The following is a 115,343-nucleotide window of genomic DNA, read 5'->3' as shown; positions in this document are numbered from 1 at the left end:
TTGGCCTGGAAGCCCCCGCTCGCCGCCACGAGCGTGCGGGTCGGGATGCGCTCGGTGCGGCCGTCGTGGAGCACGTCGACCGACCGCAGCGCGCCGCGCTCGATGTCCAGATCCACGACCTCCGCGTCATAGCGGATCTGCACACCCATGCGCTCGGCGGTGTGGTAGTAGGCGTTCAGCAGCGCCTTGCCGCCTCCCAGGAAGAATGCGTTGGTGCGCGAGAGCTGGAGCGACCCCTTGAGCGGGGCCTGGAAGCGTGCGCCGTGCGCCTCCATCCAGCGGCCGAGGTCGCGGGAGCGGGCCAGGGTGAGCCGTGCGAGCGCCTCATCCGTCTCCCCTCCCGTCACCCGCAGCAGGTCCTCCCAGAACTCGTCCTCCGGGTAGGGTCCGGTGAGGACGTCCGTGGGACCGTCGTGCACGTAGCGCAGGTTCCGCGTGTGGCGGCTGTTGCCGCCGCGGAAGTGTCGGGGGGCGGCCTCGAGCAGGAGCACGCGCGCGCCGGCCGCGCGCGCCGTCATGGCTGCGCACAGCGCCGCGTTGCCCCCGCCCACGACCAGCACGTCCCAGGGGGTCGGGTGGGATGCCGCGGGCATGGCCGGCAGAATAGGGACCGTCGCATCCGGCGCCAAGACGACGGGCTTGCCGGGCACTCCCCTCGAGCGGTATCACGGGGGTACGCGGTACCACTCCGCACCGTTGGACTCCCTCGGGAGCTGCCCATGCGCCGGTCGCTCGCCCGCTGTGTCCCACTCGGTTTCCTCACCGCGCTCGCCTGCGGCCCCGCGAGCGACGATGCCACCCTGACCGGGGGTGCCGTCCGACCCGACGGTGTGGCGTTCGCGATCGGCGATCCTCCGCACGAGCAGATCGTCCGCTCCACCCACGGCGTGGTCGTCAGCCAGGCGCCGTTCGCCAGCGCAGCCGGCGCGCACATCCTCTCCATCGGCGGGAACGCGGTGGACGCCGCGGTGGCCACGGCCTTCGCGCTCACGGTCGTCGAGCCGGGCAACTCCGGCCTGGGAGGGCGCACCCAGGTGCTGGTCCGCCAGCCGGACGGCACCCTCGACGCGGTCGACGGCACCAATCAGGTGCCGGCCTCCTATCCGGCCGATACGGTGGTCGGCGCCGATCTGACGTCCGGCTACGGCATGATCGGCATTCCCGGCACCGTCGCCGCGCTGGCGACCGTGCTGGACCGACACGGCTCGCTGCCCTTGGCCACCGTGATCGCGCCGGCCGTGGCGCTGGCCGAGCAGGGCTTCCCGCTGGGGGAGGACCAGGCCGCCGCGCTGGCGCGGGTCGCGGACGACCTGCGCCTGTACGACGGGTCGCGCACGTATTTCCTCAAGCCCGACGGGACGCCGTACGCGGCGGGCGAGCGGTGGGTGCAGACGGATCTGGCGGCTACGCTGCGCGCCATCGGCGAGGAGGGCGCCGACGTCTTCTACCACGGCTGGATCGCCGACCGGATCGCCGAGGACATGGCCGCCCACGGAGGCTACGTCACCAAGGCGGACCTGGAGGCGTACCGCACGCAGGACGCGCTCATCGCGCAGACGGACTACCGGGGCTACCGGATCGTCGGCACCTACCTGCCGGCCGGCGGCGCCAACGTGCAGGCCCAGCTGACGATGATGGAGATCGCCGCGCCCGAACCGCTGGCCTTCGGCTTCCCGTGGGCGGCCACGCTCACGCAAGCGCTCCTGTTCGGGTTCGAGGACCGTCTCGTGGACCTGGCCGACATGGGACCGGCCGAGACCTTCCCGCGCCCCGAGCGGATGGCGTGGCTGCTCGACCCGGCGCGCCTGCGGCAGCGGGCCGCCGGCATCCGCGTCCCCACCGCCGTGGCCGACGCGCCCGCGGCTCCGGCGCGGGAGGGCGTCTTCCCCGATGGACACACGACCCATCTGTCCGTCGTCGACGCCGAGGGTCGAGCGGTGTCGCTCACGCAGTCGCTCGGACCTACGATGGGCTCCCGCGTCGCCGCGCCCGGGCTGGGGTTCGCCTATTCGGCCACCATGGGCTACCTGACCGGCACGGCGGCCTCCTCCGGCATCCGCGCGCTGGGCCCGGGCGACCGGGCGTCCTCGCGGCAGTCGCCGTCCCTGGTGGTGGGGCCGGACGGCGAGCTGGCGATGGTGATCGGCGCGTCGGGTTCGCGGCGCATCCTGTCCGCCATCGTGCAGGTGCTGTCGCGCACCATCGACCACGGCCTGGACTTCGAGGCCGCGATGGCCGCACCGCGCCTGCACATCGAGCCGGGTGAGCCCGGCGTGGTGTTCCTGGAGGCGGAGTGGCCGGCGGAGATCCAGGCCCAGCTCCAGGCCTTCGGATACGAGGTGCGGAACCGGCTCGGCGAGAGCGTCGCCAACGTGTCCGCCATCCGGTGGGACCCGGCGAGCCGGGAGGCCATCGGTGTGGCCGATCCGCGCGGGAGCGGGGCGGCGGTGGCCGCCGCGCCGCGCTAGCCGGCGCGACACCCCGCGCGGACGGGGCGCGGGATCCGCGTCAGGGTGCTTCGAACCCGAGCGCGCGCGCCACGGCCGAGTCGCCGCGCGGCACCAGCCCGTAGCGTGGGTTGATCCAGCGCACGCGCTGGGCGAGCCCATGGGCTTCGAGCCGGGAGAAATCCCCGGGGGTGCCCAGGATCGCGGGAACGCCGTTCGCGGCCCACGCCGCGTTGACGTCCTGCGCGTACGGCGGGTAGCGGTCCTGACGGAAGCGGAAGCGGGCCCGCACCGCTTCCGCGCTGTAGAACATCACCTGCCACTGCAGCAGCGGGCCCGCGCTCAACACCTCCGTGGCCCCCCGCGCGCGCAGGGTGTCCACCGCCTCCAGCAGCAGGGTGCGCTCGGCCGGGAGGTCGGCAGACCGCGGGGGCAGCCAGCCCGTTCGCGCCGACACGGCGAGCGCGCCCGTGAGGCCCAGCAGGACGGTCAGGGCACGCGCGGCGCGGCGCGCGTCCAGGTCGAGCGTGGCCAGGAACACCAGACCGTAGCCGAAGAACGGCAACAGGTAGCGCGCGCCCGGCCGCTCCAGGAGCAGCACGGGAAGCAGGCTCAGCGCCGACGCGAGGAGCGCCGCGGAGGCGACCCGGTGGCGCGCGGAGGGCGGGACGCCCGCGGGATGATGGGTCACCGCGCGGAGGTGGTGTACCGCCCCCCAGGCGAGCGCCCCCAGGAACAGCAGGGCCCACCCCAGCGCCGGCCAGGCCGCCGGCCACGTGAGCTCCAGATAGAACGTGTTGGTGAGCGCGCCGAGCAGGAGGGCGGGGAGGCGGCCGAGGGCGTGCGCCACGCCGCCCAACCCCGCGCCGACCGCGTGGGCCGGGGCGCCGGCGGGCGTGCCCCACACCACGAGCGCGGCCACGGCGAGCACGCCGAGCCCGGCCGCGCCCAGGGAACGCGGCGCGGACCGTCCGCCCAGCGCCGCCGCCGTGAGGAGCGCGGCGCCCGGCAGCCAGAGCGGTTGGGCGGCGCCGGCCAGCCCCACGGCCGCGCCGGCCAGGAAGGGCCAGAGGGCGCGACGACGCTCGGCGGCCACGAGCCCGAGGTACAGGGCCAGGAAGGTGGCGGCCAGCGCGGTGCCGTAGCCCCCGCGCGCCTTCAGCGCCCACACCCCCCAGGCCGGGGCGGTGACGAGGAGGAGCGCGAGGACGCGGGCGCGTCCCGGCCGGGGCGGGTCCAGGCGGAGCAGGGCGCGCAGGAAGCAGAACGCGCCGAGCGCGAAGACGACGAGACTGCCTACGCGCACGGCCAGGTCGCCGTACCCCAGGACCCCGTAGCTCCCGGACACCGCTCCGGCCTCCACGACCGACAGCCCGTAGCGCTGGCCCCAGAAGACCAGCGGCGCCTCGCCGGCCACCAACAGCCGCCGGGCCATGAGGCCGACGATGGCCTCGTCGCCGTCGAGGAGACGACCGTCGCCGAGGAGCTGGGGGATGCGCACGAGCAGCGCGGCCCCGAAGAGCAGCACGAGGTCCGTCGCGGTGCGGAGGGCGGCACGCATGCGCCGTCCGCGTGCAGGTCACGTGCCGGCGCCGGAGGAGGGGGCCCCGGCGCCGGTTGCCCACGCGTCGGGCGGCGCCTACCGTCGGGCGCCCGGCCCCCGCGAGGCCCGCCGATCCATTGCCCTGCCCGAGGTGTCGTCCATGACCGGAAGGACCGTCCGTGCCTGTCTCCTGTTGGGTCCCCTCCTCGCGGGCCCGGCCTCGGCCCAGCAGACCCTGGAGGTGCCCGTCCCCGTGGGATTCTCCGCCACGAGCGCGGCCCGTCAGGCCTGGTGCGAGGCCCGCTTCCTGGAGCTGCCGTCCCCGGCGTCGTTCCGCGAGCACCTGCGGCTGATCACGTCCACGCCGCACCCGACCGGGTCGGCCGCGCAGGTGGAGGTGGCCCACTACCTGGGACGGGTCATGAAAGCCGCGGGCTTCACGGTGCGCGAGCATCCCTACGACGTCTACCTGCCGCAGCTCACCGACGACGTGGAGGTCCACATCGTCACCCCGGTGGCCCTGCGGCTCTCCAATCGGGAGCCCGCGCTGACGGAGGATCGCTTCTCCGGGCATCCCGACCTGCTGAACGGCTGGAACGCCTTCTCGGGCAGCGGCGACGTGACGGGCGAGGTGGTCTATGCCAACTACGGTCGGCGTGAGGACTACGAAGCGCTCGACTCGATGGGGATCTCGTTGGAGGGGAAGGTGGTCGTCGCGCGCTACGGCGGGAATTTCCGCGGCTACAAGGTGCTGTTCGCGGAGGACCGCGGAGCGGCCGGCGTGATCATGTTCAACGACGCGCCGGACGAGGAGGTCGATCCCTATCCGGAAGGCCCGATGCTCAACGGCGACATCATCCAGCGTGGCTCGGTGCTGACGTTGCCCTGGACCGGAGACCCGCTGACGCCCTTCGAGCCGGCGCTGCCGCTCGACGGCGAGCGGCAGGTGGAGCGCCTCGATCCGTCGGAGGTGGATCTGCACACGATCCCGGTGCTGCCCATCGGCTACACCGCGGCGGCCGAGATCCTCTCGCGCATGGCTGGACCGGAGGCGCCGGCCGAATGGCAGGGCGGGTTGGACCTGCCGTACCGCGTGACGGGCGGCGCGGCGCTCACGGTGCGTGTGCGGGTGAACCAGCCCAAAGCGCTCACGCGCGCGATCAACGTGGTGGGCACGCTCGAGGGGGCGGAGTTCCCGGACGAATGGTTCGTGCTGGGATCCCACTACGATCCCTGGGGATTCGGCGCCACCGATCCGAACGGCGGTACCGCCATGCTGCTCACGTTGGCCGAGGCGTTGGGCCAGCTCGCGGACGAGGGATGCCGGCCGCGGCGCTCGATCCTGATCGCGCACTGGGACGCGGAGGAGTACGGCATCATCGGCTCGACCGAATGGGTGGAGGAGTTCCTGCCGGAGCTGACGCGGGGTGCCGTGGCGTACATCAACGCGGACGGGGCGGTGTCCGGTCCGTTCTTCGGCGGGGCCTCCTCGCCCTCGCTCAAGCAGCCCATCCTGGACGCGATCCGCTCGGTGGAGTATCCGGGCACCGAAGGCAGCATCTGGGACTGGTGGGCCGCGCAGACCGAAGGCGGTAGCCCCGAGCTGGGCAACCTCGGGGGAGGATCCGACCACGTGGCCTTCTACACGCACGCGGGGATCCCCTCTGCCGGGCTCAGCACGGGCGGGCGCAGCGGGATCTACCACTCCAACTACGACAGCTTCGCCTGGTTCGAGCGCTTCGGGGACACCGAGTTCGTGTTCGGTCCCATGCTGGCCCGGGCGGACGGGCTCGTGGCTCTACGCTTCGCCAACGCGGACCTGCTGCCCTACGACGTCGTGCGCTACGCGACCGACACGCGCACGCACGTGGACACCCTGCTCAGCGCCGCCGAGCGCAGGCGTGTGCGGGTGGATCTGGATGGGCTGGTGGCGGCCACGCGCGGGTTGGAGGACGCGGCGCGCGCGCTGGATCGGGCGCGCGCGGAGCGCACCGCGCGTGGACCGGTGTCGCCGGAGGAGGCGGCGCGCATCAATCAGGCCTTCATCGGCCTGGAGAAGGCATGGCTGGACGAGCGCGGGCTGCAGGATCGGCCCTGGAGCCGTTCCCTGTACGTCTCGCCGGACCCGTTCAGCGGGTATGCTTCGTGGATGCTGCCGGGTCTGCGCTACGAGATCGAGACCGACGATCCGGGCGACGTGCCGGAGTGGGAGGCGCGCTATCTCGGCGCCGTGGAGCGCCTGACCGCGCGCATGCGCGCGACCACCGCGCTCATCGAAGCGAGCTGACGACGGCGCGTGGGGGCCCCGGCGCGGGGCCCCGCACGCAGCCGGGCCCGACCTACTGCGCCGCGGCGCCCTTCAGGCGTGTGGCCAGCGCCTCGCGATCGACCGCCGTCCCCCGCAGGTAGACGGAGTCGATCCGGCGCGTGACCGTGATGTCGGCGGTCGGATCGCCGTCCAGCACCAGGAAGTCGGCGCTGCGGCCGGACTCGATCACCCCGATGTCCGTGCGCTGCAGCAGCGCGGCGGCCCCGCCGGTCGCCGCGGCCAACACGTCGGCCGCGGGCATGCCGGCCCGCACCATGTCCTCGAGCTCCTGGTGGACGGCCCACGGCGAGCTGCCGTCCGTGCCGAACGCGATGGGGATGCCGGCCTGATGCAGCCGCACCAGGTTTCGCGCCTGGATGCCGAACGACGCCTGCGCCTGGGGTCGGTCGGTGGCGTTCGCCTGCATCCGCTCCAGCTCGGCCGCGGGCACCGTCCCCGAGAGCCACGAGAGGTCCTGGGCCACGCCCGGGTCGGGAAGGTTGGGCACCAGCACCACGTTCGGACGCTCCTGCCACAACGCGACCAGCTCGTCGTCCACGTCCTGGTCGCGGATGCCGTGTGCGAAGGCGTCGATGCCGGCGCGCAGCAGACCCTTGCCGTCCTCCAGTGAGAAGACGTGCGCGATCACGCGGAGCCCCTGCGCGTGGGCCTCGTCGATCACCGCCGTGTACAGCGTCTCGGACAGTCGCTCGTACTGCCCGCCGCGATCGTCCACCCAGATCTTGACGAAGTCGGGACGCTGCGTCGCCAGCTCGCGCACGGCGGCCCGCGCCTCCTCCTCCGACGTGACCCAGTACGGCACCTCGGTGCGACCCGGTTCGGGGGAGGTGATGCCGCGCCCGGCGGTCAGGGAGCGGGCGCCGTCGGGCACGACCTCGTCGCGCATCACGTAGCCGAGGTCGCCGTCGTCCAGGCCCAGGCTGACGGCCATCCCGGCGCCGTAGTACGCCATGTGCTGCAGCAGCGTGGCGCGCTCGGCGCGGTCCGTGGGCAGATGCACGTGCGCGTTGACGAGCGCGGGCATCACGGTCTTGCCCGCCAGGTCGATCCGGGGGGTGCCGGCGGGCACGTCCACCGCGCCGGCCTGGCCCACCAGCGTGAAGCGACCGTCCTCGACCACGAAGGCGGCGTTGTCGAGCACGGTGCCGTCTCCCACGATCAGGCGTGCCCCCTCGTACAGGGTGGCGTCGGTCGCGGGGGCGGGCTCCCCGCCGCAGGCGGCCAGCACCAGCAGGAGCACCAGGCTGCCGGACGGCGCACGAGCGGGTGCGGGACGGGAGCGGAACCGGGACATGGAGACCTCTCTGCACGGGGATCGGGAGGCCGATACGCCTATCACGGACCCGGGCCGGGGGCAAGGTCGGAGGGGGAGGACCCGGGCGCAGCGCCGGCCCGCCCTGGTCGGGGGCCCGACCCGGGTCCATCGTACGGATCCTCCCTCCCACCCCGGCCAGGACCGCCCCATGGAGATCGGCATCTACACCTTCGGCGAGGTCCGTCTGGACCCGGATACGGGTCAGCCGGTCGACCCCGGCCGTCGGCTGCGCGAGCTGGTCGAGGAGATCGAGCTCGCCGACCGGGTGGGGCTCGACGTCTACGGCGTCGGCGAGCACCACCGGCCGGACTACGCCGTCTCGGCTCCGGCGGTGGTCCTGGCGGCGGGCGCGGCGCGCACGCGTCGCATCCGGTTGACGCCGGCCGTCACCGTGTTGAGCTCCGACGATCCGGTCCGGGTCTTCCAGCAGTACGCGACGCTGGACCTGCTGTCGGGTGGCCGCGCGGAGATCATGGTGGGACGGGGCTCCTTCACGGAGTCGTTCCCGCTCTTCGGCTACGATCTGGGCGACTACGATGCGCTCTTCAGCGAGAAGCTGGACCTGCTCCTGCGTCTGCGGCAGGAAGGGCCCGTGCGCTGGCAGGGTCGGCACCGGGCCCCGCTCGCCGGGCAGGCCGTGTACCCGCGTCCGGAGCAGGACCCGCTGCCGATCTGGATCGCCGTGGGGGGCACCCCCGCCTCGGTGGCGCGCGCCGGGACGCTGGGTCTCCCGCTGGCGTTGGCCATCATCGGTGGCGCGGCCGAGCGCTTCCGGCCGGTGGTGGAACTCTACCGTCAGGCGGGTGCGCGGGCCGGACATCCCCCCGCCTCCCTGAAGGTCGGCATCAACGCCCACGGCTTCCTGGCCGACTCCGCGGACGAGGCCCGGACCACCGCGTATCCGCCCTTCGCCGAGACCATGAACCGGATCGGGCGGGAGCGGGGCTGGCCGCCCATCACCCGCGCCCACTTCGAATCGGAGTGCACCCTGGGGGGCGCGCTCTTCGTAGGGGATCCGGACGCCGTGGTGGAGAAGATCCTCCATCAGCACGCGCTCTTCCGCCACGACCGCTTCCTCCTGCAGCTCACGGTGGGCCCGATGGCCCATGCCCAGGTCCTCCACGCGATCGAGCTGCTGGGCACGCAGGTGGCGCCGCGCGTGCGGACGGAGCTGGGCGCGGGGCGCTGAGCCGCCCGTTCCGTCCCGCTCTCCGCTCATCCCCGCGGCGGTGCGCGCGTCCGCCGTGGACTCCATTGCGCTCGGGCCTGGACCGCCCTAGACTCCCCGCCGTCGTTGAGAACAGTTCTCAATCTCGTATTCGAACGGGGCGGTGGGCGTGCGCAGGATCCTCTTCTGGTTGCACCTGGCGGCGGGCGTGGTGGCGGGGTCGGTGGTGCTGGTCATGTCCGTCACGGGCGTCGCCCTGACCTACGAAGCCCAGTGGGTGGAGTGGGCGGAGCGCCGCGCCTTTCCGGTATCCACGCCCGCCCAACCCCTGAGTCCGGCCGCGCTGCTCGAGCGGGCGCGCCTCGGCGGAGCCTCCGCGTTCGGAGCCTTCGAGCCCACGACCCTGGCGTTCCAGCGGCGGGAGGACGCGCCGGTGGTCGCGCGTGCCGGGGCGGACCGCCTCTATCTGGACCCCTACACGGGCGCGGTGCTCGGGACCGCGGCGCCTGCGACCGCGGAGTGGGTGGGGCGCTTGCGCGCGTGGCATCGCTGGCTGGGGCAGGAGGGGGACGGCCGCGCGCTGGGGCGGGCGCTGACGGGCGCCTGCAACCTGGCCTTCCTGTTCCTGGTCCTGAGCGGGATGGTGCTGTGGCTCCCGCGGCGCTGGAGCTGGCAGCACGTCCGAGCGGTCCTCTGGTTCCGTCGTGGGCTGCGCGGCAAGGCCCGCGACTTCAACTGGCATCACGTCCTGGGCATCTGGTCGGCCGTGCCCCTGGTCCTGATCGTGGCGTCGGGGGCGGTCATCTCCTATCGCTGGGCGGGCGACCTGGTGTACCGGGCGCTCGGGGAGGAGCCCCCCGGCCGTTCGGCTCCCGCCCCGGCCCGCGCGCCGGGCTCCGCGCGCGCAGTCGACCCGCAGCTCCACCGGGACGGCGAGGCGCCGGCCGCCGGGGCGGAGGCGGAAGGCGAGGCGCTGGATCGCGCCTTCCAGGCCGCCATCGCCCATGAGCCGACCTGGCGGACCCTCACGCTCCCGGTGCCCGCGGGGCCCGCCCGGGAGTCCATCGACGTCCGGTTGTCCACCGGGGCCCGAGGTCAGCCGTCGCTGGCGCGCACGGTCCACGTGCAGGCCAGCACCGGGCGGATCCTCTCCGAGACCGGGTTCGCGGACGGAAGCCCGGGCCGGCGGGCGCGCTCCTTCCTGCGCTTCGCGCATACCGGCGAGTACTGGGGGGTGGTGGGTCAGACGGTGGCGGGCCTGGTGAGCCTGGCCAGCGTCGTCCTGGTGTGGACGGGGCTGGCCCTGGCGCTGCGGCGTCTGGCACGAGCGCTGCAACGCCGGCGCGGGTCCGCCCACCCGGCAGTGGCGGAGCCGTCCCCGGTCGCAGGCGCGTCCGCGCCCGCGAACCCCCCACGCCGCCGGAGCCGGGAGCGCGCCCTGCGGTGACGGGATCCGAAGAGCCCATGGCGGGGAACGAGCGCCCGCGACTGCGCCCCCCCGCCGGGATCGACCCTCTCCGGCTCGCGACGCTCCTCACGCTGGCCCTCGGGATCGGCTTCCGTCTGGCCGATGCGCTGGAGCGGCGCTCGTTCTGGGTGGACGAGGCATCGCTCGCACTCAACGTGATGTCGCGCGGCTTCACGGATCTGTTCCGCGACCTGGACCTGGCCCAGGTGGCGCCGCCGCTCTACCTGGCGCTGGTGCGGGGGAGCTTCCTGCTCACCGGTCCCTCGGAGACCAGCCTGCGTACCGTGTCGTTGGTCACCGGCATCCTGCTGCTGTTCATCATGGTGTCGTTGGCGCGTATGCTGGTGGGGAGGGGTGCGCCGCTTCTCGTGCTGGCGGTGCTGGCCCCGATGCCCTGGTTGATCCGGTACAGCAATGAAGTGAAGCCGTACATCGTCGACATCTTCGCAGCCGCCCTGCTGCTGTGGTTGACGGCCCGCGTGCTGTCCGGGCACCGGGAGCGGTGGTCCCTTCCGCTGGCGCTGTTCCTCCTGCCCCTGGTCTCCCTTCCGGCGATCTTCTGCGGCGCGGGCGTTCTCTGCGCCCTGGTCGTCCACCACGGGCGCGGCGCCCTGCGGGAGCGGACCGTCTGGACGGCCGCGGCGGCTTGGCTGCTGGGCAGCGGCCTCACCTTCCTGTTCACGAAGAACCCGAGCCAGACCGCATGGTCCCTGCACTACTGGGAGGGCTCCTTCGCCTTTCGCGGCCTCGCGGACGGGTACGTCCAGCGCTTCCTGGCCTTCTATGCCGAGCTCGCGTTCGTGCCTCCGCCCGGGCTACGCGATGTCCGGGCCCCCTGGCTGATTCCCGGCGCCGTCGTCCTCGTCGGTGCCGGTGTGGTGCACCTGTGGCGCCGCGGACAGCGCGCCCTGCTCCTCGCGATGCTGGTGCCCGTGCTGGCCGGCCTCGCGGCCTCGGCGGCCCATCGGTTCCCGATGGCGCCTCGGCTGTGGATGTGGATCCTGCCGTCGTACACGGTGCTGTTGGCCGCCGGGGTCTTCCTGCTGCTCCCGCGCCGCACGGGGTGGGTGACCCCCGCGGTCGTGCTGCTCCTGTGGGCGGTGGCGTTCGGGCCCCGGGCCCGCTGGGCGTACTACCAGTCGCATTCGCCGGCCCACGATCGGATCGCCGATCGCGTGCTGGCCGAGCTCGACCATCAGCGGAAGCCGGACGAGCCCGTCTGGGTGCACGTCCGCGGTTCGGCGGAGTACCTCGCGGAGCGCGTGCGCACACCCGAGGACGGAGCCGCGCTACGGGCGCTGCTGCTCGCGTCCTCGCCCGGCGGGCCGCTCTATCGCAACGACTCGGTGATGCGACCCGTGGACGCGCAGACCGAGCCCCTGCTCACGTGGCGGGACGGAGGTGGGCCCGTGTTGCTGGCGCGCTCGAGCGCCATGCGCGAGCGGGACCAGCACCCGGTGACGTCGCTCGATCCCGACTGGGCGCGCACCGAGGCGGCGCGCATCCGCACCGCGGCCGACCCCTGCGCGTGGACCTTCATGATCGACGCCCTGCCCCCGGAGCGTGAGGGGCTGCTCGCGGCCCTGGCGGCGTCGGGCGGTCGGGCGACCTGGCGCCTGGACGACCGGGGCACCCTGGCTGCGCGCTGGTGCTTCGCGCGCGAGCGGACGAGGGGAACCGAACCGGCCTCCTGAGGCGCCGCGACCCGCCGCGATCCTCGTCCCGCTCAGCGCGCCACCCAGGTGTTGTTGGCGCGATTGACGTCCGCCAGCCACTGCTCGGGATCGAGCACGGCGCGGGTCACGGGAGCCGGGACCGCCACGTCCAGGGTGAGCCGCCCCGCCTCCCACCGTCCCACCGGTGCGTCGACCACCACCGGTGCCCGTCCCTCCCCCGTCTCCAGCACCAGGTGGACGGGCATCGGGATCTCGCCGCGGTCCTCCAGCACCACGCGCGCGCGGCCGTCACGGGTCTCGACGGACGCGACGGCCTGGTCGATCACGCGCGTCGTGTACATCCACGGCTGGAAGAACCAGTCGAGGTCCTGCCCGCTCACGTCCTCGAAGGTCCAGAACAGGTCGAGCGGGTGCGGGTGCTTGAACGCCCATCGCCGCGTGTACTCGCGCAACGCGCGATCGAACGTCTCCGGGCCCAGGATGAACCGCAGCATCCGGAACCCCGTGGCCGGCTTGCCGTAGCTGGCCAGCCCCCGGTTGCCGAACGGGCCGTAGAGGTCGGCGGGGCGCATGGACTCGGTCTCGACGTCCTGCCCGGCGACGCGCAGGTAGCCGTTCATCGTGTTGAGGCCGGCGTCCAGCTCGGGGAAGAGCATGGGCGCGGTGCGGTCCTCCGCGAACGAAGCCAGCCCCTCGTCCATCCAGGCGTGGGCCTTCTCGTTGGTGCCCACGACCATCGGCCACCACATGTGGCCGAGCTCGTGCGCGATCACGCCGTAGAGCGACTCGGGCGTGCGCCCCCCGCCGATGATCGTGATCATCGGATACTCCATCCCGCCCCCGATCACGCCCTCGTTCACGGTCATCTGGGGCCAGGGATAGGAATACCAGTAGGAGTGGTTCTCGATGGCGTGGCGGGCATACTCGGCGGAGTGGTCCCACTGCGGCTGCTCGGGCCGGTAGAACGTGTGGATCCGCGACGAACCGGGTTGTCCGTCCGGACCGGTCCACGACGCCAGCGTCGCATCCCAGACGTAGCGGTCCGACGTGCCCCAGGCGAAGTCGCGCACGTCCTCGGCGCGGTAGTGCCAGGTCAGGGTGCCCGTGGGGGACGAAGCCGTCATGCGGCCCTGGTCGCGATCGTCGCGCGTGACCACCTGTGTGATCGCGTCCGGTGCGAGATCCGCCAGCCGCGCCCGCGCCGAGGCCGTCAGCACCTCGTCGGGGTTCTGCAGCTCGCCGCTGGCGCTCACCAACCAGCCCACCGGAGCGGAGATGCGCACGTCGAAGGTGCCGTAGTCCAGGTAGAACTCGCCGTCGCCCAGGTAGGGAGCCCGAGCCCACCCGTGCAGATCGTCGTACACGGCGATCTGCGGATACCACTGCGCCAGGTAGTAGACCTCGCGTCCCTCGCGCCCCATCCGGAACGTGCCTTCCGGCACCTCGAAGCTCCAGTCGATCTCGACCTGGACGCTGCCGCCGGGCGGCACGGCCTCCCGCAGGGGCAGCAGCAGGTGGGTGGTGCCGACGCTGGGATTGAACGGGAGGTGGGTCACCGGCGTGCCCTGCAGCACGATGCGCCCGAGCGCGAAGCCGCCCGTCACCGGGACGCTGCGGTTCCGCGGGTTGCCGGGCGCGAAGACGTTCTGGCCCAGGTTGAGCGCGACCTGGCGCAGCTCCTGGGGCGAGCGGTTGTGGTACGTGATCACCTCGCTGCCGCTCACGCGCGCGGATGCCGGGTCGATGGCAGTCTCGATCGCGTACTCCACCGTGTTGGTCCAGTAGGCCGGACCGGGCGCGCCCGTGCGGGTCCGGGTCCCGGCCTCCAACGCGGCGCGGTAGGCGTCCGGGACGGGGAGCGTGTCGACCTGGGGAAGCAGCAGGAGCGCGGTCAGGAGCAGCGGGTTCATGGCGCGTCGGTCGGAAGGACGGAGGAGGTGGTGGACGGGTGCCCAACATGAACGGGCGTGCCGGGAGCGGCAATCGCACGGGCCTCGCGGCGGGACGCCGGACGCGCGCGCGGCACCGGCCGGTGGCCGCGAGCACGACCGAGCGGCGCGTTGACAGTCGGCCGCGCCGCCGACGAGCTTGGGCCGCGCTGGCGCGTCGCCCGCGCCGCGCCTCTTCCGCAGATCGAGCAAGACGAGCATGCACAGTGTGGCCCAGGGGGCCGAGCCCGGGTGCGGGGCGCGAGCCGCGAGGGACGGATGGGCGCACCCGCCCGGGGCACGAGCACCGGAGGGGGGACGCTGACCGCGGACGCGAATCCCGCCTGCGCGATCACCGTGCGTGTGCGCGAGCTGTTTGCGCGGACCGGCCGGTGGACCGGCAGCCGGCTGCGTCGTCATCGCGGCTGGGCGCACCTGGGGGAGCGGCGCGTGCCCCTCGAGACCGCGCTCGTGCTCGATGGGCGGTGGCAGCGCCTCGAGTTCGAGGGCGTCGTGATCGAGGCTCGCGCGGCGCTCCCTCCGCTGGTTCTCCTGGACAAGCCGGTCGGGGCCGTGACCTCACGCCGGAACGAGCACGGCGCTCCCACGGTGTTCGATGGGCTCCCGCACGCGCTGCGCTCCCGGGTCCACCCGGTGGGCCGGTTGGACCGCGCCACGAGCGGGCTGCTGCTCCTGACTGCGGACGGGGGCGTCGTGCAGCGCCTGACCCACCCCAAGCGTGCCGTGCCCCGCGTGTACCGGGCCGTCCTGCAGGGCCAGCCGGACGAAGCGGCGCTCGCTGCGCTGCGGGAAGGCGAGCTCGCGCTTGCGGACGGACACCGCCCGCGGCCCACGGGGATCGAGCCGGTGGAGGAAGGCGTCTGGGACGTCGTCTTGACGGAGGGCAAGTACCACGAGGTGCGACGGCTCTTCGCGGCTGCCGGCGCGCACGTCACGGAGCTGCGCCGCATCGCATACGGGGACTTCCGCCTGGAGGACCTGCGCGGAGCGCATCTGCGGCGTCTGGACGACGCGGAGGTGGCGGCCGCCTACGCGCGGATGGGGCTGCCGTCTCCGCCGGCCGAGCCCGACGTGCGGGAGGTGGATCCTGGCGCGGGTTGAGGCGGACCCGGTCGCGCTGGCTGCGCGTTGGCTGCCCGAGCTGGCGGGGCGCCGGCTCCTGGTCGTGGATGTGCCCTCCGGCGCCGCGGCCGGTCGCCTCGGCGTGGACGAGGCGCTGTGGCACTCGACGCACTGGCCCACGCACGCCGCCCTGGTTGCGGAGCGCCGCGCGGCCCACTTCGGCGTGGCCCCGGCTCCGGACCTGGATGCGGAGGCCGCGCTCGTCTTCCTGCCCAAGGGCCGCGAGCGGATCCGCATGATGCTCGCACTCGTGGCCGGCGCGCTCCCGCCGGGGGCGCCGCTGTGGGTGGTGGGCGCGCGCCGGACCGGCATCGAGTCGGCGGCGGACGATCTGCGGGCGGTGGCCGAGCCCGACCGCACCGAAGTGGGCAGGCACGCGCGGCTGCTCATGGCCCGGGCACGGGGAGGATCCGCTCCCGACGTCGACGCCTGGATCACCTCGTGGACGCTCACGCCCGGGGAAGTGTCCCTGACCGTGGCGTCCCTGCCGGGCGTCTTCAGCCACGGGCGCCTGGACGACGGCACCCGCCTGCTGCTGCAGGCCTGCCCCCGGCTGACCGGCCCCCTGCTGGACGTGGGGTGTGGCGCGGGCGTGCTCGGGGTCTGGTACGCACTCCAGGGCACCTCCGCGGCCACACTGGTGGATGCCGATGCGTTCGCCGTGGTGGCGGCCCGCCGCACGGCGGCCCTGAACGGCGTCGATGTGCGGGTCGAACCCGCAGACGTGTTCCCGTCCGACGGCGTCTTCACCAGCATCGTGTCCAATCCGCCGTTCCACCGCGGCGTGGACACCGACCACACCATCACCGAGCGCCTCGTCCGGGACGCCCCTGCCCGCCTGACGGCGGGCGGGACGCTCACCCTGGTGTGCAACCGCTTCCTGCCCGTCCAGGACGCGCTCGATCGCGCCTTCGGAGCGCATCAGGTGCTGGCGGACGACGGCCGCTACCGGGTGTACCGGGCGGAGAGAGCGTAGCCCGGGCCGTCGCCCATGACGGATTCCCCCCCGCGTTTGCGTACAGCGCGGTGGCGGGTCCGGCGTCACGTCGGCCCCACGTCTCGAGCGGGAGCGGACGGATGGCAGGCAGGGGAGCGGTGGAACGCAGCACCTGGGGGCGGTGGCGGTGGGTGGCCTGTGCGGGTGTGGTCGCGGTGCTGGCCGCTTGTGGAGGCGACTCCGGTGGGACCGACCCCGAGGCCAACGACCTCAGCCAGGCGGAGGCCGCGGTGGTCATGAGCATGCTGCTGTCCATCTACACGCCGTCCCCATCGGCTCCGAGCCCCACCGCCGGGGCCCGGGGCGGACCGGCCGCCGTGCCGCAGGTCACCATCCTTGCGGACACCTCGCAGGCGTCCGCGGCCTGTCCCGCGGGCGGGAGCGTGGAGGTGGCCAATGCGGACTCGATGCGCATCGTCACCGACACCCGGGTCAACCACCACCCCGACACGCTGTACAGCGCCCAGTCCACGTGGGGTGGCCACCTGGAGGTGGAGACGCGCTACCAGTCCTGCGCCACCCGCGACTCGCAGGGCCGGGTGTGGACGTTCGACGCGTCGCCCGGCCTGTCCTTCGACATCGACCTGGGCGGCGACATCGATCTGCGGGCGCTGACGGGGGGGACCACCCTCAGCAGCTCCCACACCACCTGGGACGGCGACTGGTCCGGCAGCTTCTCCTGGAGCTCGGGAAGCCGCTCCGGCCAGTGCTCGGTCTCCATCCAGATGCAGTCGGCCACCACGGTGCAGGGGAGCCAGAGCAGCTCGTCCTTCAGCTACGTGGGTCAGATGTGCGGGCTGGCGGTGTCCGTGACGTCGTAGGCGAACGGGAGTCGGGGGGGATGCAGGTCCGGTCCGGAGCCCTCACTCCGCCGGCGCGCTACCCCCCACTCCCGTTCGCAGCGTTCGCGGCGGCGGCGTCCAGCTGCGCCTGCTCCGCGCGGAAGCGCTCCGCCTCGTCGGGGCGTCCCAGGGCGGTATACACGTCCACCAGATCGCGCCGGGCCGCGCGGAGCCAGGAGACGGTCGGCGCCGACGCGGCGGACACCAGGTCGTATCCGGCCCGGAGCTCGACCTCCGCGCTGTCCACGCGCGCCAGCCCCAGGAGGGCGTGCCCGAGCTTGATGCGGGCGATGCCGGTGTCGAGGTGGTCGGCGCCGCGTGTCTCCGTCATGCGCTGCACCACGTCGCTGAACATCTCCGCCGCTTCCGCATGGCGACCGCCTTCCATGAGGGCGTTCGCCAGGTTGGACAGCCCGATCGCCACGAAGTAGTGCCGCTCTCCGTTCGTGGCCCGGTAGATGTCGACGATGCGGCGGTAGGAGGCCACGGCCTCGTCGTAGCGGCCGTTCTGCAGATCGATGTAGGCCAGGTCTCCGAGGGTGTTGGCCAGGCGGGGGTGATTCGCGGGCAGCGCGCGCTCGCCCACCGCGAGCGCACGCCGTAGCAGGGGCTCGGCTTCGCCCAGGCGCCCCTGGTAGATGAGGTTCTGGCCGAGCATGCGCAGCGCCGATGCGGTCTGCGGGTGCTCGGGTCCGTGATAGCTCTCGAAGATGCCGACGGCATCGCGCAGCAGGGGCTCCCCCTCCGCGTAGCGTCCGCGCTGGAACTCCGCCACGGCCAGGTTGATCAGCCCATCCGCCACGGTGGGATGTCGCTCCCCGTGCAGGCGCCGATCGAGGGCCAGCGCGCGCAGGTTGACCGAATCCGACGCATCGAGGTCGCCCGCATAGAAGTGGGTGTTGGCGAGCGCGCCCAGCGCGTCCGAGAGGTCCGGGCTGGACGGCGCCAGGCGCTCCAAAGTTGCCACCGCATCGTCCAGGTGGGCGATCGCTGCGTCGTATTCGCCCCGCCCCTCCAGCGCTCGACCCAGGGCTGCCCGGGTGAGCGCGACGCGCACGGGATCCGGCACGCCCTGCGCCTGCCGCAGCCGCAGCGCCTCGGCCAACAACGTGTCGGCCTCGTCGTACGCGCCTTCGAGGGTGCGCAGGTCCCCGAGCACGGTCAGCGCCTCGGCAGTGCTCTCCGCGTCCGCGCGTTCCCTCCACCACGACAGCGCGGCCTGCAGCAGCGTGTCGGCCTCGGCATAGCGGCCCAGCTGCGCGTGGATGGTTCCGAGCGTCAGATACATCTCTGCCTGCTGGGCCGGGTCGTCTGCCAGCAGTCGCGCTTCCTGGACCCCGCGCGCCAACAAGGTGAGCACGCGCAGGGTATCGGAGGGACCCACCGCGTCGTCGCCGCCCGCGAACAGGTTCTGGGTGAACGTCTGGATCCTGCGCGTGCGCTCCGCCTCCGCCACCGCGCGGTCACGGGCCTGGGCCAGCCGCAGCGTGTAGTAGCTCACCGTCCCCGCCAGCCCCAGGACCACGGCGCCGGCCACCGCCAGCTCCCGGGCCCGCCGGCGCGCGAACTTGCGCAGCCGGTAGCCCACGGTATCCGGACGGGCCTCCAGCGCTTCGCCCGCGCGGAAGTGGTCCACGTCGCGGATGAGCGCCTCCACGGAGGAGTAGCGTCGCTCCGGATCGTGGTGCATGGCCGTGGCGCAGAGCACGTCCAGGTCCGCCGCGCTGGTGCGATCCAGCGTCGAAAGAGCCGCGTCCCCGGACGGTGGCGAGGGCGTCGTCTCCACGATCCGCCGCTCCGCCTGCGCCGGCGTCAGGCGATCCAGGTCGAAGGGCGCCCGTCCCGTGAGCATCTGGTACAGCAGCGCGCCCAGCGCGTACACGTCGGTGAAGACGCCGACCGCGTCTCCCTGGAGCTGTTCGGGTGCTGCATAGGCGGGGGTCATGAGCTGCAGACCCGTGCGCGTCACGGCTTCGGCGCCCTGCAGCGAATCCAGGTGCTTCGCGATCCCGAAGTCGAGGAGCATCGGAGCCCCGGACGCGTCGACGAGCACATTCGACGGCTTCAGGTCGCGGTGGATGACGGCGCGGCCGTGCGCGAAGCGCACCGCGTCACAGATCTCGCGGAACAAGCGGAGGCGCTCTGCGAGCGAAGGCGCTTCCTCACGGCAGTAGACGTCCAGCGCTCGCCCTTCGACGTACTCCATCACGAAATAGGGCGTGCCGTCGGGCAGGACGCTGGCGTCGTAGAGCCGGCCGATGCGGGGATGGACGAGCTGGGCCAGCAGCCGTTGCTCGGCCCGGAAACGCTCGCGGCGCGCCGGCGAGAGCGCGGCGTCGCGCAGGACCTTGATGGCCGCGCGCACGCCGAGGTCTTCGCGCTCGCCCAGGTAGACGACCCCCATCCCCCCCTGGCCCAGCACGCGGAGGACGCGGTAGGGCCCCACGTGGGTCAGGAGCGGGACGGATCCATCGAGCACCGCCCCCGCCACCTGGGCGAGCTCACGGTCGATGAGGAGATCCTGCTTTGCGTCCTCGGCGAGCAGCGCGAAGACGCGTGCGGCCTCGTCGGGGTGCGCTGCGCACTCGGCCTCGACGAAGGCCGCGCGCGCCTCGGCCGGCCGCTCGAGCGCCAGGTGGAAGATGCGCTGGATCCGTGCCCAGCTCTCACGATCCATGGGGGCTCCGGGAGCGCACGTCGCGCTCGCGGCCGGGGGGACGGGACGGGGCGAGCCTGCACACTACTTGTCCCTCCGCGGCCCGACCATAGCTTGCACGGAGCCCCTCCCGCAGCGCGAGCCATGATCGAGCACGTCCACGACCTGTACGCCTACAATGCCTGGGCCAACGAGCGCATCCTGGACGCCGTGGAGGCCCTGGACGTCGAGGCCTTCACCCGCGACCTGGGCGGCAGCTTCGGCTCGATCCGGGGGACCCTCGTCCACCTGATCTCGGCCGAATGGGTGTGGCTGGAGCGCTGGAAGGGCCGCTCGCCGTCCGGCCTGGACACCGGGTGGACCCTGGAGACCGTGGCGGACCTGCGCGGGCGGCTGGGGGACGTGGAGCGCGAGCGCAGCGTCTTCCTGGCGCGCCTGGACGACGGCGCCCTCGAGGCCCCTCTGGAGTATCAGAACACCCGGGGCGAGCCGTTCCGCTCGCCGCTCTGGCGGCTGCTGCGTCACGTGGTCAACCACGGGACCTGGCACCGGGGGCAGATCTCCCTGCAGCTGCGTCTGCTGGGTCGGCCCGGCGTCTCCACGGACATGGTGCTGTTCGACCGGGAGCGCGGAGAGGGGTAGGCCCTGCGCCCGCCCCCCTGCCTGACATGGGCGGGCGGTCGCGCCGTACTGCTCAAGCGAGCCGACCCCGGGGCCCCGGGGTGCGGCCGGAGAACCCCTGCGGACGCCGGACAGGTCCGGTAGGAAGCTTCAGATGACTGCGTCTCCCATCCGGACGCTCGCCCTGCTCACCGTGCTCGTCCTCGGCGGCGCCTGCAACCGCTCCACGCGCGACAATCCGTTCAGCGGCTCCGCGCGGCCCGACGGCACCTTCGCCGTGGTGGTGGCCAACCAGAACTGGGCCGACATGACCATCTACGTGAGCACCGCCTCGGCGCGGATGCGCCTCGGGATGGTGGGGACCCTGCAGCAGCGCTCGTTCGAGGTGGCGTGGGGGAGTGTGGGCCAGGGGGCGATCGTGCTCATCGCGCAGCCGCTGGGCGGGACCCGCGACTACCGGAGCCCCGGCGTCCCGGTGGAGCCGGGAGCGACGCTACGTTGGACGCTCGAGAACGAGCTGTCCATGTCCCATCTCGAGGTGCGCTAGGCGCACGAACGATCGGAGCCGGCCGCCGCGCCCATCGGCACCCCCGCCCGGCGGGCCCCCGTGCTCCGGGCGCTCCGCGGTCCCGCACCCCGGCCGCAGCTCAGCCGCCGCGCCGCCGCCGCTCCTCCTCCCGCCGACGCTCCTCCTCCGGATCGTACTCCTCCTCCGGGTACTTGAACGCCTCGATGAGCTCGGGGTCCGTCTCGGTGCCCATGATCCGGCCCGCGATGTACTCCCCCAGGACGGGCCCCTGCTTGAAGGCCTCGGCGTTGCCACCGCCCGCCATCCACACGTTGTCCCAGTCCGGGTGCGGGGCGACGATGAAGTTGCGGCTGATGCTGCCCTCGTAGTGGCACGCCCGTGTCTCGTTCAACGGCAGGTCGGCGAGACCCGGGAAGTAGGTGCGCAGGATCTCGCGTGGCCGCTCCTGCGCCTCCTCCGGCACCCAGCGGCTGCTCGTGTCCGGATCCTCGTGCGAGTGGCCGCCGGCGCGGATGCGGAACCCGCGGAAGTCGGGTGGCAGCGCCGGCCAGCCGGTGCAGCCCGGCACGTTGTAGCTGGGAAGGTGCGGCCATTCGTAGCGATGGTCGCCCGGGGGCGTCGCCACGTACAGCACATGCCCCAGGGTGGTGGCGCGGATGCGCCGGCCCATCGTGTCCGGGAACATCTTCGGGAACCACGGGCCCAACGCGAACACGAACGTGTCCCCCGTGATGCGGTCCCCGTTGTCCAGCACGACCTCCGAGAGCGTCCGCCCGTTCGTCTGGCCCAGGGACGCCTTGCCGATGGTGAGGGTCCCGCCCTCGCGCGTGAACACCTGCGCCACCGACTCGATGGCGCGCCGCGCGCGCACGACGCCCGCGTCGGGCTCGTAGAGCGCCACCTGCATCTCGTCGGTGGCGATCACGGGCCAACGCCGCCGGACCTCGTCGGCGTCGATGATCTCGTGGGGATGCCCCATCGCCTTCCAGTTGGCGACCGTCTGCTCCAGGAACGGCTCCATCTCCTTGCGCAGGATCACGTCGCCGGTCGTGAAGAAGAGCGGCGGGAGCAGGTCCTTGCGGTGCTCCTCGTCCCAGGCCTTCCAGCGGCGGATGGCCTCGGCCGCCCATGTCCCCCACTGGAGCCCCTGGGGCCGGTCGCCGTAGCTGGTGCGCACGCCTCGCGTCTCGCCGCCGGACGTGGACCGCGAGTTGGCCGGTCCGTACTGGTCGATCAGGTTGACGGTCGCACCCATCCGCTGGAGATGGAGCGCCGTCCACGCGCCGAACGAGCCGGCGCCGATGATCGCGACGTCCGACGCCGCTCCCGCGCGCACGAGCGGTGCGCGCGCCGCCTCCGCCGTCCGCGGACGGGCGCCGGCCAGGGTGAGGCCGGCACCGGCGGTGGCGGTCTTGAGGAAGTCGCGGCGATCGAGGGGCACGGGCGTCTCTCCCGGTGGATGGCTCAGGAACCCGAGGGGTTCGCGAGCGGGTGCATCTTCAAGGTCTCCTCGTCGGCCGGCAACTCGCGGTCCCCGCGCGGGAAGCCGTTCAGCTCCAGGATGTAGGCCACGACGTCCACGTACTGTTGCGGGGTCAGGCTTCCCGGATTGTCCTCCGGCATGTTGTCGGAGATGTGGCGATAGAGATCCCCCACCGTGCGGCGGCCCCAGGCGAACTCGAACTGGCGGCCCTGGAACTCCGAGGAGGCGTGGCAGGCCGCACAGGATTCGTCGTACGTGCTCTCGCCGCGGTCGGCCTGGTCGGGGGTGAAGAGGCCCGCGGAGGCCGCGGGGGCCGGCGCGGCCGCCGCGGGCTCTGCCCGCGGCGCGGAAGACGGTGCGGGCGCGGCCGCGGGGGTGTCGGCGGAAGAGGACGCGCAGGCCAGCGCGCCGAGCGAGAGGCCGGCGGCCAGGACCCGGGCGAGGGTCGGCGTGGAGCGTACGAGCGTCATGGCATCCTGCGGTTCAGGTGGCGGGGGACGACGAACGCTAGGAAGGGGCGTAGACCGGGGCAAGCACGTCCACGCGCCGACGCTAGGACCGGTGGAGCCCCACCGGGGTTCCCCGCGCGGTGCGGGGATCACCGCCGACGCCGCGGATTCCGGAGCGCAGGATCGTGGGGAGCCCCGGCGCGCGCCTGCCCGATGCGCTCTTGCACGCGCGCGGGAAACGGCCCTCTGTTCCGTGGAACGGACGCATCGCACGGGTCGCCCCGGAACGGCGCCGTTCCGCGCCTGGACGGAACCTTGCACGGCGGTGGCGCGTTCAACCGATCGAATCCGTTGCCCGCCCGAACCCAGGACGAGAGCCGCATGCTGATCCGGACCCGGAAGGAGATCCCTTCGTCGGAGATCACCCCGGCGCGCCTGTACTTCGACCGCCGCCGCTTCCTGGCGCTGGGGGCCGGAGCGCTGGTGGGTGCCCCGGCCCTGGACCGGCTCCTGCCCGGCGCGCTCGCGGCGCAGCAGGTGCCCGCCGGCATCGGCGTGCCGTTGCTGCGGGAGGGACAGGAGCCGGTGTTGCGGAGCGGCCGGGCCGCCTTCGCGGGGTTCGAGGACGAGCTGGGCGACGAGCTGACGCCGTACGACGACGTCACCTCATACAACAACTTCTACGAGTTCGGCACCGGCAAGGACGATCCCGCCAAGAACTCCGGACCGTTCAATCCGCGCCCGTGGACGCTCGAGGTGGGGGGATTGGTGGAGAAGCCGGGTGCCTACGGCCTCGAGGACTTCCTGAAGCCCCAGCGCCTGGAGGACCGCATCTATCGTCACCGCTGCGTCGAGGCGTGGTCGATGGTGGTGCCGTGGCGGGGCGTGCCGCTGAAGGACCTCCTCGCGGCGGTGCAGCCGTCGCCGTCCGCGCGCTTCGTCCGCTTCGAGACCGTGGTGCGTCCGTCGGAGATGGTGGGCCAGCGCCGTCCCATCCTGGATTGGCCCTATGTGGAGGGTCTGCGTCTGGACGAGGCCCTGCACCCGCTCACGCTGATGGTGACCGGTGTGTACGGGGAGGATCTGCCGAACCAGAACGGCGCGCCGCTCCGGCTGGTCGTGCCGTGGAAGTACGGCTTCAAGGGCGTCAAGTCCATCGTGAAGATGGAGCTCACCGCCGAGCAGCCGGTCAACACCTGGCAGGTGCAGAACTCGCGTGAATATGGCTTCTACGCCAACGTGAACCCCGAGGTGGACCACCCGCGCTGGAGCCAGGCCCGGGAGCGTCGCATCGGGGAGCTGCGCCGGCGACCCACGCTCATGCTGAACGGCTACGCGGACCAGGTCGGACAGCTGTACGCGGGCATGGATCCGCGCCGGCTGTACTGATCCGCCCGGTCCGGAACACCATGGCGACGTCGGAGCGGCGCGAGGCCTGGGGCGTCCGCGCGGTCGTGTGGGGCGTGGGCCTGCTGCCGGCGGCGCTGATCGGGCTGCGCGTACGGCGCGACGGCCTGGGCGCCAACCCCATCGAGGCCCTGATCGAGACGACGGGACACTGGGCGTTGATCCTGCTGTTGATCACGCTGCTGGTCACCCCGTTGCGCCGGCTCACCGGGCGCAATGCCTGGATCAAGGCGCGCCGCCCGCTCGGGCTCTTCGCGTTCTTCTGGGCGACGCTGCACTGGCTCACCTACCTGGGACTGGACCAGACCTTCGACTGGGGCTTCATCCTGGAGGACGTGGCCAAGCGCCCCTACATCACGGTGGGGACCGCCGCGTTCCTGCTGTTGCTGCCCCTGGCCGTGACCTCCACCAAAGGATGGATCCGCCGCCTGGGCCGCCGCTGGAGCGCGCTGCACCGGCTGATCTACCTGGCCGTCCCGCTGGTCATCGTGCACTACTGGTGGCAGGTGAAGGCCGACACCCGCTGGCCGCTGGTCGCGGCGGTGGTCTACCTGGCGCTGATGGGCGCCCGCCTCTGGCTCCGGCGCCGCTCCGCGGCACGAAGCCCCGCCCCGCGTGCGCGGGACGGGGCCTCGCTGGCCGCCAGCTCCTGACCCGGGCGGGTCAGACCGGCCCGGTCGTGCTGTCGGGGCCGGTGCCCTCCGGCCCCGCATCGGCCGGACCCGCACCGGCCGGACCCGTCGTTCCCGCGGCCTCGCCGGACCGGTCTTCCGCGGTCGCCTGCGCGGCCTCCGTTCCACCCGTGCGCGCCCGGGCGGCCTCCCGCGCGGCCTCGCGGGCCCGATCCGCGGCGCTCCGCGCCTCGCGCGCGGCTTCCCAGGCGGCGTCGCGCGCCCCGCGCGCGGCCTCCCGGGCGGCGTCGCGCGCGGCCCGACTGGCGTCGCGGGCGGCCTTCCTCGCCTCGCGGGCCGCCTGGCGGGCCTCCTCCATCCGTGTGGACGCCGAGTCCAGGATGTCCTTCATGTGCCCCATGAAGTCCGCGTCCTCGGTCCACTTGAAGGCGCCCTCGAAGGTCTCCTCGGCGAGCTTGGAGAACGAATCCACCAGGTCCTTCATGTCGTCGCCGAAGAAGCGCTCCGATGCAGCCCGGATCCGCTCCTCGATGCGGCGCACCGTCTCGTCGTGCTCCGCCAGCCAGGCCTCGCCCGCGGGCGTGACGGAGTAGACGCGCTTGCCCTCGACGCGGTCGGACGCCAGGTAGCCCTCGTCCTCGAGCATCTGGAGCGTGGGGTAGACCGAGCCCGGGCTGGCGCGGTAGCAGCCGCGCGACTCCTCCTCCAGGGCCCGCATCACCTCGTAGCCGTGCATGGGTCGGCGCGCGATCACGCGGACGATCATGAACTTGAGATCGCCCCGGTCGAAGACCGTCCCCCGGAAGCGTCCACCGCCGAGGTCCGTCCACTCACAGCCGAAGAACTCCGAGAACCGCATCGTCGTCTCCTCCGCGTGGGCAGGCTCCGGGCCCGCCCTGTCGTGTGCCGATCGATCGGCTCGCGGGATCGAAGCCGATATATCGGGTTCCGGGAGGGACTACGAAGGCGGCCGGGCCCGGGTTTCGCGGGTCGCCACTGGCGGGGGCAGAGGGGGCTCGCGGTGCCCTGCCCGGGTCGGGGGACGGTCCGGGAAGGACCCGCCCTCAGGTGCCCGGCGCCAGCCGGTAGACGATCCCGCTCAGGCTCAGGACGTACAGCTCACCCGCGCCGTCCACGCCGAACGAGGACAGGTTGGCCACGTCCGGCAGGTCGAGCTGGCTCTCCTCCGTCGCGGCGCCGCCCACCAGCAGGAACGAGCGGATCCATCCCCCGCAGAAATCGCCGTACACGTAGCGGCCCCGGAGCGCGGGCAGCGCGGACCCGCGGTACACGGCGCCCCCGGTCACCGAGCAGCCGTCGGAGTGACCGTACCAGGCCACCGGCGCGGTGAGGCCCTGCTCCGGGCACCCGCTCCCCCCGAAGCAGTCGGGTCCTTCGCGGATCGCCCACCCGTAGTTGACCCCGGCCTGGGCGATGGGAACGGCGTTGATCTCCTCCCAGCGGTTCTGGCCCACGTCCGCCACGTAGAGCGTGCCGCCCTCCACATCGAAGGAGAAGCGCCACGGGTTGCGCAGCCCGAACGCCCAGATCTCGGGGCGGGTGCCGGCCACGCCCACGAAGGGGTTGCCGGGCGGGACGGTGTAGGGGGCCGCGCCCGAGACGTCCAGGCGCAGCAGGCTGCCCAGCAGCGTGCTGCGATCCTGTCCCGACCCGAGCGGGTCCCCGCCGCTGCCCCCGTCCCCCAGCCCCACGTACAGGTAGCCGTCCGGACCGAAGGCGATCTGCCCACCATTGTGGTTGCTGAAGGGCTGCTCGACCGTGAGGACGGTGACCTCCGTGCCGGGATCGATGCGGTCCGGGTCGCTCCCGCGCGTGAAGCGCGCCACCCGGGTGTCCCCCGACCGGTCCGTGTAGTCGACGAAGACGTGCCCGCTGGCCGGATAGTCCGGTGCGAACGCCAGCCCGAGCAGGCCCCGCTCCCCGCCCGCCCCCACCCGGTCCGTGAGGTCCAGGAAGGGCGTGGGCGCCAGCACCCCGTTCCGGACGATGCGGACCCGTCCCGGCTGCTCCACCACGAAGAGCCGCTCGTCGCCCGGGAGGCCGGTCAGGAAGACCGGGGCGTCCAGGCCGCGGACCACCTCGACCAGGGCGAGTCCCCCGGACAGCGGCGGCGGCTCGGCCGGCTCGCCGCAGGCACCCAGGCCGGCCAGCACGGGAAGGGCCGCCCACAGGGGGGCGTACGCCGTCGGGACCGGTCGGTGTCCCGGACGCCCGCTCGCGGTCGGGCCGGGTGCCGCAGCCGTGCTCATCGCCGATCCTCCCCGGAGTCCAGGCGCTCCACGAGCGCCCCCAGCTGCCGTTCGACGTACCCCGCGACCTGCGCCTCGATCAGCCGGCGTTCGACGAGTCCCACCACGTCGTCCAGGCGGTGGCGGCGCACCAGCACGATCCAGGTGCCCGCGTCGGTGGCTTCCAGCGCCACCACCTGGGCGCTGGCCTCGAAATAGTGGTTGGCGTAGACCTGGCGCTGGAGGACGATCAGCGGACGCTCCGCCCCCGGGCGCAGCTCGCTCACGTGGTCGAGGGTCACCAGGGGCCGGAGGCCGAAGCGCTCGCGGCGGAGCACCAGCGTCTCCGCCACCGAGCCCGCGGGCGCGGGCGCGTACGCCAGCTCCGTCCGGGCCGCCCCATAGCGCGCCAGCTCGGGCGCCTGCGCCCGCAGCGCGCTCCAGGCGCGCCCGGGCGCGACCGGCTCCGGCTTGTCGGCGAAGGCGGGCAGCGCCTCACCGCTGCGGTAGCGCCGGGCCAGATCCTGCACCAGGGCGCGGAAGGCGCGCCGGGCGTCCCCACCTCCTCTCGCGAGGGCCGGGAGCGCGTCCCGGGGTGCCTTGAGCCGGCAGTCCGTGGGCCGGCACCCCTCCAGGTCGGCCACGTCCGAGGCCGGCAGATCCAGCAGGGCCGCGGCATCGGGGGAGGGCGGGTCGTCCAGGAGGACGGGCCCGTCCATGGTGGGACCGCCCAGGAGCGTCCAGCCCCGGCCGGGGACCGGCAGGCGGGGTGGGCGGTCCATCCGCAGGACCCCGGCCACGGCCAGGGTGCGCGGGTCGGCCTCCAGGATCTCCGTGGCCGGGCGTCCGGTGCGGGCCCGCTCGAGCGTCGCGGCGTCGAGGCCCAGCGTCGAGCCGAGCCAGGCCTCGGGTGAGGGATCCTGGGCGGCGAGCCGGCCGGTGCCCGCCGTGGCCGACAGGACCGCGGTGGTCACGAACGCGCGGGCGCGGCGTCGCGAGGCCAGCCTCCGCGCTGGATGGGAGCGAGTCCACCGGGGTCGGGGCGGGCGGGCAGCAGTGCGCATGCCCTGCCTACCCGGTGGCGCCGTTGACCGGTCCCGGCCGCAGCGTTTCTCTTGGGACCTCCGGCAACCCGGGACCCTCGCGGCGGTCCCTTCCCCAGACGTGTGCGGACCGATGGCTTCCACCCAATCCTTCGACGTGAGCACCGGCGTCGACCTCCAGGAGGTCGACAACGCGGTGAACCAGGCGCTCAAGGAGATCCAGCAGCGCTTCGACTTCAAGGGCACCCACTGCACCATCGAGCTCGACCGGAAGGAAGGCCTCCTCAAGCTGGAGGCGGACGACGAGTACCGCCTCGAGGCGCTGCTCGGCGTGCTGAAGGAGCGGATGGTCCGGCGCGGCGTGCCGGTCAAGAACCTCGACCCCGAGACGGTGGACACCGGCTCGTTGGGCCGGGCCCGCCAGGTGATCCGGCTGAAGCAGGGGATCCCCCAGGACACGGCGAAGGAGATCGCCAAGGACATCCGGGACCTCAAGCTCAAGAAGGTCCAGGCCCAGATCCAGGGCGACCAGCTGCGCGTGCAGGGCCCGTCGCGCGACGACCTGCAGGAGGTCATCGCCTTCCTCAAGGGCAAGGACTACGGGGTCGAGCTGACGTTCGGGAACTACCGCTGAGGGGCGCCGCGTCGCTCTGCGGCGCGGCCGGCGGCGACGCACGGAAGCCGGTTCGGCCGGAGGCGGGCACCTCCGGCCGGCGTCCGCGCCTCAGTCCTCCGGCGTCTCGATGGCGACCTTCTCCATGACCACGTCGGTCTTGGGCCGGTCCCCGGCCGCGGTCGGCGTGGAGCCGATCTTCCGCACGACGTCCATCCCTTCGACCACGCGTCCGAAGATCGCGTGCTTCCCGTCCAGCCAGGGCGTGGCGGCCAGCGTCACGAAGAACTGCGAGCCTCCGGTGTTCGGACCCGCGTTGGCCATCGACAGGATGCCCGGGCCCTCGTGGGTGAGCTCCGGGTGGAATTCGTCCTTGATGTGATGGCCGGGTCCACCCCGGCCGGTCCCGGTCGGGTCGCCGCCCTGGATCATGAAGCCGTCGATGACGCGATGGAAGATCACGCCGTCGTAGAAGTCCTTCTCGGCCAGGGTGATGAAGTTGGCGGTGGTCCGGGGCGCCCGGTCCTCGAACAGCTCGATCTTGAAGGTGCCGAGGGTGGTCTCGAAGCGGGCGATGCGGTTGGCCACGTGTCCGGTCTCCGGTGGGGTATGCGCGAGGTGGAGGACGGAAGCTGACCCATCCGCTCGCCGGAGGCCAGGGTCGCGTCGCCCCGCGGGGGTGCGCCGGTGGCCGGTGCCGCCCGAGGATCTACCTGTCCCCTGCCGGTTATTGTAACTAGCTTGATCCCCCTTGACGTTGCCGCGTCAGGCCCCGGGAGACCGCCGGAACGCCCTGTCGTCGCGGGCATCCCAGGCCTCCTCCGGGGCATGTGCGCAGTGTGGGCCCTGGAGGTGAATTGAGATCGGCTGGACGGTGTCTTCTGGGCGCCTGCCTCGCGCTGCTGCTCCTCGCGGGCACGGCAGCGGCGCAGCAGCTCCCCCTCAAGACCGAAGTGCCCGAGCGGCGGATCGGCATCTGTCCGGCGCTGGACGCGCCCGATCCCGGCCTCGTCACCGAAGCCGATCGCCAGGAAGCCGCGCGGCTGACCACGTCGGCCACGCAGGCGGCCATCATCGGCGATCACCAGCAGGCGCGCTCCCTCCTCCGGCGTGCCGCCCGCCTCGACCCCCAGGACGCCGACGTGGCCTACCTGCTGGCCCGGGCCAGCGACGAAGTGGCCGACCGGGACGGGGCGCTGCGGGAATACTGTCGGTATCTCGAGCTGTCGCCGGACGCACCGGAGGCGGCCGAGGTCCAGGTGCGGATCGCCGACCTGGCTCCGGACGGGGGACAGGAGTACACGGAGCAGGCGCTCCGCCAGTTCCGCCTCGGCGTCAACAACTTCCAGTTCGGCCGCATCGAACCCGCGGAGGTCGCGTTCACGGCTGCGCTCGAGGAAGCGCCCGAGTGGCCGGAAGCCTACTACAACCGCGCGTTGGCCTATGCGCGCCTGGAGCAGCCCGCGCTGGCCCGGAGCAACCTGGAGCGCTACCTGGCCCTGGTGCCGGATGCGCAGGACGCCGACGCCGTGCGGGCCGCGATCGACCAGCTCGCCAACCCCGTGGCGCGCTACAGCGCCGGCACCGCGTTCGCGGCCGGGATCTTCCCGGGTGGAGGCCACTTCTACACGGGCCGCCCGGTGGTGGGCTCGTTGGTGCTGGGCGCCGTGGGGGGGCTGGTGGCCTTCGGCCTCCTCTCGGAGGATATCGTGATCGAGTGCCGCTCCATCCCGGTGAACAACGTCTGCCCCCCCGGAGACGTGGCCGGCGAGGAGCGTACCCGCCCCTACCTGGTGCCGGCCCTGGGAGCGGCGGGAGCGCTGACGCTGGCCGCCGCCATCGAGGCGTGGCGCGGGGCGGGCCGGAGCGGGACCGGTGTAGGATCGTTGGTGCAGGTCGGAGCCGTGGACGGACCGCGGCTCCGGGTGCCCGCCGTGTCGGCGGGCCCGAACGGAACCCGGATCGAGCTGTTCCGCTGGACCTTCTGACGCGATGACATCCCTCCTCCCCCGGACCCTTCGCCGCTGGCTGGCGCTGGGCAGCTGCGCGCTGGCGGCCTCCTGCGACGCCGTCACCGTGCAGGCTCCGCTCGTGGTGTCGGTGGAGGTGGTGCCCGGCACCGTGAACCTGGCGGTGGGGGAGAGTCGGCAGCTGCAGGCCGTCGTGCGCGACGAGGACGGCACGCCCCTGTCCGCCAGCCAGATCGACTGGTCCAGCTCCTCGCCCGCCGTGGCGGGCGTCTCCCCGACGGGAACGGTGAGCGGGTTGACCGCCGGCTCCGCGACCGTGCGCGCGCGCGTGGGCGGCGTGACGGGCACGGCGGACGTGGTGGTCAGCGCCGCCGCAGGCTTCCGGGTGGATTCCACGGACGTGACGTTCACGGCGCAGGCGGGCGGCAGCACGTCCGCGCCCAAGGCGGTGGTGATCTCCGCGGCCGGGGCCGTGCAGGCCAACGCGCTCCAGGTCGCCGTCACCTACGACGCCGGTCAGCCCACCGGGTGGCTGAGCGCCGGGCTCTCGTCGACGACCACACCGGCGTTGCTGACGTTGGCGGCGGACGCCGACGGCATCCCGGTCGGGGACTTCGGCGCCAACGTCGAGATCTCGGCGCCCGGCTACGAGCCCACCACCGTGCGCGCGCGCCTGTCCGTGCGCGGCACCGCGGCGTCCATCCGCCTGAGCCGCACGTCCGTGGCGTTCCAGGCCAACAGCGGCGGGGCCGTCCCGCTGCCGCAGAGCGTGGACGTGACCAACGCGGGCTCGGGCACGCTGTCGGGCCTGACGGCGTCCATCGACTACGGCGGTGGCCCGGGCGGCTGGCTGACGGCCACCCTGCAGTCGAACACCGCGCCCACGCAGCTCACGCTGTCGGCGCGTCAGGGCACCCTGCCGGTGGGCACCTACACGGCCACGGTGGGCGTCGCGTCGACGGCCGCGGCCAATTCGCCGCAGGCGGTGACCGTCACGTTCACGGTGGCGCAGGCCGGCGGCGCGCCCCGGATCGGGCTGGCTGCCGATACGGTCGACTTCGCGTGGTCCGTGGGCACCTCGCTGCCCGCGCCCCGGAGCGTCGCCATCCGCAACCTCGGCGGTGGAACGCTGAGCGGCCTGGCCAGCTCGGTGTCGTATGCGCCGGGACAGCCGACCGGGTGGCTGCTGGCTCAGCTGGACGGAACCACCGCGCCGACCGCGCTCGAGCTCGCCCTGGACCCCGGCTCGCTGGGCGCGGGCACGTACGAGGCCTCGGTCGAGATCGTCTCGTCGGTGGCCGCCAACTCGCCCGTGTTCCTGCGGGTCGTGTTCACGATCACCTCCGGGCCGCTGATCGCGCTCTCGCAGGATTCGATCGGCTTCAGCGCCATCCAGGGCGCCGGCAACCCCACGTCCCAGAGCGTCCAGGTCAGCAACGCCGGCACCGGCGCCCTGACCGGCCTGGGCACGCAGGTGGCCTACACGCCGGGACAGCCCAGCGGCTGGCTGAACGCCTCGTTGAGTGGAACCAGCGCCCCGGCCACGGTGACGCTGGCTGCGACGACGGGCGCGCTCGGTGCCGGCACCTACACGGCCACCGTCAACGTCACCGCGGCCGGCGCGAACAACTCGCCCGAGCCGATCACCGTGACGTTCACGGTGCTGACGCCGGCGCCCTCGATCGGGCTGTCCCCCACCAGCGTGCCGTTCAACGGCGTCGTGGGCCAGCCGTCGCCGTCCGCCGCCACGGTCAGCGTGACCAACGCCGGGGGGCAGCCGCTGACGGGGCTGGCGGTCGGGACCATCGCCTACGCGGGCGGTGCCTCCGGCTGGCTGTCGGCGACGCTGTCCGGCAGCAACGCTCCGGCGACGCTGACGCTTACGCCGTCCATCACCGGATTGGCCGCGGGGACGTACACCGCCACGGTGCCGGTCACCTCCCCGGTGGCGCTGACGCGCACGGTGGCAGTGACCTTCACGGTGGCGGATCCGCCGGCATTCGGCCTCAACCCCACGTCGCTGACGTTCAACGCCACGCAGGGTGGCGGCAATCCCGCCACGCAGACCGTCAGCGTGAGCAACACGGGGGGTGGGACGCTGAACGGGCTGTCCACGTCCATCCAGTACGCGGGGGCCACGACGGGGTGGTTGTCCGCGTCTCTGGCCGGGACGTCGGCTCCGACGACGCTCACGGTGAGCGCCGCCACGGGATCGCTCGCTCCGGGGACGTACAACGCCAGCATCACGCTCAACTCCACCGCGAGCGGCGGAGTGGTCAGCACGCCGATCGCCGTCGCCTTCGTGGTGGCGCCGCCCCCGCCCGCCATCGGGCTGGCCCCCACGTCGCTGTCGTTCTCGGCGGTGCAGAACACGAGCGCACCCGCCGCACAGACGGTGACCGTGACCAACACCGGCGGGCAGACCCTGTCGGGTCTGACCGCCACCGTGAGCGCGGGCGCGGCCTCCTGGTTGAGCGCGACGCTGAACGGCACCACGGCGCCCACCAGCATCACGGTGCAGCCGAGCACCGCATCGCTCTCGCCGGGCACGTACTCGGGGACCGTGACGGTCACAGCGCCCGGGGCGGCGAACAGCCCGCAGACCGTGAGCGTCACCTATACGGTGGCGGCACCTCCCTCCATCGTGCTGTCGGCCAGCGCGCGCTCGTTCACCGCCGTGCAGGGTGGGGCCAACCCGTCCTCGCAGTCGGTGAACGTCACGAACGGCGGGGGCGGCACGCTGGACGGGCTGTCCGCCTCCGTCAGCTACGGGTCGGGGCAGCCCACCGGCTGGCTCAACGCCTCGGTCGGGGCCAGCGCGCCCACCACGCTGACGCTGCAGCCCTCCGTGGGGTCGCTGGGGCCGGGCAGCTACACGGCCACGGTCTCCGTGGCGTCCACCGCCGCGGGCGTGACCAACAGCCCGCAGACGGTGTCGGTCACCTTCGAGGTGACGCCGCCGCCACCGACCATCGGGCTCAGCACCACGTCGCTGTCGTTCGCCACCGCGCAGAACACGGGCATCCCGGCGCAGAAGACGGTCGACATCACCAACACGGGTGGTCAGACCCTGACCGGCCTCTCCACGTCGGTGAGCTACCAGAGCGGGAGCAACTGGCTGGGCAGCCCGGTGCTGAACAGCACCACGGCGCCGGCGACGTTGATCGTGCGTCCCACCACGGATGGCTTGAGCCCGGGTACGTACAACGCCACCATCACGGTGACCGCGTCCGGCGCCAGCAACAGTCCGCAGCAGATCGCGGTCACCTACACCGTGGCGCCGCCTCCGTCCATCACGCTGTCGCGCAGCAGCGTGTCGTTCGCATCGGTGCAGGGAGGCGCGGATCCGGCAGACCAGACCGTCTCCGTCACGAACGGCGGCGGTGGCACGCTGAACGGGCTGAGCGTGACGGCCAGTGGGGGGAGCTGGCTGACCGCCTCGGTCTCGCCGGGCACGGCGCCCGCCACCGTGACCATCCAGGCGGATCTGGGCAGCCTCGGGGCCGGGACGTACACCGGGCAGGTGCAGGTCGCGTCCACCGCGACCGGCGTGACCAACAGCCCGCGTACCATCGACGTCACGTTCGTGGTGACGCCGCCGCCCACCATCGTGATCAGCAAGAGCGCGGTGCAGGACACGGTGGTGCAGGGCGGCAGCTTCTCCGACGTGGTGCAGATCACCGAGCAGAACGGCAATCCCATGCCGGGCATCAGCACGTCGGTGACGTACGTGAACGGCTCCGGCTGGCTCACGCCGTCGCTGTCCTCCACCAGCGGACCGGCGACGCTTACACTGAATGCATCCTCTGCGGGGCTCACGCCCAACACGTACACCGCCAACGTGTCCATCCTCGTCCCCGGGGCGACCAACACGCCGCGCGACGTGACGGTGGTGATGGCAGTGCTGGCGCCGCCCACGCTTGGGGTCGACGACGCCAGCAAGACGTTCAGCGCCACGGTCGGCTCGGGGACCACCTCCCAGACCGCCAACCTCAGCAACCTCGGTAGCGGTGGTCCCATCGGGGGTCTCTCCGCCAGCACCGCCTACACGGGCGGTGGCGTGACGGGGTGGCTGACCACGTCGTTGTCCTCCACCAGCACGCCTTCGGTGATCACGTTCACGGTGGACCCGGCCACCGCGGGTCTGGTGTCGGGCGCCACCTACACGGCTCGGGTGACCATCTCCGGTACGGGCGTGAGCGCGGTGACGGTGGACATCTCCTTCCAGGCGCAGTAGCGCTCCCACCCGCACCCCGCGGGATCTCCCGGTGCCCGCGGCGCAGCGTCTGAACCGCTGCGTCGCCGCGACAGTACGGGCTCGATCCACGTTCCCCCGCGCAACCGCGTTCCCTCGCGTGGCCGCTGTCTCTGCGGTGTTGCGCATTCGACCGAAGAGATCTATTCCGTCCCGGGTCGGGTCGAGGAGGGTCGGAGTTTGGTTCGCAGGGGTCCCCCCCCACGGAAAACATGGTGGGCGGTCGTGTGCCTGTGCACGGCGATCGCCGGATGTGATCAGGTCTCGGTCAGTCCGCTGGCGGTGAGCTCGATCGACATCGCGCCGCGCTCGGTCGAGATCGCGGTGGGCGAGGTCGTGCAGCTCACGGCAACGCCGCGCGCACCCGACGGGAGCGCGCTCGGAGGGACACCGCTGACCTGGCGCTCGAGCGACCCCGATCGCGCCACCGTCGACGCCGCGGGTCGCGTCACCGGCATTGCGCCGGGTGCCGTGGCCGTCACGGTCACCGGAGCGGGCGTGGCCGGGTCGGCGGCAATCTCCGTGGGCCTCCCCGGGCAGGTCTCGCTCGGCACCTCCTCCCTCGACTTCCGTGGCGCGGAAGGAGGTAGCGATCCGACCGCGACGCTGGTGGCCGTGGATGACGGCGGCGGCGTCACGCTCACCGACCTCGAGGTGGAGATCGTCTATCAGAGCGGGGCGTCGGGGTGGTTGGACGCGACGCTCGCCTCCGCCACGGCCCCCACCACGTTGCGGGTGCAGCCGCGGCTCGCGGCACTCGGCACCGGCACGTACGGCGCGCGCGTGTCCGTCCGGTCCCGTCGTTCCGGATCGTCCAGCGATCTGGCGGTGACCCTGACGGTGGCCCCGCCGGGACCGGATCTACGCCTCAGCGCGGACAGTCTCGTGTTGCGGGGTCGGCCGCTCGCCACCGGCAGCGTCGATGTCGTCAACGGCGGGACGGGTCCGCTGGACGGGCTGTCGGCCACGCCGCGCTACCGGGCCGGGGGCCCCACCGGCTGGCTGAGCGCGACGTTGAGCGGTGCCGTGGCGCCCGTCACCCTCAACGTGACGGCCGACGGACGGACGCTCACGCCGGGGCGCTACGAGGCCGAGGTGCTGGTGGCCTCGAGCCGGCCCGGCGTCTCCAGCCGACTGCTCCAGGTCGTCTATGTCGTCGATTCCCTCCCGCCCACGCTGGACGTGACCCCGGCGTCCGTCACCCTGGTGGGCGCGCAGGGCCAGGCCGCGGCTCCCACGAGCACCGTGCAGGTCCGCAACGCGGGCGACGGTGTCCTGGACGGGCTGGGGACCTCCGTGAGCTACGGGTCGGGTCAGCCGTCGGGCTGGCTGACGGCGCGCCTCTCCGGCACGACGGCGCCGACCACCCTCTCCCTGACGGCCGGCCTGGCGGGGCTGAGCCCGGGGACCTACGACGCGTCGGTGGAGGTGCGGGGCAGCGCCGCCAACAGCCCGCGCTTCGTGGCCGTGCGCCTGACCGTGCAGGCTCCGGCGGCGACCGTTCCGGCCGCACCCAGCGGACTGTCGGCCAGCCTGTCGGGAACGTCCGCCGCGCAGCTGAGCTGGGTGGACAACGCCACGACCGAGACCGGCCAGGAGCTCCAGCGCAGCGCGGATGGCGGCGCCAGCTGGACCACGGTCGCCACGCCGGCGGCGAACGCGACCGGCCACACCGACCCGGGGCTGGCGGCCGCCACGACCTTCCTCTACCGCGTGCGGGCCTGCAACGCCGTCGGGTGCTCGGGGTTCTCGAACACCGCCAGCGTGACCACGCCGGGTGGGCCGACCGTCCCGGCCGCCCCCACGGGGCTGACCGTGGCACCGGTGTCGGCGACCGAAGTGGATCTCCGCTGGACGGACGCGAGTACCAACGAGACTCGGTACGAGGTGGAGCGCCGGACCCAAGGTGGCGCATTCACGCCCGTCGCGAGCCTGCCCCCCAACACCCAGGTCTATCGGGATTCCGGCCTGGCGGCAGGCGAGCCGCACGAGTGGCAGGTGCGCGCGTGCAACGCCGCCGGCTGCTCCGCCTGGGTGGGCGTGGGGGTGACCATGCCTCCGGTTCCGCCCTCCAATCTCGTGGTGACGAGCGCCACCAGCAGCCAGGTGGATCTGCAGTGGGTGGACAACAGCACCAACGAGACGCTGTTCCTGGTCCAACGCCTCACGGCGGCGGGCTGGCAGACGCTCACCCAGCTTCCAGCCGACAGCACCACGTACGCCGATACCTCCGTGGCGCCGTTGACCGTGTACTTCTACCGGGTCGCCGCCTGCGCCACCTCGTGGTGCACCGTCTCGAATGCGGTCACGGTCCTGACCCCCTGACGCCCCTGCGCTCGCCGGCTCCGCGTCTGCTCCTCCGCCTCCTCCTCGCGCTCGTCCTCACGGGCGCGGGGGGGACGGTGGCGGCGCAGGAGCCCCCGGATTCGGCCGCCGCCCAGGTGGCCGATCCGCCGCCGGCGGGCCCCGATCCCATCGCGGCCCTCGCGGACTCGCTGGCCCGCGCCCGGGCTTTGTTCGACACGGCCGGCGCCGCCCAGGCCGCGCCCAGCCCCTACGACGTCGATCCCGACGCGGACGGAGACGGCATCCCGGTCTTCGCCGACTGGTGTCCGGACAGCGCCCCGGGCGACACGGTCGATGAGCGGGGCTGCTCGGTGGACCGTCTGCCCTGGTGGGGGTGGGCGGCCCTGGTGGCGGGCGTGTTGGGGCTGGCCACCCTCGTCCGGGGCCTGATGGTGGGCGCGTACGACCGGCGCCGCCGGGCCCGCATCGCCCGCTACGGGCGCGAGACCGACCACGAGGTCGAACGGATCGCCCATTCGTTCGGCGGTGGGGGGGGCGCATCCCTGGCACCCTGGATGGCGGAGGCGCCGCTCCTCGACGAGGAGCCCGATCCGTCCGACCCCGTCCGCGAGGCACCTCCCGGCCGCCGCAGCGCGACGTCCCCGGGCGTTCCGGCCCCCCCGCCCTGGTCGGGTGCCCCGGCCGGCATCGGGTACCCGGCCCCGGCGGGCGGGCCGCCCACGGTGGAGCTCGACCTGCAGGGCCGGAGTGTCCCTCCCGGTCTGATGGGCCCGACCCCGTTCGAGGTCGCGAGCGGCTATGCCCCGCCGCCGCCGCCGCCGCGCCGCGACCCGTTCGCTGCGCCCAGCGCCTCGATTCCGCGTGGGATCACCGAGTGGCAGCAGAGCCCGCTGCGCTTCGACGGGGAGGAGGGGCGCCGGCGGCGCCTCAGCCCCGCGCTGCTGACCGGGCTGGCGCTCATCCTGGCGGCCACCACGGTCGCCGTAGTGGTGCGCGTGCGCACGGGCTCCGACGCGCTCGGCGGACCCGTGGTGTCGCTCGCCGAGCCTCCCTCCCAACCGGTGGTGGTGGCCTTCTCCGACGAGCCGGCCGACCCCGAGGCGGAGCCCGGAACGGTGCCGGCCCGCATGGTGCTCGTGGGCGGGGATGGGCAGCAGGCGCCCGCGGGGGCGCGTCTGGTGGACTCCATCGCCGTGCGGGTCGAGGATGCCGCCGGGGTGCCGGTGCCGCGCGTGCGGATCTACTTCGAGTCCACGGCCGGGGGCGGCACCGTTTCGCCGATCCTCGCGTTCACGGACTCGAGCGGCGTGGCTCGCGCGGCATGGCGGCTCGGACGGGCAGCGGAGCAGCAGTACGTGACCGCACGCGTGGAAGGCTACGAGGATGGTGCGGGCGTGGCCTTCGCCGCGACCGCCGTCGCCGGACAGGCGGCGGGTGTGCGGCTGCTGGCCGGCGCGGACCAGACCGGGACGCCGAACCTGCAGCTCGACTCGGCCCTCGTGCTGATGGTGACCGACGCCCAGGGCAATCCCGTACCCGGCGTGACGGTGGAGTTCGACGTGGGTGGATCCGGCTCCGTGAGCCCCACGTCGGCCGAGACCGACTCGACCGGCGTGGTGCGGGCCTGGTGGACGCTCGGAGAAGGCGCCGCGCAGCCCACGCTGGAGGCGCGCGTGCGTGACCAGCCGGCGCTGTCCGCGGCCGCGACGGCCACGCTGGTGTATCCCCGTCTGGGCGTGCAGGCCGGGGTGGTGACCGGCGGCACCCATACGTGCCAGCTCGCGGGCACCGGGCGTCTGCGGTGCTGGGGGTCCAACCAGACCGGCCAGCTGGGCAACGGCTCCACCGGAGGGAGCCGCGTGCCCGTGTCCGCGGCGGCCGAGCACGACTTCAGCAGCGTGGCGGCGGGCCTGGCGCATACGTGCGGCGTCACGTCGGAGGGCCGTGCGCTCTGCTGGGGGGACAACGCCAGCGGTCAGCTGGGCACGGGGGACGGCGTCTCGCACACCGACCCCACCCCCGTGGTCACCGAAGTCCGCTTCCGCCAGATCGCAGCGGGGCCCGCCCATACCTGCGCGGTCAGTCGCGGCGGCCAGGGATGGTGCTGGGGCTCCAACGCCAACGGCCAATTGGGAGACGGCAGCCGCACCGACCGCGCGAATCCGGTGCGCATCGCCCTGAACCGGCCGCTGCAGGAGATCTCCACCGGCTGGACGCACACGTGTGCGCTCGCCACCGACGGCGCCGCCTTCTGCTGGGGACGCAACGCGTTCGGACAGCTGGGAGACGGCGGCACGGAGGACCACCTCGAGCCCGGCCGCGTCGACAGCGAACGCGGCTTCCGCCACATCGCCGCGGGCAGCGCCCACACCTGCGCCGTGGCGTCCGACGGTGCGCTCGCCTGCTGGGGGCAGAACAACTACGGGCAGCTCGGCACCGGCGACACCGACGCGCGCAATGCACCCACGCGCGTGGACGGCGGACCGTGGCGTGCCGTGGCCACCGGAGGGGTGCATACGTGCGCGCTCGCCATGGGTGGCGAGGTCTGGTGCTGGGGCCGCAACACGTACGGACAGCTCGGGGATGGCACGCTGGAGGACCGACGCGGCCCCGTGGCCGTCACCGGCGGCCTCACCTTCACGGCCGTGCAGGCGAGCGGCGCGCACACGTGCGCCACGGAGGCGTCGGGCCGCACGCACTGCTGGGGCTTCAACGTGGAAGGTCAGCTGGGGGACGGAACGCGCACGAATCGCTCCGAGCCGGCACGCGTGGGAGGCGGGTAGGCCACGCGCACGCCCGCCCGGGATGCCCCGGCCGTGCGCTCTCGCGTTCGAGACCCTGCCCGGAGAACGCTACTTGCGCCGGAGCGGGAACATCCAGCCGCGCTGCACCGAGCGCGGTTCCTCCACGGTGATGAACGCGTTGGGATCCACGCGGTGCAGGATGCCCAGCACGCGCCGCACCTCGCGGCGGCGCACGGTGGAATAGACCACCCCCACGGGACCGTCCTTGCCGTAGCCGGCCAGTTGCGTGGCGCCCACGCCCTCGGTGCGCAGCGCGTCTGCGAGCTCTCCCCCGCGCTGGGGTGAGACGGCCATGATCGTGGCCACGCCGAGCGCCAGCCGGTCCTCGATCCACAGGCCCACGACGTTGCCGGTGGCGAACCCGGCGCCGTAGCCCAGCAGGTGCCAGCCGCTGTCCAGGTGCCGGATGGCCGACCCCACGGCCAGCACCCAGATCATCGCTTCGGCGAAGCCGATCACCGGTACGATGCGACGTGCGCCGCGCACGATGAGCAGCGTGCGCGTCGTCGCCATGGACACGTCGACGACGCGCAGGCAGAAGATCAGCAGAGGCCCCCAGGGGCCCGCGAACATCGCGTCGAGCATGCAGGATCTTCGAGGAATGGAGCGAACGGGCTCGCGGCCGCGGGGCGCTCCGATCATCTTGGACGAAACCGGCGCGCGGTGCAGCCGCGTACGGGCATCATGATAACAGGAGTCCGGGCCTCGCAGGGCCATCGGACCGTAGCTTCCGGAAGAACAGGGGGGACCCGATGCGTCGACGTGCGTTTGCAGTGATCCTGGTCGGGGGAATGGCGCTGGCGGCCTGCTCCAGCGTAGGCGGGTCGGCGACCCCGGAGGCGGCCGCGCCGGCCTGGTCGCCCGCCGGGACCTGGAGCTTCAGCACCACGGCCCAGGGCATGACCGTCGGAGGGACGATCACGCTGGTGCAGGAGGGCGGTACCTGGGGCGGGACCATCGCGCCGGACGCCAGCCTGGGCATGGGCAGCTTCCCCATCGACTCCGCCGAGCTGGACGGTCGGGAGATGCGGTTGCTGGCCAACGCCATGGGCGACGTGCTGGACATGGTGATGGTCTTCGACGGGGACACATACGAGGGCTCCTGGGGACTGGGCGGCGATGGCGGCTCCATGTCCGGTCGCCGTCTGAACTGAGTCGCGGCCGGGCGCGGGCTCGGGCCCGGCGCCCCGTCCAAGCGGTGGGCGGGTGTCCTGTCCCATCCTGCCCGCTCCACGCGTTCTTCGGCAGACCCCTCTACCGGAGCGCCTGACCATGTCCCTGCGACTCGTGCTGCTCGCCGGCGCCCTCGCGGCCGGCCTCGCCGGCTGCGACATCCTCGATCCCGACACCGAGCGGGAGCGGCTCGAGGAGGCGCAGGAGCGCTGGGCCGACCGGGGCATCGACGAGTATCGCATCGACGTGCAACGGCTCTGCTTCTGCGCGGCCGACGTCTCGCGCTGGGTGCGGGTGACGGTCCGGAACGGTGTGGTCGCGTCGCGCACCTACGTGGACGACGGCACGCCGGTCCTGGGGGACCCGACCCTGTTCCCGGACGTGGACGGGCTGTTCGAGGTGATCGACGATGCGCTCGACCAGGACGCGCACGAGCTGGAGGTCGCGTACGATCCGGTCTACGGGATCCCGCTGGTGATCGCCATCGACTACCTGGAGTTCGCCGTGGACGAGGAGCTCACGCTCCGGTCCCAGGACTTCCAGCTGCTGGACGGGGGAGGCGGGCGCGGCTTCCAACCCCTTCCCTGACAAGGGGTTGGGGCACGTCAGCGGTAGCGCGCCCCGGCGGCTCGCGCGCGCACCGCCCGGGGCGGGCTTTGAGCGGCGGGCGGCGCTGCTGATATTGCCGGGTTCGCACCCGTCCCCGGATCCCGTCGCCCCTTGGCCGAGCGCAGCGCCCCCATCCTGAATCCCGTCGTCCCGAGCGGCCCGGCAGCCGGTCCGCCGTCGCCGTTCGTCACCGAATCGCTTCGGGTGGCGCGGGCCTCTCCCTGGCTCCTCCTGGAGCGCTTCCAGGGCCAGCCCCGCGGGTTCTGGGGGCGAGGCGGGGGCTGGGTGGCCCACGGTGGCGCCGTGGCCGAGTGGATCCCCGCCGCGGACGAGCCGGACCGCATGGCCGCCGCCCGGCGGTGGCTGGCGGCGCTCTCCCATCGGAACGGCGCGGACGGCGGCAGCGAGCCCCGCGTCTTCGGCGGCTTCTCGTTCTCGGCGCACCGGTCCCCGGATCCCCGGTGGGCGGCCTTCCCGGCCGCGCGCTTCCAGGTGCCGCGCGTCGAGCTGCGCACCGATGGGGAGGCCTATCGTCTGATCGGGCGGGCCGCGCTGAGGGAGGGAGACGACGACCGGGCGGTCCGCACCGCGCTCCGCGCGGAGCTGGAGGGGCTCGAGGGCTTGCTTGCGGAGGAGGCGTCGGCGACGGCGCCCCCGGCCGACGTGCCCTCGCCCACGGTGCCCGGATCGGAGGCGGACCACGCGGCCTGGGTGGCCCGCGTCGAGCGGGCGCTCACCGCCATCCGGGCGGGCCGTTTCCGGAAGGTGGTGCTCGCGCGCTCGCTCACGCTCGACCGCGCGCGGGGCGTGGACGCGCTGCTCGCGACGCGGCGGCTCTACACGCCCGCCTCCGAGGCCCGGGTGTTCCTGTTCGAGCCGGAGCCGGGCGTCGCCCTGCTCGGCGCATCGCCGGAGACCTTGGCGCGCGTGCACGACGGGGAGGCCTATGCCACTGCCGTGGCGGGCTCCATCCGCCGGGGTGCCGATGCGCACGCCGACCGCGCGCAGGCCGAGCGGCTGCTCTCGAGTGAGAAGGACCGCCGCGAGCACGACGTGGTCGTGCAGGAGGTGGTCGAACAGTTGGGCGCCATCGGCGCGGACGTGCGCGAGGACGATGCGCCCCACGTGCTCACGCTGCCGGGGATCCACCACCTGGAGACGCGCATCCGCGCGCGGCTGCCGGGCACGGTGACGGTGCTGGACCTGATCGAACGCCTGCATCCCACACCGGCGGTGTGCGGTCAGCCGCGCGCGCCCGCGCTCGCGTTCCTGGAGCGCGAGGAGGGCTTCGATCGGGGTTGGTACGGCGCGCCGGTGGGGTGGCTGGATGCGCGGGGGAACGGCGTCACCGCGCCTGCGCTGCGCTGTGCATTGCTGGAGGGAGACCGCTGCCATCTCTTCGCGGGCGCGGGCATCGTGGAGGGCTCCGATCCGGAGCGCGAATGGGACGAGACGCAGCTCAAGCTGGAGACGGCCGCGCGGGCATTGGGGCGGGCCGGGTGAGCGGGCCGAGGCACGACAGGGGAGAGCGGGGGGACGCGCCCGTTCCGCAGGACCTCGATGCTCCGCAGGACCTCGACGCGCCGCAGGACCTCGATGCGCCGCAGGACCCGGACGCGCGCGCGCCGGATGCGAACCGCAACCAGGTCTGGGCACGCGCCTTGATCGAGGAGCTGACACGCGCCGGAGTGGAGCACGTCTCGATCGCGCCGGGCTCGCGCTCGACGCCGCTGGTGCTGGCGCTGGCCGCCGCGGACGTGTTCACGCTGCACGTACACCTGGACGAGCGCTCGGCCGCGTTCTTCGCGCTGGGGGTGGGGAAGGCCACGCGCCGGCCCGCCGCTGTGGTGACCACGTCCGGCACGGCCGCGGCCAACCTGCTGCCCGCGGTGGTGGAGGCATCCCAGTCCGAGACCCCGCTGCTGCTCCTGACCGCGGATCGTCCGATTGCGCTCCGGGGAGCGGACGCCAACCAGGCCATCGATCAGGTCCGCCTGTTCGGCGGATACGTGCGCGCGTTCTTCGAGTGCGCGCACCCGGAGGTGGAGGATCGGGCGCTCCGGCACCTGCGGCAGACCGCAGCGCGCGCGGTGGCGCTGGCCATGGGACCGGATCCGGGGCCCGTGCACCTGAACGTGCCGTTCGCCAAGCCGCTGGAGCCGACGCCGGTGCCCGGCGATCTGCCGGAGCGGTTCGCCGACGAGCACCCGCGCGCGGCCTCGGGTCGCGCGGAGGGCGGAGCGTATACGCAGGTGGTCACGCCGCGGGTGGCGGTGGACGAGCCCACCGTCCGCTTGCTGGCGCAGGCCGTGAGCGGCGCCAGTCGCGGGCTGCTGGTGGCGGGACCGGCACTGGACGATCGACGCACGGCGCGCGCCCTGGAGAAGGCACGTGCGCTGTCCGACTTCCCGCTGTTGGCGGACCCGTTGTCCGGCGCGCGGCGCACGCACCTGCTGCAGACGCCGGCCGTCGCGGCCTACGACCTCTTCCTCGGTCGCGGGTCGGTGCGGGACGCGCTCGCGCCCGACCTGGTGCTGCGCTTCGGGGCCAGCCCTACCTCGCAGCGATTGCTCGACTGGTTGGAGGCGCTCGACGTGCCGCAGATCGTGATCGATCCTGGTGCGCGCTGGAAGGACCATCTGGCGGTGGCCACGACGCTCGTGCGCGCCGATCCGCTCGAGGCCATGGAGGCGCTCGCGGGTGCGCTCAAGGGCGGCTGGAGCCATCCCGCCTGGAACGCGCGCTGGGCGGCCGCGGACGAGGCGGCCCGGACGGCGCTCGCGGAGGCCTTTGCCGGCGAAGCGTTCGAGGGCCTGGTGGCGGCCCGGGTGGCCGACGCGCTGCCGGACGGCGCGACATTGTTCGTGTCCAACAGCATGCCGATCCGGGACGTGGACGCCTACGTGCTCCCCGCCGCGCGCGACCTGCGCATCCTGGGCAATCGGGGCGCGAGCGGGATCGACGGGATCGTCTCCACCGCGTTCGGTGTGGCGTCGTCGGCGGCGGGCCCGACGGCCGCCCTGGTGGGGGACCTCGCGTTCGTGCACGACATGAACGGGCTGTTGGCCGCCCGCGAGGAGGGGGCCGCGCTCGTCCTGGTGCTGGTGCACAACGACGGAGGGGGGATCTTCCACCGCCTGCCCATCCGCACGCACGAGCCCGAGTTCACCCGGTTCTTCGCGACGCCTCACGGCCTGGACTTCCGCCACGCGGCGGCGCTGTACGATCTTCCCTTCTCGTCGGTGGCCGCAGCGGACGTGGGCGATGCCGTCCGCGCTGCGCTGGCCGCCGGAGGGGTCCGCATCGTCGAGGTGCGGACCGACCGCGACGCCGTCCACCGCCGCCAACGCGCGGTGGCCGATGCGGTGCAGGATGCGGTGGAGCGAGCCCTGTCCCACGAACCGACTCGAGGATGATGACGAAGCCCGACTGGCAGAAGGTCAAGGACTACGAGGACATCACGTACCACAAGAGCAACGGGGTCGCGCGCATCGCGTTCAACCGACCCGAGGTGCGCAACGCGTTTCGGCCCGAGACGCTCTTCGAGCTCTCCGAGGCGTTCCGCGACGCGAACGAGGACACCTCCATCGGCGTGGTGCTGCTCACCGGGAACGGGCCGGCCGAAGACGGCAAGTACTCGTTCTGCTCGGGCGGCGACCAGCGTGTGCGCGGCGAGGCCGGATACGTGGGCCGCGACGGCGTGCCGCGTCTGAACGTGCTGGAGCTTCAGCGTTTCATGCGCACCATGCCGAAGCCGGTCATCGCGCTCGTGGCGGGCTACGCGATCGGCGGCGGACACGTGCTGCACGTGGTGTGCGACCTGACCATCGCGGCGGACAACGCGATCTTCGGTCAGACCGGTCCCAAGGTCGGCAGCTTCGACGGCGGCTTCGGCGCGTCCTACCTCGCGCGCATCATCGGACAGAAGAAGGCGCGCGAGATCTGGTACCTCTGCCGTCAGTACGATGCGCAGGAGGCACTGGAGATGGGCCTCGTGAACAAGGTGGTCCCGGTGGATCAGCTCGAGGCCGAGGGCTGGCAGTGGGCGCAGGAGATCCTGGACAAGAGCCCGCTGGCCATCCGCTGCCTGAAGGCCGCGTTCAACGCCGACGTGGACGGACAGACGGGGCTGCAGGAGCTCGCGGGCAACGCGACCCTGCTGTTCTACATGACCGAGCAGGGACAGGAAGGGAAGAACGCCTTCCTGGAGAAGCGGCCGCCGGACTTCCGCCGGTACCCGTGGTTGCCCTGAGCGGGCAGGGGGGCGGCAGGACGCGAGTCGGCTCGTCGTCGTCGAACCGGCGATCGTCGTCGGCGACTCGGCCGTCGTTGCCGTCGACTCGGTGCTCGTTGCCGTCGACTCGGTGCTCGTTGTCGACGACTCGGCGGTCGTTGCCGTCGACTCGGTGCTCGTCGTCGGCGACTCGACGCTCGTTGTCGACGAATCGGTGCTCGTCGTCGGGAGCCTCTCGTTCGTTCCGGAGCCCCCGTCGCTCGATCCGGGCGCGCCCCTGACCTCCATGGCGTCCCCACAGCTCTGGATCCAGGCGGCGCGGCCCAAGACCCTGACCGCGGCGCTGGCGCCGGTCTGGATCGGCATCGGCTATGCCGCATGGCAGGGCCAGTTCCGCGCATTGCCTGCGCTCGCGGCGCTGGTCGGCGCGATCCTGATCCAGATCGGCACCAACTTCGCCAACGACTACTACGATCACGTGCGCGGTGGGGACACCGCCGAGCGCGTGGGCCCGGTGCGCGTCACGCAGGCCGGATTGATCGCACCGGTCGCGGTGCGCAACGCCGCGTTCCTCACGTTCGGGGCGGCGATGGCGGTGGGCGTGTATCTGGTCGCGGTGGGGGGCTGGCCCATCGTCGTGATCGGGCTGGCGAGCGTGGCCTCCGGGCTGGCGTACACGGCCGGACCGTTCCCGCTCGCGTACAACGGGCTCGGTGACCTGTTCGTGCTGGTGTTCTTCGGGCCCGTGGCTGTGGGGGGCACGTATTGGGTGCAGGCGCTCGAATGGCGGGGCGATCTGCTGGTGGCGGGGCTGGGAGTGGGGGCGCTCTCGACCGCCATCCTGGCCGCGAACAACCTGCGCGACCTGGAGACCGACCGGGTGGCGGGGAAGCGCACGCTGCCCGTGCTGCTGGGGCGGGGCGCGGGAAGGGCGGAGTACGCCTTGATGGTGGCGGTGGGCGCGGCAGCCCTGATCGGAGGTGTCCTCACGGCCGGTTGGCCGGTGTGGGTCCTGCTGGGCCTCGTAGGCGTGCTGGCCACCGGACCCGCCTTGAGACAGGTCCTGACCGAGGAGCAGGCGCGGGCGGTGCTGCCTGCGCTACCCATCACCGCCAAGGCGACCGGGCTGTACGGCGTGCTGGTCGCCGTGGGGTTCGCGTTGGGGTGAGGGTCGGATCCCGCGATCCCCTTCATCGTCGGATCGCGCGCTGGTTCATCCCGGTCGCTTCATCCCGGTTGGATTCGCCCGGTTGGATTCGCCCGGGTTGGATTCGCCCGGGTCGGGCTCATCCCGGTCGGGTTCATCCTGGGTGGGTTCATCCGGCTTGGATTCATCCGGGTTGGATTCATCCGGGTCGGGTTCATCCGGGTCGGGTTCGTCCCGGTCGGGTTCATCCTGGTTGGGTTCGTCCGGTCGGGTTCACCCCCCGCTCGTTCATCCCGGTTGGATTCAACCCGGTCGGGTTCCTCCGGGTTGAGTTCGTTCATCCCGGTTGGGTTCATCCTGGTCGGATTCATCCCGGTTGGCTCACCCCGACCGATCCCGCCCTCGTTCATCCCGGTCGGATCCCGAGCGCGGTCTTCATCGCGTCGACCTCCTCCTGCGTGGCGCGCTTGAGGGGGGGCAGGTGTGGGACGGGCTGCCCGCGCGGGTCCCGGAAGACGGCCCGACCGTCCGCGCCCAGCTCGACCGTGAAGCCGCCTTCGTGGAGCAGCCGGTGGTGGACCCGGCAGAGCAGGAGGAGGTTGGACAGACAGGTGGGCCCGCCGTCCGCCCAGTGGCGGATGTGGTGGGCATCCGTGAAGCGACGGCCACATCCGGGATAGCGACAGCCGCGGTCACGGACCTCGAGCGCGCGGCGCAGGGACGGAGGCACCGTGCGGGTGCGCCGCGTGAGCACGTCCCCGCGCGCGGTGGTGGTCGCCCCGCACCAGGCTCGCATCGCAGGACGGAAGCGCCCCGACGTTGCCGCGGCAACGCGGGTGCCGTCATGGGCTAACAGACCGGGGCGAGAGGATGCGACGGAGGCGGCATGCGCCGCCGTCGCGGGGTGGGTCGACGCGCCCTGTGCGGACCCCTCCTGCGGCGTCCCGCTTCGGCGCTGAAGCCGCTTCTGTGCTGACCACTCCGCCGATGCGCCTCCGCCGCTTCCGCCTCCTCCTGTACGTCCGGCGTCGGTGTTCGCGTCTGCTGCGTCGCGCACGCGTGCTCCATGCGCGGTCTCGAAGTCCTCGTGTGCTCTTCGGCCTCTCCTCACACCTCACTCCCGCAACGCCGCTTCCTCCACGTGCAGCATCACCTGGTAGCGCTCGGCGCGCGTGCCGCTGCGATGGGCGCATCCGGTCCGCCGCCCTCCCGGTCAGGCCCCGCGCTGGCGCCCGCTCCGCCAGCAGGCCCACCGCGTCCGCGCGGCGCTGCTCCGGGGCGACCGGCTCCGCCTCCGCCAGCTCGGGACCCTTCCACCAGAGCCGCATCGGCCGCCGCCTCGGCGCGCATCAGCACGGCCGCCACCTCCGGGTCGAGCCGACCCTTCACGACGTACATGCCGTCCCCGTCCGGGAAGACCGAGAAGCAGCGGCTCCGGTGGCGCGCGGCTTCCAGCGCCTGCTCGTCCAGACGGCCAGCCGCCGCCAGCGCTGCACCGTGCGCTCCACCTCGTGCGCCGTGCTGGAGAGCTAGCAGGGCCAGCAGCTTCGTGCTCGTCCTCCGCGCTGGCCACGCGCGCGTCAGCGCGCACCTTGCTGAAGGACAGCGCACCGCGCTGCATCGCGGCGCCGATCACGAGCAGGTCCTCCAGGGCACGGGCGGCGCGCACTGCCGCGCGCCGGCCAGATCGATCGGTGCGCAGCGCCAGCCAGGTGCGCACGGGTGGCATAAACCGGCGCGTCGCCGGTCGAACTCGGCCAGCAGCGTCAGCTGACGGTGCGTCGCCGCGTGGATCTGCGCCGCCAGGCAAGATGATCTCGTCGGCGAGGTCTTCGATCTCGTCCAGCGCCTCGACCGACAGATCGAAGGGAGAGGGAGCCGGAGACGACGCTGCGGCGGGACGGGCGCCATCCCGACCGCGCCGCGTGGCGCTCGCGGCGCGTCCACATCCACCCGCACATCGCGCACGCCCGCCGTCGATTCCATCTTACCTCCTTCGAAGCGTTGAACCTGCTTCAAAGATACCGGTGGAGTTTCGCGGCCTCTCCTGCGGCTCCAGGACGCACGAACGCCGAGGTCGGAGGCTTCGGCAGAAGGCCGCAGCGCGGTGCATCCCGGACCCGAGCCCCCGCAGCAGGGCCAAAGCCGTCCATGGCAGAATGGGACGTTCGCGCGGGTCCGCGACACGGCCAAGAGCCATCCATGGCAGAATGGGACGTTCGCGCGGGTCCGCGATACGCCCAAAGTCGTCCAGCGCAGCATCGGACGTTCACGCGGGTCCGCGACACGCCCAAAGCCGTCCAGGGCAGCACCGGACATTCGCAAGGGTCCGCGACACACCCAAAGCCGTCCATGGCAGAATGGGACGTTCACGCGGGTCCGCGACACCGCCAAAGCCGTCCAGGGCAGCATGGGACGTTCGCAAGGGGTCCGCGACACGCCCAATGCCGTCCAGGGCAGAATGGGACACTCGCGCGGGTCCGCGAGACGCCCAAAGCCGTCCATGGCAGGATCGGCCTCGTGCACGTGGATCATCCCCCGATCCTCAGTAGCCGCTGCCGGCACTTGGACGTATGCTCCCTCCATTGGAGCGGTCGTGGGGCGCGCCGTTCCCGGACACCGAGCGGAGTGGGGTGGCGATGAGTCGGGTGCGGGTCCTGGTGGGCACGAAGAAGGGTGGGTTCGTCCTGTCGGCGGACGGCAGCCGGAAGCAGTGGGACGTGCAGGGGCCCTTCTTCGCCGGGTGGGAGATCTACCATATGAAGGGTTCGGCCGTGGAACCGAACCGCATCTGGGCCTCGCAGAGCAGCGGGTGGTTCGGTCAGACCGTGCAGCGCTCCGACGACGGCGGTGCGACCTGGGAGACGGTCGGCAACGACTTCGCCTACGACGGCGTGCCCGGCACCCACCAGTGGTACGACGGCACGCCCCACCCGTGGGAGTTCAAGCGCGTCTGGCACTTCGAGCCCTCGCGCACGGATGCCGACACCGTCTATGCCGGTGTCGAGGACGCGGCGCTCTTCCGCTCCACCGACGGCGGTCAGACCTGGAGCGAGCTGTCGGGCCTCCGAGGTCATGGCTCCGGCCCGCACTGGCAGCCGGGAGCGGGTGGAATGTGCCTGCACACGATCCTGCTCGATCCGGCGGACGCCCAGCGCATGTTCGTGGCCATCTCCGCAGCGGGGGCCTTCCGGACGGACGACGGGGGTGCCAGCTGGAAGCCGATCAACAAAGGACTCAAATCGCAGGGCATCCCGGCGCCCGAGGCCGAGGTCGGGCACTGCGTGCACCGCATCGCCCAGCATCCGGATCGACCCAACGTGCTGTTCATGCAGAAGCACTGGGACGTGATGCGGAGCGACGACGGTGGCGACACGTGGCACGAAGTGAGCGGCAACCTCCCCTCCGACTTCGGCTTCCCCATCGAGGTGCACACGCACGAGCCCGACACGGTCTACGTGGTCCCCATCAAGAGCGATGGCGAGCACTATCCGCCGGAGGGCAAGCTCCGCGTCTATCGCAGCCGAACGGGCGGGAACGAGTGGGAGGCCCTCACACGGGGACTTCCCCAGGAGAACTGCTTCGTCAACGTGTTGCGGGACGCGATGGCGGTGGATGCGCTCGATTCCTGTGGTATCTACTTCGGCACCACGGGAGGGCAGGTCTACCTGTCACCCGATGGAGGCGACCACTGGGACGCGATCGTGCGTGATCTGCCGTCGGTGCTGTCGGTGGAAGTGCAGACGCTGCCGTGAGCGGTCGGGGAGAGAGCGGGCCGTGAGGCAGGCACCGCCGTGAGCGCGTCACCGGAGAACGCATCGAGGAAGGACGTTGCGCGCATCCGCGTGGAGCTGCCAACGCCGCTCCGCACCCTGGCGCGCATCCAGGGATCCGTGGAGGTCGAGGTGGAAGGAACCCCCACTACGGGCGGCGTGCTCGACGCCGTTGAAGCGCGCTTCCCGGCGTTGCGGGGGACGGTTCGCGATCAGCGCACCGGTCGACGGCGCGACTTCATCCGCTTCTTCGCGTGCAACCGCGATCTGTCGCACGAGTCGCCGGACGCGCCCTTGCCGGCTGCCGTGGCCGAAGGCCGCGAGCCGCTCCTGGTGGTGGGGGCGATGGCGGGAGGCTAGCGGAGGGCGCCGGCGCTACACGGCGCCGCTACGGCGTCCGCCGCAGGACCAGTCTCTGGATCCCTGTTGCGGACAGGCTGCGGATCCCGGATCCCCCGTCGGGATCGGGTGCCGTCACGATCTCTTCCTCGAGCGTGCTTCCGCGCACGCGCGTCGTGACCGTGAGCAGCAGTGCGTCTACCTTGAAGACGGACACCAGCACGTCATCCAGCCAGCGCGCGTCGAGGCGCACGCCCGCCCCCTCGTCGATCGTGTACCCGTCGGGTTCGTCGGCCAGGCAGACCTGGTAGTCCTTGACCTGGCGCACCACGCCGCCCTCCTGATAGGTCGTGCGCCAGGGCGTGCATGCTCCCGGTACCGTCGGCCACGGGCCGATCTCGCGGATCACCTCGACGCGAGCCGCTCCCGGGCGTTGGGGGAGGTTGACGAGCGTCCCCTCCCAGCGGCCTGCCCAATCGGGGAACCGCTCCTGCGCCTGAGCCGTCGAGGATGAGCTCGCGCTGAGCAGCACCGCCGCGGCCAGGCCGACGAAGGCGGGCCGGCCCCGATGGGCCGACCCGCCACCAACGCTCCTCGGTGAGGCCACCTCGTTACATGCCGCCCGCGGAGGACGGCGGCACGATCCCGTTGATGCGCATGTAGGTGACCAGGTTGCCGTAGTGCTCGTAGTTGTGTGCGGTGTTGAAGGCGAGCACGCCGGACACCGCCATGTCGTTGCCGAAGAACGGGACCATCTCCTGACCCCGCGCGTCCGACATGTTCGCGTAGACCTGGTTGCAGTACTCGATCCCCATGTCCAGGGCCTCGATGATCTGCGCCTTGGTCGTGCGGGTCTCCTCGAAGTTCTCCGCGTTGGGGCTGTCTTCGCCCGCCGCACCCGCGCAGAACATGAACTGCGCCCCGGCCACGTGGGCCAGGATCTGCCCCATGGTGCGGACCTCTTCCGTCGGCTGATAGCCGTAGAGGTTCTCGGGGACCTTCTCGGCCGTCGCCTTCAAGTTCTGCGACGTCATGTCGTACAGGCCCTTGAGCGAGCCGGTGACGTTGTCCGCGACCGCCATGGCCGTGGCTTCGCCCGCCGGCGCGGCGTCGGCCGCGTTGGAGCCATCGCCGCCCGAGCAGGCGGGCAGGGCCAGGGCGACCAGCAGGATCCCGAATCCATGTGCGCGTCGGTGCATGCCAGGAAACCTCCAGTAGAGAGTCGTGCGGACCCTTGGGTGTGGTGCCACATACGTGGCCGAGCCCGCCGGCTGACGGAGGAAGCTGGCCCGAGCGGGCCAGGGAGGCCACCCGGCGAAGGGCAGGGACGACCCCGCACGAGGCCGAGGGGCCACCGGACGAGGCCGAGCGAGCCGGGCCGAGACCGAGCGGGCAAGCCGAGGCCGAACGGGCAAGCTGAGGCCGAGCGGGCCGGGCCGAGACTGAGCGGGCCAAGCCGAGGCCGAGCGGGCCAAGCCCGAGGCCGAGCTGCCCCCGCGCCTCCGCCGTTCGTCCCTATATTCCAGGGATCCGGCCCCCCTGGCCGTGGACCCCCACGCCCGTCCCGAGGCCCCCATGTCGCCCGCCGCCTTCCCGATCTCCGGCCCCGGCTTCGCCTGGTCGGCGGCCGAGGTGGCGGACCGGGTGGCCGGGCGGGCCGCCGCCCTGGCGGCGGACCTCCACCCGGGTCGGCCGTGGCCGGTCCCCGCCGGCCAGACCGCCGCCGACGTGATCGAGGCCCTGGCCGTGTGGGCGGCGGGCGGCGTCCTGGCTCCGCTCCACCCCGATCTCCCCCCGGCCCAACGAGACCGGGCCCTGGGCGCACTGGAGGCCTGCCCGGCCCTCCCCGAGGGCAGCGCCGCCGTGGTGTGGACGTCGGGCACGTCGGGTCGGCCGACCGGGGTCGTGCTCGGCTGGGCCGGCCTGGAGCACGTGGCGCGGAGCGCCGGCACGCGGCTGGGGGTCGGGTCCGAGGACGTGTGGGCCCACACGCTGTCGCCCGCCACCATGGGCGGGCTGGCCACGCTGGTGCGGGCCCGGACGCTGGGGCACGGCCTCCGGGTGGAGGGACCCTTCCGGGCGGAAGGGCTGTCGGCGGCCCTCGACTCTGGAGCGGTCACCTTCGCGTCCCTGGTGCCGATCATGCTCGACCGGCTCCTCCAGGCCCGGCGCGGCCGACCCTTCCCCCACATCGTCCGCGGCCTCCTGCTGGGTGGGGCCGCCACGCCGCGTTCGTTGGTCGAGGCCGCATTGGCCCTGGACGCGCCCCTGTTCCTCACCTACGGCATGACCGAGGCGAGCTCCCAGGTGGCCACCGCCGGGCCGGACCTGGTGCGCGCGGTGCCCGGCACGGTGGGCGCTCCCCTGGACGGCGTGGAGGTCCGGATCGGAGCGGGCGGGGTCATCCAGGTGAGGAGCCCGGGCCTGGCGCTGGCGCGGATCGTGGCGGACCCCGTGGCGCCGGTGCCGGACCCCGGGCCGCGGATGCCGGACACGGGGGCGCCGGTGCCGGACACGGGGCCGCCGGTGCCGGACCCTGGGCCGCCGGTGCCGGACCCTGGGCCGCGGATGCCGGACACGGGGGCGCCCGTCCCTGACCCCCGGCCGCCGGTCGTGCCGGAGGGCCAGCCGGGCGGGGGCCAGGCGACCGCCGCCCCCCGACTGGAGCCTCTCGCGTCGACCGACGGCTGGTACCGGACCGGCGACCTCGGGCATCTGGACGGGGAGGGCCGACTGTTCGTCACCGGCCGCGCCGCCGAGCGGATCATCAGCGGCGGGGCCACCGTGGACCCGCTCTCCGTGGAGGGCGTGCTGCTGCACCATCCGGACGTCGCCGACGTCTGCGTGGTGGGGGCGGCCGATCCGGAGTGGGGCGAGCGGGTGGTCGCCCTCCTGGTCCCGGCACCAGGCTCCGCACAGGAGGCGCTGGCGGACCGGCTCACAACCTTCGCGCGGCTCGGGCTGAGACCGCCCGAGCGCCCGCGCGACTGGGTCTTCGTGGACGTCCTGCCCCGCAACCGCGGCGGCAAGCTCGACCGGCGCGAGGCGCTGCGGATCGTCCGCGAACGACTCGGCTGAACCCGGTGAGCGGGGGAGGCGGACCCCGAGTTGCGCCCTCGATCCAGGCCCGCCACGCCCTCGACCTGGACCCGCAAGGGCCTCGACCCGGCTCGCCACGGCCTCGATCCACCCTCGCAATGCCCTCGACCCGGACCCACTGTGGCCTCCGTCCCACTGCCGCCACGCCCTCGATCCAGGCCCGCCACACCCTCCATCCGGACCCGCCCTGGCCTCCGTCCCACTGCCGCCACGGCCTCGATCCCGCTCCCGAGGCGGCCTTGATCCCGCTCCCGGGCCGGGTTTTCTTGGGGCTCGTCGCCGCTGGGCCGGCCTTCGCACCGCGCGGCCTCCGCACCGCGCGGGCTCCGCTTCTCCCCACGCAGAACCAGGGCATGGATCTCCTCGAAGAACTCCGTTGGCGCGGCATGCTGCAGGACGCGACCGAAGGTGCGGCCGACACCCTCGCGTCGGGTCCGCAGACGGTCTACATCGGGTTCGATCCCACGGCGTCCTCGCTCCACGTCGGGAGCCTGCTCACGATCATGGGGCTCGTGCACGCGCAGCGCGCCGGGCACTCGCCCATCGCGCTGGTCGGCGGGGGCACCGGCCTGATCGGCGATCCGTCCGGCAAGAGCCAGGAGCGTCAGCTCCTCTCGCGCGCGCAGGTCGAGGAGAACGTCGAAGGCATCCACGCGCAGCTCGAGCGCTTCCTCGACTTCGACGCGCGCGCGAACCCCGCGCGCATGGCCAACAACCTCGACTGGTTGGGGAGCCTCCCGCTCCTGGATTTCCTGCGGGACACGGGCAAGCACTTTTCCATCAACGCCCTGCTCAACAAGGAGTCCATCCGCCGACGCGTGCAGTCGGACGAGGTGGGCCTGTCCTACACCGAGTTCAGCTACGTGCTGCTGCAGGCCTACGACTTCCTGGCGCTCCACGAGCGCTACGGCTGCACGGGGCAGATGGGCGGGAGCGACCAGTGGGGCAACATCACGGCCGGCACGGATCTGATCCGGCGGGTGAAGGGCGCGCGGGCCTGGGGGGTGGTGTGGCCGCTCATGACCACCGCCTCCGGTGTGAAGTTCGGCAAGACGGAGGCGGGCACCGTGTGGTTGGATCCGGAGCGCACATCGCCGTTCCGCTTCTACCAGTTCTGGTTGAACACGGACGATGCCGACGCCGTGCGCTGGCTCAAGGCGTTCACGCTGTTCGATCGCTCGCGCGTCGAGGAGCTGGAGGGTGCCCTGGCCGCGGACCCGGCCGGTCGAGCCGCCCAACGCGCGCTGGCGGAGGACGTCACGCGGCGCGTGCACGGGGAGGACGGGCTCGCGCGCGCCCGCAAGGCCACCGACGTGCTGTTCGGCGGCACCCTGGAGGGCCTCGGGGCAGCGGAGATCGCGGATATCTTCGCGGACGTGCCGGCGGCGGACGTGCCGCGTGCTCACCTCTCGGGCGAAGGGCGGCCGATCCTCGACCTGCTCGCCGAGACCGGTGTGACCCCTTCCAAAGGCGAAGCGCGTCGCGCCGTCGAGGGCGGCGGGATCTACGTCAACGGTGTGCGCGTGGACGGCATCGAGCGCAGCGTCACCCTCGACGATGCCATCGAGGGCCGCTTCCTCGTGCTGCGGCGCGGCAAGAAGAACCACCACCTCGTGCGCGTGGTGGGTTGAGCGGGTGGTCGTTCCGGCCGCCGAGAGCGTGCCCCGAGCCGCGGCGGCCGGAGCGTTCCGCTTCGGACCCGTGGCGGGTCGGCCTCGCTTCGCCTTCGCCTCAGAACGCCTTGCGCCAGCGCACCGAGAAGCGACGGCTGCGGTCGAGCTGGATGCCGTCGTAGTCCTGGTGGGGCGCGAACGACACCTCGGCGCTCAAGCGATGACCGGCGAACGGTCCCTGCGCCATGAAGAAGTTCAGGCCGAACGGGATCTCCACCCGCTCGCCCCCGTAGAACGCCGGATCGTTGCCGGGCTCGACGGCCGGATCCAGGTCCCGGTCGATGCCGCTGAGGCGATCGAAGTTCTCGTACTGCAGACCGATGGACACGCTCAGATAGTCGTTGATCCGCGGCGCCAGCCAGGCCGCCACACCGATGCGGTCGCCACGGCGGTATCCGCGGTCGTTGTCGTTGAGGTGCAGCGTGCCCCGGAGCTGTGCGCCGACCGAGCCCTGTTCGTTCTGCACGAAGACCGTGGCACCCGGGCGCGCGGCGAACGACCCCGAGCCCGGTTGCATGCCATACGGGAGCACGGTGCCGGCGGGCGCGAGGGGCGTGGCGCCCACCGCGTCGATCGCGCCCGTGGGGACCGCCAGGCCCAGGTCCAGGTGGGCCCGGGTCGCGCCCTCTCCGAACAGGCGGACGAGCGCGCGTACCTCCACGTCTCCCAGCCCGGACGCCCTGGTGAAGAACGCCGGCGTGGTGGAGGTGAGGTGCCCCGTCTCCAGATCCCGATACGGGAGGAGCACCTGGAGGGTCACACCGTCCGTGATCCCGTACATCAGCTCCAGCTCGTGCTCGAGCACGGTGCGCGTGACCGGTGCGACCGGGTAGAGGTTCAGCACGTCCTCACCGGTCAGGTCGGTGCTGCCTTCACGCAGCTCGTCGAACGACGTGTTGCTGAACCGGTAGCCGATCTGGAAGCTCCCGCGCGGGAGCAGGTGATCGCCGGACTGGCCCGCCGGCGCGTGCGCGTCCGGCAGATCCGTGCGGTACGCCGCCTCGGTCTGGGCGCGCAGGGGAGCGGGCAGGGTGGCGAGGGCCAGCGCCGCGAGGGCGCAGACGGCGGAGCGGAGTGGGGGGTGCGGACGAACGGACAGCGTCTCCCGCATGGACCTCGAGGGGCAGGGGATCGGTGGCAGCACAAGCGACGTCGAGTCGCGCAGAATAGAGCGGGAGCGCGGGAGCAGGGTCAAGCGATGGCGGCCTCCGGCCGCGGGCGGCCCGTCCGCTCGCGCGGCGTCGTACGGTCCGGTCGCCCGTTCCCGAACGCGCCTTCCCTCCTCGTTCGCCGGGGACCGCAATGAAGCCGCGTGCGACCGACGTGGACGTGGCCGTGGTGGGCGCCGGTCACAACGCGCTGGTGGCCGCGGCCTACCTGGCGCAGGCCGGCTACTCCGTGGCGGTGTTCGAGCGCCGGCACGTGGTGGGCGGCGCCGTGGCCACGGAGGAGATCGTGCCCGGCTACCGGTTCGACATCGGGGGCAGCGCCCACATCCTCATCCGGCTCACGCCCGTCGTCGAGGAGCTGGGCCTGGAGGCGCACGGCCTCGAGTACCTGGAGCTGGATCCGCTGTTCTTCGCGCCATTCGAAGACGACGACCACCTCTTCATCCACCGCGACCTGGAGCGCACGGTCGAGCACCTGGAGACGCGGCTCCCCGGGGAAGGGAGGGCGTACCGCGCCTTCGTGGACGAATGGCGACCGTTCGCGCATATGGTGCGGGACGCCTTCCTGTCCGCGCCGGGCCCCCTCGACCTGGCGAAGCACTTCGTATTCACGCGCGGCATGCGCTCCGAATGGTCGAAGGCGCTGCCCCGCATCCTCCGGCCGTACGGCACCGTCCTGGACGAGTACTTCCGCGAGGAGCGTCTGAAGGCGCCGCTGGTCTGGATGGCGGCCCAGTCGGGACCGCCCCCGTCCGAGCCGGTCTCCGCGCCCTTCGTGCTCTGGCAGCCCCTGTACCACGAGGGCGGCATCGCGCGGCCGCGCGGCGGGTCCGGGGTGCTGACCCAGGCGCTGGCCCGCGCGATCGAGGCGCACGGCGGGACGGTGCACACGTCCACCCCGGTCGAGCGCATCTGCGTGGAAGGGGGACGGGCGGTGGCCGTCGAGGTCGACGGCGGTCGGACCGTCACCGCGCGCGCCGTGCTGTCGGGCGCACACGTGCTGGAGACCTTCGGCCGTCTGCTGCCGGAGGAGCACGTCCCCGACGCCGTGAAGGGCCTCCGGGTCGGGAACGGCTTCGGTCTGATCGTCCGCCTGGCCCTGGACGGCCCCGTGCGCTACCGGGCCCATCCCGGACCCGAGGCACGCATCGCCCTCCAGCTCCTGTGCCGGGACCGGGCCCAGATCGACGCCGCCTATGCGGATTTCCTCCGGGGCGAGCCGGCCCGGGACCCGCCGCTCGTGGCCATGAGCTTCTCGGCCGTGGACGACAGCCTGGCGCCGCCGGGCGGCGAAGTGCTCTGGCTGTGGGCCCAGTACTTCCCCTACGCGCTCCGGGGCGCGTCCTGGGACGACATCGGCGAGCGGGTCGGCGACGGGGTCGTCGATGCGTTCGAGCGGTACGCACCCGGGACCCGGGATCGCATCGTGGGACGCCTGGTCCAGCACCCGCTCTGGCTGGAGCGCGAGCTGGGCCTCGTCCACGGCAACGTCATGCACCTCGAGATGGGCATCGACCAGATGTTCGCGCTGCGTCCCTTCCTCGGCGCTTCGGGGTACCGGGCTCCGGTGCGGGGGCTCTACCTGACCGGCGCCAGCACCCATCCGGGGGGCGGGATCATGGGGGCGTCCGGTCGCAACGCCGCCCGCGTGCTCCTCAAGGACCTCAGCCGGCGTCGCCTGTGACGTATCTCCAGTTCCACCTGGTCTTCCTCCTGCCTCCGCTGCTCATCCTGGCGTCGGGGGTGCGCGGGGCGGCGGCGCGGCTGGGCCGGCGCGCCTGGCCGGCGCTGTTCGCCGTACCGGTCGTCGCCCTCGTGTACACGACGCCCTGGGACGTGCACCTGATCGCCAGCGGGGTCTGGGGCTACGGACCCGAGCGCGTGCTGGGCGCGTTGTGGGGCGTGCCCTACGAGGAGTACGCGTTCTTCGTGCTGCAGCCGCTGCTGACGGGGATGATCTTCTACCGCTTCCTGGCGCGCCTGCTGGAGGAAAGCCCCTGGCCGCCGCTGGAGCGCGCGCCGCGCGTCATCAAGCGGGCCGGGGTGGCGGTGGCGCTCGCCTGGACGGCGATCGGTGCCGCGCTGCTCCAGCGTGAGGAAGGCACCTACCTGGGCCTGATCCTCGTGTGGGCGGTGCCCATGCTGGGCGTGCTATGGGCGCTGAAGGGAGACCTGATCTGGCGCTGGAAGGCGGCCACGCTGCCGGGCGTGGTGGTCCCCACGCTCTGGCTGTGGATCGCGGACCGGATCGCCATCGCGGACGGGATCTGGACCATCTCCGAGCGGCATACGCTCGGCTGGAATCCCGCCGGCCTTCCCGTGGAGGAGGCGACGTTCTTCCTCGTCACCAACGTGCTGGTGGTCTTCGGCCTGGTCCTGTTCCTGGAGCCCGGCCTGCGCCACCTCGCGTCAGACGCGGGTGCGCAGCCAGTCCAGGACGAGGCGCAGGAGACGGCGTAGGATCGTGGTCATGGTCTCTTCCAGGACGGAACGGGGCCGATCAGGGATTCACGGAGGGCGTGTCCAGGCGCGCGGAGGGCGGGTCCAGGCCCGCGGAGCGCGGGTCCAGGCCCCCGCGTCGCGCGTCCACGCCCGCGGGTCGCGGGTCCGTGCCCCCGCGGGTCGCGTGCCCACGCCCGCGGGTCGCGTGCTCACGCCCGCGCATCACGGCCCATGAAGGCGGCCGGGGCCTCGAGCAGCGCGTCGGGGATGCCGAAGGCGTCCACCAGCAGGACGGCGTGCTCGGCCAGGTCGCGGCAGCGCGCGTTGACGAGCGCGCGGATGGCCTGCGTCTTTCCCGCCTCCATGAGCCCGCTCTCCAGGAACCAGCCCCGGTGCCGCTCCAGCGTCGAGAGCGCGTACAGCTCGTAGAGCGTCTTCAGCACCTCGGAGAGGCCTGGCGCGGGCGCCCGCAGCACACCTTCATGGAAGCGGGCCAGGATCACGCGATCCATGTGCGCGAGCGCCAGCTCCACCACGTGGTCCTGCACCTCGTTGAGGGCGTCGAAGCTGTCGGTGCCGTCGTCGATCCGCGCCTTCAGACGCGCGGCCACCGTGGACAGCAGGCGCTCGGCCCTCCAGTCCAGCACGGCCTGGTGGAAGTCGGGATCGAGCAGATGGTCCTCGTCCGTGCGCCGCGCCGTCACCGGGTTCAGGGACGCCATGCGTGTGCCGGCGCGCTCCGCCAGGTGGCGCACGATGCCCCAGACGTTCAGGTCGCCCATGTCGCGCCGGTACTGCGACAGCAGCCCTTTGGCCACGAGCTGCAGGAGGACCAGGTTCGCGCCCTCGAACGTGGTGAACACGTCCGTGTCGTCGCGCAGACGGCCGAAGCGGTTCTCGGCCAGATAGCCCTGGCCGCCGCAGGCTTCCCGACACGCCTGGAGGGTCTCCAGGTTGTGCGTGGAGGCCACCGCCTTGAGGCCGGCGGCCAGGACCTCGATCTCGGGTTGTTCGTCCTCGCCGCCCGTGGCGAAGCGGCGCTGCAGGTCGCGCACGGCGAAGTGCAGCCCGTAGGTCGTGGCCAGCCGCGGGAGCAGGGTGCGCTGCAGCGCCAGATAGTCCAGGATGGGCCGCTCCGCATGACCGTCGGGACCGAACTGGCGGCGGTAGGCCGCGTAGCGGATCCCGATGGCGAGCGCGCTCTTGCTCGCCGACACCGCCGCGGCCGCCACGCTCACACGGCCGGCCACCAGCGTGCCCAGCATCGTGAAGAAGCGCCGGCCCTCGCTCGCGATGGGACTGGCGTATTCACCGGACGGCGACATCGTCGCGAAGCGGTCGAGCAGGTTGTCGCGCGAGATGCGCACGTGATCGAAGGAGATGCGGCCGTTGTCCACGCCGTTCAGCCCCACCTTGGCGCCGCAGTCCTCGATGGTGACGCCCGGCAGGGTCCGTCCGGCCTCGTCGCGGATCCACACCAGGAAGGCGTGCACGCCGTAGCGCCGTCCGCCGCTGATGAGCTGCGCGAAGACGGTCGCCAGGCGGCCGTGCAGGGCGGCGTTGCCGATCCAGTCCTTGCGGGCCAGGGGGTGCGGCGTGTGGACGATGAACTCCTGCGTGGCGGCGTCGTAGGTGGCGGTGGTCTCCACGTCGCGCACGTTGGAGCCGTGTCGGCTCTCCGACATCGCGTAGCAGCCGGGCAGATCGAGCGTGCCCGTCACGCGCAGGAAGGTCTCGTGGTGCCGACGCGTGCCCAGGTTGAGGATGCTGCCACCGAAGAGCCCGAACTGCACGCCGTACTTGACCAGCACGCTCAGGTCGCCGAACGCGAGCGTCTCGAACGCGGCCACGGCACCCGCACGATCGTCGGCCCCCCCGTACTCGGCCGGAAACGCCAGCGCGCCCCACCCTTCCTGCGCCAGCGTGCGCACGCGCTCCAGGACCTGCGCCCGGTAGTCGGCTCGCGGCGCATCGGGGTCGGTGCGGAAGTCGGGGTGCGCCATCCGCGTCAGCAGTCGGCGCCGCAGCGCGCCGTGGTCGGCGTCCAGGTAGGCGTGCAGCGCCGCCGCGTCGAAGCTCTGCGCGGTCTCGCGCGGCGGTGCGTCCGGCCGCGCATCGTCCGCGACGAGCGCGCGAGCGGCCTCGCCTCCCGCCACCCCCAGCAGGGCTTCCACGTCGGCCAGCGCCCGCCGGGCCCCGGGCTCGCTCCAGCCGCCGGCCTCGGCCCCCGCGCCGGCCAGCCCGAGCCCCGTCAACGAGCCCGCGGCAGCGCCGTCCGGGTGCAGCCGGCGGATCCGCTCCCGCACGTCCGCCAGCTCGTCGGGCGTAGGCGGCTGGGTCGGGTCCAGCCACGCGTCGACGAAGGAGACGTCCCGCTCCGAGAGCGCCACGTCCGCGCGGATGCGGGTGCGCACCCGTTCCAGCTCGTCCGCGGTCAGGCTGCCATCCGCCCACACCACGTAGAGGATGGGGAGCAGGGGATCGAGCTCCGGTCGGTCGTCGGGCCAGGGCGGCCGTGCGGCGGTCGTGGTCATTCGTCGGCGCAGGGTGTTCGGGTGGAACAAGGGGGGGCCGCTCCCAAGGTAGCATCGGCCATGCCGCCGGGGCGCTGAGGCTGCCTTGACCGGGCGGGCCGAGGCGGCGAACCTCCACGTTTTCCCCTCCCGGAAAGCGAGCCGGACGGCATGCAGGACGCGGCGTTGGTCGGCGTGATCATGGGATCGAGGTCGGACTGGGAGACGCTCCGCCACGCCGTGGAACGGCTGGAGGAGCTGGCGGTCCCGCATGAGGTCCGCGTGGTGTCGGCCCACCGCACGCCCGACCTGCTCTTCGAGTACGCGGGCGGCGCCGAGGACCGCGGCCTGGAGGTCATCATCGCCGGTGCGGGGGGCGCGGCCCACCTCCCGGGCATGGTCGCGTCCAAGACCGTGCTCCCCGTGCTGGGGGTTCCGGTCGAGAGCCGTGCGCTCCACGGGCTCGATTCGCTGCTGTCCATCGTCCAGATGCCGGGCGGCGTCCCGGTGGGGACGCTGGCGATCGGGAAGGCCGGAGCGGAGAATGCCGCGCTGCTGGCGGCCGGGATCCTCGGCATCCGTCATCCCGAGATCCGCGAGCGGGTGCGCGCGTGGCGCGCCCGACGCACCGAGGCCGTGCTCGCCGATCCCGACCCCACGCAGCCGGCGCCATGAGGGTCGGCGTGTTGGGGGGCGGCCAGCTCGGGCGCATGCTCGCGCTGGCGGGCCGGCCGTTGGGCCTGACGTTCCGCTTCTTCGAGGCGGCGGCCCGTCCTCCGGTCTCCGAGCTGGGAGAGATCGTGCGCGCCTCCTGGGAGGACGAGCCCGCGCTGGACGCGTTCGCCGAAGGACTCGACGTGGTGACGTACGAGTTCGAGAACGTGCCGGTGCACGCGGCGCGGAGGCTGGCGGAGCGCGTGCCCGTCCGCCCCACCCCCGACGCCCTGGCGTTCGCGCAGGACCGGGTGAAGGAGAAGCAGGGCCTCGAGGCCGTCGACGTGCCCGTGGCGCCCTGGCACCCGGTCGACTCGGCGGAGGACCTCTCCGAGGCCGCCCGCGCGCTCGGTCTGCCGGTGCTGCTCAAGACGCGGCGCATGGGCTACGACGGGAAGGGTCAGTCGGCGCTGCGCGCACACGGCGACGTGCACTCCGTCTGGGAGTCGCTCGGAGGCCGGCCCTGCATCGCCGAGCGCGTGGTGCCGTTCGATCGCGAGCTCTCGATCGTGGCTGTGCGCGCCCTCGACGGGAACGTGGCCTTCTATCCCCTCGTGGAGAACCACCATGAGGACGGCATCCTGCGCCGCACGCTCGCGCCCGCGCCCGGTGTGACCCCGGCCCTGGAGGAGACGGCCCAGGGATACGCCCGCGCGTTGCTGGAGCGCCTGGACTACGTGGGCGTCCTCGCCATCGAGCTCTTCCAGGTGGGCGACACGCTGCTCGCCAACGAGGTGGCGCCACGCGTGCACAACTCCGGGCACTGGTCGCAGGACGGCGCGGTCACGTCGCAGTTCGAGAACCACCTGCGCGCCGTCACCGGGCTGCCGCTGGGCTCGACCGCGCTGTCGGCACCCCGCACGGTGATGACCAACCTGATCGGCACGCTCGGGGACGTGCGGACCGTTCTGGCCGAAGCGGGCGCCCATCTCCATCTCTACGACAAGACGCCCCGACCCGGTCGCAAGCTCGGGCACGTGAACCGGGTGGGCTAGCCGGTCGCGCCGACGCGACGCGGAAACCCCCGCCTCCGCCGCTCCGTAGGGCCCCCACGCATCCGTCTCGCGAGGGGGACCCATGCCATTCCACGCGTCCGCCACGCCCGCCACCCGGCGCACCCGCCTGCTCTTCTGGGGCGGGCTCGTGCTCCTGGGCGCATTGCTCGTCTGGGCGGGGCGCGTCCGGCCGCACTGGCCCTGGTTCTCCATGTGGCTGTGGGGCGTGCTGCTCGGGCTGGGCATCCTCGGCACGGCGCGCGCGCGCAGGGCGCTCGGCCTGTCCTGGTTCGGCGTGACGCTCTTCACGCTCACCGGGGTGTGCCTCGCGAACCTGTTCCTGTTCAGCGTCGAATCCCATCGCCAGCGATCCGAGCGGCTGGAGGTGCACGGCGTGTGGTTCACCCCCGGTCCGGGGCCGCTGCGGCTCGGTGTGGGCCGTTCGGGCCTCGACGTCCGCTTCGCCAGCGAGCCGACGCGCCTCGACCGGTGGAGCCTGGCGGTCCGCCCGACCAGTGATTCCACCTTCGCGCTCGACGAGGCGACCGGGGTCGAGATGATCCGCGTGCGGGCCGCCGGAGCGCGGCTGCCCTGGCGCGGATGGCGTTCGGCGCTGGGGCACACCCTGACGGCCGGCGCGCCCTTGCGTCTCTCGATCGACGGCGCGCCCTCGGAGATCGGCCTGGAGCCCGGAGGGGTGCGCGGCACCCTCACCTGGTCGGGTCGTTCCGCGCCGCTGGCCCGCGACGATCCGCTCCTGGACCGCCTGCTCGCGCGCCGGCTGCGCGAGGGGCTGCGCATCTCCGAGCTGGCCTGGGACACGCTGCCCGATCGCCGCGCCGGGGACGACCTGGTGCTCACCATGGTGCGCTCCGAGCGGCGGATGGGGCGCCTCCTGCTGCAGCGACCCGTGTTCCGCATCGTGTCGCGCCGCGATCCCGACCTCGGGCCCGACGGCCTGCGCGTCGCACGGGGCGACACGGTGCAGGTGACGTCGCGCGGTCGCACGTGGGCGTTCAGCCTCGACCGCGTCGCCGGCCTTTCGCGTCTGGCCGCACCGCTGGCCGTGCGCTTCGTGGAGGGTCCGCGGCCGACGGGTTGGGCGTTGCCCTCCGCAGAGGCGTGCGGCGCGGACGCGGACCGCTGCGGGATCCTGGCGACGGGCGCGCTGCCCCCTCCGCAACCGCACTTCGACCTCTCCGGCTTCGGGCTGGACACCACGCGCTACGAGCTGACGGCGCGCCTGGAGAGCGACACGGAGGAGGTGCGCCTGGTCGGAGCGGATGCGGTCCGCGCGTTCCCCTACGGCACCCTGGAGCCCGTCCCGGCCCGTGCCCGCAGCGCCGACGCGCCCGCCGCGGGCTGGCTGTTCGAGGTGCATCGGGCGGCCAGCGCCCGGCAGAGCGCGGTGCTGCTCACGGTGCTCGGCCTGTACGTGCTGTTCGTGGCCGCACTGCTCACGGTGCTCGGCAATCCCGCCCTGGCCGAACAGCTCCGGACGGACGCGCCCACGCCCACGGCGGCCTGGTCGCTGCTCAACCTGTTCCTCGTCTTCCTGGGCATCCGGCTCTCGCTCGGCCTGCGCGTGGCGTATGCCACGCCGTTCTACGACCGGGCGGCGGCCACCGCCGTGGGGCTCTGGCTCACCTTCGCGACGTTGCTCGTGCTGCTGGCCCGCTGGGGCTCCTGGACGCCCGCGGTCTGGCGACTCGTTCGCTGGATGGAGCGTCCTCTCGCGCGCCGGCTCCTGCCGGGTCGCGTGGTCGAGGCCGCGGCGCTGCCACCGTCGCGCGCGACCACGCCCAACGGCGAGCCGCGCCGTACGGTGCTGTCGCGTCTGGCGCTCGTGGTCTTCGTGGGGACGGGCGCCGCGCTCGTGTGGCAGCGCCCCGAGGCGGGACTGGGGCTGCTCGTGGCCGCGGTGGCCATCCTGGCCTGGCTCACGTTGGGGCTGTTCGGACGCCGGGCCGGACGGGGTCCGCTGCGCCCCCTCGACGTGCTCACCGCCGATGCCGACAGCCCTCGCCCGTTGCGCACCTTCGGTGTGGCCGCCGCGGCCGCGGTGGGGCTGGCGGTGACGATGCAGGCACCGATCGTGGCGCTGGGGCCGGTGCTCGTGTTGTTGTTCGCGTTCTCGCTCTCCATGGTGCTGGAGCGGCGCTGGGGTCCCGCGGCCCGTCCGCGCGCGGCCGGCGTGCTCTACGCGCTGCTGGCCCTGGCGCTGCTGACCGGGCTGTGGTTCGCGGGGGGCGTGGGCGTCCCGGTGCTGGTCACCACGGCGGCCCTGCTGCTCGTGCTGGCGCTCTGGTCGGGCCGCGGCCGCGGCGGTGCGCCCGCGCGCCTGGTCACGGCCCACGGGGCCCTCCTCGAGCTGGGCCGCTCCACGCTCTCCGGTGTGGGATGGGTGGGCGTGCTGGCGGTGCTCGGGGTCCTCACGTTCCTGGGCTTCCAGGAGATCCCGCCCTTCGCGCGCTTCGCGCTGGTGTTCATGCTGTTCCTGCTCGCGGTGCGCGCCGGGCTCGCCTGCCGCCGCGTGCTGGACGAAGGCGGCTCTCCGTTCGGCGCGCTCGCGCTCCTGACCATCCCGGCCGGCGTGCTGCTGGTGTTCATGCTGTTCGACTTCGGGCTGGGGCTGGTGTTCTTCCTGCCCATGATGACGACGGTGCTGCTCGCCACCCGCATCGATCGACTGCCGGTCCCGCTCGCGGCGGGCTCGGCCGTCCTCCTGCTCGTGGTGCTGCTGGCCGCGGCGTCCGTATTGCGGCCGTCGCGCACGGACCTGCGCTCCGCCACCGACGTGGCCGGCTTCTCGGACGCCTTCGCCACCCTCGGCAACGGCTTCGTCGACGGCCTGCGGGCGACCGGCCTCACCGTGCCGGTGACGCGCGCCACCGTCCGCGGGCTCGCGGCCACGGATCCCGCGCTGGTGGAGGAGGCGCTGGCGTGGGCCGGCCCCTCCGAGGCGTTGTTCGCGGCTGCGCCCTCCCTGGAGCAGGTGTGGGGCGGGCGGGCCTACGCGAGCGCCGGCTGGACCGGGTCCGGGCTGGCGGGCACCACGTCGCTCGGGCGCGGTGTGCCGATCGTCGTCTCGTACGCCGAGAACGCCTTCTCCGTCTACGTCCTCTCCGAGCACGGCGCGCTCGGCGGGCTGTCCGTGCTCTTCGCCTACCTGGCCCTGCTGCTGGTGGTGGCGCGTTGGCTGTGGTCCGTCCGCGCTGGCGTGGCCGACACCCCGGAAGGTCTGGCGGTCCTCGCGTTGACCGTGGGCTCCGTGCTCTGGCTGGCACTTCCGGCCGCCTACGTGGGGGCCTCCAATCTCGGTCTGGTGCCCCTGACGGGTCAGAACATGCCCTTCCTGGGGCTCAATTCCTGGGCGGACGTCATGCTCGTGAGCGGGATCGGCACCGGTGCCTTCATCGTCCTGGCCGGCCTCGGTCCCACCCTCGCGCCGCCCACGGGTGGGGAGGCGCGGCCGTGAGGGCGCGCGGGACGGTCCTCGCGCTGTGGGTGCTCGGGCTCCTCGGCGCTACCGGAGCGGCGCTCGTGGGCGTGGGCGTGGGCGTCGTACGCCAGTCGGTGCGGGCGCCCGCGCTGGAATCGCTGGAGTATGCGACGCTGCTCCGGGCGGTGGACGAGCTGATCGCGCTGGAAGGCACGCCCGCGCTGCGCGTCGTGGCGGCCGACACCGTGCTGCACGGACGCCGCGTGCGCTACGATACGCTCGTGGTGGAGGAGGGGCCCGCCACGCCGCCCAGCCTGCGCCTGGGCGGCTTCCTGCACACCGAGGTGCAGCGCTACAACGCGTTCCAGCGCGACTGGATCGAGCTGGCGGCGGACGAGGCCTCGCTGCCTGCGGCGCTGCGGGCCTACAACCCGTCCATCTTCCGCTCCCGTCCGGACGGAGACGGCGGCCTCGAGGTGACGCGCACCGCCGCGGCCTGGAGCCGACGCGTCCAGTCGCCCCGGCAGGATACCTGGACGGGTGACGTGCGGACCGTGGACGCGCGCACGCCCTGGGCGCTCGTCTCGCCCCGACTGGGTGTCCCGCTGGATCGCTCGGCCCGTTTCCGTCCCGAGGGCGCGCGCCGCGGTCGCGCCTGCACGTTCGACGTGGCCCCTCCGGATGCGCGCGTGCACTGCCTGTCCGAGGCGCGCACCGCGCAAGCGGTCTTCCGGGACGTGATCGGCGCCGCCGGCGTCCCCACCGTGCGGGCGGGCTGGACCGGTCTGTCCGTGGACGGGCAACGGATCGAGCCCGGGGACTCGGTGCGCCTCGCGCCCGGCGCGGTGGTCGCGATCGAGCCGCTGGCGCCGACCGTCTTCACGACGCTGAGCGAGGGCGTCCTGTCGGGGCAGCAATGGATCGACGGCCGGGTGCGGCGGCGTGGAGTCGAGGGCCCTCCGCTCGACCTGGTGGCGGGTGTCGGCGTGCGCCCCCTCGACCCCGAGCGCACGGCGGCGACCGACGCGGACCTGGTGGTGTCGGTGGATGCGGAGCTCACCCGCGCGCTCACCACCGAGCTCGAGACCTTCCTGTCCGGCCTGGGCACGGAGCCGGAGTTCGGTGCGTTGGTGCTCAGCCGGATCCCCGACGGCGCGGTCGTGGCGCTGGCGGAGGCGGGCGAGCGCTCCGAGCCAGGACGGAGCCGTCTGCTGGAGCGCGTGGTGCCCGGCTCGGCGGTCAAGCCGCTGCTCGCCGCCGCCATCCTGTCCCAACGGGGCGACCTGGGATCGCTCGCCATCCCCGCGCGCGCGGGCCGCATCACACAGGTGCGGGGTGCCCCCGCGGTCTCCGCGTCACGCGCGTTCCGGAGCGACCTCAACTGCGCGCCGCCGGCCACGGGCCGCGTGGACCTGCGCTACTTCCTGCGGTGCTCCAACAACGAATACGCAGCGACCCTGCTCGTGGCCGGCCTCACGCCGTCCGATGTCGCCTTCGCGCGCACCGGCGCGCCGACGCGGGCGCCGGTGGGACGCACCGTGGCCCGGGAGACCCTGATCCGGAGCCCGCTCAGCGAAGGGATGACCGCGCTCTTCGACGTCTCCACCGATCCCGTCATCGTGGATCGTCAGGGGCGCAGCGTCCGTGTCTGGGAAGGTCTGCGCTTCAGCGATGGTGCGCCGGTGCGCGTCCCGCCCGCGGTGCGTCCCGACGCCTCCCGGCCCGTGCTGCTCGGATCGGCCGAGGCGGAGGAGACGGACCTGGGGCTGCTGTACCGCTACGCATTCGGGGCGTGGGAGAACCGCTGGACCTTGTTCGACCTCACCGAAGGCTTCGCGCGGATCACGAGCGACCGGCGCGTGCGGGTCTCGTTGGCGCTGGGGGAGGTCGCTCCCGAGCCGTTGGGTCTCTCCGGGCAGCGCTGGTATCCTGCGCTCATGGGCGGGCTGGCGGCGGTCGCGGTGGACGGCACGGCCTCCGGCCTGGCGGAGCGCTTCCGGCGCGCCGGTGTGCCCGGCACGCTCTACGCGAAGACCGGGACCCTGGCGGAGGACGAGGAACGCTCCGGTCACGGCCTCTATCTCAAGGCGTTGCTGTTCAGCGTCGGGGAAGCGGACCCGGAGCGCGCGGGCGCCTTGCGCTGCGGGGTGGCCGGTGCGCTCTACCTGCGCTTCCGGGAGGGCGGGCGGCGCGGGCCGCTGCCCGGGTACCAGATCGAGTTCGCCGAGGAGAGGCTCGCGCGCTTCCTGGCGGAGCACTGGGAACGGCTGGGGGCGTGCCCCCAGGCGCCGGAGCCGTCGAGCCCGCCCACGGGATGAGCGCGCGGACCGGCGCCGCGTCCTGGACTGCGCAGCCGTCCCGGGCTCCCTGGTGGTCCGGTGGTCTCCGGCACCCTGTCGGCGCTCCGGGGTTGGAGCGGCCGACCGGACACGGCCCTTCTTCCCGTCTCGAGGATCCGCAGCCGCGATGCACGTGTCGGCGCTCTACCTCCATCCGCTGAAGTCCGGCCGCCGTGTCGCGCTGGACCGGGCTGCGCTCACGGAGCGCGGCTTCGCCGGGGACCGCACGTGGATGGTCGTCCGACCCGATGGGGCGTTCCTCACCGGCCGCGAGCACCCGCGGCTGACGCAGGTGGCGGCGCGGGTGGAGGGGGAGGATCTGGAGCTGTCGACGCCGGGAGGAACGGTGCTGCACGTCCCGCCGCCGTCGGCCGACGCGGAGGCCGTGCCGGTCCGCATCTGGGGAGACGACGTCCGTGCGCGGGCCGCCGGCGGGGAGGCGGATCGCTGGCTCAGCGACACGCTCGGCTTCCCGTGCCGTCTGGTGCGGCTCGATCCCGAGGCCCCTCGGACCGTGGATCCGACCTACGCGCGTCCATCGGACACCGTGGGGTTCGCCGACGGCTTCCCCGTGCTGGTCACCACCACGGCCTCGCTGGAGGCGCTCAACGCGCGCCTGCCGGAGCCGCTGGCCATGACGCGCTTCCGTCCGAACCTGGTCGTGGACGGCGCCACGGCCTTCGCCGAGGACGGTTGGCGCCACATCCGCGTGGGGGAGACGGAGCTGGCCCTGGTCAAACCGTGCGCACGCTGCGTGCTCACCACGGTGGATCCCGAGACCGGGGAGGTCCACCCGGACGGAGAGCCCCTGCGCACGCTCGCGACGTTCCGCCGCTCCGACCGCGGCGTGCTGTTCGGCCAGAACGCCATTCCCCGCCGCCTGGGAACCGTGCGGGTCGGGGACCCCGTCGAGGTGGTGGAGTAGGGCGGCGTCACGACCTCCGGGCGGGTCATCCCACGCGGCGGAGGCCCACCCTTCCCTCCACCGCCCCGAGGCGCGGCGGATCCGCCCCGACCTTCGACGGACTGCCCCCACCGGCCGCGCCTGCCTATGATGGGAGGGCAGCCATCCCGAGCGCGGGGTGCCCGACCCTCTCCCGTAGCCGCACAGGGACACCATGGGCGACGCCCACGACATCCTGGATCTGCTCCGCCGCTCCGTCATCGGGTGCGACGAGGCCGTGCTCGGTCCCTTCGGGCCGCGGCGCGTGACCTACGCCGACTACACCGCCTCGGGACGCTCCTTGAGCTTCGTGGAGGATCTGATCCGCGACGCGGTCCTGCCGCTGTACGCCAACACGCACACGGAGAGCTCGGGCACCGGGCTCCAGACCACGCGCTTCCGCGAGGACGCGCGCGCCATCGTGCGGCGTTGTCTCGGCGCCACCGACGAGCACGCGGTGATCTTCTGCGGCACGGGCAGCACGGGCGCCGTCGACCGCCTGATCGGCATCCTGAACCTGCGCATCCCCCACGACCTGGACCGCCGCTACGGCCTGTCCGAACGCATCCCGGCGGAAGAACGACCGGTCGTGTTCATCGGGCCGTACGAACACCACTCCAACGAGCTGCCCTGGCGGGAGTCGATCGCCGACGTCGTGGAGATCCACGAGGACCTGCAGGGCGGCATCGACCTGGTGCACCTGGAGGAGCAGCTCGAGCGCTACGCCGACCGACCGCTGAAGATCGGCAGCTTCTCCGCGGCGTCCAACGTGACGGGCATCGTGTCCAACACCTTCGCCGTGGCCACGCTGCTGCACCGTCACGGCGCCCTCTCCTTCTGGGATTTCGCGGCGGCCGCGCCCTACGTTCGGGTCGACATGGGACCGCAGCCCGAGCGGGAGGACGGGCACCTCGCCTTCAAGGACGCGATCTTCCTGTCGCCCCACAAGCTGATCGGAGGGCCGGGCACCCCCGGCATCCTGATCGTGCGCAAGGCGCTGCTCACCAACACCGTACCGGTGGTTCCCGGCGGAGGGACCGTCTGGTACGTGAATCCGCAGGAGCACCGCTACCTCGCCGACGGCGAGCATCGCGAGGAAGGCGGCACTCCCGATATCGTGGGCTCGATCCGGGCCGGCCTGGTCTTCCTGGTCAAGGAGACGGTCGGCGTGGACACGATCCGCGAGCGCGAGGAGTCCTTCATCCGCCGCGCGATCGGGCGCTGGAGGGCCAATCCGGCCATCCAGATCCTGGGCAGCTGCGAGGCCGAGCGGCTCTCGATCGTGTCCTTCGTGATCCGGTGCGGTGAGCGCTATCTGCACCACAACTATGTCGTGGCGCTCCTCAACGACCTCTTCGGCATCCAGTCGCGCGGTGGCTGCTCCTGCGCCGGTCCGTACGGGCATCGGTTGCTCGGCATCGATCTGGACACCTCGCACGAGTTCGAGCGCGAGATCGGCCGGGGCTGTGAGGGCATCAAGCCCGGTTGGGTGCGCGTGAACTTCAACTACTTCGTCTCGGAGGAGACCTTCGCGTTCCTGCTGGACGCGGTGGACCTGGTCGCGCGCGACGGATGGCGCCTGCTGGACCACTACGATTTCGAGATCGCGACGGGCCTGTGGCGGCATGCCGGAGGCGTGGTCGAGCCTCCCCTCAGCCTGCACGACCTGCGCCTCACCGCGGAGGGCTTCCTCTACCCGCAGCACCGCCGCATCGAGACGGAGGATCGCCTGCCCGGGTACCTGGACGACGCGCGGCGGCTGCTGGCGGCGGCCGAGCCCGGATCCGGGCCCGGTCGCGTGCGGGGAGAGCGCACGGCCGACTTCGAGGCGCTGCGTTGGTTCCCGCTGCCCGAGGAGGCGGCGCAGGCGTCCCCGGCGTGAGCGTGCAGCGCGCGCGCGCCAGGCCGGAGAGCGGTGCCATGGGAGACCCGCGGGGGTGACGGGCTCGCAAGCGGGCGCCGGGGCCTGGCGCCCCGCGCTGGTCTGGGCGGCCCTCGGTGGCCTGTCGTATGCGGCCTCCCTGGGGCTGGCGCGCTGGCCGGGGTTCACCGAGGCGGTCTACGCCAACGGGCTCGGTCCTCTGCTGACGCGCCCGCTCTCGCGGCTGACCGGCGTGCTGCCCTTCGCGGTGGGCGAGCTGCTGGCCTCGATCTACCTGGTCGGGCTGGTCACGCTGCTGGTGCACGCGAGCCTCCAGGTCCTTCGCCGTCGGCGATCCTTCCGGGCGGCGTTGGGGGCAGGCGTCCGCCGTGTCCTGCTGCACGCGGGTGTGCTGGCCACGCTGTTCTATGTCCTGTGGGGGTTCAACTACGCGCGCGCGCCCTTCCTGGAGCGGTCGGGCTGGCCGGAATGGTCGGGGGTGGAGGCGGAGGAGCTCGCGCGCCTCGCGGCCGCGGCCGTCGCGGCCTCCGACTCCGCCTACCTGCGCCTGCACGGCACCGAGGATGCGGGGCGTCCCACGGCCATGCCGGCCCGACCGGATGCGCTCGAGGAAGCGCTCACGGCCGGGTGGGCGGAGGCGGCCGGCCGCCTCGCGCTGGATGCCCACGTCGCGGACGTCTACGGTCGTGCGAAGCGCCCATGGAGCAGCGGGGTGCTGGCCCGTCTGGGGATCGCCGGCATCTACTTCCCCTTCACGGCCGAGGCCAACGTGATCCGTGACCTGCCGGCGGTCAGCGCCGCGCACAGCATCGCGCACGAGAAGGCCCATCAACGAGGTGTGGCCAACGAGGCGGAGGCGAGCTTCCTGGGCTTCGTGGCGGCAGCGCTGGCGCCCGATCCCCTGGCGCGCTACTCGGCCGCGGTCTTCGCCAGCCGCCAGCTCACGGCGGCGCTCGCGCGCAGCGATCGCGAGGCAGCGCGGGCGCTCGAGGCGGGACGACTTCCAGGCGTCCGCCGCGACCTCGCCGACCTGGGCGCGTTCTGGGACCGGTTCCGCGGCGTGGGCACCCGCGTCGGCACGGCGGTCAACGATCGCTATCTGCGTGCGCACGGGGTGCCGGGCGGCGTGGCGAGCTATGCGCTGAGCGTGCGGTTGCTCATCGAGCTGGCCCGACGGTCCGGCGAAGCGGTGCCGTCGCCGGCCGGACCCGCGGAGGCTGCCTCGACAGACCTGCTAGACTCCACGTCCGGCTCCCCTGGCCCCGGAACCCGAGGAGGCTCCGCATGAGCGCCGTCACCGGCATCCATCACGTCACGGCCATGGCCTCACGGCCGCAGCCCAACCTCGACTTCTACGTCGGTCGTCTGGGCATGCGCCTGGTCAAGCGCAGCGTCAATCAGGACGATCCCGGCACCTACCATCTCTTCTACGCGGATGGTGTGGGCACGCCGGGCACGGACCTCACGTTCTTCCCCTGGCTCCACATCGCTCCGCCCCGACGCGGCTCGGCGGAGATCGCGGAGGTGGCGCTGGCCATCCCGCCGGACACGCGCGGTGCCTGGCGCGCGCGTCTGGAGCGCGCGGGCGCGAGCGGCCTCGGAGAGGAGGATCGCTTCGGGGAACGTGCCCTCTCCTTCGCCGATCCGGACGGGCTCCCGGTCGTCCTGGTGGAGAGTGACGACGCACGGGACTTCGTTCCGTGGGCCCGCGGCCCGGTGGACACGGCCGAGCAGGTGCGCGGTCTGCACGCCGTGCGCGTCCGCGTGCGCGATGCCGCGCCGACGCGTGCGGTGCTGACGGACGTGCTGGGCCTGGTCGAGGTGGGTCACGAGGACGGATGGGTCCGCTTCGCGGCCGGCGACGGTGGGTCCGGCACCCTGATCGACGTGCGCGAGGACGCGGACGCGCCTCCGGCGCGACTCGGACGGGGGAGCATCCACCACGTGGCCTGGCGCGTCCCGGACGACCCGGCCCAGGCGGCCGTGCGCCAGGCCCTGCTGCGCGAAGGCCTGCAGCCCACGCCGGTCATCGACCGGTTCTGGTTCCGTTCCGTCTACTTCCAGGAGCCTGGCGGGACGATCTTCGAGATCGCCACGGACGGCCCCGGCTTCGGGGTGGACGAGGACACCGAACGGCTCGGCGAGACGCTGGTGTTGCCACCGTGGTTGGAAGACGACCGTCCCCGTATCGAGGCCGTGCTGCCGCCCATCGAGATGCCGGTGTCGTAGTCGTTTCCGGAGCAGCGGTTCGCCGTCGCAGGCAGGGCCGGCCGTTCCTCGACCTTCGACCGATGGGTGCGAGTGCCTCCTCCGCGGCCATCGTGTTTCAGGCCCATTTCGCGTGCACGAGGCGCGTGGCGTTCCCGCCTGCCCGCGGCCCCACTCCTCCCCCGGCGCGGGCGACGATGTCGTGGTGCGCGGCCGCCGCCATCGGCATGTCGCTTGCTCGACTCCTCGTTTTCGACGCGCACGGAGATGCAGAGGAGTGGGCATGACGGTCGGGGCACGGCGCTGGGCGATCGCGGAGGGGTACATCCCCGCAGCGAGCACGGGGCCGACGCCCGAGATGACCAGCCACGAGACGGCGTGCCTGCTCAATGCCGGAGACGACGACGCCCACGTCGAGATCACCGTCTACTTCGCAGATCGTGAGCCCGCCGGCCCCTACACGGTCCACGTACCCGCGCGGCGCACCCTGCACCTGCGCTTCAACGATCTGACCGATCCAGAGCCGATCCCGCTGGCCACCGACTACGCCAGCGTCCTCGTCTCCGACGTCCCGATCGTGGTCCAGCACACCCGTCTCGACTCACGGCAGGACGCCAATGCGCTGCTGAGCACGATGGCGTGGGCGATTCCTTGATCCCGTCCCAGGCCGCACCTCCCGACGTCCCGAGACTCCAACGCAGGCATCCACCATGAGCCAGACCGTCGCCGACTTCATGATCGATCGCCTCCTGGCCTGGGATGTCGACCGCATCTTCGGGTACCCGGGAGACGGCATCAACGGGATCATGGGCGCGCTGCGCCGCAAGGAAGGCCGCATCGACTTCGTGCAGAGCCGCCACGAGGAGCTGGCCGCCTTCATGGCCTGCGCGCATGCCAAGTTCACCGGGGAGGTGGGCGTGTGTCTCGCCACGTCGGGGCCGGGCGCCATCCATCTCCTGAACGGCCTGTACGACGCCAAGCTCGATCATCAGCCGGTCGTCGCGATCGTCGGACAGCAGCAGCGCGCGGCTCTGGGCGGCAGCTATCAGCAGGAGGTGGATCTCATCTCCCTGTACAAGGACGTCGCGTCTTCGTACGTGCAGATGTGCTCGACCCCGGCGCAGATGCGGCACCTGGTGGACCGCGCCATCCGTATCGCGCTGAGCGAGCGCACCGTGACCTGCATCATCGTCCCGGCAGACATCCAGGAGATGGACGCGGTGGAGCGCCCGGAGCGCGCGCACGGGACCGTCCACTCGGGGATCGGCTACACGGCGCCTCGGGTGGTGCCCCGGCAGTCGGAGCTCGAGCGTGCGGCCGCGGTGCTCAACGAAGGCGAGCGCGTGGCCATGCTCGTGGGTGCGGGCGCCCTGCATGCCACCGAGCAGGTGATCGCGGTCGCGGAGCGCCTCGGAGCCGGGGTGGCGAAGGCCATGCTCGGGAAGGCGGTCGTCTCCGATCGGTTGCCCTGGGTGACCGGGGGCATCGGCCTGCTGGGCACCAAGCCCAGTTGGACGCTCATGACGGAGTGCGACACCCTCCTGATGGTGGGCAGCAGCTTCCCGTATTCGGAGTTCCTGCCGCCCGAAGGGAGCGCGCGCGGCGTGCAGATCGACCTGGCACCGCGCCAACTGTCCATCCGCTATCCGATGGAGGTGAACCTCGTCGGCGACAGCGCCGAGACGCTGGGGGCGCTGCTTCCGCTCCTGGAGGCGCGCAGCGACCGCTCCTGGCAGGAGCAGATCGAGGAAGAGGTGGCCGACTGGTGGGAGCTGCTGGAACAGCGCGCGCGGCGCTCCGCCGATCCCATCAATCCGCAGCGCGTCTTCTGGGAGTTGTCGCCGCGACTGCCGCACGATGTCATCCTCGCGGCGGACTCGGGCTCGGCGGCCAACTGGTACATGCGCGACCTCCGGGTCGAGCCCACCATGATGGCGTCCCTCTCCGGCAACCTGGCCACGATGGGTCCGGGTGTCCCGTACGTCATCGCCGCCAAGTTCGCCCATCCCACGCGGCCGGCGATCGCCATGGTCGGGGACGGCGCCATGCAGATGGTGGGGCTCAACGGGTTGATCACCATCGCCAAGTACTGGGAGGAGTGGGACGACCCGCGCGTGATCGTGCTCGTGCTGAACAACCAGGACCTCAACCAGGTCACGTGGGAGCAGCGCGTGATGGTCGGCGATCCGGAGTTCGAGGCCAGCCAGGACGTGCCTGCCTTCAACTACGCGGAGTATGCCCGGCAGCTTGGGCTCCAGGGCATCCGCGTGGAGCACCCGGACGAGGTGGGGCCGGCATGGGATCGGGCGTTGGGCGCGGATCGGCCGGTCGTCCTGGACGTGCTCACGGATCCGAACGTGCCCCCGTTGCCCCCTCACATCACGATCGAGCAGGCGCGCAAGTTCGCCATGTCGATGGTCAAGGGCGATCCGCGCGCCGGCGGCGTGATCCTGCAGACGGCCAAGGACATGCTCAGCGCCGTCCTGCCGAGCCGGTGAGCCCGACGGTGATGGAGGAGGCGCGGGTGGGGCGGGACCCCGGCGTCGACGCTCGCGAGACGGTCGGGACGCGGTCCGGTCCGCGGATCGACGGAATCGACGTGCGGGCCTACCGCCTGCCCACGCGCGAGGGCCCCGAGTCGGATGGGACGTTGGTGTGGGATTCGACGACGCTGGTCCTCGTGCGTGCGCGCGCGGGCGGGCAGGAGGGGCTGGGCTACACCTACGCCCACCGCGCTGCGGCGGTCGTCGTGCAGGACGTGCTGGCCAATGAGGTGATCGGCCGCTCGGCCCTGGCTCCCGCGCAAGCGTGGGAGGCGATGCATCATTGCGTGCGCAACCTGCTGCGGCCGGGCCTGGTGTCGATGGCGATGGCCGCCGTGGACTCGGCTCTCTGGGATCTGCACGCGCGACTCCTCGACATCCCGCTGGCACAAGCCCTGGGTCTGCTGCGCGAGAGCATCCCGGCGTACGCCAGCGGCGGCTTCACCTCCGCCACCCCCCGCGAGCTCGCGAGCCAGATGGAGCGCTGGTCGGATCAGGGCTTCGCCGCGGCCAAGATGAAGGTGGGGCGGGACCCGTCCGCCGATCCCGCCCGGGTCCGTACGGCCCGCGAGGCGCTGGACGAGCGCATCGACCTGTTCGTGGACGCCAACGGCGCGTACGGGCGGAAGGAGGCGTTGGCGCTCGGGTACCGCTTCGCCGACGAGGCCGACGTCCGTTGGTTCGAGGAGCCGGTCCCGTCCGACGATGTGGACGGCCTCCGTCTGCTGCGCGACCGGCTGCCGCCGGGCATGGACGTGGCGGCCGGCGAGTACGCGAGCGATCTGCCCGCGACCCGGCTGTTGCTCGACGCGTGTGCCGTGGACGTCCTGCAGCTGGATGCGACGCGCATCGGGGGCTTCACACCGTTCCTGCGCGCGGCCGCGCTCGCGCTGGGCCGCGGGGTGCCGGTCTCGGCGCACACCGCGCCGGCGCTGCACGCGCCGCTGTGCTGCGCGACGCCGGGCGCCCTGCACGTCGAGTACTTCCAGGACCACGTGCGCTTCGAGCAGCTTGCATTCGACGGGGTGCCGGAGGTACGGAGGGGGCGCCTCGAGCCTGCGCTGGATCGTCCGGGGAACGGTCTCACGCTGCGGGAGAGCGACGTCGAGCGGTGGCGTGTGCCGGTGGGGCGCGCCTCATGATCGGCACCGCACCGCGCAGGGGGACCCCGAGAGGCGACCCGGTCGCCACGCTCGCTCGCCGGCTCGCGGAGGCCGTGGAGGGTGACGTCGGGTTCGACGACAAGCACCGGGCGCTGTACGCCACCGATGCGTCGAACTACCGCCAGCCTCCGATCGGCGTGGTCAAGCCCCGCAGCAAGGCGGACGTGGAAGCGACGGTGGCCCTGTGCCGGGAGGCGGGCGTGCCGCTGCTGGGGCGGGGCGGCGGGACCAGCCTGGCTGGCCAATGCTGCAACCACGCCGTCGTCCTCGACTTCAGCCGCTACATGAACCGCGTGCTCGAGATCGACGTGGATCATCGACTCGCGCGGGTCCAGCCGGGGTGCGTGCTCGATACGCTGCGCGCGGCCGCCCGGAAGCACGGCCTCACCTTCGGGCCCGACCCGGCCACGCACGATCATTGTGCGATCGGGGGCATGATCGGCAACAACTCGTGCGGCATCCACTCCGTGCACGCACAGTGGCACACCGGTCCGCGCACGTCCGACAACGTGCACCGCCTGGAGGTGCTGACCCCGGACGGGGTGCGCTTCTGGACCGGGCGTACACCGGACGACGAGCTGGAGGCGATCCTGCAGGCCGGAGGCCGCCGCGCGGACATCTATCGCCAACTGCGCGACCTCAGGGACGAGATGGGGGACGAGATCCGTGCCCGCTATCCCGACATCCCACGACGCGTCTCCGGCTACAACCTCGACGACCTGCTCCCCGAGAACGGCTTCCACGTGGCGCGGGCGCTCGTCGGCTCCGAGAGCACGTGCGTCCTCGTGCTGGAGGCAGAGCTGCACCTGATCCCGGAGCCGGGTGCGCGGGTGCTGGTCGTGGCGGGGTACCCCGACGTCTACGCGGCGGCCGACCAGGTTCCTTCGGTGATGGAGAGCCGACCGGTGGCCCTGGAAGGGCTCGACCGCCGCCTGATCGACGCCATGGAGCGCAAGCAGCTCCACACGCAGGACCTGCATCTGCTGCCCGACGGCGACGGCTTCCTGCTCGTGGAGTTCGGAGGCGACACCCGCGAGGACGCGCTGGGGAGCGCCCGCCGCGAGGCCGAGCGGCTGCGTCGCTCCGAGGGCGCCGCGGACGTGCGCGTGCTCGAGCGCCCGGAGGACCAGCACGCCATGTGGGAGGTGCGCGAGTCCGGGCTCGGAGCCACGGCGTTCGTGCCCGGGCAGCGGGATACGTGGCCGGGATGGGAGGACTCCGCCGTGCGACCTGCGGATCTCGGGGACTACCTTCGCGAGTTCCGGGAGCTGCTGGACCGGTACGGTTACGAGGGCGCCTTCTACGGGCACTTCGGGCACGGGTTGCTCCACACACGCATCAGCTTCGACCTGGCCGAGGCCGACGGGGTGGCGCGCTTCGCCCGCTTCCTCCCGGAGGCGGCCGACCTGGTGGTGCGATATGGCGGCTCGCTCTCGGGCGAGCACGGGGACGGCCAGGCCCGCGGTGCCCTGCTCGAGCGCATGTTCGGGCCCCGCATCCTGGAGGCGTTCCGCCGGTTCAAGACCATCTGGGACCCGGACTGGCGGATGAACCCGGGCAAGGTGATCGATGCCGACCCCCCCGATGCGCACCTGCGTCTCCAGTGGCGGCCTTCCGATCCCCCCACCCACTACGGCTACCGTCGCGAGGGTGGGTCCTTCCAGGGCGTGGCGCTGCGTTGCGTGGGCGTCGGGAAGTGTCGTCGCCATGGCGGCGGCACCATGTGCCCCTCGTACATGGTGACGGGCGAGGAACAGCACTCCACACGCGGACGGGCCCGTCTGCTGTATGAGATGCTCGAGGGCGACGTGATCCGTGACGGGTGGAAGAGCGAGGCCGTCAAGGAGGCGCTCGACCTCTGCCTGGCCTGCAAGGGTTGCCGGGGCGACTGCCCGGTCGGCGTGGACATGGCCACCTACAAGTCGGAGTTCGCGGCCCACTACTACGAGGGCAGGATGCGTCCCCGCCACGCCTGGGCCATGGGACGCATCCGGACGTGGGCGCGGCTCGGCGCTCCGGTGGCTCCGCTGGCCAACTGGGTCCTGCGCACGCGGCCCCTGGCCGCGGTCCTGAAGCGTGTGGGTGGCATCGCGCCGGCCCGGGATCTGCCGCCGCTCAGCCACCCCGACTTCCACCGCACGGAGCTCGCCCGGCGTCTGCGGGGAGACGGTCCGCGCGACCCGGGGGCGGCTCCGCACGGACGGGTGATCTTCTGGCCCGACACCTTCAACGCGTACTTCCACGCGGAGACCGCGGTCGCGGGTGTGGAGGCGCTCCAGGGGCTGGGGTTCCAGGTGGAGCTTCCGGACCGTCCGCTCTGCTGTGGTCGACCGCTCTACGATTTCGGTTGGATCGACCGCGCGCGCGCCCTCTGGCGCGAGACGCTGGAGGTGCTGGACGAGCCCATCCGGTCGGGCGTCCCCATCGTGGGGATCGAGCCCAGCTGCGTGGCGGCCTTCCGCGACGAGCTGCCCAACCTCTTCCCGGACGACCCGCGCGCCCAGCGTCTGGCCGGGCAGACCTATCTCCTGTCGGAGCTGGTGCAGGAGCGCCTTCCGGATCCGGTCCTTCCGGCGAGCCCGGGGCCCGTGCTCCTGCACGGGCACTGCCACCAGAAGGCGGTGCTGGACTTCGACGCCGATCGCGCGGTGCTCGAGCGCATGGGTGCGCGCGTGCAGGTCCCCGACAGCGGGTGCTGCGGGATGGCGGGGCCGTTCGGCTTCGAAGCCGGTCACTACGACGTGGCCCAGGCGTGTGGAGAGCGCGTGCTGCTCCCCGCGGTACGCGACCGCGCCGACGGTGTGCGGGTGGTGACCGAGGGGTTCAGCTGCCGGGAGATGATCGCGCAGAATACGGGCGTGCGTGCGCTCAACCTGGCGGAGGTCCTCCGGGATGCACTGGCGGACGCCCGGGAGGCGGCGGTCCCGCGCACGCCGGCCGAGACACGGAGCACATCATGAGAGACGAACCCGACACGATGGATGGAAGCAGCGGCCGCACACCCGTGGCGGTGGTGACCGGCGGGACGGCCGGTGTGGGCCGCGCGACCGTGCGAGCGCTCGCCGCCCGCGGGTACGACGTGGGCGTGCTCGCGCGTGGCGTCGAAGGGCTGGCGGGCACCGCGCGCGAGATCGAGGCGGCAGGCCAGCGCGGGTGCACGGTGCCCACCGATGTCGCGGACGCGGACGCCGTCGAGGCGGCCGCCACCCAGATCGAAGAGGAGCTGGGGCCCGTCGACGTCTGGGTGAACAACGCCATGACGACCGTCTTCGCGCCCCTGGTGGAGATCTCGGCCGCCGAGTACGAGCGGGCCACCCGCGTCACGTACCTCGGAACCGTGTGGGGAACGATGGCGGCGCTGCGGCGCATGCGTCCCCGCGACCGCGGGACGATCGTGCAGGTGGGTTCGGCCCTGGCGTACCGTTCGATCCCGTTGCAGGCACCCTACTGCGGCGCCAAGCACGCGATCCGAGGCTTCACCGACTCGCTCCGCAGCGAGCTCATCCACGAGGGCAGCCAGATCCATCTCACCATGGTGCAACTCCCCGCCCTCAACACCCCACAGTTCGACTGGTGCAAGGCCAAGCTGCCGCGCAGCCCGCAGCCGGTGCCGCCCATCTTCGAGCCCGAGGTTGCCGCGGACGCCATCGTCTTCGCCGCCGAACACCGTCGGCGCGAGCTGTTCGTGGGTCTGCCGACCTGGAAGTCGGTCCTGGGTCAGAAGGTCATTCCCGGCGTGCTCGACAGCTATCTGGCGCACGCCGCCTGGGAGGGACAGCAGACCGACCAACCGCTCGACGAGGAGCGGCCGAGCAACCTGTTCGAGCCGGTGGCCGGCGATCATGGCGCGCACGGGCGCTTCGACGCGCGTGCGCGCGGGTGGAGCCCCGCGCTGGAAGCCACGGAGCGGCGGCGTTGGCTGACCGGCGCCGCCGTGCTGGGTGGGCTGGGGTGGCTGGCGTTGCGCGCGCGCGGCCGCGGGTCGTGATCCGCACCCGGCGAACCCCGCGACCGCTGCGATGATCGACGACTTCCTCCCCATCGAGGAGTACGGGATCATCGGGAACTGCCGGACGGCTGCGCTGGTGGGCAGCAACGGCTCGCTCGACTGGCTGTGCGTGCCGCGCTTCGACAGCCCGTTCGTCTTCGGGGCGCTGCTCGACCTGGAGCACGGTGGTCGGTTCCGCATCGGGCCGGCCGGGCACGAATGGACCAGCGAGCGTCGCTACGTGGGTCCCACGCCCGTCCTGGAGACCACGTTCCGCGGTCCCGACGGTGCGCTGCGGCTGACGGACTTCATGCCCGTCACCGACGAGGTGGAGAAGCGACGGCGTCCCTGGCCCCATCACCAGGTCGTGCGGCGGGTGGAGTGCCTGGCCGGCCGCGTGGAGCTGGAGGTGGAGTTCGACCCTCGGCCCGACTACGCCCGCAGCGACCCACCGGTCGAGGATCGGGGGCGCCTCGGGTACTGGTGCCAATCGGGCGCCGAGGCACTCGTGCTTGTCACCGACATGACGCTGCAGGTGATTCGCGGAGGCCGGGCAGCCTGGGGCACGACGGTGCTCGACGCGGGAGAGACGCGCGACTTCTCGTTGACCTACACGAACGGCGAGCCGGCCATCCTCCTGCCCCTGGGGTCCGCGCTGGACGAGCTCCAGGCCTTGACCGACGCCTGGTGGCGGGAGTGGACGTCCAGCTGCACGTACGGTGGAGCATGGGGCGAGGTGGTGCTGCGCAGCGCGATCACGCTCAAGTTGATGACGTACGCGCCGTCTGGCGCCGTGGTGGCCGCGCCCACGACGTCGCTGCCCGAAAGCCTGGGTGGCGTCCGCAACTGGGACTATCGCTATTGCTGGTTGCGGGACGCCTCCTGGACGCTGCGGGCCCTGTTCGGGCTCGGATTCCATACGGAGGCCGCGGCGTTCTTCGATTGGCTCATCTACGTGACGCGACGCACGCGCCCTGGTGTGCAGGCGCTGTACGACCTGCATGGGGCGACCCGGCTCCGCGAAGGCAGCCTGGAGCACCTGGAGGGCTACCGCGGTTCGCGGCCCGTGCGGGTGGGGAACGGCGCCCACGGCCAGCTGCAGCTGGATGTGTACGGCGAGGTGGTCGCGGCCGCCTACGAGTACGTCACGCAGGGCGGGAAGCTCGATTCGGCCGAAGGCGCGTTCCTGGCCGACCTGGGCCGTACCGTGATGAAGCGCTGGCACGAGCCCGACGAGGGGATGTGGGAGGTGCGGCACGGCCGCCGCCACAACACCTATTCGAAGGTGATGTGCGCCATCGCGCTGGAGCGGCTGCTCGAGCTGCAGGAACGGGGCGCCGTCGACGTGCCGACGGAGCGGTTCCGCGAGACGGCGCGTGCCATCCGCGAGCGCATCGAGGCGCGGGGCTACGACAGCGAGCGGGGCGTCTACGTCGCGACCTTCGACGGGGCAGGGGTGGATTCCGCGCTGCTGCGTCTGCCGCTGTCCGGATTCCTGGAGGCGGATCACCCCCGGGTCAAGCGCACGTTCGACTTCGTGCTCGAACACCTCACGCGCGACGGCCTGCTGGCGCGCTACGAGCGGGACTTCGACCAGTTGCCCGGCGTGGAGGGTGCGTTCGGGCTCGTCAACTTCTGGGCGGTGGAGGTGCAGGCGCTCGGTGGGGATATCGAGGGAGCGCGACGACGGTTCCAGGACATGGTGGATCGCGCCAACGACCTCGGGCTCTACAGCGAGGAGATCGACGCCGCCAGCGGAGCCTTCCTCGGCAACTTCCCACAGGCGTTCACGCACCTGGGCCTCATCAACGCCGCGCTGACCCTGGAAGGGCTGGGTCGGCAGCATCGCACGCGTCCGTCGCAGGAGGCGCCTACGACCGAAGAGGCGGCATGAACGTCCTCGACGTGGCCCTGTGGGGAGGCCTCGCCACCCTGGTCCTGACCGGCACCATGTTCGCCGCGCAGGGGCTGGGCTGGAGTCGGATGAGCCTGCCGTTCCTGCTCGGCGCCGGCTTCACCATGGATCGCCAGCGCGCCACCCTGATCGGCCTCGCGGTCCACCTGCTCAGCGGGTGGGCGTTCGCCGCCGTGTACGCGCTCGCGTTCGAGAGCCTGGGCCGGGCCGCCTGGTGGATGGGCGTGCTCGGCGGGGCCGTCCACGTCGGGATCGTGCTCACGGTGGGCATGGGCGTGATCGCCAGCCTGCATCCCAACATGGCCACGCCGGAGCACGGGCCCACGACCACGCGTTGGTTGCAGCCGCCCGGCTTCCTGGCCCTCAACTACGGGCGGCGCACGCCGCTCGTGGCGCTCGTCGCCCACCTCCTGTACGGGGGGATCCTGGGCGCTTCCTATCACCCGGTCCACGCGCGCGCCGCGGGGGCCCTGGAGAGGAGTCCGACCGTGCACGTGTTCGAGCTGAGCAGGGAAGGGGGTGCCCGCCGTTGGGCGTTGGTCTGCGAGACCGGCGAAGAGGTCGTCGAACAGGTGCGCGGATTCGCCGATCGAGCGGGCGTGCAGTCGGCACGCTTCACGGCGCTCGGCGCGTTCCGCACGGCCACGCTCGCGTACTTCGACTGGGAGCGGAAGGAGTATCGAGACATTCCCGTGGAGGAGCAGGTGGAGGTGACCTCCCTGATCGGAGACGTGGGTGTCGACGAGGATGGGGTCGCCGTGCACGCACACGCCGTGCTCGGACGTCACGACGGCTCCGCCCTGACCGGCCACCTCGTGCGCGGGACCGTGCGCCCGACCCTGGAGCTGTTCCTGGACGAGGGCGCCGGTACGCTGCACCGCAGGCCGGATCCGGAGACCGGTCTCACCCTGCTGCGGCCCTGACCGGCATGGGCGGAATGCGCAGCATGTTCGGTCGACTGAAGGAGCGCCTCCTGCTGCCCCACGCCGTGACGGCGGAGTTCGGGCGGGTCCAGCGTGCGCTCGAACAGATGGAGCGGCGCATCGAGCGCGTCCAGGAGGCGCTGGGACGCATCGAAGGTCGACAGATGGACGACGGCGACGGCTCGCCGCTGCAGGAGCGGGAGTTCCGCGTGTTCTCCCAATGGGGCGAAGACGGGATCGTGCGGCACCTCACCCGGGTGGTGCCCATCGAGCGCCCGTTCTTCGTGGAGTTCGGCGTCGAGGCCTACCACGAGGCCAACACCCGCTTCCTGCTCACGGACGCCAACTGGTCCGGCCTCGTGCTCGATTCGGACGCACACGCGATCGATCGCATCCGGCGCAGCCGGATCCACTGGCTTCACGACCTGACGGCCGTGCAGGCCTGGTTGACGCGCGACAACGTGGATGAGGCCCTGTCCACCCACGGTGCCGAAGGCCCGATCGGTCTGCTATCGATCGACGTCGATGGGATGGACTATTGGATCTGGGACGCCATCGAGTGCGTGTCGCCCGCGATCGTGATCGTGGAGTACAACTTCCGCTTCGGGCGCGACGCGTCGGTGACCGTGCCCTACGATCCCGACTTCGATCGACGGCGCGCGCATCCGTCGCTGCTGTACTACGGGGCGTCCCTGACGGCGCTGGAGCGGTTGGGCGCCCGCAAGGGATACGACCTGGTCGGGTGCGGCAGCGCGGGCCTCAACGCGTTCTTTGTGCGCCGGGACCTCCGCCCTGCGAGCCTGCCCGCGTTGTCCGGGCACGATGCGTGGCTGGAAGGGCGCTTCCACGAGACCCATGAGGGTGGGGGGCGCGTCAAGCGGACCGCCGCCGAGCAGGCCGCCCTGGTGCAGGCCCTGCCGCTGCAGGAGGTGGGTCCCGACGGACGGGCGCACGACCGCGGAAGCCGGGCGTAGGGTCGCCGCGACGTCGCGCGGGCGCACCGGGGTCCGCGGCTTGCGGGCGCCGGGCCTCGCCGCCGCGTGGCGGACGCCCCCCCATCCCGGAGGTCCCGATGCGTCCCTCGTCCCGATCCTCCCGCTGGAGCCGTCTGCTCCAGGGCCTCACGGGGTGCTGCCTGGGGGTCGGCGCGGCCTGCGACCTGCCCTTCACCGGACCCGACGCTGTGGTCTGCCCCGCCACCGAGGGCCAGGAGGTCGTCCGTCTGCTCAACGAAGCCCGGATCGAGGCGGGCCTGGAGCCGTTGACGGTCGATCTGCGGCTGGTGGCCAGCGCCGAGCGCCACGCCCTCGACATGTCCGGCCACGACCACTTCAGCCACACGGGGACCGATGGCTCCACCGTGTCGGCCCGGGTGCGCGCTGCCGGCTACGACTGGACCCACGTGGCGGAGAACATCGCGGCCGGGCAGACGGGGCCGGAGGCGGTCGTGGCCGCCTGGATGGACAGCCCGCCCCACCGAGGCAACATCCTCGCGCCCGGAGCCCGACACGTGGGCCTCGGTTTCGAGATGGCTCCGGCGTCGCGCTACGGCACCTGGTGGACCCTCAACTTCGGCGCCACGGCCGGAGCGCCACAGGCCCCCGACGGGGGCTGCCACCCCTGAGGACGGGCCCGGCGGCCCGGGCGGGGCGCATGGTCCAGGCGCACCTTGACGGAATGCGGCGCCCCTGCGAAGATATCGGCACAGCCCGCAACCGGGCTCGGCTCTGAAGAGGCGGCGGTCTCGATCAAGGAGACCACCGCCTCTCGGTCTTGTGGCCAGGGAGGCCACACACAGCGCGGGGTTGACCGCGCATCGTCAGGTCGTCGGCAAGTACGCGTGATCGTGGCTCCGACCCGGACAAAACACAATGGAGCGCGAACATGCGTACCAGAGGCACCGTGAAGTGGTTCAACGACGAGAAGGGCTTCGGGTTCATCACGCCCGAGGACGGCAGCAAGGACTGCTTCGTCCATCATTCCGCCATCCAGGGTAGCGGCTTCAAGACGCTGGCCGAGGGCGCGAAGGTGGAGTTCGACGTGGTGGCCGGCACCAAGGGCCCCGCTGCGGAGAACGTCTCCGTCGTCTGATCTGCGGCACCGCCGTATAGCAACCGAGGGCCGTCCCGCGCAGCGGGGCGGCCCTTCGGCGTTTTCGGGTGGGTGATCCTCCTGCGGGAGGTTATCCGAACAGCGCGGCGTGCAGCGCCCGCACCGCCTTCGGCACGTCGGCGGCCGCGATGACCAGCGACAGGTTGATCTCGTTGGCGCCCATCGAGATCATCTCGACGTTGATGTCGGACAGGGCGCCGAAGATCTTCGTACCCACGCCCGCCGTGGCCTTCAGGCGCTCGCCGATCACGGCCACCACGGCGCGCTGCTCGGCCACACTCACGCGGCTGAACTCGGCCAGCTCGGCCAGGACGGCCTTCAAGGGTACGGACCCGTCCACCGTGAGCGACACGCTCACCTCCGCGGTGGCCACCAGGTCGACGTTCACGGCGTGCCGGCCGAACACCTCGAACAGGCGCTCCAGGAAGCCCGACTGCATGAGCATCCGCGAGGACGTCACCGTGATGACCGTGATGCCCGTGCGGCTGGCGATGGCCGTGACGGACCGACCGGTGCTGACCTCCGCCTGGATGGACGTGTAGCGCCCCTCCGGCCGCATGGTGTCGCGGACGGTGACGGGAATCCCGGCCGCGACCGCCGGCTGGATGGTGGCGGGGTGCAGCACCTTGGCGCCGAAGGCGGCCAGCTCGGCCGCCTCCGCGAAGGACAGCTCGGGGATGGGGCGCGCGTCCGGGACGATCCGCGGGTCGGCCGTGTAGACGCCCTCCACGTCGGTCCAGATCTGGACCTCGGCGGCGCCCAGCGCCTCTCCCAGGAGGGCGGCCGTGTAGTCGCTGCCGCCTCGCCCCAAGGTCGTGGTCACCCCCTGCTCGGTGGCGCCGACGAACCCTTCGGTGACCACCGCCCGCTGGGCCCCCACGTGCGGCCGGAGGCGCTCTGCGCACAGGCCCTCCACCGCCTCCCGGTCCGGGCGGGCCGCACCGAACCCGTCGTCCGTGCGCAGCACCGAACGCGCGTCGACGTGGGTGGTGAGGATGCCCTCTTCGCGCAGGTGGGCCGTCAGCAGCAGGGTGGACAGCCGCTCGCCGAAGCTCGCCACGGCGTCGCGGCTGCGGGGGGACAGCTCGCGCAGCAAGCCGATCCCGCGCACGAGCATCTCGATCTCGTGCACGAAGCCGTCGATGTCGGCGTCCAGCGTCGACGAGGGGCCGAGCAGATCGTGCGCGAGCGTGCGATGCCGTTCGCCCAGCGCCCGGACGTCCAGGAGCGCGCCGGCGACGTCGCCCCGCTCCGCCGCCTCTGCGGCGGTGAGGAGGCTGTTCGTGGTCCCCGCCGTGGCGGACAGGACCACCACGGGGGCGGCGGGAAGGGCGGCCTGCACCAGGGCGCCGACCCGCCGCATCCGGTCGGCGTCGGCCACGGACGTGCCGCCGAACTTGAGGATGCGAGGTCTCACGGGCGCCCAAGGTGGTGGTGCCCCCGCGAGGCGGCAAGCCGGTGGCGGACCTTGGCGCCCGTGGGGCCTCAGGATAGCTTCCCGAAGCACGGGAGACCCGCGCTCCCGGGCCCACGCCCCCCTCCGTCCGTGGCGGGCGCCGACCGTCTCCCTGCATGCCACCAGGCCCGAGGCTTACCCATGCTCGAAGAGATCCGGAACAAGCTGGAGGGCGAGATCGCCCAGCTCAGCGAGGAGCTGACCGTGCACCTGCCGGAGCGCATCCGGAAGGCGGTGGAGCTGGGGGATCTGCGGGAGAACGCCGAGTACAAGTCCGCCCTGGAGCGTCAGCAGTTCGTGCAGGCGCGGCTGGGCCACCTGACGCAGCGCATGGCCGAGCTCTCGCGGATCAACGTGAAGGAGATGCCGCACGACCGGGTGGGCTTCGGATCGCGGGTCACCGTGATGGATCCCGTCATGGAGGAGGAGGTGACGTTCACCATCGTGGCGAGCGACTTCATGGACCTCGACGGAGGGCAGGTCTCCATGGCTTCCCCGATCGGGCGGGGTCTCCTCGGATCGGCCGCGGGGGACGAGGTCGCGGTGCAGCTCCCGGTGGGCACCCGCATCTTCAAGGTGCTGGACGTCGTGACCTTGCCGCAGCAGCTCGGCATGGCCGGGTAGCGGTGGCTGTGGCGTTCCTCTCCGGGACCGTCCCGGTGGATGCGGACGTCGCGGCGCTTGCCGACCTCATCCGCAGCCGGCCCACCGTCGTGCTCTCCGGCGCCGGCATCAGCACCGAGTCGGGCATCCCCGACTACCGCAGTCCCCGCCCCGAGCCCCGGCGCGCGCCGGTGACCTACCAGGAGTTCGTCGGCCACGAGGCGGTACGGCGTCGCTACTGGGCCCGCAGCGCCGTGGGGTGGCGCCGGGTGGCGGACGCCCGCCCCAACGCGGGCCACGCCGCCCTGGCGGCGCTCGAGCGCGCGGGCTACGTGCGCGGCATCCTCACCCAGAACGTGGACCGACTCCATCAGGCCGCCGGCAGCACACGCGTGCTCGAGCTGCACGGCGCTCTGGACGGCGTGGTGTGCCTGGCCTGCGGGACCCGGAGCCCGCGCGCCCGGATGCAAGCGCGGCTGCTGGAGCTGAACCCCGACCTGGGGGCCGCGGACGCCCCCGTCGCGCCGGACGGCGACGCCGACCTCACGGACCGGCGCATCGCCGGCGTACGCGTGCCCGCGTGCGAGGCGTGTGGCGGGATCCTCAAGCCGGACGTGGTCTTCTTCGGGGAGAACGTGCCCAAGCCCCGCGTCGAACAGGCGTGGGACCTCTATGGCGAAGGCGAGGTGCTGCTGGTCGTGGGGTCCTCCCTCACCGTCTTCTCGGGCTACCGCTTCGTCCTGCGCGCCAGCCAGGAGCGCCGGCCGGTCGCCATCGCCACGCTGGGTCCCACACGCGGGGACGCGCTGGCCCGGCTGCGGGTGGAAGGCGCCCTCGGCACGACGTTGCCCGCGCTCGTGCGCGCGCTCGGCGCATGATCGAGCTGGACGGCGTCAGCAAGCGCTACGAGGAAGGCGACCGCGTCCGCGCCGTCCTGGTGGACGCCAGCGCCCACATCGCGTCCGGGGAATGGGTGGCGTTGCTGGGACCGAGCGGAGCGGGGAAGACCACGGTCCTCAACCTCATCAGCGGGATCGATCGCCCGGACGCGGGGACGGTGCGCGTCGCGGGCGTGGAGCTCACCCATCTGCCGGAGAAGGAGCGCACGCTGTTCCGGAGGCGTCAGATCGGGTTCGTGTTCCAGTCGTTCAACCTCCTGCCCACGCTCACGGTGGAGGAGAACCTGCGTCTGCCGGTGGAGTTGAACGGGCTGGGCCCGGACCGCGTCGACGCCGTGCTGTCGATCCTGGACGACGTCGGCCTCGGAGATCGCCGCTCCGCCTTCCCGGACCGCCTCTCCACCGGCGAGCGGCAGCGGGTCGCGGTCGCGCGGGCGCTGGCCCACGATCCGCCCGTGATCCTGGCGGACGAGCCGACCGGGAACCTCGACGCGGAGACCGGCGGCCACGTCCTCGACCTGATGGAGCGTCTGCTGCACGGTCGGGGCAAGACGCTCGTCACGGTCACGCACTCGGAGACGCTGGCCGCGCGCGCCGACCGCGTGCTCGTGGTGCGCGACTGCGCGCTGCATTCGCGCTGAGCGGCCGCGCCGAAGCGTCCTGACATGTCTTCCGTCCTGACCCGGGCCTGGGCCCGCTGGCTGCTGCGTCATCCCGGGCAGCTCGTGCTGGCCGTGCTCGGCGTCGCGTTGGGGGTGGCGGTCACGCTGTCCATCGACCTGGCCATCGAGAGCTCACGCGCCGCGTTCCGCACCTCCACCGAGACCGTGGCGGGCCGCACCACCCATCAGGTCACGGGGGGCGCCGGCGGGCTGCCCGATACGGTCTTCGCCGCGGTGCGGCGGGCGGTGGGGCCGGAGCGCGCGGCCCCGCTGGTCGAAGGCTTCGTGCGCGCCCCGGCGCTGCCGGGTCGGCCGCTCCGGCTGCTCGGCATCGATCCCTTCTCCGAAGGCCCGTTCCGCGGCTTCACGGCCCCCGTGGACGGGGGAGCGACGCGGCCGCTGCTGGGAACGACCGTGGCGCTCTCGCAGGACGCGGCGGCGGAGGCCGGGGTGGGCGTGGGCGACCCGCTCGCGGTGGACACCCCGACCGGACGGGCGAGTCTGACCGTGGTGCGGACGTTCCGGCCGGACGGCGCGCTCGCGCAGGAGGGCACCCGGGACGTGCTGGTGGTGGACATCGCCACCGCGCAGGCCCTGCTCGGGGAGACGGGTCTGACGCGCATCGACCTGATCCTGCCGGAGGCCCCGGCGGACGAAGCGCTCCTGCGTACCCGCCTGGACGCGGTGCTCCCGCCGGATGCGACCGTGGGGACGACCGGTGCGCGCGCGCAGACCCTGGCGGAGATGACACGCGCGTTCGACCTGAACCTCACCGCGCTCAGCCTGCTGGCCCTGCTGTTCGGGATGTTCCTGATCTACAACACGCTCACGTTCTCCGTCGTGCAGCGGCGCGACCTCATGGGCATGCTGCGCGCGCTGGGCGTCACGCGCGCGGAGGTGGGACGGCTCCTCTTGGTGGAGACCGTGCTGCTGGGGGCGGTCGGCACGGGCCTGGGACTGCTGCTCGGCACACTGCTGGGACGAGGCCTGGTGCGGCTCGTCACCCAGACCATCAACGACCTCTACCTGGTGGTGACCGCGCAGGGGCTGGGCGTCGATCCGGCGCTGCTGGCGCGCGCGGCCGTGTTGGGCGTCGGGGCCACCGTCCTGGCCGCGCTGCCGCCGCTGCGCGAGGCGGTCTCGGCGCCGCCCCGCATCGCCACGTTGCGCTCGGAGCTGGAGAGCCGAGCGCGCTCCTTCGTGCGGCGCGGCGCCTGGGTCGGTGGCGCGTGCCTCGCGGTGGGTGCGGCGCTCCTGGTGCCGCGTTGGGGGGATCTGCTGCCCAGCTTCGGCGGGCTCTTCTTCGTGGTGATGGGCTTCGCGCTCGTGGCTCCCTGGGGCGCCACGATGCTGGTCACGCTCGTGCGTCCGCTGCTCGGGGCCGCGTTGGGCCCCCTCGGCCGGTTGGCCGCGGGCGGCGTCACCGGCGCGCTCAGCCGCACGGGTCCCGCCATCGCGGCGCTCGTCGTGGCGGTGTCGGTCACGGTGGGCCTCGGCGTCATGATCGCCAGCTTCCGCGACACCGTGGCCCGCTGGCTGGATCAGACGCTCCAGGCGGACGTCTACATCTCCCCTCCGTCTGTGCTGGCGTCGCGCGCGCAGGGTGCGCTGCCGCCGGCGTTCGTGGACGGCGTGCGCGCGCTCCCGGGCCTGGCCGCGCTCTCCACCTATCGCGGACTCGAGTTCGAGTCCGCGTACGGGCTCACCCGCCTCGTCGCGCTCGATCTGGCGCCGCCCGGGGAACGGGCGTTCCGCTTCCTGTCGGCCGACGCACCGGACGTCCTGCGTGCGTTCCGTGAGGATGGCGCCGTGATCGTCTCCGAGCCGTTCGCGTACCGGCATGGCCTGGCGCCCGGCGACTCCGTGCGCCTGCCGACGCCGTCCGGTCTGCGGGCCTTTGTGCTGGCCGGGGTGTTCTACGAGTACGGATCCGAGCTCGGGACGGTGATGATGGCGCGTACGACGTTCGATCGCTTCTGGCCGGACCGCCGCGTGACGTCGCTCGGGCTCTTCGCGGACGCCGCGGTGGACGCCGAGACCCTCGTGGAGCGCGTGCGCGGGCTTCCCGGCGCCGAGGAGGCGCTCGTGCGCTCCAATCGCACGCTGCGCGCGGCCTCCCTGGAGGTGTTCGACCGAACGTTCGCGGTGACCGCGGTGCTGCGCCTCCTGGCGCTGGGCGTGGCCTTCATCGGCGTGCTGGGCGCGCTCCTGGCCCTCGAGCTCGAACGGGCGCGCGAGCACGCCGTCCTGCGCGCCCAGGGCGTCACGCCCGGCGGGCTGTGGGGCCTGGTGACGCTGGAGACCGGGCTGGTCGGGCTCGTCGCCGGTGTGCTGGCCGTCCCGGCCGGGCTGGTGCTGGCGCGCATCATGATCGACGTCATCAACAAGCGCTCGTTCGGGTGGACCCTGCAGACGTACGTGCCGTGGTCCGTGCTGGTGCAGGCCGTCGTGCTGTCCCTCGTGGGTGCGCTCCTGGCCGGCATCGTGCCGGCCTGGCGCATGGGGCGCACCTCACCGGCCGTCGCGCTGCGCAACGAATGAGCAGCGTTCCCGGGCATCGGGAGGACGGGCGTCGGCGAACGCGCGGCGCCGGCCTGGCGCAGCGCGGTCGCGTGGCCCGTGGTGCCTGCGTGGCGCTCGTGACGCTGACGGCGTGCGCGCCCGACGCGCCGGTCGAGGGACCCCCGCGGCTCGATCCCGCCACCAGTCTCGCGGGCGTGCCCGATTCGGGCTTCCAGCGAGCCCTCGAGCCTCGGCCCTTCCGCTTTCCCGAGGATCACGGACCGCACCCGGACTTCCGCACGGAGTGGTGGTATGTCACCGCCAACCTGCGCACGGACGCCGGCGAGGAGCTGGGTCTGCAGTTCACGCTGTTCCGGTCCGCGCTGGCGCCACCGGGTGGAGACGAGATCCCCGGTGCGTCCCCGTGGGCCACGCGCCAGGCGTACATGGCGCACCTGGCGCTGGCGGACGTGGCCGCCGGACGCTTCCGGTCCTGGGAGCGATTCGGTCGCGGCGCCGCCGGGATCGCAGGCGCCGAGGCGACCCCCCGCTTCCGCGTGTGGCTGGACGATTGGACCCTGAGTTCGGTGCAGGCGACGGGGCCTGGCGCCGGCGGCGTCTTCCCCCTCGCGCTGCGCGCGACCACCGACAGCGTCGACATCGACCTGACCCTGGAGCAGGGCCGTCCGCTCGTGCTGCAGGGGGAGGACGGTCTCAGCCGCAAGGGCGACGCGCCCGGACAGGCCTCCTACTACTACAGCTTCACGCGCATGCCCGTGCGCGGGCGCATCCGCACGCCGCGGGGTCTCCTCGCGGTCGACGGCGTCGCCTGGATGGACCGCGAATGGAGCACGAGCGTCCTCTCCGACGACCAGGAGGGGTGGGACTGGTTCGCGTTGCACCTGCCGGACGGGCGGGATCTCATGCTCTTCGAGCTCCGCGCGCGCGGCGGGCCCCCGCGTGTGGACGGCACGCTGGTGGCACCGGACGGAGGCAGCCGCGCCGTGGCGCCCGGGGACGTCACCCTCGACGTGCTGGAGCGGTGGGAGAGCCCGGACGGTGCGGTCTACCCCGCCGGTTGGCGCATCCGCATCGCGAGCGCGGACGTGGACGTGACGGTCCGGCCGCTGCTCGCGGACCAGGAGCTGCGTCACGCCTTCCGCTACTGGGAGGGCGCCGTGGCCGTCGAGGACGCCGCCGGCCGCAGCGGCCGGGGCTACGTCGAGCTCACCGGGTACGCGGGCCGTCCGCTGCAGCGCTGAGCGGGCGGGCCTGCGCCACCACGTGGCGGAGCGCGCGCACCCCGTCCACCAGACGAGGACCCGGACGCCCCAGGAAGGCCTCGGGGACGCAGTGCACCTGACCGGTGCGCACGGCCTTGACGTCCGCGAACACGGGGTTGTTCCGGACCACGTCGGGCCGGTACTTCGCCGGCTCGACGCCGCACCACGACAGCACGATGGCGTCGGGATCGAGCGCGGCGACCTCGTCGTCCGGGATCGGGCGGCTCTTCAGGTCCTCGTCGTCCAGGAGGCCTCGCCCGCCGGCGGCATGCAGGACGTCCGTGGTCCAGCTCTGACGGCCCGGGGCGATCACGGGCTTCGGCCACCACTGCACGAGGATCCGCGGCGCGTCCGCCGCGGGCGGCGTGACGGGTCCGATCTCCGCCTGCATCCGCCGTACGAGCGCGCGGCCGCGCTCGGGCACGCCCAGGCGCTCCGCGAGCGCCTGGATGTCCGTGTAGACGTCCGCGAGCGACTCCGGCGCGGGCGCCACGAACGGCAGCCCGCGTGCCTCCAGCCCCTCGATCACCGTCTCGTGGCCGGGCACCGTGAGCGTGGCGAGCACCAGGTCGGGCTCGAGCGCGGCGACCGCGTCGATGTCGATCTCGAGGTCCTGGCCGAGGCGCGGCAGGCCGTCCAGCACCTCGGACGGGAAGTCCGAGTTGGAGTCGACGCCCACCAGGTGGTGGAGGCACTCCAGACCCCACAGGATCTCGGTGTTGGAGCAGGCCAGGGAGACGATGCGCATCGGCACGGATCTTCAGCAGGTCGCGGCACCCGCCCGCCGCGGACGGGTAGGCCAACAGGATCTGTCCCTACCCCGGCCGGGGAGGGCCGTGCCGGCGTGTGCGGCGCCCGGCCCCTCAGACCGGAGTGCTTCGATGGTTCGCACGCCTTCCATGATGGTTCCGCTCGGGTCGGTCGCCCCGAGCTTCGTGCTCCCCGATCCGTCGGGCCGGAAGGTCTCCGACCGGGACTTCGCCGACGCGCCCGGGTTGCTCGTCGTGTTCTGGTGCAACCACTGCCCGTTCGTGAAGCACGTGCGCGAGGGATTCGTGCGCTTCGCGCGTGAATACGGGGAGCGTGGTCTGGCCATCGTGGCCATCAACAGCAACGATGCCGACACGGTGCCCGCCGATGCGCCGGAGCGCATGGCCGAGGAGGCACGCATCCACGGCTTCCCGTTCCCCTACCTGGTGGACGAGACGCAGCGGGTGGCCAAGGCGTATCAGGCGGCGTGCACGCCCGACTTCTTCCTGTTCGATCGCGAGCGGCGTCTGGTCTACCGGGGTCAGTTCGATGATGCGCGCCCCGGGTCGGACGTCGAGGTGACCGGTGCCGACCTCCGGATCGCCGCGGATGCCGTCCTGGAGGGCCGGATCCCGGACCAACGCCAGCGCCCGGCCCTCGGGTGCAACATCAAGTGGAAGCCCGGCGAGGCGCCCTCCTGGTTCGGCGCCTGAGCGTGCGCGGGCCGGCCGCCGGAATCCCGCCCGGCTCCCGGAAACGAACGAGGCGCCGTCGGCTGTACCGACGGCGCCTCTGACTGCCCCACCCGGCGTGATCACCACGCCGTCGGAACAGACGTGATCGTTCAGCTCTTACGGAGCGGCGATCACTTGCCCGTGCCGGATGTGGGCAGTGTACTGGGACTAGACAAGGGATCACCTCCTTTTAACGGGGAAACATCGGGCCGAGCACCAGCGGACTCTCTTCGTCCGCGGTCCGTCCGGTCGTCGCCACTGGGCTCCGTCCGGAACGGCCCTGATCCTTTCGGATCCATGCGAACCTAGATACATCCGACGGGGGGTGCAACGTTCCATGGAACGTTTCCCACCGCGCCGTCGCGGACGAGGAACCGGCGCGCTGCGGGGAGGATTCGCTGGAAATGGCGCACCTGCGCGCGTTTGTGGAATCCGTGCTCGCCGCCGCGATCCGGGCCCGCAGCCTGCTTGGATGCTCGCGTGCCTGTCCCCTGGTCCTGGAGGAATGCCGACGTGTCGCTGGGCCGTGCGCTCGTCTTCCTGGTCGTCGCGGTGCTGCTCGCCGGCTCGGTGCCGGTGGGGTTGGCCCTGGACCGTCGACTGGCCGCCGCGCTCGAGGAGAAGGCGGCCGCCGATCTCGCCCTCGCACGCGTGCTCCTGACCGACCGCCTGGCTTCGTCCGCCGACATGCGGATGATGCACGCCAAGGACGTGGCGGCGACGCCGGCGCTCGCGGCCGCCCTGCTGGCCGGGGACACCGTGGAGGCCGCGCGCGTGACCGCGGACGCGCCCCGCGGCGCGTTGGAGCTCCCCGTGCTGGTGGACTCCGAAGGCCGGAGTCGGCTGGGGCCCCAACCCGCCGCCACGCTCGTGGAGCGCACACGTGCCGGCGAGATGCCGGTCGTCGTGGTCTCCGAACCCGGCAGCGTGCGCATGGTGGCGCTGGCGCCGGTGCACGCGGAGGGACGGTTCCTGGGCGCGGCCGGTGTGGTGAGCGCCTTCGACGCCACGGAGGCAGCGGCGCTGTCCGGCCTCACCCGTGCCGACGTCGTGGTTCTGGATGGGGACGGCGCTCCCGCGGCGAGCACCCTCGACGAAGCGGGTCTGGGCGGCCTCCTGGACGCCGCGCGCACGATCGGCGCCGGCGAGGCGTCCCGGATCGAACGCGACGGCCGCCGGTGGCTCCTCGCGTCCGCGCCGATCGCGGACGGTGCCGCCTCGGTGCTGTTCCTCCGCGATCTCGATCGCGAGCTCGCCGTGGTTCCCGACCTGCGCCGGGTGGCCCTGGTGAGCATGGCGGTGGCGCTGGTGGTGGCGCTGCTCCTCGGCATGCTGGTCGCCGCGCGGCTGGCGGGACCCGTGCGCGCGCTCGCTCGCGCCGCCGACCGTGTCGCTGCTGGCGATCTAGACGCACCACTGGCGCGCGCGGGCGTCAGCGAGGTGGCGCACGTCGCGGATGCGTTCGACGTGATGCGGCAGCGGCTGGCCGCGCGCCTGCGTGATCTCGAGCGCGCCAACCGGGAGCTGGAGGATCGCCAGGAGCGCCTCGTGGCGCTGCAGGCGGAGCTGCTCCAGCGCGACCGGCGGGAGGCGGCGGGACGGCTGCTCACCCAGCTCGCCCACGAGGTCCGCAATCCGGTCGCGTCCGTGCGCAATTGCCTGGAGCTGTTGCGCCGCCGCGTCCAGGAGGACCCCGAGGCCCGTGAGATCGCCGACCTGGCCATCGACGAGCTGTTGCGCATGCACGAGCTCGCGGAGCGCATGATGGACCTGGATCGCCCGCGTGACGACGGGGCTTCGGAGTGCGCCCCCCTGGAGGTCTGCCGGCACGTGGCCCGCCTGGCCGGCACCGCCGCCGACGAGGGCGACGGCGTCCGCGTCGAGGTCTCCGGGGACGAGACCGTACGGGCCGCCATCGCGCCGGACGCGTTGAAGCAGGTGCTGCTCAACCTCGTGCGCAACGCTCGCGAGGCGATGCGACAGGGCGGACGCATCGACCTGCGCGTGGAGGCGGTGGAGGACCGCGTGCGCGTGCAGGTCCTCGACACGGGTCCGGGCATCGACGCGAATGTGCTGCCGCGGGTCTTCGACCCCTTCTTCACGACCAAGGCCGACGTGCGGGGCGTGGGGCTCGGGCTCTTCACGGCAGAAGGGCTCGTGCGCGCCGCGGGGGGACGGCTGGACGCGACCAATCGCACGGACGGCCCCGGAGCCCGCTTCGACGTCGAGCTGCCCCGCGCGGGCGTGGCCGTGGAGGCGGCATGAGCGGCGCGCGCATCCTGCTGGTCGACGACGATCGCGCGTTCCGCGTCTCCACGGCGGCCCTGCTCCGTGACGACGGGTATGAGGTCGTCGGCGCGGAGAACGGCGCCGAGGGTGTGGAGGCGCTCAAGGCGGGTCGCTTCGACCTCCTGCTGCTGGACCTGCGGATGCCCGGTCTGGACGGCATCCGGATCGTGGAGGCGCTGCGGGCCTGGGGCGAAGGCATCCCGATCCTCATGATCAGCGGGTACGGGACCGTACAGGCGGCGGTCGACGCGCTGCACGCCGGCGCGGATGATTTCCTGGCCAAGCCGGTCGAGCCGGACGTGCTGTCCGCGCGCGTGGCCCGGCTGCTCGAGCGCCGGCCGGGCGCGCCGGCCGAGCCCACGCCGGAGCGGCCGCTGGTCGGACGGTCGGCGCCGGTGATCGACGTGCTGCGCCAGATCGAGCAGGTGGGCCCCACCGATGCCACGGTGCTGGTCACGGGGGAGACCGGAACCGGCAAGGAGCTGGTGGCGCACGCGGTGCACCGCGCTTCGCGTCGGAGCGTCGGGCCGTTCGTCGCCGTCAACTGCGCGGCCCTGGCCGAGGGCGTGCTGGAGTCCGAGTTGTTCGGCCACGTGCGGGGTTCGTTCACCGGAGCCGTGAAGGACAAGGTCGGGCTGGTGCAGGCCGCGGATGGTGGGACGTTGTTCCTCGACGAGATCGGGGACATCTCTCCCGGCTTGCAGCAACGCTTGCTGCGCGTCCTGCAGGAGCGCGAGGTGACGCGGGTGGGTGACGTGCGTGCCACCCGCGTGGACGTGCGCATCGTCGCCGCGACACGCCGTGACCTGCGGAGCGAGATGGAGGCGGGTCGCTTCCGCGACGACCTCTTCTACCGCTTGAACGTGTTCCGCATCGCACTGCCTCCGCTGCGCGAGCGTCAGGAGGACATCCCGCTCCTGGCGGAGCATCGTCTGCTGCGCCTTGCCGACATCTCCGGACGCGGGCGGGACGCCGGCGATCCTCCGCTCTCGCCGCTGGCCATGCGCATGTTGCGGGCGTATCCCTGGCCCGGGAACGTGCGGGAGCTGTTCTCCGCGATCGAAAGCGCCTGGATCCGTGCGGGAGCGGGACGCATCGAAGGCCAGCACCTGCCCGAGGAGGTACGTGCCGCCGCCGGCGGGCTCCAGGGCCTGGAGCGCTACCGCGCACCGGACGACGGCGCGGACGAGCGCGACGTCATCCGGAGGGCGCTGGAGGACGCGGACGGCGTGCGGGCCCGCGCTGCCGAGCGCCTGGGGATGGGACGCACGACGCTGTGGCGCAAGATGAAGGAGCTGGGGCTGGACGGATCCTCCTGACCCGGCCTCGCCCCCGCGGATCGCGCATCAGCAGTCGCGTCGACCCCAGCGCACCTCGAACCCACGCGTGCCGTCCATCGTCCCGACGAGCGCGCGCAGGGAATCCGCGCCCAGCCGCTCGTAGCGGATGCGTTGGGGGAAGTCGTGCTGGGGATCCTCGAAGACGATCCAGTCCGGCCCCGCATCCGCCCATGCGAACGTCGTCGGCGCCTGACCCGAAGGGCTCGCGTGGTAGGCGGGCCCCCTCTCGCCCGGAGCGATGCGCAGGAACTCCCAGGCGCGGGCGCTGTCGCCGCGCAGGGTCACCGACAGCCCGAACATCATCCCGCCCAGCGGCGCGGTCCAATCCTCGCGCGTGATGCGATCGCCGCGTCGCTGCTCCCAGCAGCCGGCCATCCACACCGGGAGTGTATCGGTGGCGGTCTGCGAGGCAGGCGTGGCGCGCGCGGAGGCGGTGGAGCCCAACGCTCCGGCGAGCAGGACCGGCAGCAGAAGCACACGCATCCCAGAGCCTCCTCGGCAGGGTCGCGACCGGCAGGGGCGCGGTCGCCGTTCCGTACGTCGCGCGCGCCACCGACGTTTCCGCTGGCGGCGCCGCGCCCATCTGCCGAGGGGCCTCGTGCCGCAGCGGGCCCGCGCCGCTACCATCGGGCATGCCGCCCCTCCTGCTCTGCGCCCTGCTGGGCCTCTCCGGGCCCGCCCGCCCGGCCGCCCCACCGCCTTTCGCGACCGTCCCACACGTGCAGCCGTGGACGCCTGCCGACGGCGATCCGACGACCCCGGCCGCCGCGCCTGGGCGCGGCGCTCGCCCGGCGCGCCGTGAGGTCGGCCCGCGCGACGGGATCGCCACCGCCGACTCGCTCGTGGCCGCCTGGGTGGACACGGGGCGGATCCCGGGGGCGGTGCTTCGCATCTCCCGCGAAGGGCGGCTGCTCCACGAGCGCGCCTACGGCCAGGCACAGCGCGCGGTCTACCGCGACGGGGCGTACGGGGCCGCCCAGGACGGGCGATCCGCCGTGGAGCACGAGCCGCTGGCGACGCCGCTGCCCATGACGGCGGACGCGGTCTTCGATCTCGCGTCCGTGACCAAGGTGATGGCCACGACCTTCGCGCTCATGCTGCTCGTGGATGAGGGCGCCGTCGGGCTCGACCGGCCGGTCTCCACGTGGCTGCCGGACTTCACCGGCGGGGGCCGGGAGCGCATCACGCCGCGCCACCTGCTGACGCATCGTTCGGGCCTGCCGCAATGGTGGCCTGTGTACTACCACGCCGGAGACCCCGAGGCGGCCTGGGCCTGGGTGCGCAGCGTGCCGTTGACGGGGTCCCCCGGGGCCGAGCGACGCTACTCCGACCTGGGTTTCATGGTGCTGGGTCGACTCGTCGAAGCGGTGGGGGGTGCACGTCTGGACCGGTTCCTCGAGGGACGGCTGTACGGGCCGCTCGGTCTGAGCACCACCGGCTTCCGTCCGGCGCGCGGTCCGCAGCCCGAAGGACAGCGCACGGTGGTGGCCACGTCGCACGGCAATCCCTACGAGCACCGCATGGTGCACGACACCGCGTTCGGCTACCGGATCGCGGGCGATCCCGACGCCTGGAGCGGCTGGCGCCGGTACACGCTGGTCGGCGAGGTCAACGACGGGAATGCCTTCCACGCGTGGGGCGGGGTGGCCGGTCACGCCGGCCTCTTCTCGAGCGCCGCCGACCTGGACGTGCTGCTCCAGCTCCTGCTGGACGGAGGGCGCTCGGGGCAGACGCGCTGGATCGCGGAGTCGACCGTCCGGGCTTTCCTGTCCCCGGGACCCGAGGGGCAGGCGTTGGGTTGGCAGGTTCCGGAGGGTCTGCCGCCGGGCAGCTTCGCCCACACCGGCTTCACCGGCACCTGGGTCCTGGGCGTTCCCGCGCAGCGCCTCTCCGTGGTGCTGCTCACCAACCGGCAGCACGGCGGTGTGGACGCGGACGGGCGCTACCCGGATGTGGGTCCGCTCCAGCAGGCGGTCACACGAGCGCTGCTGGAGGGCGGGACGTGAGTCGGAGGCTCCCGCGGAGGGGCGCCGGGCCCGGTGGCGCTCAGCCCCGGGCCGCGCGCCGGTAGGCCCAGCGCAGGAGCACGGCCGCGAACGCGAAGGCCAGGACGGCCCACAGGACGCCCCAGACCAGGGTGGGCACACCGGTCATCTCCGCCAGCATGTACGCGTCGGACGGAGCGCCGGGTCGGTCGAACACGTCGCTCTTGATGTCGAGGATCGCGTACAGACAGGACGTGAGCCCGAGCCCGATCAACACCGCCCGGCTCACCCAGGCGGGAAGCCAGCGCGCCACGGCCAGCAACACCAGGCCGGCCGTCAGGCCGTAGGCGAAGCCGAACGCGGAGCGGATCAGGAACACGGTGGCGCCCAACACCACCAGGGCCACCCCGCCGAGCGCGGGCCTGAGCCCCTTGCGGAGCACCATCCCCGCCACGAGGAGCAGGCCGCCCAGGAGCAGGCTGCCCAGGTAGCCGGAGGACAGGATCACGAAGGCGGAGCCCCCGGTGGTCACGGTGGCGCCGCCCTGCATGGCGTCCAGCGTGATGTGCCGGACGGTGCCGCCCGTGAGGACGGCCGCCAGCGCGTGGCTGAGCTCGTGGAGCAGCACCACGAAGATCTTCACCGGCGTGAACGCGGGCGTCTCCCAGAACGTCCAGAGCAGCCCGAACCAGATCGCGAACCCGCCGAGCACCCGCACCGGCGAGGGCGGGGTGGCGGCGCGTGGGGAGGGGGCGTCCAGGGCGATCCGGAGGCTCTGCATGGCGTGGGTTCGGGTCCCGGCCGATCGGGGATGGGGTCACGGGGCGCCCGGGGTCGGCTCGGGGACCCGGGCGTGCGCTTCCTGTCCGTCCTACGCGGGGGGCGCGGGCCCGGTTTCCCGGGTCAGGAGCCCGCGCCCCAGGACACCGGCCAGGTGTGGCGCAGGAGCGCGGAGGCCCGGCCCAGCTCGTTCCGGGCGATGTCGGCCGCCTGCCCGGTCTGTCCGAGCGCGGCCCGCGCGGCGGCCCGCAACGCCTCGGGGTCGCCGGAGGCGGGGAGCTGCAGCGTGGCGGCCCAGGCCTGGAAGGACCGGCGGAGCGCCGCCACGGGCGGCGCCTCCTGTGGATCGCCCGGGGCTTCCAACCCGCGCCGGTCGGCCTCGAGGGCCATGAACCACAACCGCGCCCCTTCCAGCACCACCGGCCGGAGGCCATCGGGGTCCGTGCCCCGGGCCGCCTCTCCGTCCTCCTCCACCGAGCGGGCCAGTCGATATCCCCGGAAGGCACCGACGGGGTACACGTCGTCATTCCAGCGCGCCAGCACGGCCGCCGAGTCCGCGGTCTCCCAGGCCGCCAGGGCGGACTCGTCCACCTGGATGGCGGAGGCCAGGCGCACGACCCAGGCCTGGGCCGAATCGGCGGGCAGCCCCGCCGCCACCCGCACCACGGCCCGGTCGCGGGCCTCCGCGAACGGCACGATGCGCCGGTCCTCCAGCTTGAGCACGTGGAAGCCGTACTCGGTGTCCACCACCGGGCTGATCTGGCCGGGCTGCAGCGCCCGGGCGGCGTTCCAGAACGCGTCCACCCAGGCGCCCTCCCGACCCGGCTGCAGCAGCCCGCCCCGCTGGGCCGCGCCCGGCTCCTCGGAGAGCTCGGCCGCCAGCTCCGCGAAGTCCTCGCCGGCCCGGGCACGGGCCAGGGCGGCCTCCGCCTGCGCGCGCGCCGGAGCCCGCTCCGGGTCCGGCAGGCGCCGGTCCGAGAGGAAGACCAGGTGGCGGACCTCCAGCTCGAGCTCGGGATCGACCAGGTAGAGCTCGCGCAGCGCGCTCTCCCCGATGCCGGAGGCGACGAGGGTGATCTCCGCCGCCAGCCGGGCGGCGGCCGCCTCGGTGCGGGCCCGGGCGATCAGCGGGCTCAGGGCCGGCTCCCCCGGGCGGGCCGTCTCCAGGGTCAGGGCGGCGATGTCGGCCAGGATCTGCCGGCGGGACGCGGTGAGCCCCAGCAGCTCGGGCTCCGTCCAGGCCAGCTCCCCGACGCTCAGGGCGGGAGGCTCCTCCCGTCCGCAGGCGGCCAGGAGGCAGGGCAGGACCAGGAGGATGGGGGGCAGGCCCCGGCGGATCGGGCGGCGGACGCTCATGCCGGAATGGTGGTCCGTCCGGCGGGGCGGGGGAAGGCCCTCGGCGGTCCGGTCCGGGCCGGCGTGAGCGGCCCGGGAGGCGCCAGATCCTCCCGACGCCCGGGCCGTGGGCCCCGGCGGACGAGGGGATCTGGGGAGCCGCAGCACCCCCGCACTGCGGACTCCCCGCCACTCCCTCGACGGTGAGACTGTCGTGAAAGCGGGAGCACGCACGTCGATCGAGATCTCGGCAAGAGCCCCGTCGGGGCGGCCCCGGGCCCCATGTGGGCGACCCCGTACTCGCCCCCTATGGACCGGGGAGCCGGCCCAAAGTCACATCGCCCGCCGATCGGTCGCGGTCGGACCGGCCGCGCCAGGTGCCGCCGCCCCCGGGTCGCCGCCACCGGGTTGCCCGGGGGCCGACCCGGTCGCATGCTTCCGCCCTCCATCCCCCTCCGCAGCGCGGACATCCATGCGCATCAACGTCCACGACTTCGAGCGAGAAGCCGAGGAGCGCCTGCCCCGGCCGGTCTTCGACTACTACCAGGGCGGCGCCCGCGACGAGATCACGTTGCGCGGCAACCGCTCCGCGTTCGACGCCATCCGGATCGACTACCGCGTGCTGCGTGGGGTGGGTCGACGCGAGACCCACGCCACGCTCCTGGGCGCCGACGTGGGGGTCCCGATCGGCGTGGCGCCGATGGCGCTGCAGCGCATGGCACACGCGGACGGGGAGGCGGCCACGGCCCGGGCCACCGCCGCCGCCGGGGCCCTCATGGTGGTGAGCACCATGTCCACGCTCTCGCTGGAGGAGGTGGCGGCCGCGTCGTCGGGCCCCACGTGGTTCCAGCTCTACGTCTACCGCGATCGCTCCGTCACGGAGTCCCTGGTGCGCCGGGCGGAGGCGGCCGGGTACCAGGCGCTCGTGCTGACGGTCGATACGCCCTGGGTGGGGGTGCGCGAGCGGGACGTGCGCAACGCCTTCGGCATGCCGCCCGGGATGCAGTTCGCCAACTTCGTGTCGGTCGGCCTCGAGGACATGGGCCATGGCGGCCGTGGCTCCCATCTGGCGCGCTACAGTGACGCCCAGTTCGATCCCGACCTCACCTGGGACGACGTCACCTGGCTCCAGTCGATCACGTCGCTGCCCGTGGTGGTGAAAGGCGTGGTGCACCCGGACGACGCACGTCTGGCCGTCGAGGCGGGTGCCAGGGGCCTCGTGGTCTCCAACCACGGCGCGCGCCAGCTCGATACCAGCCCGCCCGCCATCGAGGCGCTCCCGCGCGTGGTGGAGGCGGTCGAGGGGCGCGCCGAGGTGTACGTCGACGGCGGGATCCGCCGCGGCACGGACATCGTCAAGGCGCTGGCGCTCGGTGCGCACGCGGTCTGGGTGGGGCGCCCGGTGCTGTGGGGTCTGGCGGTGGACGGAGAGGCGGGAGTGCACGAGGTGCTCTCCCTGCTCCGCAGCGAGCTGGAGGACGCCATGGGGCTCTCCGGCTTTCGCACGCTCGAAGAAATCCGTACGCTCGGACCTGCATCGGTGCGGTTCGGGCCAGCCTACTGAGAGACAGGACTCGACGATATGAGTGAGAAGGTGGAGAGGGTCGGACGCAGGGCGTTCCTGGAGAAGGCGGGATCGGCCGCCGTGGGCGGCGGGATCCTCGCCGCCTGCGGGGCCGGGGAAAGCGGCGGCGAAGCCGGCGCGCCGGCCGTGCAGACGCGCCCACGCGTGCAGTGGCGCATGGCGTCCTCCTTCCCGCGTGGTCTGGACGCGATCTTCGGCGCGGCCGAGCGGCTCGCGGCGGAGGTCGAGCGCATGTCGGAGGGCCGGTTCACCATCCGGGTGTATCCGGCTGGCGAGCTCGTCCCGGCGCTCGAGGTCATGGACGCCGTGCAGAACGGCTCGGTGCAGTGCGGCCATTCGCCCAGCTACTACTTCCAGGGCAAGAACCCCGTGCTGTCCTTCGACACCTGCGTGCCGTTCGGCTTCACGCCCAGGCAGCAGCTCGCGTGGCTCCTGGAGGGTGGCGGCATGGAGCTGATGCGCCCGCTCTTCTCGGACTTCGGCATCATCAACTTCGTGGCCGGCAACACCAGCGGTCAGATGGGCGGCTGGTTCCGGCGGGAGATCAACACAGCGTCCGACCTGCAGGGCCTGAAGATGCGCATTCCCGGCCTCGGCGGTGAGGTGATGAGCCGCTTGGGCACCAACGTTCAGGTGCTCGCGGCCGGCGACATCTATCCCGCGCTGGAGCGCGGTGCGATCGACGCGACCGAGTGGGTGGGCCCGTACGACGACGAGAAGCTCGGCCTGCAGGACGCGGCCACCTACTACTACTACCCGGGTTGGTGGGAGCCGGGCCCGTCCATGACGCTGCTCGTCAACCAGCAGGCGTACGACCAGCTGCCGTCGGACTACCAGGCGATCCTGGAGAACGCCGCCTACACGGCCACTGCCGCCATGTTGAACGCGTTCGACGCGCGCAATCCGGACGCGCTCCAGCGCCTGATCCAGGGCGGGACGCAGCTGCGGCGCTTCTCGAACGAGATCCTGGCGGCCGCCAAGGACCAGACCACGCAGATGCTGGAGGAGGCCGCCGCCGGCGACGCCTCCTACCGCCAGGTCTACGAGCAGTGGAAGGGGTTCCGGGACAAGTCCTTCAGTTGGTTCAGCACCAACGAGAAGGCGTACCAGGACTTCATCTACTCGAACCTGTAGCGCGACCGGGCGGACCGTGGAAGGGCAGCAGCGCTTCACCGACGAGGAAGTACGGCTCATCCTGGCGCGCGCGGCCGAACGGCACGAGCACAGCGCGCGGGGACAGACGCTGGTCCGTCACGGGCTGACCCTGACGGAGTTGGAGTCCGTGGCGGCCGAGGCGGGCATCGATCCCGTCCATGTGGCCGCGGCGGCGCGGGAGTTGGACCTGCGCCGGGAGCAGGGGCTCCCGGCGCCGCTCGCCTCCAACCCGGACGAGCTGGCGCACGTGCGCGTGCTGCCGGGTCCGGTGGACGACGAGCTGTGGGGCCGCATCGTGGGGGAGCTGCGCTCGACGTTCGGGGTCTCGGGCGTGGCGTCGCAGTTCGGACGCATCCGCGAGTGGTCCACCACCACCGGCAAGAACGACAGCTCCGGCACTCCGGCCGTGCGGGTGCGGGTCGAGCCGGACGGGAGCGGCACGTCCATCAGCATCCGCCGCGACCTGAAGGGCATGCGCACGCTGCCGCTGACGCTCGGCGGAACGTTCGCCTCCGTGGCGGTGCTGTTCACGCTGCTTCTGACGGTGGGCGCCTTCGACGCCAAGGCCATGGCCCTGCCGGCCCTGTTCGGCGGGGCCGCCGCGGTGTCCTTCATGGGCGCGCGCTTGGCCTACAAGGGGATGCTGTCGAAGTCGGACGAGCAGTTCCGTCGCGTGCTCGACGCCGTGGAGCTGGCCGCGCTCAAAGCAGGCACGCCGCCGACGGGCTGAGCGCCGACGTGGCTCCGGCCGCGCTGCGAAGGGGCAGGCGTGCGCGACGCGGATCCCGGCTCATGGACGCGGATGGGGATGGCCCGGAGGTCGGGTGCCCCCACGCGAACGGAAGGGAGCCGCCGCAGCGGCTCCCTTCTCTCGTTCGCTACTGGATGAGCCCTGTCACCAGCTGCGGGAACAGCACGATCAGCAGCAACCCCACCACCTGGATCCCGATGAAGGGGATCACGGATCGGTACAGATCCCGTGTGGTCACCTCGGGTGGAGCCACGCCGCGCAGATAGAAGAGCGCGAAGCCGAAGGGCGGCGTGAGGAACGACGTCTGCAGGTTCATCCCGATCATCACGCCGAACCACACCAGGTCGATGCCCAGCAGCTGCGCCGCGGGGGCGACCAGCGGGATGATGATGAAAGCGATCTCGAAGAAGTCCAGGAAGAAGCCGAGCAGGAAGATCACCAGGTTGGCGATGAGCAGCAGGCCGACCTTCCCACCGGGGAGGTTGGTGAGCAGCTCCTCGATCCAGAGGTCGCCGTTCAGACCGCGGAAGACCAGCGCGAACAGCGTCGAGCCGATCAGCAGGAAGATCACCATCACGGTGAGCGCGGCGGTCTCGCGGGCGCTCTCCCAGAGCACCTTGCGGGAGAAGCGCCGGCGCCCGATGGCGAGCAGGATGGCACCCACGCTGCCCAGCGCGCCCGCTTCCGTCGGCGTGGCGATGCCCAGGAAGATGCTCCCCAGCACCACCAGGATCAGGGCCAGCGGTGGGAAGAGGACCGTGATCACGTCCTTCGCGAGATTGCCACCCGCCTGTTCCCGCATCTCGGCCGGCAAGGCCGGTGCGGCCGCGGGACGCGTGACGGCCACGAACACGGTGTAGGCCGCATAGAGCCCCGCCAGCATCAGGCCGGGGATGAGCCCGCCCAGGAAGAGATCGCCCACCGAGACGCCGAGCTGGTCGGCCAGCACCACGAGCACGATGGACGGCGGGATGATCTGTCCCAGCGTACCCGAGGCCAGGATGACCCCGGCCGAGAGCTTCTTGTCGTAGCCGTACTTGAGCATCACCGGCAGCGAGATGCTGCCCATCGCCACCACGGAGGCGCCCACCACGCCGGTGGCAGCGGCCAGCAGCGCGCCCACGAACACCACGCCCAGCGCGAGGCCGCCCCGCAGGCTGCCGAACAGGCGACCGATGGTCGTGAGCAGATCCTCGGCCAGCTTGGCCTTCTCCAGGATCAGGCCCATGAAGATGAAGTAGGGGACGGCGAGCAGCACGTAGTTGGACATGATGCCGAACACGCGCTGCGGCATGGCGTTGAAGAGGTGCCAGTCGAAGTGGTTCATCTCCACCCCGATGACCGCGAACGCCAAGGACGTCCCGCCGAGCGCGAACGCCACGGGATAACCGAGGAAGATCACCAGGAACACCGCCACGAACATCAGCGGTGCCAGCAACTCCATGCTCATTCGGCCGCCTCCGCCTTGGAGCGGGGCTCGACCTCTTCCGTGCTGAAGAGCTTGATGGCCTCGGAGACGCCCTGCAGCAGCAGGAGGATGAAGCAGAGCGGGATGACCGCCTTGAGCGGGTAGCGCGGCAGCCCGCCCGGATCGGGCGACATCTCCCGGGCCGCGAAGGAGTTCTGGACGTACTGGATGGACGTCCAGAGCACGAACACCGAGAACGGGATCAGCAGCAGGAACGTGCCGATCAGGTTGATCCGGCGTTGGGCCTTCTTGCTCACGGCCGAATAGAGCACGTCCACGCGCACGTGTGCGTCTCGGCGCAGCGCCCAGCCGGCGCCGAGCAGGAAGATGAGGCTGAAGAGGTACCACTGCAGCTCGAGGTAGACGTTCGAGCTGAGGTTGAGCCCCACGAACCGTCCCACGTAGCGAGCCACGGCGTTGTAGGACCCGAAGGCCACCATGGCGAGGATGAGCACCGTGACGATCGCTCCCCAGAGGTCCGAGAAGCGGTCGAGCGCGAGGGACAGCATCCGTAAGCCCTTCATTTCCTCTCCTGTCGTGGGACGGCGGCCAAAGTAGGGAGGGCTCCGGTGGTTGGCGAGCACCCGAGCGGGTAGCTTCACCGTCCATGTCCTCCGTCCTCCGCCGCGCACTCGGCGGCGCGCTGCTCCTCCTCGCGATCCTTCCGGTGTACCGCCTGCTCGCGGGACGCCCGACCGGCCCGTGGGGTGAGGCGACCGTACGACAGGCCGCGTCGAGCCTGGGCACGGCGGTGTGGGGCGTCGTGGTGGCCGTGCTGGTCGGGGTGATCGTCGCGATCGCGGCGGGACGCAGGCACGCACCGCCGGCGGAGGGGCCGGCTCGGGCGGACGGGGTCCTGGCGCGTCTGGTCCTGCGCCCCGGACCCGCCGCGTTCGCGCTGCTGTGCGCGGCGCTGGCCGGGGTCCTCTCCGCGCTGGTGGCGGGGCCCCTCCTCCGGGGCCTGCTCACCAACGTGGACGAGATGGCCATGCTGACCCACGCCCGTCTGCTTGCCGGGGGTCGGGTGGGCGCCGACGTGGGTGCGCTGGGCGCCCACTGGCTGATCCCCAACACGTTGCTGACGGACGCCGGCTGGGTCTCGCAGTACCCGCCCGGACACCTGGTCCTCCTGGCCCTGGGGGTGCGGGCCGGGATGCCCCACGGGGTCGGGGTGGGGCTGGCCGCCCTGACGGCGGGCGCCTCGGCCGCGGCGTTCCTGCGCCTCTTCCCGGCGCGCCCGCTCCTGGCGCGCGCCATGGGGCTGCTGCTCGCGCTGTCCCCGCTCCTCGCCGTCTTCGGCGGGGGCCTGATGAGCCACCTGTCGGCGCTGGCCTTCGCGTCGGTCTCCGTCTGGGCGGCGCTCCGGTCCCGCGACGGAGGATGGGGCTGGGCCCTGGCCGCCGGGGCCGCGGTGGGATGGGCCGTCACCAGCCGCCCCTGGTCGGGGCTGCTCCTGGCGCCCGTGCCGCTGCTGGTCTGGTGGGAAGCGCGCGCGGCGCTGCGGTGGCCCGGGCTGCTCCGTCGCGTCGCCGCCTGGGTGGGCGGTGGCATTCCCTTCGCCGTCGGGCTCGGGCTCTACAACCGCGTCCTGTTCGGCGCCCCCACCCGTCTGGGCTACGAGGTGGCGTACGGGCCCACCCACCGCCTGGGCTTCCACGAGGACCCATGGGGTCACGCCTACGGGCTGCTCGAGGCCCTCGGTTACACGTCGGCCGACTTCGTCGCCTTCGGGCTCCAGATCCTGGAGGCTCCGGTCCCGCTCACGCTGCTCGGGGCGCTCTTCCTGGTGGGCGCGCACCGGCTGGGACCGGGCGCGCGCGTCCTGCTGCTCTGGGCGGTGGCACCGCTCGTGGGCGCCTTCCTGTACTGGTTCCATCAGCCGCGCATGCTCTTCGAATCCCTCCCGGCCTGGGTGGGGCTGGGGGTGTTGGGGGCGGCCTGGCTGGTGGAGCGGACCCGGGGGCGGGGAAGGGCGCTCGTCGTGGGCACCTTGGGGGCGAGCTTCGCGCTCGGTCTCGGCGTCTTCGCGCCGCAGCGGCTGATGGGCTACCGCTGGCCGGCCGAGACGCTGGCCCGCATCCGCCTGCCGGCGCTCCCGGAAGGGGAGCCGGCCCTGGTGTTCGTGCACGCGAGCTGGAACGAGCGGCTCGCGTCCCGCCTGGAGGTGGAGGGCTTCCGCGCCGACGCCCTGAACCCCCTGCTCCGGCGGAACGACGCATGTCGGCTGGAGGTGTGGCTGGCATCCCAGCGCGACCCGCAGGAGGACGGCGTCCCGTCCGCCCCGGCTCCGGAACTCGATCGCGACACCTCACCCGGCACCCCGAGCGGGCTCGTCCGGGTGGAGACCGGCCCCGACGTGGGCGCGCTCATCGATCCCAGCCGTCCCTGGCCGGAGCCCTGCGTGCGGCAGGCTTCGGCGGACCGCTTCGGCGCCGTCTCCTTGGCGCCGCTGCTGTGGCAGGGGAGCCCGCCTGGAGTCGACGGCGCCGGCCCGCGGTCGTCCGGGACCGACCTCGCGCGCAGCACCGACGCGCTCTTCGCGCGGGACCTGGGTCCCGAGGCGAACCGGGCGCTCCTGGAGCGTCTGCCAGGGCGGACGGTCTGGCTCTTCACGCCGGTGGAGGCGGGTGCCGCGCCATCCCTGCTGCCGTACGAGGAAGGCATGCGCCTGCTGTGGGGAGGCGCGGCGCGATAGTGGGTGCAGCGCAGCAAACACGCATTCGTGCGTCCCTCGTTCGCCGTGCCGCTTCACCCGACACACCGCGTGTGACAGGGGAACCGCCGGCGCCTTCGACCGGTAGAGCCGAGGAGCTGGAAGGATCTCGGGTGGAGGGACAGCATGGACGACGGGAGCGGAAGGAACGTCGCGCGGATCCTGCTCGGCACGATGCTCGTCTTCGCCGGCACCAGCCATCTGACGTTCGCGCGCAAGGCCTTCCGCGCGCAGGTGCCCGACTTCGTGCCACTGGATCCCGACACCACCGTGCTCGGGTCCGGTGTGGTGGAGATCGGTCTCGGCACCGCGTTGATCTTCGCCAATGAGCGACAGCGCGAGCGGGTGGGCAACGTCGCAGCCGCGTTCTTCACGGCCATCTTCCCCGGCAACGTCTCCCAGTACGTGAACCGTCGGGATGCCTTCGGCCTGGATACGGACGGGAAGCGGTTTGCGCGTTTGTTCTTCCAGCCAGCGCTGGTGTACTGGGCGCTCGCCAGCACCCGGACGGGCGAAGGGGACTGAGCAGAACGGGGCGGAGCGGCGTCGCTCGCCCGGCTCTCGGGGCGCCCTCGTCGAGAAGGAGCGGAGCCGCAAGGCGAGCCGGGCCGTGGGCTTCCCGGCCAGCGACGGGTGCGTGGCGGATCGACCCCCTTCCGGACGCGGGCTGAGCCGCTCCCGGAACCTGAGCTCCCCGCTGGCGCGCACACCGGTCCCGGCCCCTGGGATCGCCGCTGCGGCCCACACGGGTCGGGAGCCCGGGGTCCCGGCTGCGGCCCGACCGGTCCCGGAGCCTGGATCCCCGCTGCCGCCCACATCGATCCCGGCCGACGGATCTGCGGCTGTGGACCTCGCCGCTGCCGGGCCTTCGCCCGGGGTGGCCCTGTCCTCGCGGACTTCCTACCCTGTAGCGCGGATCGCACCGCCTCCGGGAGACACCATGCGCTACGATCGTCCCACGACTCGGCCCCATCTCGTCATGGCCTTCGCGTCCCCTCCTCCCATGGCGTCTGTGCGCGCCAACCGAGGAGGCGAGGACACCCGCGCGAGCACCCGGGCGCGCTCGCGGAGCGCCCTGCATGGAGCCGCGCTCGTGCTGGTGGGGATGCTCACCGCGCTGCTCCCTCAGGCACCGGCCGCCGCCCAGTCCTTCACCCTCGGCGAGGTGATGTCCGCACCGTTCCCGGGCGGTCTCGTGGCGGCCCCGGGAGGGGGTGCCTTCGCGTGGGTCCAGAACGATCGCGGCGCCCGCAACGTGTGGGTGGCCAGCGCGCCCGACTACCGCGGCCGCGCGCTTACGAGCTGGGAGGGCGACAACGGCCAGGAGGTGGGCAGCCTGACGTTCACACCGGACGGAGCGCAGATCGTCTTCGTACGGGGAGGGGCGCCCAACCGCGCGGGGGAGATCCCCAATCCGACCAGTGAACCGGAGTGGCCCGACCGGGCCGTGTACCGGGTGGCGGTGGCCGGTGGCGAGCCCGTCCGGCTCGCCGCGGGCAGCGGACCGGTGATCGCACCGAACGGGGAGGTGGTGGCCTACACCGACCGGGGTCAGGTCTGGACCGTGCCGCTCGCGGGCGGTGACGCCGAACAGCTCCTGCAGATGAGGGGCGGCGCGTCGTCGCTGACCTTCTCCCCCGACGGGACGCAGCTCGCGCTGGTCAGTGGACGCGGCGACCATTCGTTCGTCGGCATCGTGGACGTGGCGAGCGGCGCTGTGCAGTGGATCGATCCCTCGGTCGATCTCGACGGGGAACCGGCCTGGTCCAGCGACGGCCGCCGGCTCGCCTTCGTCCGACGGCCCAACGTGCGCGATCAGCTCCCGTTCGAGCCACGTCGCAGCGGCCATCCGTGGTCCATCCGGGTGCACGACGTGGCGAGCGGCGAGACCCGCACGGCCTTCGAGGCCGACGAGGGTCCAGGCAGCGTCTTCCAGGGCACCGCTTCCGCGGATCAGCTGTTGTGGTCGGGCGACCGCATCGTCTTCCCGTGGGAGAAGACGGGCTGGATCAACCTGTACTCGGTCCCTGCCACCGGAGGGACTGCCCGCCCACTCGTGACGGGCGCCTTCGAGGTGGAGTTCGCGACGCCCACGCCGGACGGGAGCGCGGTGCTCGTCGCCTCCAACCAGGACGACATCGATCGGCGCCACGTCTGGCGGGTGGACGTGGCCAGTGGGCGCAGCACGCTTCTCACCCCGGGCACCGGGATCGAATGGGAGCCGGTGAGCGACGGCGCGCGGGTGGCGTTCCTGGCCTCGGGGCCGCGCACACCGGCGCACGCCCGCATCCTGGAGGGATCGGGTTCGCGCCCGCTGGATCCGGACGCGCTGGAAGGCTTCCCGAGCGACGAACTGGTCGAGCCCACGCAGGTGATCTTCAGCGCCGCGGACGGCATGCCCATCCACGCGCAGCTGTTCCTTCCGGAGGACCTGCGGGCCGGGGAACGGCGTCCGGCCGTGGTGTTCTTCCACGGGGGCTCGCGCCGGCAGATGCTGCTGGGCTTCCACTACCGCGACTACTACCACAACGCCTACGCCCTGAACCAGTACCTCGCCGCGCAGGGCTACGTGGTGCTGTCGGTCAACTACCGCAGCGGGACCGGCTACGGGCTCGACTTCCGCGAAGCCCTCGACTACGGCGCGCGCGGCGCCAGCGAGTTCAACGATGTGCTGGGGGCGGGGCTGTATCTGCGCGGACGCGCGGACGTGGACCCGGATCGCATCGGGCTCTGGGGAGGCTCGTACGGTGGGTATCTGACGGCGCTGGGATTGGCGCGCGCATCGGACCTCTTCGCGGCGGGCGTCGACATCCACGGTGTGCACGACTGGAACGTGGTGGTGAAGGGCTTCGTGCCCTCCTATAACGCCGAGGCCCGGGCCGAGTGGTCCGACCTGGCCTACCGGTCCTCCCCGATGGCCTTCCTGGACGGGTGGCGCTCGCCCGTCCTGGTGATCCACGGGGATGACGACCGCAACGTGCCGTTCAGCGAGAGCGTGGATCTCGTCGAGTCGCTGCGGGACCGCGGCATCGAGGCCGAGCAACTGATCTTTCCGGACGAGGTGCACGGCTTCCTCCTGCACCGGAACTGGCTCGCGGCGTACGAGGCCACGGCCGGCTTCTTTGCGCGTACGTTGCGGAGCGGGCGGGTGTCGGCGCGATAGCGAGCCCTTGGGTGCAAAGGAGCGCGCGTTGGCGGCGCGGACACGGTGGCCGGGTCAGGTCCGACGCATCATCCGTTTGGCCCTCGGACGCGCGACTCCGAGCCGGGCGCTGACCCGCCCGCGGCTGCTGACCCGAGCCTGAGCGTCCACGTGCGCGTCCCTCACGATCCATGGCGGACGTCGCGGATGCCGAGGGCCTCCTTCATCCGTCGCAGCTCCTCCTCGGTCCGGCGCTTGAGCGGAGGGAGCTGGGGCAGCACGTGACCGCGGGGATCGTAGAAGACAGCCCGCCGTGCACCGTCCAGCTCGACGCGGAAGCCCTCCTCGTGTAGCAGCCGGTGATGCACCCGGCACAGCAGCAGGAGATTGTCCAGCGCGGTGGGTCCGCCCTGCGCCCAGTGCCGGACATGATGCGCGTCGGTGAAGCGGCGCCCACAGCCAGGAAAGCGACACCCACCGTCGCGGATCTCGAGGGCACGGCGCAGCGCGGGTGGAATGGTGCGTGTGCGACGCCCCACATCCAACACGTTTCCCCGCGCATCGGTGGTGAAGCGGACCACGCTGGCGTCGCAGGCCAGGCGCTGCGCGGTGGCGGGCGTGAGTCGGGTGCCGTCTGCCAGCTCGGCCAGCGGCACGCCCGGATCGGCATCGGACCGCCCCGACACCTCCGCGGCAACG

General features: G+C 72.7%; 86 protein-coding genes and 1 pseudogene (1 of these 87 running past the window's edge). 62 read left to right on the top strand and 25 right to left on the bottom strand.

Annotated elements, in window-relative coordinates; translation table 11 throughout:
* Positions 1-593: the 5' portion of an FAD-dependent tricarballylate dehydrogenase TcuA gene (gene tcuA / locus R3E98_09740; protein ID MEZ4423681.1), read on the bottom strand. It extends 811 nt beyond the left edge of the window; only the first 593 of its 1,404 coding nucleotides appear in the window; it begins with the start codon at positions 591-593; the stop codon falls past the left edge of the window.
* A 126-nt stretch (positions 594-719) separates the two neighbouring features.
* On the opposite strand from tcuA, the gene R3E98_09735 reads away from it, so the two are divergent.
* Positions 720-2,468 carry a gamma-glutamyltransferase gene (locus R3E98_09735; protein ID MEZ4423680.1) on the top strand — a complete coding sequence of 583 codons (1,749 nt, stop codon included), beginning with the start codon at positions 720-722 and terminating at the stop codon, positions 2,466-2,468.
* A gap of 40 nt (positions 2,469-2,508) precedes the next feature.
* On the opposite strand, the gene R3E98_09730 is transcribed toward R3E98_09735, so the two are convergent.
* Complete coding sequence (locus R3E98_09730; protein MEZ4423679.1) at positions 2,509-4,008, bottom strand: hypothetical protein; 1,500 nt, start codon at positions 4,006-4,008, stop codon at positions 2,509-2,511.
* 142 nt (positions 4,009-4,150) lie between these two features.
* Here R3E98_09730 and R3E98_09725 point away from each other — a divergent pair, with 142 nt between their 5' ends.
* Positions 4,151-6,277, top strand: coding sequence for a M28 family peptidase (locus R3E98_09725; protein MEZ4423678.1), 2,127 nt, complete (start codon positions 4,151-4,153; stop codon positions 6,275-6,277).
* Positions 6,278-6,329: 52 nt separating this feature from the next.
* Here the strand turns inward: R3E98_09725 and R3E98_09720 are convergent, their stop codons facing one another.
* The gene (locus R3E98_09720) at positions 6,330-7,613 is read right to left on the bottom strand and encodes an amidohydrolase family protein (GenBank protein MEZ4423677.1); all 1,284 of its coding nucleotides are present in this window, start codon (positions 7,611-7,613) and stop codon (positions 6,330-6,332) included.
* A gap of 169 nt (positions 7,614-7,782) precedes the next feature.
* Here R3E98_09720 and R3E98_09715 point away from each other — a divergent pair, with 169 nt between their 5' ends.
* The 3 genes from R3E98_09715 to R3E98_09705 all read left to right on the top strand — a co-directional run bounded on the left by R3E98_09715 (position 7,783) and on the right by R3E98_09705 (position 11,964).
* Entirely contained in the window at positions 7,783-8,823 is a 1,041-nt protein-coding gene (locus R3E98_09715) for an LLM class flavin-dependent oxidoreductase (protein ID MEZ4423676.1), read from the top strand.
* Positions 8,824-8,971: 148 nt separating this feature from the next.
* A complete protein-coding gene (locus tag R3E98_09710; GenBank protein ID MEZ4423675.1) occupies positions 8,972-10,249 on the top strand; it encodes a PepSY-associated TM helix domain-containing protein in 1,278 nt (425 codons plus the stop codon).
* Positions 10,246-11,964, top strand: coding sequence for a glycosyltransferase family 39 protein (locus R3E98_09705; protein MEZ4423674.1), 1,719 nt, complete (start codon positions 10,246-10,248; stop codon positions 11,962-11,964). The genes R3E98_09710 and R3E98_09705 overlap by 4 nt, the downstream gene beginning before the upstream one ends.
* Positions 11,965-11,996: 32 nt before the next feature.
* On the opposite strand, the gene R3E98_09700 is transcribed toward R3E98_09705, so the two are convergent.
* A complete protein-coding gene (locus R3E98_09700) occupies positions 11,997-13,856 on the bottom strand; it encodes a M1 family metallopeptidase (protein MEZ4423673.1) in 1,860 nt (619 codons plus the stop codon).
* A gap of 297 nt (positions 13,857-14,153) precedes the next feature.
* On the opposite strand from R3E98_09700, the gene R3E98_09695 reads away from it, so the two are divergent.
* From R3E98_09695 to R3E98_09685, 3 genes are all read left to right on the top strand, one after another.
* The gene (locus R3E98_09695; GenBank protein ID MEZ4423672.1) at positions 14,154-14,996 is read left to right on the top strand and encodes a pseudouridine synthase; all 843 of its coding nucleotides are present in this window, start codon (positions 14,154-14,156) and stop codon (positions 14,994-14,996) included.
* Positions 14,887-15,993: a methyltransferase gene (locus R3E98_09690; GenBank protein MEZ4423671.1), complete on the top strand. Its 1,107-nt coding sequence runs from the start codon at positions 14,887-14,889 to the stop codon at positions 15,991-15,993. Before R3E98_09695 ends, R3E98_09690 begins: the two co-directional genes overlap by 110 nt.
* A 101-nt stretch (positions 15,994-16,094) precedes the next feature.
* Positions 16,095-16,835, top strand: coding sequence for a hypothetical protein (locus R3E98_09685; protein ID MEZ4423670.1), 741 nt, complete (start codon positions 16,095-16,097; stop codon positions 16,833-16,835).
* 58 nt (positions 16,836-16,893) lie between these two features.
* On the opposite strand, the gene R3E98_09680 is transcribed toward R3E98_09685, so the two are convergent.
* Positions 16,894-19,533: a tetratricopeptide repeat protein gene (locus R3E98_09680; protein MEZ4423669.1), complete on the bottom strand. Its 2,640-nt coding sequence runs from the start codon at positions 19,531-19,533 to the stop codon at positions 16,894-16,896.
* A 123-nt stretch (positions 19,534-19,656) separates the two neighbouring features.
* Here R3E98_09680 and R3E98_09675 point away from each other — a divergent pair, with 123 nt between their 5' ends.
* Positions 19,657-20,154: a DinB family protein gene (locus R3E98_09675; GenBank protein MEZ4423668.1), complete on the top strand. Its 498-nt coding sequence runs from the start codon at positions 19,657-19,659 to the stop codon at positions 20,152-20,154.
* A 133-nt stretch (positions 20,155-20,287) separates the two neighbouring features.
* Positions 20,288-20,680 (top strand): hypothetical protein, encoded by a 393-nt coding sequence (locus R3E98_09670; GenBank protein MEZ4423667.1) that lies wholly within the window; start codon positions 20,288-20,290, stop codon positions 20,678-20,680.
* A gap of 100 nt (positions 20,681-20,780) precedes the next feature.
* Here the strand turns inward: R3E98_09670 and R3E98_09665 are convergent, their stop codons facing one another.
* Both R3E98_09665 and R3E98_09660 read right to left on the bottom strand, forming a co-directional pair.
* The gene (locus R3E98_09665) at positions 20,781-22,103 is read right to left on the bottom strand and encodes an FAD-dependent oxidoreductase (GenBank protein ID MEZ4423666.1); all 1,323 of its coding nucleotides are present in this window, start codon (positions 22,101-22,103) and stop codon (positions 20,781-20,783) included.
* Positions 22,104-22,126: 23 nt separating this feature from the next.
* Positions 22,127-22,615: a cytochrome c gene (locus tag R3E98_09660; protein MEZ4423665.1), complete on the bottom strand. Its 489-nt coding sequence runs from the start codon at positions 22,613-22,615 to the stop codon at positions 22,127-22,129.
* Between the two features lie 360 nt (positions 22,616-22,975).
* Here R3E98_09660 and msrP point away from each other — a divergent pair, with 360 nt between their 5' ends.
* Both msrP and R3E98_09650 read left to right on the top strand, forming a co-directional pair.
* On the top strand, positions 22,976-23,983 hold the full coding sequence (msrP, locus tag R3E98_09655) for a protein-methionine-sulfoxide reductase catalytic subunit MsrP (GenBank protein MEZ4423664.1): 1,008 nt from the start codon (positions 22,976-22,978) through the stop codon (positions 23,981-23,983).
* A 20-nt stretch (positions 23,984-24,003) separates the two neighbouring features.
* Positions 24,004-24,654 (top strand): protein-methionine-sulfoxide reductase heme-binding subunit MsrQ, encoded by a 651-nt coding sequence (locus tag R3E98_09650; protein ID MEZ4423663.1) that lies wholly within the window; start codon positions 24,004-24,006, stop codon positions 24,652-24,654.
* Positions 24,655-24,664: 10 nt separating this feature from the next.
* Here the strand turns inward: R3E98_09650 and R3E98_09645 are convergent, their stop codons facing one another.
* The 3 genes from R3E98_09645 to R3E98_09635 all read right to left on the bottom strand — a co-directional run bounded on the left by R3E98_09645 (position 24,665) and on the right by R3E98_09635 (position 27,856).
* Complete coding sequence (locus R3E98_09645) at positions 24,665-25,492, bottom strand: PadR family transcriptional regulator (GenBank protein ID MEZ4423662.1); 828 nt, start codon at positions 25,490-25,492, stop codon at positions 24,665-24,667.
* 205 nt (positions 25,493-25,697) lie between these two features.
* The gene (locus tag R3E98_09640; GenBank protein ID MEZ4423661.1) at positions 25,698-26,903 is read right to left on the bottom strand and encodes a PQQ-dependent sugar dehydrogenase; all 1,206 of its coding nucleotides are present in this window, start codon (positions 26,901-26,903) and stop codon (positions 25,698-25,700) included.
* On the bottom strand, positions 26,900-27,856 hold the full coding sequence (locus tag R3E98_09635; GenBank protein MEZ4423660.1) for a hypothetical protein: 957 nt from the start codon (positions 27,854-27,856) through the stop codon (positions 26,900-26,902). The genes R3E98_09640 and R3E98_09635 overlap by 4 nt, the downstream gene beginning before the upstream one ends.
* A 202-nt stretch (positions 27,857-28,058) precedes the next feature.
* On the opposite strand from R3E98_09635, the gene R3E98_09630 reads away from it, so the two are divergent.
* Entirely contained in the window at positions 28,059-28,559 is a 501-nt protein-coding gene (locus R3E98_09630) for a YajQ family cyclic di-GMP-binding protein (GenBank protein MEZ4423659.1), read from the top strand.
* 90 nt (positions 28,560-28,649) lie between these two features.
* Here R3E98_09630 and R3E98_09625 read toward each other — a convergent pair whose 3' ends face one another.
* Positions 28,650-29,126, bottom strand: a complete 477-nt coding sequence (locus R3E98_09625) for a peptidylprolyl isomerase (protein ID MEZ4423658.1) — start codon at positions 29,124-29,126, stop codon at positions 28,650-28,652.
* A gap of 269 nt (positions 29,127-29,395) precedes the next feature.
* Between R3E98_09625 and R3E98_09620 the strand changes: the two genes are divergently transcribed.
* The 4 genes from R3E98_09620 to R3E98_09605 all read left to right on the top strand — a co-directional run bounded on the left by R3E98_09620 (position 29,396) and on the right by R3E98_09605 (position 39,853).
* Positions 29,396-30,526 (top strand): tetratricopeptide repeat protein, encoded by a 1,131-nt coding sequence (locus R3E98_09620; protein ID MEZ4423657.1) that lies wholly within the window; start codon positions 29,396-29,398, stop codon positions 30,524-30,526.
* Between the two features lie 4 nt (positions 30,527-30,530).
* Entirely contained in the window at positions 30,531-34,745 is a 4,215-nt protein-coding gene (locus R3E98_09615) for a choice-of-anchor D domain-containing protein (GenBank protein ID MEZ4423656.1), read from the top strand.
* A 243-nt stretch (positions 34,746-34,988) separates the two neighbouring features.
* On the top strand, positions 34,989-37,088 hold the full coding sequence (locus tag R3E98_09610) for a fibronectin type III domain-containing protein (GenBank protein MEZ4423655.1): 2,100 nt from the start codon (positions 34,989-34,991) through the stop codon (positions 37,086-37,088).
* Positions 37,049-39,853 (top strand): Ig-like domain-containing protein, encoded by a 2,805-nt coding sequence (locus R3E98_09605; protein ID MEZ4423654.1) that lies wholly within the window; start codon positions 37,049-37,051, stop codon positions 39,851-39,853. The genes R3E98_09610 and R3E98_09605 overlap by 40 nt, the downstream gene beginning before the upstream one ends.
* A gap of 69 nt (positions 39,854-39,922) precedes the next feature.
* Here R3E98_09605 and R3E98_09600 read toward each other — a convergent pair whose 3' ends face one another.
* A complete protein-coding gene (locus R3E98_09600) occupies positions 39,923-40,459 on the bottom strand; it encodes a DUF5698 domain-containing protein (protein ID MEZ4423653.1) in 537 nt (178 codons plus the stop codon).
* A 167-nt stretch (positions 40,460-40,626) separates the two neighbouring features.
* Here R3E98_09600 and R3E98_09595 point away from each other — a divergent pair, with 167 nt between their 5' ends.
* From R3E98_09595 to R3E98_09570, 6 genes are all read left to right on the top strand, one after another.
* Positions 40,627-41,028 (top strand): hypothetical protein, encoded by a 402-nt coding sequence (locus tag R3E98_09595; protein ID MEZ4423652.1) that lies wholly within the window; start codon positions 40,627-40,629, stop codon positions 41,026-41,028.
* A gap of 118 nt (positions 41,029-41,146) precedes the next feature.
* On the top strand, positions 41,147-41,635 hold the full coding sequence (locus tag R3E98_09590) for a DUF6174 domain-containing protein (GenBank protein MEZ4423651.1): 489 nt from the start codon (positions 41,147-41,149) through the stop codon (positions 41,633-41,635).
* 132 nt (positions 41,636-41,767) lie between these two features.
* Positions 41,768-43,159 carry an isochorismate synthase gene (locus R3E98_09585; protein ID MEZ4423650.1) on the top strand — a complete coding sequence of 464 codons (1,392 nt, stop codon included), beginning with the start codon at positions 41,768-41,770 and terminating at the stop codon, positions 43,157-43,159.
* Between the two features lie 158 nt (positions 43,160-43,317).
* On the top strand, positions 43,318-45,072 hold the full coding sequence (menD, locus tag R3E98_09580) for a 2-succinyl-5-enolpyruvyl-6-hydroxy-3-cyclohexene-1-carboxylic-acid synthase (GenBank protein ID MEZ4423649.1): 1,755 nt from the start codon (positions 43,318-43,320) through the stop codon (positions 45,070-45,072).
* Entirely contained in the window at positions 45,072-45,908 is an 837-nt protein-coding gene (menB, locus tag R3E98_09575; GenBank protein ID MEZ4423648.1) for a 1,4-dihydroxy-2-naphthoyl-CoA synthase, read from the top strand. Before menD ends, menB begins: the two co-directional genes overlap by 1 nt.
* A 91-nt stretch (positions 45,909-45,999) precedes the next feature.
* Entirely contained in the window at positions 46,000-47,058 is a 1,059-nt protein-coding gene (locus R3E98_09570) for a 1,4-dihydroxy-2-naphthoate polyprenyltransferase (GenBank protein ID MEZ4423647.1), read from the top strand.
* Between the two features lie 385 nt (positions 47,059-47,443).
* Here R3E98_09570 and R3E98_09565 read toward each other — a convergent pair.
* A pseudogene (locus R3E98_09565) lies at positions 47,444-47,755 on the bottom strand (HNH endonuclease signature motif containing protein).
* Between the two features lie 1,921 nt (positions 47,756-49,676).
* Here R3E98_09565 and R3E98_09560 point away from each other — a divergent pair.
* Both R3E98_09560 and R3E98_09555 read left to right on the top strand, forming a co-directional pair.
* Complete coding sequence (locus R3E98_09560; protein ID MEZ4423646.1) at positions 49,677-50,792, top strand: exo-alpha-sialidase; 1,116 nt, start codon at positions 49,677-49,679, stop codon at positions 50,790-50,792.
* A gap of 39 nt (positions 50,793-50,831) precedes the next feature.
* Positions 50,832-51,170: a MoaD/ThiS family protein gene (locus R3E98_09555; GenBank protein MEZ4423645.1), complete on the top strand. Its 339-nt coding sequence runs from the start codon at positions 50,832-50,834 to the stop codon at positions 51,168-51,170.
* Positions 51,171-51,198: 28 nt separating this feature from the next.
* Here R3E98_09555 and R3E98_09550 read toward each other — a convergent pair whose 3' ends face one another.
* Both R3E98_09550 and R3E98_09545 read right to left on the bottom strand, forming a co-directional pair.
* Positions 51,199-51,558, bottom strand: coding sequence for a hypothetical protein (locus tag R3E98_09550; protein MEZ4423644.1), 360 nt, complete (start codon positions 51,556-51,558; stop codon positions 51,199-51,201).
* 202 nt (positions 51,559-51,760) lie between these two features.
* A complete protein-coding gene (locus tag R3E98_09545; protein ID MEZ4423643.1) occupies positions 51,761-52,348 on the bottom strand; it encodes a DinB family protein in 588 nt (195 codons plus the stop codon).
* Positions 52,349-52,724: 376 nt separating this feature from the next.
* Between R3E98_09545 and R3E98_09540 the strand changes: the two genes are divergently transcribed.
* Complete coding sequence (locus R3E98_09540; protein ID MEZ4423642.1) at positions 52,725-54,227, top strand: AMP-binding protein; 1,503 nt, start codon at positions 52,725-52,727, stop codon at positions 54,225-54,227.
* A 374-nt stretch (positions 54,228-54,601) separates the two neighbouring features.
* The gene (tyrS, locus tag R3E98_09535; GenBank protein MEZ4423641.1) at positions 54,602-55,879 is read left to right on the top strand and encodes a tyrosine--tRNA ligase; all 1,278 of its coding nucleotides are present in this window, start codon (positions 54,602-54,604) and stop codon (positions 55,877-55,879) included.
* Positions 55,880-55,979: 100 nt separating this feature from the next.
* Here tyrS and R3E98_09530 read toward each other — a convergent pair whose 3' ends face one another.
* On the bottom strand, positions 55,980-57,032 hold the full coding sequence (locus R3E98_09530; protein ID MEZ4423640.1) for a hypothetical protein: 1,053 nt from the start codon (positions 57,030-57,032) through the stop codon (positions 55,980-55,982).
* 191 nt (positions 57,033-57,223) lie between these two features.
* Here R3E98_09530 and R3E98_09525 point away from each other — a divergent pair, with 191 nt between their 5' ends.
* Both R3E98_09525 and R3E98_09520 read left to right on the top strand, forming a co-directional pair.
* Positions 57,224-58,774 (top strand): NAD(P)/FAD-dependent oxidoreductase, encoded by a 1,551-nt coding sequence (locus R3E98_09525; protein MEZ4423639.1) that lies wholly within the window; start codon positions 57,224-57,226, stop codon positions 58,772-58,774.
* Positions 58,771-59,550, top strand: a complete 780-nt coding sequence (locus R3E98_09520; GenBank protein ID MEZ4423638.1) for a lycopene cyclase domain-containing protein — start codon at positions 58,771-58,773, stop codon at positions 59,548-59,550. The genes R3E98_09525 and R3E98_09520 overlap by 4 nt, the downstream gene beginning before the upstream one ends.
* 191 nt (positions 59,551-59,741) lie before the next feature.
* On the opposite strand, the gene R3E98_09515 is transcribed toward R3E98_09520, so the two are convergent.
* A complete protein-coding gene (locus R3E98_09515) occupies positions 59,742-62,066 on the bottom strand; it encodes an acyl-CoA dehydrogenase (GenBank protein ID MEZ4423637.1) in 2,325 nt (774 codons plus the stop codon).
* Between the two features lie 150 nt (positions 62,067-62,216).
* Here R3E98_09515 and purE point away from each other — a divergent pair, with 150 nt between their 5' ends.
* From purE to R3E98_09425, 18 genes are all read left to right on the top strand, one after another.
* A complete protein-coding gene (purE, locus tag R3E98_09510; protein ID MEZ4423636.1) occupies positions 62,217-62,720 on the top strand; it encodes a 5-(carboxyamino)imidazole ribonucleotide mutase in 504 nt (167 codons plus the stop codon).
* Positions 62,717-63,754, top strand: a complete 1,038-nt coding sequence (locus tag R3E98_09505; protein MEZ4423635.1) for a 5-(carboxyamino)imidazole ribonucleotide synthase — start codon at positions 62,717-62,719, stop codon at positions 63,752-63,754. The genes purE and R3E98_09505 overlap by 4 nt, the downstream gene beginning before the upstream one ends.
* An 82-nt stretch (positions 63,755-63,836) precedes the next feature.
* Entirely contained in the window at positions 63,837-67,232 is a 3,396-nt protein-coding gene (locus tag R3E98_09500) for a hypothetical protein (GenBank protein ID MEZ4423634.1), read from the top strand.
* A complete protein-coding gene (locus R3E98_09495) occupies positions 67,229-69,514 on the top strand; it encodes a hypothetical protein (GenBank protein ID MEZ4423633.1) in 2,286 nt (761 codons plus the stop codon). Before R3E98_09500 ends, R3E98_09495 begins: the two co-directional genes overlap by 4 nt.
* A 148-nt stretch (positions 69,515-69,662) precedes the next feature.
* Positions 69,663-70,460 carry an MOSC domain-containing protein gene (locus tag R3E98_09490; protein ID MEZ4423632.1) on the top strand — a complete coding sequence of 266 codons (798 nt, stop codon included), beginning with the start codon at positions 69,663-69,665 and terminating at the stop codon, positions 70,458-70,460.
* Positions 70,461-70,653: 193 nt separating this feature from the next.
* On the top strand, positions 70,654-72,360 hold the full coding sequence (locus R3E98_09485; protein MEZ4423631.1) for an aminotransferase class V-fold PLP-dependent enzyme: 1,707 nt from the start codon (positions 70,654-70,656) through the stop codon (positions 72,358-72,360).
* A 55-nt stretch (positions 72,361-72,415) separates the two neighbouring features.
* Positions 72,416-73,648, top strand: a complete 1,233-nt coding sequence (locus R3E98_09480; protein ID MEZ4423630.1) for a DUF3810 domain-containing protein — start codon at positions 72,416-72,418, stop codon at positions 73,646-73,648.
* A complete protein-coding gene (locus R3E98_09475) occupies positions 73,645-74,589 on the top strand; it encodes a ring-cleaving dioxygenase (protein ID MEZ4423629.1) in 945 nt (314 codons plus the stop codon). Before R3E98_09480 ends, R3E98_09475 begins: the two co-directional genes overlap by 4 nt.
* 262 nt (positions 74,590-74,851) lie before the next feature.
* Positions 74,852-75,223 carry a sensory rhodopsin transducer gene (locus tag R3E98_09470; protein ID MEZ4423628.1) on the top strand — a complete coding sequence of 124 codons (372 nt, stop codon included), beginning with the start codon at positions 74,852-74,854 and terminating at the stop codon, positions 75,221-75,223.
* 55 nt (positions 75,224-75,278) lie between these two features.
* On the top strand, positions 75,279-77,066 hold the full coding sequence (locus R3E98_09465) for a thiamine pyrophosphate-requiring protein (GenBank protein ID MEZ4423627.1): 1,788 nt from the start codon (positions 75,279-75,281) through the stop codon (positions 77,064-77,066).
* Complete coding sequence (locus R3E98_09460; GenBank protein MEZ4423626.1) at positions 77,063-78,253, top strand: enolase C-terminal domain-like protein; 1,191 nt, start codon at positions 77,063-77,065, stop codon at positions 78,251-78,253. The genes R3E98_09465 and R3E98_09460 overlap by 4 nt, the downstream gene beginning before the upstream one ends.
* 74 nt (positions 78,254-78,327) lie before the next feature.
* On the top strand, positions 78,328-81,234 hold the full coding sequence (locus tag R3E98_09455) for an FAD-binding and (Fe-S)-binding domain-containing protein (protein MEZ4423625.1): 2,907 nt from the start codon (positions 78,328-78,330) through the stop codon (positions 81,232-81,234).
* On the top strand, positions 81,231-82,262 hold the full coding sequence (locus R3E98_09450) for an SDR family oxidoreductase (protein ID MEZ4423624.1): 1,032 nt from the start codon (positions 81,231-81,233) through the stop codon (positions 82,260-82,262). The genes R3E98_09455 and R3E98_09450 overlap by 4 nt, the downstream gene beginning before the upstream one ends.
* A gap of 31 nt (positions 82,263-82,293) precedes the next feature.
* Entirely contained in the window at positions 82,294-84,156 is a 1,863-nt protein-coding gene (locus tag R3E98_09445) for a glycoside hydrolase family 15 protein (protein MEZ4423623.1), read from the top strand.
* A complete protein-coding gene (locus R3E98_09440; protein ID MEZ4423622.1) occupies positions 84,153-85,100 on the top strand; it encodes a PPC domain-containing DNA-binding protein in 948 nt (315 codons plus the stop codon). The genes R3E98_09445 and R3E98_09440 overlap by 4 nt, the downstream gene beginning before the upstream one ends.
* A 23-nt stretch (positions 85,101-85,123) precedes the next feature.
* Complete coding sequence (locus tag R3E98_09435; protein ID MEZ4423621.1) at positions 85,124-86,074, top strand: hypothetical protein; 951 nt, start codon at positions 85,124-85,126, stop codon at positions 86,072-86,074.
* Between the two features lie 98 nt (positions 86,075-86,172).
* Positions 86,173-86,724 carry a CAP domain-containing protein gene (locus R3E98_09430; protein MEZ4423620.1) on the top strand — a complete coding sequence of 184 codons (552 nt, stop codon included), beginning with the start codon at positions 86,173-86,175 and terminating at the stop codon, positions 86,722-86,724.
* Between the two features lie 260 nt (positions 86,725-86,984).
* Complete coding sequence (locus R3E98_09425; protein ID MEZ4423619.1) at positions 86,985-87,191, top strand: cold-shock protein; 207 nt, start codon at positions 86,985-86,987, stop codon at positions 87,189-87,191.
* 91 nt (positions 87,192-87,282) lie between these two features.
* On the opposite strand, the gene lysC is transcribed toward R3E98_09425, so the two are convergent.
* Positions 87,283-88,629, bottom strand: coding sequence for a lysine-sensitive aspartokinase 3 (gene lysC, locus R3E98_09420; GenBank protein ID MEZ4423618.1), 1,347 nt, complete (start codon positions 88,627-88,629; stop codon positions 87,283-87,285).
* Between the two features lie 180 nt (positions 88,630-88,809).
* On the opposite strand from lysC, the gene R3E98_09415 reads away from it, so the two are divergent.
* From R3E98_09415 to R3E98_09395, 5 genes are read left to right on the top strand one after another with little or no spacing between them, the layout of a single operon-like run.
* Positions 88,810-89,292 (top strand): GreA/GreB family elongation factor, encoded by a 483-nt coding sequence (locus R3E98_09415; protein MEZ4423617.1) that lies wholly within the window; start codon positions 88,810-88,812, stop codon positions 89,290-89,292.
* Between the two features lie 8 nt (positions 89,293-89,300).
* Entirely contained in the window at positions 89,301-90,149 is an 849-nt protein-coding gene (locus R3E98_09410; GenBank protein ID MEZ4423616.1) for an NAD-dependent protein deacetylase, read from the top strand.
* Positions 90,146-90,811 carry an ABC transporter ATP-binding protein gene (locus R3E98_09405; protein ID MEZ4423615.1) on the top strand — a complete coding sequence of 222 codons (666 nt, stop codon included), beginning with the start codon at positions 90,146-90,148 and terminating at the stop codon, positions 90,809-90,811. Before R3E98_09410 ends, R3E98_09405 begins: the two co-directional genes overlap by 4 nt.
* A 24-nt stretch (positions 90,812-90,835) precedes the next feature.
* A complete protein-coding gene (locus R3E98_09400; GenBank protein MEZ4423614.1) occupies positions 90,836-93,373 on the top strand; it encodes an ABC transporter permease in 2,538 nt (845 codons plus the stop codon).
* Positions 93,370-94,596, top strand: coding sequence for a lipocalin-like domain-containing protein (locus R3E98_09395; GenBank protein ID MEZ4423613.1), 1,227 nt, complete (start codon positions 93,370-93,372; stop codon positions 94,594-94,596). Before R3E98_09400 ends, R3E98_09395 begins: the two co-directional genes overlap by 4 nt.
* On the opposite strand, the gene R3E98_09390 is transcribed toward R3E98_09395, so the two are convergent.
* Positions 94,562-95,365 carry a helical backbone metal receptor gene (locus R3E98_09390; GenBank protein ID MEZ4423612.1) on the bottom strand — a complete coding sequence of 268 codons (804 nt, stop codon included), beginning with the start codon at positions 95,363-95,365 and terminating at the stop codon, positions 94,562-94,564. The two genes, R3E98_09395 and R3E98_09390, sit on opposite strands and share 35 nt — an antisense overlap.
* Before the next feature lie 133 nt (positions 95,366-95,498).
* On the opposite strand from R3E98_09390, the gene R3E98_09385 reads away from it, so the two are divergent.
* From R3E98_09385 to R3E98_09375, 3 genes are all read left to right on the top strand, one after another.
* Complete coding sequence (locus tag R3E98_09385) at positions 95,499-96,080, top strand: thioredoxin family protein (GenBank protein ID MEZ4423611.1); 582 nt, start codon at positions 95,499-95,501, stop codon at positions 96,078-96,080.
* Positions 96,081-96,614: 534 nt separating this feature from the next.
* The gene (locus R3E98_09380) at positions 96,615-98,366 is read left to right on the top strand and encodes a HAMP domain-containing sensor histidine kinase (protein ID MEZ4423610.1); all 1,752 of its coding nucleotides are present in this window, start codon (positions 96,615-96,617) and stop codon (positions 98,364-98,366) included.
* A complete protein-coding gene (locus R3E98_09375) occupies positions 98,363-99,709 on the top strand; it encodes a sigma-54 dependent transcriptional regulator (protein MEZ4423609.1) in 1,347 nt (448 codons plus the stop codon). The genes R3E98_09380 and R3E98_09375 overlap by 4 nt, the downstream gene beginning before the upstream one ends.
* A gap of 27 nt (positions 99,710-99,736) precedes the next feature.
* Here the strand turns inward: R3E98_09375 and R3E98_09370 are convergent, their stop codons facing one another.
* On the bottom strand, positions 99,737-100,213 hold the full coding sequence (locus tag R3E98_09370; GenBank protein MEZ4423608.1) for a DUF6265 family protein: 477 nt from the start codon (positions 100,211-100,213) through the stop codon (positions 99,737-99,739).
* A gap of 149 nt (positions 100,214-100,362) precedes the next feature.
* Here R3E98_09370 and R3E98_09365 point away from each other — a divergent pair, with 149 nt between their 5' ends.
* A complete protein-coding gene (locus R3E98_09365) occupies positions 100,363-101,736 on the top strand; it encodes a serine hydrolase (GenBank protein ID MEZ4423607.1) in 1,374 nt (457 codons plus the stop codon).
* A 40-nt stretch (positions 101,737-101,776) separates the two neighbouring features.
* Here the strand turns inward: R3E98_09365 and R3E98_09360 are convergent, their stop codons facing one another.
* Positions 101,777-102,496 carry a M50 family metallopeptidase gene (locus R3E98_09360; GenBank protein ID MEZ4423606.1) on the bottom strand — a complete coding sequence of 240 codons (720 nt, stop codon included), beginning with the start codon at positions 102,494-102,496 and terminating at the stop codon, positions 101,777-101,779.
* 122 nt (positions 102,497-102,618) lie between these two features.
* Positions 102,619-103,851, bottom strand: a complete 1,233-nt coding sequence (locus R3E98_09355) for a peptidylprolyl isomerase (GenBank protein MEZ4423605.1) — start codon at positions 103,849-103,851, stop codon at positions 102,619-102,621.
* A gap of 451 nt (positions 103,852-104,302) precedes the next feature.
* Here R3E98_09355 and R3E98_09350 point away from each other — a divergent pair, with 451 nt between their 5' ends.
* Genes R3E98_09350 through R3E98_09340 form a run of 3 tightly spaced genes read left to right on the top strand, consistent with a single transcriptional unit; the run spans position 104,303 to position 107,300 of the window.
* The gene (locus R3E98_09350) at positions 104,303-105,394 is read left to right on the top strand and encodes an alpha-hydroxy acid oxidase (protein ID MEZ4423604.1); all 1,092 of its coding nucleotides are present in this window, start codon (positions 104,303-104,305) and stop codon (positions 105,392-105,394) included.
* 18 nt (positions 105,395-105,412) lie between these two features.
* A complete protein-coding gene (locus R3E98_09345; protein ID MEZ4423603.1) occupies positions 105,413-106,549 on the top strand; it encodes a TRAP transporter substrate-binding protein in 1,137 nt (378 codons plus the stop codon).
* A gap of 16 nt (positions 106,550-106,565) precedes the next feature.
* Positions 106,566-107,300: a hypothetical protein gene (locus R3E98_09340; GenBank protein MEZ4423602.1), complete on the top strand. Its 735-nt coding sequence runs from the start codon at positions 106,566-106,568 to the stop codon at positions 107,298-107,300.
* A gap of 148 nt (positions 107,301-107,448) precedes the next feature.
* Here R3E98_09340 and R3E98_09335 read toward each other — a convergent pair whose 3' ends face one another.
* A complete protein-coding gene (locus tag R3E98_09335) occupies positions 107,449-108,771 on the bottom strand; it encodes a TRAP transporter large permease subunit (GenBank protein ID MEZ4423601.1) in 1,323 nt (440 codons plus the stop codon).
* On the bottom strand, positions 108,768-109,313 hold the full coding sequence (locus R3E98_09330) for a TRAP transporter small permease subunit (GenBank protein ID MEZ4423600.1): 546 nt from the start codon (positions 109,311-109,313) through the stop codon (positions 108,768-108,770). The genes R3E98_09335 and R3E98_09330 overlap by 4 nt, the downstream gene beginning before the upstream one ends.
* Positions 109,314-109,396: 83 nt before the next feature.
* Here R3E98_09330 and R3E98_09325 point away from each other — a divergent pair, with 83 nt between their 5' ends.
* The 3 genes from R3E98_09325 to R3E98_09315 all read left to right on the top strand — a co-directional run bounded on the left by R3E98_09325 (position 109,397) and on the right by R3E98_09315 (position 114,665).
* Positions 109,397-111,484, top strand: a complete 2,088-nt coding sequence (locus R3E98_09325) for a hypothetical protein (GenBank protein ID MEZ4423599.1) — start codon at positions 109,397-109,399, stop codon at positions 111,482-111,484.
* A gap of 144 nt (positions 111,485-111,628) precedes the next feature.
* Positions 111,629-112,027, top strand: coding sequence for a hypothetical protein (locus R3E98_09320; GenBank protein ID MEZ4423598.1), 399 nt, complete (start codon positions 111,629-111,631; stop codon positions 112,025-112,027).
* A gap of 415 nt (positions 112,028-112,442) precedes the next feature.
* A complete protein-coding gene (locus tag R3E98_09315) occupies positions 112,443-114,665 on the top strand; it encodes a prolyl oligopeptidase family serine peptidase (GenBank protein ID MEZ4423597.1) in 2,223 nt (740 codons plus the stop codon).
* Positions 114,666-114,826: 161 nt separating this feature from the next.
* On the opposite strand, the gene R3E98_09310 is transcribed toward R3E98_09315, so the two are convergent.
* Positions 114,827-115,343, bottom strand: a 517-nt coding sequence (locus R3E98_09310) for an HNH endonuclease signature motif containing protein (protein MEZ4423596.1), incomplete at its 5' end; no start/stop codon positions are given.

The sequence above is a fragment of the Gemmatimonadota bacterium genome (assembly GCA_041390125.1).
In the GTDB taxonomy this organism is placed as follows: domain Bacteria; phylum Gemmatimonadota; class Gemmatimonadetes; order Longimicrobiales; family Gaopeijiaceae; genus JAGQIF01.
This window is presented reverse-complemented; position numbering and strand designations above follow the sequence as displayed.

Excerpts from the sequence above, each read along its gene's own strand:
- R3E98_09390 (MEZ4423612.1), bottom strand. The coding sequence starts at position 95,365 with ATGCGCATCGTCTCCCTGGCCTGCTCCAACACCGAGATCCTGTGGGGT.
- R3E98_09645 (MEZ4423662.1), bottom strand. The coding sequence starts at position 25,492 with ATGCGGTTCTCGGAGTTCTTCGGCTGTGAGTGGACGGACCTCGGCGGT.
- R3E98_09360 (MEZ4423606.1), bottom strand. The coding sequence starts at position 102,496 with ATGCAGAGCCTCCGGATCGCCCTGGACGCCCCCTCCCCACGCGCCGCC.
- R3E98_09445 (MEZ4423623.1), top strand. The coding sequence starts at position 82,294 with ATGATCGACGACTTCCTCCCCATCGAGGAGTACGGGATCATCGGGAAC.
- menB (MEZ4423648.1), top strand. The coding sequence starts at position 45,072 with ATGACGAAGCCCGACTGGCAGAAGGTCAAGGACTACGAGGACATCACG.
- R3E98_09415 (MEZ4423617.1), top strand. The coding sequence starts at position 88,810 with ATGCTCGAAGAGATCCGGAACAAGCTGGAGGGCGAGATCGCCCAGCTC.
- R3E98_09470 (MEZ4423628.1), top strand. The coding sequence starts at position 74,852 with ATGACGGTCGGGGCACGGCGCTGGGCGATCGCGGAGGGGTACATCCCC.
- R3E98_09560 (MEZ4423646.1), top strand. The coding sequence starts at position 49,677 with ATGAGTCGGGTGCGGGTCCTGGTGGGCACGAAGAAGGGTGGGTTCGTC.
- R3E98_09330 (MEZ4423600.1), bottom strand. The coding sequence starts at position 109,313 with ATGAAGGGCTTACGGATGCTGTCCCTCGCGCTCGACCGCTTCTCGGAC.
- R3E98_09465 (MEZ4423627.1), top strand. The coding sequence starts at position 75,279 with ATGAGCCAGACCGTCGCCGACTTCATGATCGATCGCCTCCTGGCCTGG.
- R3E98_09405 (MEZ4423615.1), top strand. The coding sequence starts at position 90,146 with ATGATCGAGCTGGACGGCGTCAGCAAGCGCTACGAGGAAGGCGACCGC.
- R3E98_09525 (MEZ4423639.1), top strand. The coding sequence starts at position 57,224 with ATGAAGCCGCGTGCGACCGACGTGGACGTGGCCGTGGTGGGCGCCGGT.
- tyrS (MEZ4423641.1), top strand. The coding sequence starts at position 54,602 with ATGGATCTCCTCGAAGAACTCCGTTGGCGCGGCATGCTGCAGGACGCG.
- R3E98_09320 (MEZ4423598.1), top strand. The coding sequence starts at position 111,629 with ATGGACGACGGGAGCGGAAGGAACGTCGCGCGGATCCTGCTCGGCACG.
- R3E98_09545 (MEZ4423643.1), bottom strand. The coding sequence starts at position 52,348 with ATGCACCGACGCGCACATGGATTCGGGATCCTGCTGGTCGCCCTGGCC.
- R3E98_09475 (MEZ4423629.1), top strand. The coding sequence starts at position 73,645 with ATGAGCGCCGTCACCGGCATCCATCACGTCACGGCCATGGCCTCACGG.
- R3E98_09400 (MEZ4423614.1), top strand. The coding sequence starts at position 90,836 with ATGTCTTCCGTCCTGACCCGGGCCTGGGCCCGCTGGCTGCTGCGTCAT.
- R3E98_09650 (MEZ4423663.1), top strand. The coding sequence starts at position 24,004 with ATGGCGACGTCGGAGCGGCGCGAGGCCTGGGGCGTCCGCGCGGTCGTG.
- R3E98_09715 (MEZ4423676.1), top strand. The coding sequence starts at position 7,783 with ATGGAGATCGGCATCTACACCTTCGGCGAGGTCCGTCTGGACCCGGAT.
- R3E98_09490 (MEZ4423632.1), top strand. The coding sequence starts at position 69,663 with ATGCACGTGTCGGCGCTCTACCTCCATCCGCTGAAGTCCGGCCGCCGT.
- R3E98_09735 (MEZ4423680.1), top strand. The coding sequence starts at position 720 with ATGCGCCGGTCGCTCGCCCGCTGTGTCCCACTCGGTTTCCTCACCGCG.
- R3E98_09355 (MEZ4423605.1), bottom strand. The coding sequence starts at position 103,851 with ATGAGCGTCCGCCGCCCGATCCGCCGGGGCCTGCCCCCCATCCTCCTG.
- R3E98_09725 (MEZ4423678.1), top strand. The coding sequence starts at position 4,151 with ATGACCGGAAGGACCGTCCGTGCCTGTCTCCTGTTGGGTCCCCTCCTC.
- R3E98_09425 (MEZ4423619.1), top strand. The coding sequence starts at position 86,985 with ATGCGTACCAGAGGCACCGTGAAGTGGTTCAACGACGAGAAGGGCTTC.
- R3E98_09700 (MEZ4423673.1), bottom strand. The coding sequence starts at position 13,856 with ATGAACCCGCTGCTCCTGACCGCGCTCCTGCTGCTTCCCCAGGTCGAC.
- R3E98_09675 (MEZ4423668.1), top strand. The coding sequence starts at position 19,657 with ATGATCGAGCACGTCCACGACCTGTACGCCTACAATGCCTGGGCCAAC.
- R3E98_09485 (MEZ4423631.1), top strand. The coding sequence starts at position 70,654 with ATGGGCGACGCCCACGACATCCTGGATCTGCTCCGCCGCTCCGTCATC.
- R3E98_09600 (MEZ4423653.1), bottom strand. The coding sequence starts at position 40,459 with ATGCTCGACGCGATGTTCGCGGGCCCCTGGGGGCCTCTGCTGATCTTC.
- R3E98_09640 (MEZ4423661.1), bottom strand. The coding sequence starts at position 26,903 with ATGAGCACGGCTGCGGCACCCGGCCCGACCGCGAGCGGGCGTCCGGGA.
- R3E98_09685 (MEZ4423670.1), top strand. The coding sequence starts at position 16,095 with ATGGCAGGCAGGGGAGCGGTGGAACGCAGCACCTGGGGGCGGTGGCGG.
- purE (MEZ4423636.1), top strand. The coding sequence starts at position 62,217 with ATGCAGGACGCGGCGTTGGTCGGCGTGATCATGGGATCGAGGTCGGAC.
- R3E98_09375 (MEZ4423609.1), top strand. The coding sequence starts at position 98,363 with ATGAGCGGCGCGCGCATCCTGCTGGTCGACGACGATCGCGCGTTCCGC.
- R3E98_09335 (MEZ4423601.1), bottom strand. The coding sequence starts at position 108,771 with ATGAGCATGGAGTTGCTGGCACCGCTGATGTTCGTGGCGGTGTTCCTG.
- R3E98_09615 (MEZ4423656.1), top strand. The coding sequence starts at position 30,531 with ATGACATCCCTCCTCCCCCGGACCCTTCGCCGCTGGCTGGCGCTGGGC.
- R3E98_09395 (MEZ4423613.1), top strand. The coding sequence starts at position 93,370 with ATGAGCAGCGTTCCCGGGCATCGGGAGGACGGGCGTCGGCGAACGCGC.
- R3E98_09595 (MEZ4423652.1), top strand. The coding sequence starts at position 40,627 with ATGCGTCGACGTGCGTTTGCAGTGATCCTGGTCGGGGGAATGGCGCTG.
- R3E98_09325 (MEZ4423599.1), top strand. The coding sequence starts at position 109,397 with ATGTCCTCCGTCCTCCGCCGCGCACTCGGCGGCGCGCTGCTCCTCCTC.
- msrP (MEZ4423664.1), top strand. The coding sequence starts at position 22,976 with ATGCTGATCCGGACCCGGAAGGAGATCCCTTCGTCGGAGATCACCCCG.
- R3E98_09370 (MEZ4423608.1), bottom strand. The coding sequence starts at position 100,213 with ATGCGTGTGCTTCTGCTGCCGGTCCTGCTCGCCGGAGCGTTGGGCTCC.
- R3E98_09430 (MEZ4423620.1), top strand. The coding sequence starts at position 86,173 with ATGCGTCCCTCGTCCCGATCCTCCCGCTGGAGCCGTCTGCTCCAGGGC.
- R3E98_09590 (MEZ4423651.1), top strand. The coding sequence starts at position 41,147 with ATGTCCCTGCGACTCGTGCTGCTCGCCGGCGCCCTCGCGGCCGGCCTC.
- R3E98_09505 (MEZ4423635.1), top strand. The coding sequence starts at position 62,717 with ATGAGGGTCGGCGTGTTGGGGGGCGGCCAGCTCGGGCGCATGCTCGCG.
- R3E98_09435 (MEZ4423621.1), top strand. The coding sequence starts at position 85,124 with ATGTTCGGTCGACTGAAGGAGCGCCTCCTGCTGCCCCACGCCGTGACG.
- R3E98_09315 (MEZ4423597.1), top strand. The coding sequence starts at position 112,443 with ATGCGCTACGATCGTCCCACGACTCGGCCCCATCTCGTCATGGCCTTC.
- R3E98_09540 (MEZ4423642.1), top strand. The coding sequence starts at position 52,725 with ATGTCGCCCGCCGCCTTCCCGATCTCCGGCCCCGGCTTCGCCTGGTCG.
- R3E98_09450 (MEZ4423624.1), top strand. The coding sequence starts at position 81,231 with ATGAGAGACGAACCCGACACGATGGATGGAAGCAGCGGCCGCACACCC.
- R3E98_09500 (MEZ4423634.1), top strand. The coding sequence starts at position 63,837 with ATGCCATTCCACGCGTCCGCCACGCCCGCCACCCGGCGCACCCGCCTG.
- R3E98_09440 (MEZ4423622.1), top strand. The coding sequence starts at position 84,153 with ATGAACGTCCTCGACGTGGCCCTGTGGGGAGGCCTCGCCACCCTGGTC.
- R3E98_09385 (MEZ4423611.1), top strand. The coding sequence starts at position 95,499 with ATGGTTCGCACGCCTTCCATGATGGTTCCGCTCGGGTCGGTCGCCCCG.
- R3E98_09660 (MEZ4423665.1), bottom strand. The coding sequence starts at position 22,615 with ATGACGCTCGTACGCTCCACGCCGACCCTCGCCCGGGTCCTGGCCGCC.
- R3E98_09730 (MEZ4423679.1), bottom strand. The coding sequence starts at position 4,008 with ATGCGTGCCGCCCTCCGCACCGCGACGGACCTCGTGCTGCTCTTCGGG.
- R3E98_09720 (MEZ4423677.1), bottom strand. The coding sequence starts at position 7,613 with ATGTCCCGGTTCCGCTCCCGTCCCGCACCCGCTCGTGCGCCGTCCGGC.
- R3E98_09365 (MEZ4423607.1), top strand. The coding sequence starts at position 100,363 with ATGCCGCCCCTCCTGCTCTGCGCCCTGCTGGGCCTCTCCGGGCCCGCC.
- R3E98_09345 (MEZ4423603.1), top strand. The coding sequence starts at position 105,413 with ATGAGTGAGAAGGTGGAGAGGGTCGGACGCAGGGCGTTCCTGGAGAAG.
- R3E98_09670 (MEZ4423667.1), top strand. The coding sequence starts at position 20,288 with ATGACTGCGTCTCCCATCCGGACGCTCGCCCTGCTCACCGTGCTCGTC.
- R3E98_09530 (MEZ4423640.1), bottom strand. The coding sequence starts at position 57,032 with ATGCGGGAGACGCTGTCCGTTCGTCCGCACCCCCCACTCCGCTCCGCC.
- R3E98_09680 (MEZ4423669.1), bottom strand. The coding sequence starts at position 19,533 with ATGGATCGTGAGAGCTGGGCACGGATCCAGCGCATCTTCCACCTGGCG.
- R3E98_09515 (MEZ4423637.1), bottom strand. The coding sequence starts at position 62,066 with ATGACCACGACCGCCGCACGGCCGCCCTGGCCCGACGACCGACCGGAG.
- R3E98_09630 (MEZ4423659.1), top strand. The coding sequence starts at position 28,059 with ATGGCTTCCACCCAATCCTTCGACGTGAGCACCGGCGTCGACCTCCAG.
- R3E98_09695 (MEZ4423672.1), top strand. The coding sequence starts at position 14,154 with ATGGGCGCACCCGCCCGGGGCACGAGCACCGGAGGGGGGACGCTGACC.
- R3E98_09350 (MEZ4423604.1), top strand. The coding sequence starts at position 104,303 with ATGCGCATCAACGTCCACGACTTCGAGCGAGAAGCCGAGGAGCGCCTG.